General features: G+C 62.8%; 110 protein-coding genes and 1 pseudogene. 60 read left to right on the forward strand and 51 right to left on the reverse strand.

Annotated elements, in window-relative coordinates:
• Positions 1-1,708 (forward strand): efflux RND transporter permease subunit (locus ACXJKO_RS03235; protein WP_457089641.1); only part of this gene is annotated, 1,708 nt, incomplete at its 5' end.
• Positions 1,709-1,757: 49 nt separating this feature from the next.
• Here the strand turns inward: ACXJKO_RS03235 and ACXJKO_RS03240 are convergent.
• Together ACXJKO_RS03240 and ACXJKO_RS03245 are read right to left on the reverse strand one after the other, a co-directional pair.
• Positions 1,758-2,324 (reverse strand): TIGR00645 family protein, encoded by a 567-nt coding sequence (locus tag ACXJKO_RS03240; protein WP_457089642.1) that lies wholly within the window; start codon positions 2,322-2,324, stop codon positions 1,758-1,760.
• A 138-nt stretch (positions 2,325-2,462) separates the two neighbouring features.
• Positions 2,463-3,524: a LacI family DNA-binding transcriptional regulator gene (locus tag ACXJKO_RS03245; RefSeq protein ID WP_457089643.1), complete on the reverse strand. Its 1,062-nt coding sequence runs from the start codon at positions 3,522-3,524 to the stop codon at positions 2,463-2,465.
• Between the two features lie 94 nt (positions 3,525-3,618).
• On the opposite strand from ACXJKO_RS03245, the gene bglB reads away from it, so the two are divergent.
• The 12 genes from bglB to ACXJKO_RS03305 all read left to right on the forward strand — a co-directional run bounded on the left by bglB (position 3,619) and on the right by ACXJKO_RS03305 (position 16,205).
• Complete coding sequence (gene bglB, locus ACXJKO_RS03250; protein ID WP_457089644.1) at positions 3,619-4,722, forward strand: beta-galactosidase BglB; 1,104 nt, start codon at positions 3,619-3,621, stop codon at positions 4,720-4,722.
• The gene (gene kduI, locus ACXJKO_RS03255) at positions 4,719-5,552 is read left to right on the forward strand and encodes a 5-dehydro-4-deoxy-D-glucuronate isomerase (RefSeq protein ID WP_457089645.1); all 834 of its coding nucleotides are present in this window, start codon (positions 4,719-4,721) and stop codon (positions 5,550-5,552) included. Before bglB ends, kduI begins: the two co-directional genes overlap by 4 nt.
• 21 nt (positions 5,553-5,573) lie before the next feature.
• On the forward strand, positions 5,574-8,108 hold the full coding sequence (locus ACXJKO_RS03260; protein ID WP_457089646.1) for a hypothetical protein: 2,535 nt from the start codon (positions 5,574-5,576) through the stop codon (positions 8,106-8,108).
• A 28-nt stretch (positions 8,109-8,136) separates the two neighbouring features.
• Complete coding sequence (locus tag ACXJKO_RS03265; protein WP_457089647.1) at positions 8,137-9,408, forward strand: ABC transporter substrate-binding protein; 1,272 nt, start codon at positions 8,137-8,139, stop codon at positions 9,406-9,408.
• Between the two features lie 16 nt (positions 9,409-9,424).
• Positions 9,425-10,453 carry a carbohydrate ABC transporter permease gene (locus ACXJKO_RS03270; protein WP_457089648.1) on the forward strand — a complete coding sequence of 343 codons (1,029 nt, stop codon included), beginning with the start codon at positions 9,425-9,427 and terminating at the stop codon, positions 10,451-10,453.
• Complete coding sequence (locus tag ACXJKO_RS03275; protein WP_457089649.1) at positions 10,450-11,502, forward strand: carbohydrate ABC transporter permease; 1,053 nt, start codon at positions 10,450-10,452, stop codon at positions 11,500-11,502. The genes ACXJKO_RS03270 and ACXJKO_RS03275 overlap by 4 nt, the downstream gene beginning before the upstream one ends.
• Positions 11,503-11,530: 28 nt before the next feature.
• Positions 11,531-12,607: an ABC transporter ATP-binding protein gene (locus ACXJKO_RS03280; protein ID WP_457089650.1), complete on the forward strand. Its 1,077-nt coding sequence runs from the start codon at positions 11,531-11,533 to the stop codon at positions 12,605-12,607.
• A 69-nt stretch (positions 12,608-12,676) separates the two neighbouring features.
• Complete coding sequence (gene kduD / locus ACXJKO_RS03285; RefSeq protein ID WP_457089651.1) at positions 12,677-13,435, forward strand: 2-dehydro-3-deoxy-D-gluconate 5-dehydrogenase KduD; 759 nt, start codon at positions 12,677-12,679, stop codon at positions 13,433-13,435.
• Positions 13,436-13,899: 464 nt separating this feature from the next.
• Positions 13,900-14,532 (forward strand): response regulator, encoded by a 633-nt coding sequence (locus tag ACXJKO_RS03290; protein WP_457089652.1) that lies wholly within the window; start codon positions 13,900-13,902, stop codon positions 14,530-14,532.
• A gap of 204 nt (positions 14,533-14,736) precedes the next feature.
• Positions 14,737-14,916 carry a hypothetical protein gene (locus ACXJKO_RS03295; protein ID WP_457089653.1) on the forward strand — a complete coding sequence of 60 codons (180 nt, stop codon included), beginning with the start codon at positions 14,737-14,739 and terminating at the stop codon, positions 14,914-14,916.
• A 117-nt stretch (positions 14,917-15,033) separates the two neighbouring features.
• The gene (locus ACXJKO_RS03300; RefSeq protein ID WP_457089654.1) at positions 15,034-15,273 is read left to right on the forward strand and encodes a DUF3302 domain-containing protein; all 240 of its coding nucleotides are present in this window, start codon (positions 15,034-15,036) and stop codon (positions 15,271-15,273) included.
• The gene (locus tag ACXJKO_RS03305; RefSeq protein ID WP_457089655.1) at positions 15,270-16,205 is read left to right on the forward strand and encodes an HlyD family secretion protein; all 936 of its coding nucleotides are present in this window, start codon (positions 15,270-15,272) and stop codon (positions 16,203-16,205) included. The genes ACXJKO_RS03300 and ACXJKO_RS03305 overlap by 4 nt, the downstream gene beginning before the upstream one ends.
• 5 nt (positions 16,206-16,210) lie before the next feature.
• Here ACXJKO_RS03305 and ACXJKO_RS03310 read toward each other — a convergent pair whose 3' ends face one another.
• The 8 genes from ACXJKO_RS03310 to ACXJKO_RS03345 form a co-directional block, all read right to left on the reverse strand.
• Positions 16,211-17,215, reverse strand: a complete 1,005-nt coding sequence (locus ACXJKO_RS03310) for an HAD family hydrolase (RefSeq protein WP_457089656.1) — start codon at positions 17,213-17,215, stop codon at positions 16,211-16,213.
• Positions 17,216-17,217: 2 nt separating this feature from the next.
• Entirely contained in the window at positions 17,218-17,598 is a 381-nt protein-coding gene (locus ACXJKO_RS03315) for a DUF1622 domain-containing protein (RefSeq protein ID WP_457089657.1), read from the reverse strand.
• A gap of 201 nt (positions 17,599-17,799) precedes the next feature.
• Entirely contained in the window at positions 17,800-19,356 is a 1,557-nt protein-coding gene (locus tag ACXJKO_RS03320; protein WP_457089658.1) for an arylsulfatase, read from the reverse strand.
• Positions 19,357-19,407: 51 nt separating this feature from the next.
• On the reverse strand, positions 19,408-19,797 hold the full coding sequence (locus tag ACXJKO_RS03325) for a YidH family protein (protein ID WP_457089659.1): 390 nt from the start codon (positions 19,795-19,797) through the stop codon (positions 19,408-19,410).
• 93 nt (positions 19,798-19,890) lie between these two features.
• Complete coding sequence (locus tag ACXJKO_RS03330; protein ID WP_457089660.1) at positions 19,891-20,397, reverse strand: hypothetical protein; 507 nt, start codon at positions 20,395-20,397, stop codon at positions 19,891-19,893.
• Positions 20,394-21,317 (reverse strand): formylglycine-generating enzyme family protein, encoded by a 924-nt coding sequence (locus ACXJKO_RS03335; RefSeq protein WP_457089743.1) that lies wholly within the window; start codon positions 21,315-21,317, stop codon positions 20,394-20,396. Before ACXJKO_RS03335 ends, ACXJKO_RS03330 begins: the two co-directional genes overlap by 4 nt.
• 98 nt (positions 21,318-21,415) lie before the next feature.
• Entirely contained in the window at positions 21,416-22,816 is a 1,401-nt protein-coding gene (locus tag ACXJKO_RS03340; protein WP_457089744.1) for a DUF1254 domain-containing protein, read from the reverse strand.
• Between the two features lie 290 nt (positions 22,817-23,106).
• Positions 23,107-24,357: an alpha/beta hydrolase gene (locus tag ACXJKO_RS03345; RefSeq protein WP_457089745.1), complete on the reverse strand. Its 1,251-nt coding sequence runs from the start codon at positions 24,355-24,357 to the stop codon at positions 23,107-23,109.
• A 277-nt stretch (positions 24,358-24,634) separates the two neighbouring features.
• Here ACXJKO_RS03345 and ACXJKO_RS03350 point away from each other — a divergent pair, with 277 nt between their 5' ends.
• The 6 genes from ACXJKO_RS03350 (at position 24,635) to ACXJKO_RS03375 (ending at position 30,269) form a co-directional block, all read left to right on the forward strand.
• A complete protein-coding gene (locus tag ACXJKO_RS03350; RefSeq protein ID WP_457089661.1) occupies positions 24,635-25,714 on the forward strand; it encodes an ABC transporter ATP-binding protein in 1,080 nt (359 codons plus the stop codon).
• Between the two features lie 70 nt (positions 25,715-25,784).
• Positions 25,785-26,924 (forward strand): ABC transporter substrate-binding protein, encoded by a 1,140-nt coding sequence (locus ACXJKO_RS03355; protein ID WP_457089662.1) that lies wholly within the window; start codon positions 25,785-25,787, stop codon positions 26,922-26,924.
• Between the two features lie 100 nt (positions 26,925-27,024).
• Entirely contained in the window at positions 27,025-27,849 is an 825-nt protein-coding gene (locus tag ACXJKO_RS03360) for an ABC transporter permease (RefSeq protein WP_457089663.1), read from the forward strand.
• Positions 27,846-28,658 carry an ABC transporter permease gene (locus ACXJKO_RS03365; protein WP_457089664.1) on the forward strand — a complete coding sequence of 271 codons (813 nt, stop codon included), beginning with the start codon at positions 27,846-27,848 and terminating at the stop codon, positions 28,656-28,658. The genes ACXJKO_RS03360 and ACXJKO_RS03365 overlap by 4 nt, the downstream gene beginning before the upstream one ends.
• 7 nt (positions 28,659-28,665) lie before the next feature.
• Complete coding sequence (locus tag ACXJKO_RS03370) at positions 28,666-29,709, forward strand: LacI family DNA-binding transcriptional regulator (protein WP_457089665.1); 1,044 nt, start codon at positions 28,666-28,668, stop codon at positions 29,707-29,709.
• A 35-nt stretch (positions 29,710-29,744) separates the two neighbouring features.
• Entirely contained in the window at positions 29,745-30,269 is a 525-nt protein-coding gene (locus ACXJKO_RS03375; RefSeq protein ID WP_457089666.1) for a 2'-5' RNA ligase family protein, read from the forward strand.
• 42 nt (positions 30,270-30,311) lie between these two features.
• Here ACXJKO_RS03375 and ACXJKO_RS03380 read toward each other — a convergent pair whose 3' ends face one another.
• From ACXJKO_RS03380 to ACXJKO_RS03390, 3 genes are all read right to left on the reverse strand, one after another.
• Positions 30,312-30,575, reverse strand: coding sequence for a hypothetical protein (locus tag ACXJKO_RS03380; RefSeq protein WP_457089667.1), 264 nt, complete (start codon positions 30,573-30,575; stop codon positions 30,312-30,314).
• 42 nt (positions 30,576-30,617) lie between these two features.
• Positions 30,618-30,896, reverse strand: a complete 279-nt coding sequence (gene infA, locus ACXJKO_RS03385) for a translation initiation factor IF-1 (RefSeq protein WP_457089668.1) — start codon at positions 30,894-30,896, stop codon at positions 30,618-30,620.
• A gap of 97 nt (positions 30,897-30,993) precedes the next feature.
• Entirely contained in the window at positions 30,994-31,203 is a 210-nt protein-coding gene (locus tag ACXJKO_RS03390) for a cold-shock protein (RefSeq protein WP_224315204.1), read from the reverse strand.
• Between the two features lie 558 nt (positions 31,204-31,761).
• On the opposite strand from ACXJKO_RS03390, the gene ACXJKO_RS03395 reads away from it, so the two are divergent.
• Complete coding sequence (locus ACXJKO_RS03395) at positions 31,762-31,908, forward strand: hypothetical protein (RefSeq protein WP_457089669.1); 147 nt, start codon at positions 31,762-31,764, stop codon at positions 31,906-31,908.
• Between the two features lie 26 nt (positions 31,909-31,934).
• Here ACXJKO_RS03395 and ACXJKO_RS03400 read toward each other — a convergent pair whose 3' ends face one another.
• From ACXJKO_RS03400 to ACXJKO_RS03425, 6 genes are all read right to left on the reverse strand, one after another.
• Positions 31,935-32,813: a GntR family transcriptional regulator gene (locus ACXJKO_RS03400; protein ID WP_457089670.1), complete on the reverse strand. Its 879-nt coding sequence runs from the start codon at positions 32,811-32,813 to the stop codon at positions 31,935-31,937.
• Positions 32,814-32,984: 171 nt separating this feature from the next.
• Positions 32,985-33,950: a Bug family tripartite tricarboxylate transporter substrate binding protein gene (locus tag ACXJKO_RS03405; protein ID WP_457089671.1), complete on the reverse strand. Its 966-nt coding sequence runs from the start codon at positions 33,948-33,950 to the stop codon at positions 32,985-32,987.
• Positions 33,951-34,005: 55 nt separating this feature from the next.
• Positions 34,006-36,693, reverse strand: a complete 2,688-nt coding sequence (gene acnA, locus ACXJKO_RS03410) for an aconitate hydratase AcnA (RefSeq protein ID WP_457089746.1) — start codon at positions 36,691-36,693, stop codon at positions 34,006-34,008.
• 389 nt (positions 36,694-37,082) lie between these two features.
• Positions 37,083-38,435: an NAD(P)/FAD-dependent oxidoreductase gene (locus tag ACXJKO_RS03415; RefSeq protein ID WP_457089672.1), complete on the reverse strand. Its 1,353-nt coding sequence runs from the start codon at positions 38,433-38,435 to the stop codon at positions 37,083-37,085.
• 186 nt (positions 38,436-38,621) lie between these two features.
• Complete coding sequence (locus ACXJKO_RS03420) at positions 38,622-40,496, reverse strand: glycoside hydrolase family 2 protein (RefSeq protein ID WP_457089673.1); 1,875 nt, start codon at positions 40,494-40,496, stop codon at positions 38,622-38,624.
• Between the two features lie 12 nt (positions 40,497-40,508).
• Positions 40,509-40,724 carry a hypothetical protein gene (locus ACXJKO_RS03425; RefSeq protein WP_457089674.1) on the reverse strand — a complete coding sequence of 72 codons (216 nt, stop codon included), beginning with the start codon at positions 40,722-40,724 and terminating at the stop codon, positions 40,509-40,511.
• A 199-nt stretch (positions 40,725-40,923) separates the two neighbouring features.
• Between ACXJKO_RS03425 and ACXJKO_RS03430 the strand changes: the two genes are divergently transcribed.
• Complete coding sequence (locus ACXJKO_RS03430) at positions 40,924-42,237, forward strand: family 1 glycosylhydrolase (protein ID WP_457089675.1); 1,314 nt, start codon at positions 40,924-40,926, stop codon at positions 42,235-42,237.
• A 20-nt stretch (positions 42,238-42,257) separates the two neighbouring features.
• Entirely contained in the window at positions 42,258-43,472 is a 1,215-nt protein-coding gene (locus ACXJKO_RS03435; protein ID WP_457089676.1) for a glycoside hydrolase, read from the forward strand.
• A 33-nt stretch (positions 43,473-43,505) separates the two neighbouring features.
• On the opposite strand, the gene ACXJKO_RS03440 is transcribed toward ACXJKO_RS03435, so the two are convergent.
• Together ACXJKO_RS03440 and ACXJKO_RS03445 are read right to left on the reverse strand one after the other, a co-directional pair.
• Positions 43,506-44,801, reverse strand: a complete 1,296-nt coding sequence (locus ACXJKO_RS03440; protein WP_457089677.1) for an MFS transporter — start codon at positions 44,799-44,801, stop codon at positions 43,506-43,508.
• 60 nt (positions 44,802-44,861) lie between these two features.
• Positions 44,862-45,464 carry a TetR/AcrR family transcriptional regulator gene (locus ACXJKO_RS03445; protein ID WP_457089678.1) on the reverse strand — a complete coding sequence of 201 codons (603 nt, stop codon included), beginning with the start codon at positions 45,462-45,464 and terminating at the stop codon, positions 44,862-44,864.
• Positions 45,465-45,567: 103 nt separating this feature from the next.
• On the opposite strand from ACXJKO_RS03445, the gene ACXJKO_RS03450 reads away from it, so the two are divergent.
• From ACXJKO_RS03450 to ACXJKO_RS03460, 3 genes are all read left to right on the forward strand, one after another.
• On the forward strand, positions 45,568-46,398 hold the full coding sequence (locus tag ACXJKO_RS03450; RefSeq protein WP_457089679.1) for an SDR family NAD(P)-dependent oxidoreductase: 831 nt from the start codon (positions 45,568-45,570) through the stop codon (positions 46,396-46,398).
• 239 nt (positions 46,399-46,637) lie between these two features.
• Positions 46,638-47,102, forward strand: coding sequence for a carboxymuconolactone decarboxylase family protein (locus tag ACXJKO_RS03455; protein WP_457089680.1), 465 nt, complete (start codon positions 46,638-46,640; stop codon positions 47,100-47,102).
• Positions 47,092-47,994, forward strand: coding sequence for a sigma-70 family RNA polymerase sigma factor (locus ACXJKO_RS03460; RefSeq protein ID WP_457089681.1), 903 nt, complete (start codon positions 47,092-47,094; stop codon positions 47,992-47,994). The genes ACXJKO_RS03455 and ACXJKO_RS03460 overlap by 11 nt, the downstream gene beginning before the upstream one ends.
• Positions 47,995-48,016: 22 nt before the next feature.
• Here ACXJKO_RS03460 and ACXJKO_RS03465 read toward each other — a convergent pair whose 3' ends face one another.
• Positions 48,017-48,445, reverse strand: coding sequence for a translation initiation factor 2 (locus ACXJKO_RS03465; RefSeq protein WP_457089682.1), 429 nt, complete (start codon positions 48,443-48,445; stop codon positions 48,017-48,019).
• A 163-nt stretch (positions 48,446-48,608) separates the two neighbouring features.
• Between ACXJKO_RS03465 and ACXJKO_RS03470 the strand changes: the two genes are divergently transcribed.
• Positions 48,609-48,860, forward strand: coding sequence for a DUF6894 family protein (locus ACXJKO_RS03470; protein WP_457089683.1), 252 nt, complete (start codon positions 48,609-48,611; stop codon positions 48,858-48,860).
• A gap of 9 nt (positions 48,861-48,869) precedes the next feature.
• Here ACXJKO_RS03470 and ACXJKO_RS03475 read toward each other — a convergent pair whose 3' ends face one another.
• The 4 genes from ACXJKO_RS03475 to ACXJKO_RS03490 form a co-directional block, all read right to left on the reverse strand.
• A complete protein-coding gene (locus ACXJKO_RS03475; protein WP_457089684.1) occupies positions 48,870-49,367 on the reverse strand; it encodes a hypothetical protein in 498 nt (165 codons plus the stop codon).
• A gap of 156 nt (positions 49,368-49,523) precedes the next feature.
• Positions 49,524-50,318 (reverse strand): heme ABC transporter ATP-binding protein, encoded by a 795-nt coding sequence (locus tag ACXJKO_RS03480; protein ID WP_457089685.1) that lies wholly within the window; start codon positions 50,316-50,318, stop codon positions 49,524-49,526.
• A complete protein-coding gene (locus ACXJKO_RS03485; protein ID WP_457089686.1) occupies positions 50,315-51,388 on the reverse strand; it encodes a FecCD family ABC transporter permease in 1,074 nt (357 codons plus the stop codon). Before ACXJKO_RS03485 ends, ACXJKO_RS03480 begins: the two co-directional genes overlap by 4 nt.
• Positions 51,385-52,236 (reverse strand): heme/hemin ABC transporter substrate-binding protein, encoded by an 852-nt coding sequence (locus ACXJKO_RS03490; protein WP_457089687.1) that lies wholly within the window; start codon positions 52,234-52,236, stop codon positions 51,385-51,387. The genes ACXJKO_RS03485 and ACXJKO_RS03490 overlap by 4 nt, the downstream gene beginning before the upstream one ends.
• A 368-nt stretch (positions 52,237-52,604) precedes the next feature.
• Here ACXJKO_RS03490 and ACXJKO_RS03495 point away from each other — a divergent pair, with 368 nt between their 5' ends.
• From ACXJKO_RS03495 to ACXJKO_RS03515, 5 genes are all read left to right on the forward strand, one after another.
• The gene (locus ACXJKO_RS03495; protein WP_457089688.1) at positions 52,605-52,949 is read left to right on the forward strand and encodes an antibiotic biosynthesis monooxygenase family protein; all 345 of its coding nucleotides are present in this window, start codon (positions 52,605-52,607) and stop codon (positions 52,947-52,949) included.
• Positions 52,942-53,106: a hypothetical protein gene (locus ACXJKO_RS03500; protein ID WP_457089689.1), complete on the forward strand. Its 165-nt coding sequence runs from the start codon at positions 52,942-52,944 to the stop codon at positions 53,104-53,106. Before ACXJKO_RS03495 ends, ACXJKO_RS03500 begins: the two co-directional genes overlap by 8 nt.
• Before the next feature lie 89 nt (positions 53,107-53,195).
• On the forward strand, positions 53,196-53,441 hold the full coding sequence (locus ACXJKO_RS03505; RefSeq protein WP_457089690.1) for a ChuX/HutX family heme-like substrate-binding protein: 246 nt from the start codon (positions 53,196-53,198) through the stop codon (positions 53,439-53,441).
• A gap of 29 nt (positions 53,442-53,470) precedes the next feature.
• The gene (locus ACXJKO_RS03510; RefSeq protein WP_457089691.1) at positions 53,471-54,235 is read left to right on the forward strand and encodes a HugZ family pyridoxamine 5'-phosphate oxidase; all 765 of its coding nucleotides are present in this window, start codon (positions 53,471-53,473) and stop codon (positions 54,233-54,235) included.
• Positions 54,236-54,285: 50 nt separating this feature from the next.
• The gene (locus tag ACXJKO_RS03515) at positions 54,286-55,230 is read left to right on the forward strand and encodes a YihY/virulence factor BrkB family protein (RefSeq protein WP_457089692.1); all 945 of its coding nucleotides are present in this window, start codon (positions 54,286-54,288) and stop codon (positions 55,228-55,230) included.
• A 12-nt stretch (positions 55,231-55,242) separates the two neighbouring features.
• Here ACXJKO_RS03515 and ACXJKO_RS03520 read toward each other — a convergent pair whose 3' ends face one another.
• On the reverse strand, positions 55,243-55,401 hold the full coding sequence (locus tag ACXJKO_RS03520) for a hypothetical protein (protein ID WP_457089693.1): 159 nt from the start codon (positions 55,399-55,401) through the stop codon (positions 55,243-55,245).
• Between the two features lie 233 nt (positions 55,402-55,634).
• Here ACXJKO_RS03520 and ACXJKO_RS03525 point away from each other — a divergent pair, with 233 nt between their 5' ends.
• From ACXJKO_RS03525 to ACXJKO_RS03535, 3 genes are all read left to right on the forward strand, one after another.
• Complete coding sequence (locus ACXJKO_RS03525) at positions 55,635-56,129, forward strand: Hsp20 family protein (RefSeq protein ID WP_457089694.1); 495 nt, start codon at positions 55,635-55,637, stop codon at positions 56,127-56,129.
• Between the two features lie 76 nt (positions 56,130-56,205).
• Positions 56,206-56,724 carry an Hsp20/alpha crystallin family protein gene (locus tag ACXJKO_RS03530; protein ID WP_457089695.1) on the forward strand — a complete coding sequence of 173 codons (519 nt, stop codon included), beginning with the start codon at positions 56,206-56,208 and terminating at the stop codon, positions 56,722-56,724.
• Positions 56,725-56,940: 216 nt separating this feature from the next.
• Positions 56,941-59,028, forward strand: a complete 2,088-nt coding sequence (locus tag ACXJKO_RS03535) for a PQQ-dependent sugar dehydrogenase (protein WP_457089696.1) — start codon at positions 56,941-56,943, stop codon at positions 59,026-59,028.
• 45 nt (positions 59,029-59,073) lie between these two features.
• On the opposite strand, the gene ACXJKO_RS03540 is transcribed toward ACXJKO_RS03535, so the two are convergent.
• Positions 59,074-59,625: a sigma-70 family RNA polymerase sigma factor gene (locus tag ACXJKO_RS03540; RefSeq protein ID WP_457089697.1), complete on the reverse strand. Its 552-nt coding sequence runs from the start codon at positions 59,623-59,625 to the stop codon at positions 59,074-59,076.
• Between the two features lie 373 nt (positions 59,626-59,998).
• Between ACXJKO_RS03540 and ACXJKO_RS03545 the strand changes: the two genes are divergently transcribed.
• The 9 genes from ACXJKO_RS03545 (at position 59,999) to ptsN (ending at position 66,885) form a co-directional block, all read left to right on the forward strand.
• Entirely contained in the window at positions 59,999-60,373 is a 375-nt protein-coding gene (locus ACXJKO_RS03545) for a response regulator (protein ID WP_457089698.1), read from the forward strand.
• 87 nt (positions 60,374-60,460) lie between these two features.
• A complete protein-coding gene (locus ACXJKO_RS03550; RefSeq protein WP_457089699.1) occupies positions 60,461-60,937 on the forward strand; it encodes a hypothetical protein in 477 nt (158 codons plus the stop codon).
• A 224-nt stretch (positions 60,938-61,161) separates the two neighbouring features.
• On the forward strand, positions 61,162-61,776 hold the full coding sequence (locus tag ACXJKO_RS03555; protein ID WP_457089700.1) for a ribonuclease D: 615 nt from the start codon (positions 61,162-61,164) through the stop codon (positions 61,774-61,776).
• A 63-nt stretch (positions 61,777-61,839) separates the two neighbouring features.
• The gene (gene lptC, locus ACXJKO_RS03560; protein ID WP_457089701.1) at positions 61,840-62,628 is read left to right on the forward strand and encodes an LPS export ABC transporter periplasmic protein LptC; all 789 of its coding nucleotides are present in this window, start codon (positions 61,840-61,842) and stop codon (positions 62,626-62,628) included.
• Positions 62,625-63,245 (forward strand): LptA/OstA family protein, encoded by a 621-nt coding sequence (locus tag ACXJKO_RS03565; protein WP_457089702.1) that lies wholly within the window; start codon positions 62,625-62,627, stop codon positions 63,243-63,245. Before lptC ends, ACXJKO_RS03565 begins: the two co-directional genes overlap by 4 nt.
• Positions 63,246-63,300: 55 nt before the next feature.
• Positions 63,301-64,143 (forward strand): LPS export ABC transporter ATP-binding protein, encoded by an 843-nt coding sequence (gene lptB / locus ACXJKO_RS03570; RefSeq protein ID WP_457089703.1) that lies wholly within the window; start codon positions 63,301-63,303, stop codon positions 64,141-64,143.
• 96 nt (positions 64,144-64,239) lie between these two features.
• Entirely contained in the window at positions 64,240-65,664 is a 1,425-nt protein-coding gene (gene rpoN, locus ACXJKO_RS03575) for an RNA polymerase factor sigma-54 (RefSeq protein WP_457089704.1), read from the forward strand.
• An 89-nt stretch (positions 65,665-65,753) separates the two neighbouring features.
• Complete coding sequence (gene hpf / locus ACXJKO_RS03580) at positions 65,754-66,323, forward strand: ribosome hibernation-promoting factor, HPF/YfiA family (protein ID WP_457089705.1); 570 nt, start codon at positions 65,754-65,756, stop codon at positions 66,321-66,323.
• A 103-nt stretch (positions 66,324-66,426) separates the two neighbouring features.
• Complete coding sequence (ptsN, locus tag ACXJKO_RS03585; protein WP_457089706.1) at positions 66,427-66,885, forward strand: PTS IIA-like nitrogen regulatory protein PtsN; 459 nt, start codon at positions 66,427-66,429, stop codon at positions 66,883-66,885.
• 6 nt (positions 66,886-66,891) lie between these two features.
• Here the strand turns inward: ptsN and ACXJKO_RS03590 are convergent, their stop codons facing one another.
• From ACXJKO_RS03590 to ACXJKO_RS03600, 3 genes are all read right to left on the reverse strand, one after another.
• The gene (locus ACXJKO_RS03590; RefSeq protein WP_457089707.1) at positions 66,892-67,626 is read right to left on the reverse strand and encodes an SIMPL domain-containing protein; all 735 of its coding nucleotides are present in this window, start codon (positions 67,624-67,626) and stop codon (positions 66,892-66,894) included.
• A gap of 89 nt (positions 67,627-67,715) precedes the next feature.
• A complete protein-coding gene (locus ACXJKO_RS03595; RefSeq protein ID WP_457089708.1) occupies positions 67,716-68,804 on the reverse strand; it encodes a polyamine ABC transporter substrate-binding protein in 1,089 nt (362 codons plus the stop codon).
• 95 nt (positions 68,805-68,899) lie between these two features.
• Positions 68,900-70,054: an aminotransferase gene (locus ACXJKO_RS03600; RefSeq protein ID WP_457089709.1), complete on the reverse strand. Its 1,155-nt coding sequence runs from the start codon at positions 70,052-70,054 to the stop codon at positions 68,900-68,902.
• A 162-nt stretch (positions 70,055-70,216) separates the two neighbouring features.
• Here ACXJKO_RS03600 and ACXJKO_RS03605 point away from each other — a divergent pair, with 162 nt between their 5' ends.
• The 3 genes from ACXJKO_RS03605 (at position 70,217) to ACXJKO_RS03615 (ending at position 74,193) form a co-directional block, all read left to right on the forward strand.
• Positions 70,217-71,221, forward strand: coding sequence for a FecCD family ABC transporter permease (locus tag ACXJKO_RS03605; RefSeq protein ID WP_457089710.1), 1,005 nt, complete (start codon positions 70,217-70,219; stop codon positions 71,219-71,221).
• Positions 71,218-71,994 carry an ABC transporter ATP-binding protein gene (locus ACXJKO_RS03610; RefSeq protein WP_457089711.1) on the forward strand — a complete coding sequence of 259 codons (777 nt, stop codon included), beginning with the start codon at positions 71,218-71,220 and terminating at the stop codon, positions 71,992-71,994. The genes ACXJKO_RS03605 and ACXJKO_RS03610 overlap by 4 nt, the downstream gene beginning before the upstream one ends.
• A gap of 234 nt (positions 71,995-72,228) precedes the next feature.
• Positions 72,229-74,193 (forward strand): SDR family NAD(P)-dependent oxidoreductase, encoded by a 1,965-nt coding sequence (locus tag ACXJKO_RS03615; protein WP_457089712.1) that lies wholly within the window; start codon positions 72,229-72,231, stop codon positions 74,191-74,193.
• Here ACXJKO_RS03615 and ACXJKO_RS03620 read toward each other — a convergent pair.
• The 5 genes from ACXJKO_RS03620 to ACXJKO_RS03640 form a co-directional block, all read right to left on the reverse strand.
• Positions 74,126-75,067: an NAD-dependent epimerase/dehydratase family protein gene (locus ACXJKO_RS03620; RefSeq protein ID WP_457089713.1), complete on the reverse strand. Its 942-nt coding sequence runs from the start codon at positions 75,065-75,067 to the stop codon at positions 74,126-74,128. The two genes, ACXJKO_RS03615 and ACXJKO_RS03620, sit on opposite strands and share 68 nt — an antisense overlap.
• Positions 75,064-76,155, reverse strand: coding sequence for a glycosyl transferase (locus tag ACXJKO_RS03625; protein WP_457089714.1), 1,092 nt, complete (start codon positions 76,153-76,155; stop codon positions 75,064-75,066). The genes ACXJKO_RS03620 and ACXJKO_RS03625 overlap by 4 nt, the downstream gene beginning before the upstream one ends.
• 1 nt (position 76,156) lies before the next feature.
• Positions 76,157-77,164 carry an NAD-dependent epimerase/dehydratase family protein gene (locus ACXJKO_RS03630; RefSeq protein WP_457089715.1) on the reverse strand — a complete coding sequence of 336 codons (1,008 nt, stop codon included), beginning with the start codon at positions 77,162-77,164 and terminating at the stop codon, positions 76,157-76,159.
• Between the two features lie 91 nt (positions 77,165-77,255).
• Entirely contained in the window at positions 77,256-78,197 is a 942-nt protein-coding gene (locus ACXJKO_RS03635; protein WP_457089716.1) for an MBL fold metallo-hydrolase, read from the reverse strand.
• A gap of 108 nt (positions 78,198-78,305) precedes the next feature.
• A complete protein-coding gene (locus tag ACXJKO_RS03640; protein ID WP_457089717.1) occupies positions 78,306-80,822 on the reverse strand; it encodes an ABC transporter ATP-binding protein in 2,517 nt (838 codons plus the stop codon).
• Positions 80,823-81,099: 277 nt separating this feature from the next.
• Here ACXJKO_RS03640 and ACXJKO_RS03645 point away from each other — a divergent pair, with 277 nt between their 5' ends.
• Both ACXJKO_RS03645 and ACXJKO_RS03650 read left to right on the forward strand, forming a co-directional pair.
• Positions 81,100-81,654, forward strand: a complete 555-nt coding sequence (locus ACXJKO_RS03645) for a tetratricopeptide repeat protein (protein WP_457089718.1) — start codon at positions 81,100-81,102, stop codon at positions 81,652-81,654.
• 65 nt (positions 81,655-81,719) lie between these two features.
• Positions 81,720-82,217, forward strand: coding sequence for an MmcB family DNA repair protein (locus ACXJKO_RS03650; protein WP_457089719.1), 498 nt, complete (start codon positions 81,720-81,722; stop codon positions 82,215-82,217).
• 7 nt (positions 82,218-82,224) lie between these two features.
• Here ACXJKO_RS03650 and ACXJKO_RS03655 read toward each other — a convergent pair whose 3' ends face one another.
• Together ACXJKO_RS03655 and ACXJKO_RS03660 are read right to left on the reverse strand one after the other, a co-directional pair.
• Positions 82,225-82,782: an ActR/PrrA/RegA family redox response regulator transcription factor gene (locus tag ACXJKO_RS03655; protein WP_457089720.1), complete on the reverse strand. Its 558-nt coding sequence runs from the start codon at positions 82,780-82,782 to the stop codon at positions 82,225-82,227.
• 45 nt (positions 82,783-82,827) lie between these two features.
• The gene (locus tag ACXJKO_RS03660; protein ID WP_457089721.1) at positions 82,828-84,228 is read right to left on the reverse strand and encodes an ActS/PrrB/RegB family redox-sensitive histidine kinase; all 1,401 of its coding nucleotides are present in this window, start codon (positions 84,226-84,228) and stop codon (positions 82,828-82,830) included.
• Positions 84,229-84,460: 232 nt separating this feature from the next.
• On the opposite strand from ACXJKO_RS03660, the gene ACXJKO_RS03665 reads away from it, so the two are divergent.
• Positions 84,461-85,735: a polyhydroxyalkanoate depolymerase gene (locus ACXJKO_RS03665; RefSeq protein WP_457089722.1), complete on the forward strand. Its 1,275-nt coding sequence runs from the start codon at positions 84,461-84,463 to the stop codon at positions 85,733-85,735.
• A gap of 64 nt (positions 85,736-85,799) precedes the next feature.
• Positions 85,800-86,543 carry a M48 family metallopeptidase gene (locus ACXJKO_RS03670; RefSeq protein ID WP_457089723.1) on the forward strand — a complete coding sequence of 248 codons (744 nt, stop codon included), beginning with the start codon at positions 85,800-85,802 and terminating at the stop codon, positions 86,541-86,543.
• 18 nt (positions 86,544-86,561) lie between these two features.
• On the opposite strand, the gene ACXJKO_RS03675 is transcribed toward ACXJKO_RS03670, so the two are convergent.
• Entirely contained in the window at positions 86,562-88,283 is a 1,722-nt protein-coding gene (locus tag ACXJKO_RS03675; protein WP_457089724.1) for a DUF4153 domain-containing protein, read from the reverse strand.
• A gap of 143 nt (positions 88,284-88,426) precedes the next feature.
• On the opposite strand from ACXJKO_RS03675, the gene ACXJKO_RS03680 reads away from it, so the two are divergent.
• Positions 88,427-89,620, forward strand: coding sequence for a multidrug effflux MFS transporter (locus tag ACXJKO_RS03680; RefSeq protein WP_457089725.1), 1,194 nt, complete (start codon positions 88,427-88,429; stop codon positions 89,618-89,620).
• Positions 89,621-89,627: 7 nt separating this feature from the next.
• Here the strand turns inward: ACXJKO_RS03680 and ACXJKO_RS03685 are convergent, their stop codons facing one another.
• Together ACXJKO_RS03685 and ACXJKO_RS03690 are read right to left on the reverse strand one after the other, a co-directional pair.
• Complete coding sequence (locus ACXJKO_RS03685) at positions 89,628-89,948, reverse strand: DUF1330 domain-containing protein (protein ID WP_457089726.1); 321 nt, start codon at positions 89,946-89,948, stop codon at positions 89,628-89,630.
• Between the two features lie 79 nt (positions 89,949-90,027).
• A complete protein-coding gene (locus ACXJKO_RS03690; protein WP_457089747.1) occupies positions 90,028-92,166 on the reverse strand; it encodes a transglycosylase domain-containing protein in 2,139 nt (712 codons plus the stop codon).
• A gap of 136 nt (positions 92,167-92,302) precedes the next feature.
• On the opposite strand from ACXJKO_RS03690, the gene ACXJKO_RS03695 reads away from it, so the two are divergent.
• Positions 92,303-93,613 (forward strand): cation:proton antiporter, encoded by a 1,311-nt coding sequence (locus ACXJKO_RS03695; protein WP_457089727.1) that lies wholly within the window; start codon positions 92,303-92,305, stop codon positions 93,611-93,613.
• Between the two features lie 4 nt (positions 93,614-93,617).
• On the opposite strand, the gene ACXJKO_RS03700 is transcribed toward ACXJKO_RS03695, so the two are convergent.
• The 3 genes from ACXJKO_RS03700 to ACXJKO_RS03710 all read right to left on the reverse strand — a co-directional run bounded on the left by ACXJKO_RS03700 (position 93,618) and on the right by ACXJKO_RS03710 (position 96,676).
• A complete protein-coding gene (locus tag ACXJKO_RS03700) occupies positions 93,618-93,890 on the reverse strand; it encodes a DUF4242 domain-containing protein (protein ID WP_457089728.1) in 273 nt (90 codons plus the stop codon).
• A 135-nt stretch (positions 93,891-94,025) separates the two neighbouring features.
• Positions 94,026-95,465 carry a UdgX family uracil-DNA binding protein gene (locus ACXJKO_RS03705; RefSeq protein ID WP_457089729.1) on the reverse strand — a complete coding sequence of 480 codons (1,440 nt, stop codon included), beginning with the start codon at positions 95,463-95,465 and terminating at the stop codon, positions 94,026-94,028.
• On the reverse strand, positions 95,462-96,676 hold the full coding sequence (locus ACXJKO_RS03710; protein ID WP_457089730.1) for a putative DNA modification/repair radical SAM protein: 1,215 nt from the start codon (positions 96,674-96,676) through the stop codon (positions 95,462-95,464). Before ACXJKO_RS03710 ends, ACXJKO_RS03705 begins: the two co-directional genes overlap by 4 nt.
• A gap of 309 nt (positions 96,677-96,985) precedes the next feature.
• On the opposite strand from ACXJKO_RS03710, the gene ACXJKO_RS03715 reads away from it, so the two are divergent.
• Genes ACXJKO_RS03715 through ACXJKO_RS03725 form a run of 3 tightly spaced genes read left to right on the forward strand, consistent with a single transcriptional unit; the run spans position 96,986 to position 99,859 of the window.
• The gene (locus tag ACXJKO_RS03715) at positions 96,986-97,531 is read left to right on the forward strand and encodes a TRAP transporter small permease (RefSeq protein WP_457089731.1); all 546 of its coding nucleotides are present in this window, start codon (positions 96,986-96,988) and stop codon (positions 97,529-97,531) included.
• Between the two features lie 6 nt (positions 97,532-97,537).
• Positions 97,538-98,848 carry a TRAP transporter large permease gene (locus tag ACXJKO_RS03720; RefSeq protein ID WP_457089732.1) on the forward strand — a complete coding sequence of 437 codons (1,311 nt, stop codon included), beginning with the start codon at positions 97,538-97,540 and terminating at the stop codon, positions 98,846-98,848.
• A 27-nt stretch (positions 98,849-98,875) separates the two neighbouring features.
• Positions 98,876-99,859: a TRAP transporter substrate-binding protein gene (locus ACXJKO_RS03725; RefSeq protein ID WP_457089733.1), complete on the forward strand. Its 984-nt coding sequence runs from the start codon at positions 98,876-98,878 to the stop codon at positions 99,857-99,859.
• A 72-nt stretch (positions 99,860-99,931) separates the two neighbouring features.
• On the opposite strand, the gene ACXJKO_RS03730 is transcribed toward ACXJKO_RS03725, so the two are convergent.
• Together ACXJKO_RS03730 and ACXJKO_RS03735 are read right to left on the reverse strand one after the other, a co-directional pair.
• On the reverse strand, positions 99,932-100,486 hold the full coding sequence (locus ACXJKO_RS03730; RefSeq protein WP_457089734.1) for a PRC-barrel domain-containing protein: 555 nt from the start codon (positions 100,484-100,486) through the stop codon (positions 99,932-99,934).
• A gap of 182 nt (positions 100,487-100,668) precedes the next feature.
• Complete coding sequence (locus tag ACXJKO_RS03735; protein WP_457089735.1) at positions 100,669-101,091, reverse strand: OsmC family protein; 423 nt, start codon at positions 101,089-101,091, stop codon at positions 100,669-100,671.
• Between the two features lie 192 nt (positions 101,092-101,283).
• Here ACXJKO_RS03735 and ACXJKO_RS03740 point away from each other — a divergent pair, with 192 nt between their 5' ends.
• Together ACXJKO_RS03740 and ACXJKO_RS03745 are read left to right on the forward strand one after the other, a co-directional pair.
• On the forward strand, positions 101,284-101,925 hold the full coding sequence (locus ACXJKO_RS03740; protein ID WP_457089736.1) for a DUF1345 domain-containing protein: 642 nt from the start codon (positions 101,284-101,286) through the stop codon (positions 101,923-101,925).
• Between the two features lie 17 nt (positions 101,926-101,942).
• Positions 101,943-102,476 (forward strand): GNAT family N-acetyltransferase, encoded by a 534-nt coding sequence (locus ACXJKO_RS03745; protein WP_457089737.1) that lies wholly within the window; start codon positions 101,943-101,945, stop codon positions 102,474-102,476.
• Between the two features lie 5 nt (positions 102,477-102,481).
• On the opposite strand, the gene ACXJKO_RS03750 is transcribed toward ACXJKO_RS03745, so the two are convergent.
• The 4 genes from ACXJKO_RS03750 to ACXJKO_RS03765 form a co-directional block, all read right to left on the reverse strand.
• Positions 102,482-103,081, reverse strand: a complete 600-nt coding sequence (locus ACXJKO_RS03750) for a DUF2239 family protein (protein ID WP_457089738.1) — start codon at positions 103,079-103,081, stop codon at positions 102,482-102,484.
• Positions 103,082-103,149: 68 nt separating this feature from the next.
• Positions 103,150-103,692, reverse strand: coding sequence for a regulatory protein RecX (locus ACXJKO_RS03755; RefSeq protein ID WP_457089739.1), 543 nt, complete (start codon positions 103,690-103,692; stop codon positions 103,150-103,152).
• Positions 103,689-104,444 carry a phosphatase PAP2 family protein gene (locus ACXJKO_RS03760; RefSeq protein WP_457089748.1) on the reverse strand — a complete coding sequence of 252 codons (756 nt, stop codon included), beginning with the start codon at positions 104,442-104,444 and terminating at the stop codon, positions 103,689-103,691. Before ACXJKO_RS03760 ends, ACXJKO_RS03755 begins: the two co-directional genes overlap by 4 nt.
• 47 nt (positions 104,445-104,491) lie before the next feature.
• Positions 104,492-105,685 carry a winged helix-turn-helix domain-containing protein gene (locus ACXJKO_RS03765; RefSeq protein ID WP_457089749.1) on the reverse strand — a complete coding sequence of 398 codons (1,194 nt, stop codon included), beginning with the start codon at positions 105,683-105,685 and terminating at the stop codon, positions 104,492-104,494.
• Positions 105,686-105,900: 215 nt separating this feature from the next.
• Between ACXJKO_RS03765 and ACXJKO_RS03770 the strand changes: the two genes are divergently transcribed.
• The 3 genes from ACXJKO_RS03770 to ACXJKO_RS03780 all read left to right on the forward strand — a co-directional run bounded on the left by ACXJKO_RS03770 (position 105,901) and on the right by ACXJKO_RS03780 (position 109,798).
• On the forward strand, positions 105,901-107,397 hold the full coding sequence (locus ACXJKO_RS03770) for an MDR family MFS transporter (protein WP_457089740.1): 1,497 nt from the start codon (positions 105,901-105,903) through the stop codon (positions 107,395-107,397).
• Positions 107,398-107,627: 230 nt separating this feature from the next.
• Positions 107,628-109,175: a helicase HerA domain-containing protein gene (locus tag ACXJKO_RS03775; protein WP_457089741.1), complete on the forward strand. Its 1,548-nt coding sequence runs from the start codon at positions 107,628-107,630 to the stop codon at positions 109,173-109,175.
• Positions 109,176-109,321: 146 nt separating this feature from the next.
• Positions 109,322-109,798, forward strand: a complete 477-nt coding sequence (locus ACXJKO_RS03780) for a hypothetical protein (protein WP_457089742.1) — start codon at positions 109,322-109,324, stop codon at positions 109,796-109,798.
• On the opposite strand, the pseudogene ACXJKO_RS03785 reads toward ACXJKO_RS03780, so the two are convergent.
• Positions 109,793-110,020: pseudogene (locus tag ACXJKO_RS03785) on the reverse strand (IS5/IS1182 family transposase); the annotation flags it as partial. The gene ACXJKO_RS03780 and the pseudogene ACXJKO_RS03785 sit on opposite strands and share 6 nt — an antisense overlap.

The following is a 110,020-nucleotide window of genomic DNA, read 5'->3' on the forward strand; positions in this document are numbered from 1 at the left end:
CCTCGCCGCCCTCTTGCTGAGGCCGCATGAGCACGAACCACCGAAGAACCCGATCCGCCGAGCGGGTGCTGCTCTCGCCAATGGGTTCAATCGCGGTTTCGATGCGACATCGAACGGCTATGCACGGGCCGTCGGCGTGGTCGTGCGCCACAAGCTGATCATGCTGCCGATCTATGCCGGTCTCCTCGCCGGAACCGTCTGGATTTCCAACCACGTGCCGCGCGGTTTCATTCCGACATTGGATCAGGGTTATGCCATCGTCGTCGTGCAACTGCCGGATGGGTCTTCCCTGTCGCGCACCGATGCGGTGGTGCAGCGGGCTTCGAAAATCATGCAGGAAACGCCCGGCATCCGCGATGCCATCGCCTTTGCCGGCTTCTCGGGCGCGACCTTTACCAACGCGACCAATTCGGCCGCCATCTTCGCCAGCTTCAAGCCTTTCGGGGAGCGGATGTCCGCCGGCCTTTCCGCCGACAAAATCATCGGCGATCTCTTTGCCCGCATGCAGCAGATCGAGGAGGCGTTCATCATCGCCGTCCCGCCGCCGCCGGTCAGCGGCCTCGGCAATTCCGGCGGCTTCAAGGTTCAGCTCCAGAACCGGACCGGCGACGACGTGCGCGGCATTCTCGCGGTGGCTTACCAGTTGATGGGGCAGGCGAGCCAGAACCCGAACCTCACCGGCGTCTTCACCACATTCTCGGCCAATTCACCGCAGGTCTATCTCGAGATCGACCGGCAGAAAGCGAGCATCCTGAACGTTCCGATCCCGAACATCTTCGAGACGCTGCGGATCAATCTCGGCACAGCCTATGTGAACGACTTCAACGCCTTCGGCCGCGTCTATCAGGTGCGGGCTCAGGCGGATCAACGCTTCCGGATCGACCGGGAGGACATCAACCGCCTGCGGGTTCGCTCATCCACGGGCGCTCTTGTGCCCATGGGGACGATTGTCGAGATGCGGGAGGTGTCCGGGCCTGACCTCGTTCAGCGCTACAACATGTTCACCTCGGTCGCGCTCCAGGGCAATGCGGCCCCCGGCGTGTCGTCGGGCACGGCTTTGGACACGATGGAAGAGATGATCCGGAAAACCCAGTCTCCAGGAATGGGATTCGAGTGGACGGAGCTCGCGTTTCAGGAGCGGCAGACCGGCAACACGGCGGTGTTCATCTTCGCCCTGTCCGTGCTGTTCGTCTTCCTCGTGCTCGCGGCGCAATATGAAAGCTGGTCCCTGCCCATCGCCATCATTCTCATCGTGCCCATGGGCGTGCTGTCGGCGCTGATCGGCGTGATGCTGCGAGGACAGGACAACAACATCCTGACCCAGATCGGCCTCGTGGTTCTCGTCGGTTTGGCGGCAAAGAACGCCATCCTCATCGTCGAGTTCGCGAAGCAGGCGGAAATGGAGGGCAGGACCCCCATCGAGGCCGTGGTGGAGGCGTGCCGGTTGAGGCTGCGCCCGATCCTGATGACGGCCTTCGCCTTCATTCTCGGCGTGCTGCCGCTGGTGATCGCGACAGGCCCCGGCGCGGAGATGCGGCAGGCGCTGGGAACGGCGGTGTTCGCCGGCATGATCGGCGTGACCCTGTTCGGATTGTTCCTCACGCCCGTTTTCTATGTGACTCTCCGAACGATCGTCCTGCGGTTCGCTCGGCGCTCACCGGCGAAGCCGCCTGAATCGGTGGAGGCCCCGTCAGCGGCTGCCGAATAGGTGGCCGTGGGAGGTAGGACGAGGTTCGATCCCGTCCTGCCTCTGGCGATCAATGATGGTGATTAGTCTGCGAGGTCATACGGTCCACATAGGCGATGCCGATGGCCGACAGGATGAAGATGGAGTGAATCACCGTCTGGAGAATGATGCCCGTCTCCGTGTAGGTGCTTCTCGCCGTGCCGACATAGCCGGCTTCGATGAAGGTCCGCAGCAGGTGGATCGACGAGATGCCGATGATGGCCATTGCCAGCTTCACCTTGAGGATGCCGGCATTGACATGGCTCAGCCATTCCGGCTGATCCGGATGTCCCTGCAAGTTGAGGCGCGACACGAAAGTCTCGTAACCGCCGACGATGACCATGACGAGCAGGTTCGAGATCATCACTACATCGATGAGGCCGAGAACCACCAGCATGATCTGCATCTCGGTGAACTCGCCGGCATGCAGGACGAGATGTACCAACTCCTTCAGGAACAGGAAGACGTAAACGCACTGAGCGACGATCAGTCCGAGATAAAGCGGCAGCTGCAGCCAGCGCGAGCTGAAGATAAGGGCCGGCAGAGGCCTGAGCGCAGCCGATTTGGCCACTGAGGGCTTTTCAGAGGTGTGGTCCATTGGTGTTCTGGGAGCTTCTTAAAGGACAGGATCGGGTGGTGGAAAGGCACCGAAGATGCCGCCCCCAAGATGGGAGGCCTGCTGCCAAGCTACAAGATCACCCGATGGGATCCCTCGGTCACGATTGAGAGAGACGCTTCAGGCAGACTTACGGGCTGCGCGCGCCGTCGAATCCCGCTCGATGAGACGGCAGGCGAGTTCCGTGCGGCGCACGACGCGCTGCCCCTGGGTCGAGAGTTCGATCAGCGTCTCAACAGCCGTTGCGCCCAGCTCATGGGCGGGGATGTGCATGGTGGTCAGACGCGGCGTGAGAAGATCCGAAATCGGCAGGTTGTCGATGCCCATCACCGATATGTCGCGCGGGCATGCAATCTGGCGCGCTGTCAAAGCCGAAAGCGCGCCTAGTGCGAGGCTGTCGGCGGCGCAGAGGAGCGCGGTCACATCGAGCTTGCCCTTGTCGAGACGCTCACCGATGGCGCGCTCGGCGCATTCCGGCGTCCAGTCCTCGACGCTGATCACGTTGTCGTCCGAACAGGATAATCCGTGCTCCGACAAGGCATCGCGCCAGCCTTCGAGCCGGCGTCGGATCGTGGGACGGCCAGGCCGCATGACGAAGCCGATGCGCTCATGCCCCAATCCGATGAGATAATCGCAGGCCATGCGGGCCGCGGAGCGGTTGCAGGGACTGACGCTCGAAATGCGCATGAGCGGGTCGTCACTGTTGATCAACACCGCAGGCTTGCCGCTTTCCTGGACGCGCCCGAGAGCCTGCATGTCGTCGATGGTGAGGAGGAGAAGCCCGAGAATGTCCTCGCTGTCGAGGATATCCGTCAGCGGAAGCTGGCTCTCATCCGGGTCGGGAAGAGGCACGAGGGACACCTCGATCTCCCGTGATGCGGCGGCCGCCTTCAGCCCCTCCAGCACATGCCAGGTGAACTGGGTACGGCCATAATCCGTCATGGCGGCCTTGCTGGCGAAAACCGCGATTCGCGCACCCTGGATTGTGTTGGGCAGAGGATAATGGGCATTTCTGGCAGCCTCGAAGATCCGCTGCCTCACATCTTCACGGACCCCTTTCTGGCCCGCCAGGGCGCGGGAGACGCTGCTGATCGAGACATCACAGGCAAGCGCGATATCGCTCAGGCGGCTGCGGGCGAGAGCCTTGGAGGTGGGAGTGGGTCGTTTCGGCAGTGCTGACATCGGAAGATACTGCAAAAAATTTTCATGTTGCGCAATCTTTCACGGTGATGAAAAATCCCTCTCAACAACGATATATGCCCGGGAGGCAGCGCATATGAGAGAGAGAGGGCGTCTTACACGCCAGCTCGATCGTCTGGTCACAGGCATGGCGTCCTTGCGCCATGACGGGACGTTCGATGAGCCGAATCTCGACGGGACCCCCGGCGATTACATCAGCTTCGACAGCTGGGAATGGCCGCAGGGCGTGGGCCTCTATGGTCTTGTCCGGTACTGGGAATTTACCGGCAACGACGAGCATCGCCGCCTGCTCGAAGCCTGGTATGAGCGCCAGCTCGGCAAGGGTTTGCCGAAGATCAACGTCAATACGACAGCCCCGATGCTCGCGCTCTCCATGCTGTGGGACAAAACCCGCGAGGATCGCTGGCAGGAGCCCCTGGAGCACTGGGCGAAGCTTGCGATGACCGAGCTTCCCCGCACGGAAGAGGGCGGTTTCCAGCATATCGTTTCGGACGGCCTGAACCCGGGAGAGCTGTGGGACGACACCCTCTTCATGGTGTGCCTGTTCCTGGCGAATTACGGCCGCGCTGCCGGCCGTGACGATCTCGTGCAGGAATCCGTGCGTCAGTTCCTGCTGCATGCACATTACCTCACAGATACGGAAACCGGCCTGTGGTTCCACGGCTGGACTTTCGAGGGACGGCACAATTTTGCCCGCGCCCGCTGGGCCCGCGGCAATGCCTGGATCACCGCGGGCCTTCTCGACTTCATCGAGATCGGCGGCGTCGAGGGCGGCGTAAAGGACTATCTCCTCGGCAACCTGCGAGCGCAGGCCAAGGCGCTCCTGCAGCATCAGGATCGCAGCGGCGCATGGCACACGCTGATCGACGACCCGTCATCTTATCTCGAAGCGTCCGCCACCGCCGGTTTCGGCTATGGCCTTCTCAAAGGCGCGCGTCTCGGCGTTCTCGGCGAGGATGCGCGTCAGGCGGGGCTTCGCGCTCTCGACTACGTGCTCGACAATATCGACGAGAACGGAACGCTGCAGAACGTCTCCTACGGCACCCGCATGGGGCGCGACCTGCAATTCTACCACGACATTCCCATTCAACCGACGGCTTACGGCCAAGCCTTGGCGATTCTGCTTCTCGCGGAAGCCGTCCGTCACATGAACGATGCTCAACAGGAGAGTGCTGCATGATCGAGGTTCGCTACGGAGCAGGGCCGGAAACCATCGGCACGATGTCGACGGAGCAGCTGCGCTCGACCTTTCTGATCGAGAGCCTGTTCGCCAAGGACGATGTGCGTCTCGTCTACACCCATATCGACCGCATGATCGTCGGCGGCTCCATGCCGGTAGAGAAGAGCGTCACTTTCGGCGAAGGCAAGGCCATCGGCACGCCGCATCTGCTGTCGTACCGGGAAGTCGGCATCGCGAATCTCGGCGGACCGGGCCGCATCGAGGTCGACGGCAAGAGCTTCGATCTCGACAACCGCGACATTCTCTATGTGGGACGCGGCGCGGAGCGCCTGACCCTGTCGAGCGCGGATGGCGCAAACCCCGCGCGCTTCTACATGACATCCGTGCCTTCGCAGGTGGATTACCCGCACCGCCTGATCAAGAAATCGGAAGCGAAGCTTCTGGAGTTGGGCGAGGAGAAGCGCTCGAACAAGCGTTCTCTGCGCATGTATATCCACCCGGAAGTCGCACCTTCCGCCCTGCTTCTCATGGGCATCACCGATCCCGCTCCCGGCAGCGTGTGGAACACGATGCCGCCGCATGTGCATGAGCGGCGCATGGAGGCCTATGTCTATTTCGACATGGCGCCGGAAGACCGCGTCATTCACCTCATGGGCCGGCCGGAAGAAACGCGCAATCTCATCGTGGCCGACGGCGAAGCCATTCTGTCTCCGGCCTGGTCGATCCATATGGGCGCGGGCACGGGTCCTTACGCCTTCGTCTGGAGCATGACCGGCGAGAACCAGGAATACACGGACGTCGATCCGGTTCCTGTGAGCACACTACGGTAAATTACGGCGATGGCGAACGCGATGTATCTGACTCATTCCCTCAAAGCCGGCCAGGCGGTCGGCCATTGGCAGCTCGGCGATGTCCACGAGGAGCGCTACGACGTTCCGGACAGGACGATGGAAGGGAAGATGGATGCCTTCTTCTTCCTGACGAAGGACCGCAACTTCATCCCGCATCAATATGCGTGCCGCACGGATTTCATCGAGCAGTACCGTGGCAAGAACCCGCAGCCCGCGACGAGCTTCGAGGCAACCCGCGTCTGGCTGCCCTTCGGCTCGCCGCGCGTGGATCTGTCGGGGTTCTGGTTCCGCGCCACGCGAGTGGAATGCTGGGCGCAGACAACCATCGATAGCCCGCGCGATCAGGTGGCGCGTTTCTCCTTCTCGACCTGCGGCGGCGCTTTCCTCGCGGTCAATGGCAGCCGCGTGGCGGAACTCACCCGCTACCAGCGCAACTTCGAGGAACTCATCGAGATCGACGTGCCGCTGAAAGCCGGCAAGAACGATCTAAGAGTCTGGTTCGCCGATCTCTGCGAGCGCGATGCGCGCTATTACTTCAGCCTTGAGCTGATCGCGGGCGAGGGCCTCTCCGTTGCCATGCCGAGCGCCATCGACGGCGCTCGCGCGGCGGCGGTTGAAACCATGCTCGAGGGCATGCGGTTCGAAAAGCCGTCCTATGGCCGTGGCGAAGTGGCTGTCGTGTTCGACAATCCGTCGGCAACCGCCCTCGACCTCCAGGTTGAGGTGCGCGGCGACTTCATGTCCACGGAAGAGACGCTGGAATTCCACAAGACGCTCCCGGCCGGCGCAACGCGTGTCGCCATTGCCGATACGAGCGAACTTCCTGCCGATTTCCGGCATTTCGACATCACCCTGCGCGACGGCGACTTCGTGGCAACGCGGGTGCTTGGCGTCGAGATCTGCCATCTCGACCAGCAGCCTCCCGCCTCATCCGACATCAACGCGCGGGCGCAGGCCGCTCTCGACCATGTGGCCGAACGCGGCGAGCGCGACATGGTGGCGGTGCTGGCGCGGTTGGCACTTGATCGCGGTGGGCCGGAGACGGACCGCATCATCGATTCCTGCCTGCCGGTTATCGGCGATTGCCACGATTGCGCGGACTTCCTCCTCGTGCCGCTCCTCTGGTCGCGCATCTCCTGGCCCGACCGCATTTCACCCGAGACGCGGGCACGCATGGACGACGTGATCCTGCGTTTCCGGTTCTGGATGGACGAGCCCGGCAACGACGTGATGTGGTATTTCAGCGAGAACCACGCGCTGCTGTTCCACACAGCCTGCCACCTCGCCGGCACGCTGTTTCCCGACGCGACCTTCAAGCGCTCCGGCCGCAAGGGGCGCGAACAGGCCGAGATCGGCCGTCAGCGCCTGCTTGAATGGCTCACGCATTTCGAGGCCTGCGAGATGGCCGAGTGGAACTCGGCACCGTACTTCCCCATCGACCTGAAGGGCCTGTGCGCGCTTTACGCACTCTCGCCCGATGCGGGCATTCGCGAGCGCTCCGGCGCCGCCATTCGCCGCCTGCTCGAAATCATGGCCCTGTCGAGCCATCACGGCATGATGACGGCCTCGCAGGGACGCAGCTACGAGCACACGCTCCGGCCCGGCCGCAGCCTCGAATTGTCGGGCATGTCCTATCTCGCCTTCGGCAAGGGATCGCTCGGCCGCCGCTTCCACGCGCTGCCGCAGCTTGCCCTGTGCTTTGCCGAGCACGGCCTGACCATCGATCCGGGCCTCGCCGCGATCGCCGATCACAAGGGCGCGGGCGCCTACGAGTGGCGCTACAAGCAGGGTGAGAACGGCATCGCTTCGCTCTATCACTTCAAGTCGAAGGATTATGCGCTGGGCAGCATCGCGGCCTATCGCTGGGGTGAGTGGGGCTATCAGGAGACCATTCTGCATCTGCGCATCGGTGAAAAGCCGGAATCGCAGATCTGGATCAATCATCCCGGTGAGGTGATCCATAGCGGCTATGGCCGTCCGTCCTACTGGGGCGGCTGCGGAACCGTGCCGCGCGCTCATCAATACCGCTCCCTGGCGGTGCTGGATTTCAACATCCACCCGACGCAGCCGGATTTCAGCCATGCCTGGCTGCCGGAAGCCGAGATGGACGAGGTGATCCACGACGGCAACCGCATTCTCGTACGCTCCGGCGATGGGCTCTGCCTGCTCGTCGCCAGCGGTTCCTTCGAGAAGGTCGCCAAAGGTCCGACGGCCGGATGCGAAGTCCGCTTGCCCGGTCATGTCGGGCGCTGGATCGTGCGCCTTTCCGACGTCGCGACGGAGGGCAGTCTGGAAGCCTTCGGCCGGCGCTTTGCGAATCTCTCGGCTGAAGAGCGGAACGATGGCACTATCGTCGTGCAAGACCCTGATTTCGGAACCGTCGCCTGCGGTTCCGACGCTGTGGTGAGCACGAGCAAGGAAACCATCGATCCAAAGAATTGGACTTTGTCGGGAGAACTGACAGCCTATCCGGAAGGAGCGCGTGTGCCGCTGCCTTCCCAACACAAAAAACAAGAGCAACTCAAGATTGCCTGAAACATACATTCATCATGGGAGGAAAGTGATGAAGGGACTGAAGAAACTGGCCTGCGGGGCGCTGGCCCTCGCGTTGACCACCTCCGTTGCCCATGCGGCCACGGAAGTGCGCATCATGTGGTACTCGGACGGCAACGAAGGCGAGGTCCTGCAGGATATCGTCAAGCGTTTCGAGGCTCAGAACCCCGACATCAAGGTCGTGGTCGACAATGTCGCCTTCGGCGTGATCAAGGATCAGCTGCCCGTGCAGCTCGAGGCCGGGCGCGGCCCGGACATCGTGCGCGTGGTCGAGCTGAAGTCTCAGGCCAAGCACTGGCTCGATCTGCGCGCACACCTGAAGGATGCCGCGAGCTTCGAGAAGAATTTCAGCAACACGCTCGACTGGATGCGTGAGGACGGCAGCAACGCGCTGCCCGGCTTCATGACCCAGCTCACCATCACCGGCCCGCTCGTGAACACGACGCTGTTCGAGCAGGCGGGCGTGCCAGTTCCCGGCGCGAAGGCCACGTGGGACGAGTGGGCGGCTGCGGCCAAGAAGGTTGCGGACAGCCAGAAGATTCCGATGGCCCTTGCCTTCGACCGTTCCGGCCACCGCTTCATGGGCCCCGCCATCTCGATGGGCGCGAAGCTCATCGGCCCCGACGGCAAGCCCGCCGTCGTGGACGAGGGCTTCAAGGCCATGGCCCAGCGCATCGTCGACTGGCACAAGAACGGCATCATGCCCCGCGAGATCTGGGGCGGCGTTGCCGGCACCACCTATAAAGGCGCAAACGAGGAATTCGTGAACGGTCAGGTCGCCGTGTATTTCTCGGGTTCGTGGCAGGTCGCGCAATTCGCCCAGAAGATCAAGGACAACTTCGACTGGTCGGCAGGCACTGAGCCTTGCGGTCCTGCCGCCTGCACCGGCATGCCGGGCGGCGCGGGTCTCGTGGCCGTGAAGTACACCAAGAACCCCAAGGAAGTGGCCCGTGTGGTGGAATACCTCGCCAGCGAGCCCGTGGTGCGTGAATTCTCCGAGCGCACCCTGTTCCTGCCGGCCCATCAGGCCGTCGCGGCAAAGGGCGTCGACTTCAAGTCGAACGATCCGAACGTGAAGAAGTCCCTCGACATCTTCCTGAATGCGACCCGCACCGCCGATCCGCTTGCCCTGAAGATGCAGAGCTACAAGTGGTCGGGCGCGATCTATGCCGCCGTCATCAGCCGCCTCGGACAGGTGGTCGCCGGCGAAGCGCAGCTCCCCGATGCCTATGTTCGCATCGAGGACGACGTCAAGCAGAAGGTCGCAGAGGCCTCCCGCTGAGCAAGAGGCAAGCGCGATGAGCACGATCACCGAAGTGAAAGAACAGGGCTCTGCCCTGTCCTCCGTCCTCGCCATGCCGTTCCGCTTCCTCATGGGAGCGCTCAACGCGCCCATGAGCTTCGTTCAGCGGCGGTTCGGTATCGGCGGCATGGGGGCCGTGTTCCTGGCCCCGAACATGCTGATCTTCAGCGTGTTCGTGCTCATTCCCGTTGCCATCAACGTTGCCTATTCCCTGACCGGCGGAACGGCGATCTTCTTCGACGATCGCCATTTCGTCGGTCTGGACCAATACCAGACGCTGCTTACGTGTAACGACTACACGACACCGTCCACCTGTCTTCAGGATGCCTTCTGGCAGAGCGTGCACAACACGGCGTTCTTCGTGGTCGTGCAGGTGGTTTTTCTCGTGCTCATCTCCTTAGGCACCGCGCTCGTCCTCAATCGCGAGATGCGCGCCCGAGGCTTCTGGCGCGGCGTGTTCTTCTTCCCCGTCCTTCTGTCGCCGGTCGTGGTCGGCCTGATCTGGAAATGGATCCTGCAGCGCGACGGATTGCTCAACGCGATCCTGCTGGATTTCGGCTTCGAGCGGACCCTGTGGCTGGCCGAGCGCAACTGGGCCATGTTCTGGGCCGTCTTCGTATCCGTGTGGGCGCATCTCGGCTTCTATGCGCTGATCCTGCTGGCTGGTCTCCAGGCCATCCCGCGCGATCTTTATGAGGCCGCGATGATGGACGGCACGGGCCGGATGCGCACCTTCTGGCGCATCACCCTGCCGTTGCTGTGGCCCAATCTGCTCGTCGTCATCATCCTGGCGCTGATCAAGGCCGTGCAGATCTTCGACGAGGCCTTTGTGCTGACCGGCGGCGGTCCCGGCACCAGCACCATGTTCATCACGCAATACATCTACGAGACGGGCTTTGCCCACGTCCTGCGAAACTTAGGGCTCGCATCCGCAGCATCGATCCTCATGGGGATCGTCCTGATTGGTCTTACTGCAATGCAGCTCGTGGTGTCGAACAGGCGGGCCCGAAAGGAGGCGGCATGAACGCACTCTCCACCTTCCTCCTGCGCCGTCGCGGCGGCAAGGCGTGGCACTGGACGGATGTGCTCGCCTATATCTGGCTGGGCATGGGCCTTCTCCTGATGTTCGGCCCGGTTCTGTGGCTCGTCGTGTCGTCCTTCAAGACACCGGCGAACCTCGTCGAGTTCCCGCCGACCTTCATGCCGCTCGATGCGCAAGTGGCGAGCGTTCAAGGCTATGAGCAGCCGCTCCCGCTCTTTCGCGTGACCCTGGAAGACAGCAGCGAGAAAGTTCTCGCTCAGGTGCGGCGCGTCGGCATCATGGCGCAGATGGTCGATCCGCAGAACCCGGGCACCATCGTCCGCGTGCCCATCGACAAGCGCGTCCCCGTGCGCGAGGTCAGCCTCGCCACCACGAACTATTCCGAGCCGCTGCAGCAATTCGACTTCCTGCGCTATTTCCAGAACTCGATCTTCGTGACCGTCATGGCGACCCTCATCACGCTGGTGGTGAACTCCATGGCGGCCTTCGCCCTGTCGAAATACGAGTTTAGGGGCCGCACAGCGGTGCTCGGCATCATCCTTGCCACCTTGATGGTGCCTTTATCCGTTATCGTGGTGCCGCTCTATCTCGTGGTGAACTCGCTCAACCTGTTCGATACGCTCTGGGGCGTAATCCTGCCGACGGTCGCGACACCGACGGGCGTGTTCCTGCTGCGGCAATACATGCTCACCATTCCCGACGAACTGCTCGATGCCGCGCGCATGGACAAGGCGTCCGAATGGCAGATCTATTGGCGCATCGTGCTGCCGCTCGCGGCGCCCGCGCTGGCGGTTCTCGCCATCTTCTCCGTCATGTGGCGCTGGAACGACTTTCTGTGGCCGTTGATCGTTCTGTCCCGCAAGGAATATTACACCCTGCAAGTCGGCCTCAACGCCTTCTCGGGCGAGCTGAACGTGCAATGGCACTACGTGCTTGCGATGACCGTGCTCTCCATCGTGCCGGTCGCTTTCATCTTCCTGTTCCTTCAGCGCTACATCACCGCAGGCATTGCGAATACCGGCCTGAAATGATGCGGACCTAATCTGGAAAGAACGTGCCGTGAGTCATCTTGTTCTTCGTCAAGTCACCAAGGATTACGGCGCCGTGAAGGTGCTGCACGGCATCGATCTCGAGGTCACGGACGGTGAGTTCGTGGTCTTCGTCGGCCCGTCGGGCTGCGGAAAAACGACCCTGCTCCGCACCATCGCAGGGCTCGAGCGCTCGAGCTCGGGCGAGATCCGGCTCGACGATCGGCTCGTCAACGATGTCTCGGCGGCAGACCGAGGCCTTGCGATGGTGTTCCAGTCCTATGCGCTCTACCCGCATATGAGCGTGCGGCAGAACCTCGCCTTCGGCCTGGAGAACAGCCGCATGGCGCGCGATGAGATCGACAAGCGCGTGATGGAGGCGGCCAAGATGCTGCTCATCGAGCCGCTGCTCAACCGCAAGCCGCGCCAGCTGTCCGGTGGCCAGCGGCAGCGCGTCGCCATCGGCCGCGCCATCGTGCGCCGGCCCGGCATCTTCCTTCTCGACGAGCCCCTGTCCAATCTCGACGCGGAACTGCGCGTCGTCATGCGCGCCGAGCTTGCCGCCCTGCACAAGCGCCTCAACGCCACGATGATCTACGTCACGCACGACCAGACGGAAGCCATGACGCTCGCCGACCGCATCGTCGTGCTGCGCGACGGGCGCATCGAGCAGGTAGGTACGCCGCTGGAGCTCTACAACAATCCGGCCAACCGTTTCGTGGCAGGCTTCATCGGCTCGCCACGGATGAATTTCATCGAGGCCGAGACCATTCCCGTCGCCGGTGGCGTCGGCATCCAGATCAACGGAAAGCAGCAGCGACTGCCGAATCTCAATCTCGGAGCGGGATCGAAGATCGCACTCGGCATCCGACCGCATTCCGCGACTGTGACCGAGGTGGATCAGGGCACCATTCCCCTAGAACTCACCCTGGTCGAGCAACTTGGCGCGGAAACGATCCTGCACGGCAAGACCGATCATGGCGACATCTTCACGGTCACCGCGCCGGGCCAGCGGCGCTTCTCCATGGGCGAGCGCATCGGCGTCGCCCTGCCTGCGGAAGCGCTTCACGTCTTCGACGCGGAAGGAAAGGCCGTGCCGCGCGGCTAGTTTGTCGAGGAAATTTTTCAGAGCATTGGACGCCGTATCGGTGTCGGCGGTATCGAGGTTGGAAGCATCATGACGGGTTTTTTTGATTTGCAAGGCAAGAACGCGGTCGTGACCGGCGCCAATACCGGCATCGGCCAAGCCATTGCCGTTGCCTTGGCCAAGGCCGGCGCATCCGTTGTCGGCATCGGCCGCTCGTCTCTGGACGAGACGCAGGCGCAAGTGCTGGCGACCGGCGCCAAGTTCCACGCCGTCCATGCCGATCTTTCGACCCTCGAGCCGGTCGAGAGGATCATGAACGCCGCCGAGGAAGCAGGCGACCGGGTCGATATCCTCGTCAACAATGCCGGGATCATCCGGCGCAACGACTCCATCGATTTCACCGAAGCCGATTGGGATGATGTGATGAACGTCAATCTCAAGACCACGTTCTTCCTGGCGCAAGCGGCAGCGCGGCGCATGTTGAAGGACGGCAGGGGCGGCAAAATCATCAACATCGCCTCCCTCCTATCCTTCCAGGGTGGAATCCGCGTTCCGTCCTATACGGCGAGCAAGAGCGGGCTTGCCGGCCTCACGCGGCTGCTCGCCAATGAATGGGCCGCGAAAGGCATCAACGTGAACGCCATCGCGCCCGGCTATATCGAGACCAACAATACCGAAGCCCTGCGACAGGATCAGAAGCGCAGCACCGAGATCCTCTCCCGCATTCCTGCCGGACGCTGGGGCCAGCCGGAGGATATCGGAGGCACAGCGGTCTTCCTGTCCTCGCAGGCCGCCAACTATATCCACGGCGTCATTCTGCCGGTGGATGGCGGATGGCTCGGACGCTAGCGCCCCTGCGCCGAACACTCGGATGTATTCCGCCCAAATCGTAACGCCATGACGTTTCGCGACGCGCCGAAAACGATGCGCTGAACTTGTAGGCCTGAGCAATCCTGCGGGTTAAACCGGAGAGATCAGGCGTTTTGCTGCATGAACCCGTGTTTATCTCCCGCCGTATCCATGGCATTCTCTTCGCGCGGCCATGCGAGGACGGTGCAATGTCTGCTGCGACTGTGGCTGGGCCTCAGGCCATCCCTGAGATCCCGTCATCCATAACCCGCAACCGTCATGTATCGGACGGTCGTGTGCGCCACGGCTCCCCGTGCCGCACGGACATTCGCCATTCTCGAAACACCGCAGGGACAAAGGCGAAAAGCTTAGGGATTATCCAAGCCACTCTCAGGGTTTCTACCAAGTTCCACGGTCCAGCCTATAGGCTATAAGGTTTATTGTGGGGGAGGATACGATCAGCCATGACGCGCATCCTGATTGCCGATGACCACGATGTCGTTCGTTCCGGCCTGCATAGCATCTTGAACAGCCAACTCGGATGGGAGGTCGTCGCCCAGGCGGAGGACGGCAAGCAGGCTGTCGAACTTGCGGCGGAAACCAAGCCCGACATCGCCATCCTCGATTACCAGCTTCCTTATCTCAACGGCGTCGACGCGACGCGCGAGATCCGCGCCGCGCGGCCCCAGACCGAGGTGCTGATCTTCACCATGCACGACAGCGAGCCGCTGATCCGTGAGCTGCTGGAAGCAGGGGCGCGGGGCTATCTGCTCAAATCCGATGCGCGCAGGTTTCTCATCGCCGCCGTGGAATCGCTGGCGCTGCACCGGCCGTTCTTCACGGGCCGTGTTTCCGAAACACTGCTGAACTCGTTTCTGACCAAGGGCCATGTCGCCGACGGAGTACTAACGACCCGCGAGCGCAGCGTCGTGCAGCTGATTGCCGAAGGGCACAGCAACAAGGAGGTCGCGGGCATTCTGGGGCTCAACCTGAAAACGGTCGAAAGCCATCGCGCCTCGGCCATGCGCAAGGTCAATGTCAACTCCACCGCCACCCTGGTGCGATACGCCATCCGGAACAAGCTCGTGGAGCCGTAGCGCCTTTCGGTGCAAGAATTCTGGGATGGTTCTCTGGGTTTTATTCTATCGATCCGAGGGTTTGTTTCAGGCGCTACGGGTTGCTTCTTCGTAGGGCTCGCAAGATGCTAGTCTGGTCGGGATAGGCCATCATGTTCCGCCGTGCGGGCAGAGTTTCGCGGATGTCAGTTTCCAGTTCTTCGTCGACCGATAAAGGAATGCGCGATGCCGAAAGAGCCACGGAAGATGACCGAGGAAGAGGAGCGGGAGGCACTAGATCGCGAGCTGGACGAGGAACTCGATGAGACTTTTCCGGCAAGCGATCCGCCCAAGGTGACACGCGTTCCCAGCCGGGATCGCATCACGGGCGACGAGGACAAGCCAGGAGAGGGAAACCGGTCATGAAACCCAAGCGGCGCCCATTCCCAAGCAAGGGGCACCCCTTCGCCGTATTGTCGCTGGCTTGCTGACCCTTTCAGACGGCGTCACCACCATTCCTGCACAGGTTACAGAGGGCAAGTCATGTCCTTCATCGACATCTTCGCCTGGATCGTCCTTCTTGTCCTAATCATCACGACGGTCGCGATCTTCGTGGCGCTTGGGATGATGCCTGGACGCATCGCGCGCAAACGCGGGCATCCTTGGGCGGAGGCCGTAACGGTCGGGAGCTGGGCCACGCTGATCTTCGGCTTCGTATTCTGGCCGCTGGTGCTGATCTGGGCCTATGTCGACGTGCCTGAAAGGCGGGAGGGTTCGAAGTGATCGTCGTTCTCCTCAACGCCTATATCGCGCTTCTGGCCCTGTTCGTCTGGCTCCGTTTTATCCCGTTCAATCTGTTCTGGAAGCTCTCGCCGATCCTCGTGCTGCTCGTGCTTCTGGTGGGCCTGTTCATCCCTATGGGATGGGGCGCGCCGTCGGGCTCGGCTGCCGTGCTGCGCAATTCCGTGCAGATCGTGCCGGAGGTCGCAGGCGAGGTCCTCGATGTGCCGGTTGCGGCGAACACGCCCGTGAAGGCAGGCGATGTGCTTTTCCGCATCGATCCGACCACCTACCGGTCCCAGGTCCAGGCGATCGAGGCTCAGCTCAAATTCGCCGAGCTGCGGCTGGGGCAGTTTTCAGAACTGCAACGCCGCGATACAGGGCGCGCCTTCGACGTGCAGGAACGCGAGGCCGAAGTCGCGCAATTCCGGGCGCAGCTGGAAGGCGCGAAATGGAGTCTCGACAAAACCACCGTGCGGGCACCCGCCGATGGCTACGTGACCAACCTTGCCTTGCGCAAGGGCGCGCGGGTCACGGCGCAGTCTCCGGTGATGGCCTTCATCGACACGTCGGAGACCATCTTCGGGGTGGAGATTCCACAGATCTACGCGCGCTATATCGAGGTCGGCCAGCCGGTGGAGATCACGTTCAAGCCGTTCCCGGGCGAAGTCTTCACCGGGCGCGTCGAGACGGTTCTGCAGGCCATCGCGACGGGGCAATCGCAGCCCGGCGGCCTCGCCATCGCGCCGACGGAGGTCCAGGTGGCGCCCTTCGTGGTTCGCGTCAAGCTCGACGATCAGGAAATCGCCCGACGCCTGCCGGCCGGAAGCACGGGGCTGGCGGCGATCTTCACTGACCGTGTCGCGGCAAGCCATGTCATCCGCAAGGTCGTGCTGCGGCAGACCGCGATCCTGAATTACATCAATCCGTTCTGAGTTTCTCAAGGCTCGAAGAGGAACACCTTCCTCCAGTCGCGCTTCATGTCGACGATGGTCCAGCCCTTGGCCTTCGCTTCATCCCATGCCTTGTCGAGCCGCCCGATATGGGACTGGCGGTCATAGGCCCATTCGCGCTCCGCATCGGTGTGATGGACGATGCCCATGAATCGGGAGCCGTCGCCAGCCGCCGTCCATTGCAGCATCTGGAGGTCGCCATCCGAATTGCCGAAGGCGAAGATCGGTTGGCGGCCGATGAAGCGGTTGATGCCGACCGGCTTACCGGGACCATCGTCGATGAACTCGACCTCAGGCTCCTTCAGCAGAACGGGCTTGCCGTCCGCACCGATCTCGAATTTCGTGACCCCTGATGAACCGACCACCTGCTCGGGCGGAATGCCATAGATCCTCTCGGCAAAGACACGCATGAACTCGACGCCCCCGCCGGAGACGATGAAGGTCTTGAATCCGTTTTCGCGCAGGTATCCGAGCAATTCCAGCATCGGCTGGTAGACGAGGTCGGTATAGGGGCGATCCTTCGTCGGATGCCGGGCCGTCGCGAGCCAGTCCGTCACCGACTTGGTAAACGCGGCGGTGGTCATCCCGCCATGCGTCACCGCCATGATCTCCAGCAGGTCCTTCTCGCCGGCGGTCAGCAGGGCCCTCAGATCTCCGATGATGACGGAGCGAAACGGCTCCTTGTCCTTCCATTCGGGCCATTGCGGCGCGAGCCGTTTGATCTCGTCCAACGCGAAGGCGAACTGGAAATAGATCGGCTGTTCGGCCCAGAGCGTTCCATCGTTGTCGAAGGTTGCGATGCGCTGGGGCTGCGGAACGAAATCTGGCCCGCCTTCACGCGTCACGCGCTGAACGAAGTCGATGATCGCCTGTTTGGGCGGAGTGTCGTTCCAGGACGGCAGCAGATCCGGTTGTGCGCCGACTGGAGACAGGGGCAGCCAGAGAGACAGCAGGCCGGCTGCGAGCAGGCAGAGCAGTTGGCGGCGGTTCATGCCTAGAGTTCCTTCGATGCTTCAACGCTTTTCTGTTTGGATCGAAGCTGGCGCTCACGAATATCCGTCAGGTCGCGCTCCAGGAAATAGTTGAGAAAGGTGCGGATCACGGCGATGGCGGCGAGCCGCCCCACCGCTTCCCAATCCGCGGTGACAGCCGATTCGAGAATATCCGCCGCGAGTTGAAAGGTCAGTCCGGCCACGAGGGACCGCCCGTAGCGAAGCCAGATCTCGCGCCTCTCGAAGCCGGTCGATGTTCCGGTGATCATGGCGAGCAATCCGGTGACAAAGGCTTCGAGCGTGCCGAAGACAATGATGACGAGCGCCATGGCGTCGATGGCGAGGACGGTGGTCTCGGTCGCAACGATCAGCCATTCCTTCACCTCAAGCCTCCGCTATCGGGAAACAGCGTGTTCGATGCCACCCTCTGTCGTTCCCCGTGCAACGAAGTCGAGGATGGCAGCCTTGGCCGGACCATCGTTCCAGGATGGAAGGGAATCGTCACCCATGCTTCATTACCCATGGATCTTCCTTATTGCCGGACAGAGGACGCCTGCTCCCTGTCCGGCAATCGTGAGTGAAGATCAGCCGCCACCTGCCGCTTCCGACATCTTTGCCATCGCATCATCAATGGTGAAGGTGTTCGGCTTCTGGATTGCTGGAAAATCCTTGAACGTTTCCGCGAATTTCGCGGCGACGGCTTGCACGGCGTAAATCAGGTAAGCGTGGCGCATCATCCAATCGTCATAGGTGTTCGAGGTAACGGTTGCGAATTCATACGGATCCGTGCGCAGGTTGTAGATCGTCGGCGCCCTGAGCCGCACGAACGGATCGCGCCAGACGGCCAGCCTGCCGGGAGTGCGCTGTTCCATGAACACGATCTTCCAGTTGTCCATGCGGATGGCCAGCATATCGCCGTCATCGCTGAAGTAGAAATAGAAGTCGCGTGGACTCTTCTCCGCCTCGCCGGTCAGGTACGGTAGTAGGTTATAGCCATCGATGTGGTTCTTATAGGTACGTCCGATGGCCTGATAGCCGCTCTTCAACTTCTCGACCACATCGGGAGCGCCTGACATCGCAAGGAAGGTCGGCATCCAGTCGTGATGCTGGACGATCTCATTGCTGATCGAACCGGGTGCGATCTTTCCCGGCCATCGCACGATCAGCGGCACACGGAACGCGCCTTCCCAGTTGGTGTTCTTCTCGCTGCGGAACGGAGTCATGCCGCCATCCGGCCAAGAATTGCGGTGCGGTCCGTTATCGGTGGAGTATTGCAGGAAGGTGTCGTCAGCGATGCCGAGCTCGTCGAGGAAGTCGAGCATCTCGCCGACATTCTTATCGTGATCGATCATGGTGTCGTGATAGTTGGACTGCCAGCGGCCCGCTTGGCCGCGGCTTTCGGGCTTGGTGTGCGTGTAGAGGTGCATGTGCGTCGTGTTGAGCCACACGAACCACGGCTTTCCTGCTTCCTCCTGCCGCCTGATGAAGTCCTTGGCGGCGGCGATGAACTCGTCGTCGCAGGTCTCCATGCGTTTCCGGTTGAGTGGGCCGGTATCCTCGATCTTCTGCTTGCCGACGCGTCCCCAGCGGGGCATCTCGGTCGGATCGTCCTTGTCCGTCGCCCAGGAGTGGATGACACCACGTGGCCTGAAGTTCTTGTTAAACTCTGGAAAGTCCTTTTCCGACGGATAGTCCTCCATCTCCGGCCCTTCTTCTGCATTGAGATGATAGAGATTGCCGAAGAATTCGTCGAAGCCATGATTGGTCGGCAGCATATGGTTGAGATCGCCGAGGTGGTTCTTGCCGAACTGACCGGTGGCGTAACCCTGCTCCTTGAGCACAGCCGCGATGGTGACGATCTTCTCGTTCATGCCGATGGGTGCGCCGGGAATGCCAACCTTGGACAGACCGGTGCGGTAGACACTCTGGCCGGTGATGAAGGCCGAGCGGCCGGCGGTGCAGGACTGCTCACCGTAGGAATCGGTGAACATCATTCCTTCCTTGGCGATACGGTCGATGTTGGGCGTGCGGTAGCCCATCAGACCATGCGAGTAGCAACTCAAGTTCGAAATGCCGATATCGTCACCCCAGATGACAAGGATGTTCGGCTTACCGTTCCGCTTACGAGGCGTCTGTGCCATTTTCGGCTCCGTGGAGTTGGAGGGTTGTAAAAGATCGGGCGTGGTCCCTCCTCAACCGAATGGCCCGGCCTGGAAAACCATGCTGAGAATGGCCGCCACGCCGATAAGCAGCAGAATGACGGCGGTGATCAGCGTAAGCGAAACGGGAAAATGACTCTCGCCATGCACGAGGCCTGCGGCCTTCATGGCCTGGCGCTCATAGCGCAGGCCCAGCATGAACTGCACATGATAGACGATGCCGATGACGAGCATCGTGATCCCGAGCAGCACCAGCGCCACGCCGAAATTGCGGGGTGCCGCCGCATGCATGATGGTGCCCGCTTCCCGAAGTTTGTCGAACACCTGGTAGATCGTGAAGCCGAAGCTGATGAGGGACAGCGAAGTGCGGACCACCGACATCAGAGTGCGGTCGGCGCTCATCCGCGTGCGCTGGAATGACATCCCTGTGCGCCGGGACGATAGCTCGACCGAAATCCGGTCCGAATCGGATTTTGAAGTGATGGGCGAATTTTCGGATGAAGGAGCCATGGCGCATTACCTCGTGTTGCCGGAAGAGGAATGTCCGAAACGGCGGGCAACGCGGCTGATCGGGCCGCGGAGCAGAAGATATGGCACGACCGCGAGCAGGAAGGTGATGATCAAGGCCTCCCCGGGATAGAGTGTCCCGAGCACCCGCCATTGATAGATCGCGTCCATGCCGATCCCGAGGAGGACGATGCGCGCCGTCGCGAACAGCCCCTCGCGCAATCGGTCGCCGCGTTGGGCGGAATCGCTGAGGATGGTGCGCAGAAAGGGGGAACGATGGGTCCTGGCGTCCGCGATACCGTCGTGGATGGCCGCGATGACGGCCATCGTCGGCTGCAGAAGGAAGCGGAACGACATGGGGCCGCCGGGCCGCTCCACGATGTCGTGCCAGATGCGTTGTTGCACCWCCGTCGAGAAGCCGTAACGGGCGAACCCCAGCACCACCAGCGCGGCCGTGAGCACGACTACGGTCCAGGCCATGATTTGGGCGCCGCGCGCTGGCGTTTGCGCGTTCATGATGCGGGTTCCCGTCGCGACACGCACCGGAATCCGATATGGCTCGACGAGGTATCGACAGGCTGCGCATGCCGCGCGGCGGGCCGGTAGCGGCGGCAGTAATTCGGAGCGCACAAATGCGATCCGCCCTTCAACACCTTTCGCGGAATGCGGATCTGCGGCTGGCACGTGTCGTAGCTTTCCGCTTCGCGCCCGCCGCGCGGGTTTTCGGGAATGCAGCAGGCCTTGGGAGCATCCGCAGGATGCTTCGGCGTGTACCAGTCCGACGTCCATTCCCAGACATTGCCGATCATGTCGTGCAGACCGTAAGCGTTCGGTGGGAATGCAGTGACGGGGGAGGTGCGCTCAAAGCCGTCCTCGCGCTTGTTCTGGAACGGGAAGGCACCCTGCCAGGTATTGGCCATGTGCCGCTCGTCCGGCGTGAACTCATCGCCCCAGGCGAATTCGGCGCCGTCGAGACCGCCGCGAGCGGCGAACTCCCATTCGGCCTCCGTGGGCAGGTCCTTGCCAATCCAATCCGCATAGGCCTTGGCATCCTCGTAGGCGACGTGGACGACGGGATGATCGTCCAATCCCTTGATGGAGGATTTGGGCCCATAAGGCTTGCGCCACCTCGCGCCGAAGGTGAAGGCCCACCACTGACTCCAATCCTGTAAGTTCACCGGGTAATCCGGTGGCGTGAAGACGAGTGAGCCCGCCTTCAGCATATGCGGCAGCGCGCCGGGATAATCCTTCGGGTCGGGTGTTCTCTCGGCAACCGTGACGTAGCGCGTCGCCTCGACGAAGCGTCGGAAGTCGCGGTTGGTCACTGGCGTCCGGTCGATCCAGAAATCGTCGACGGTGACGCGGTGGACGGGCGCTTCCTCGGGATAATGATCGTCCGAGCCCATGCGGAACGTGCCGCCTGCGATCCGGATCATGGTTGGATCGGGCGAGGAATGCGACGATGGGGCGGTCATGGGTGCATGGAGCATGTCGGTCAGCCCTATCCATTGATCGTCAATTCATAGGTTGCGGTTCAGGGTTGAGCGGCAACCATCTCCACGTCCGGAAGCCGCCACGCCTTGTCGAACAGGGCCTTGGTCGGTGCGTAGAGGCGGAACATCAGTTCGAATCTGCGGGCAGGATCGGTGGGAACCCAGTTCGATTCCTTGCCGGCCGGTGGTGCCGGACCCAAATAGATATCGACCGAGCCATCCGGATTCTTCTGCACGTCGGCGGCATTCGATGCGCGGCTGGCGCGATCGACATTCTTGATCAGCGCGTGGGTCTCGCGATCGTAGGCGGTCACCGACCAGTATTGCTCGACAGGTGCATTCGGCGGCACGGTCAGACGATAGGTCTTGCCGCCTTCATAGGCGTTCCCGTCCTTGTCCTTGATGTTGATCAGATAGAACTGGCCTGCGCCGAGCCGCTTGATGCCGATATAGCCATAGCTGTAGGTCAGCCCTCTCGCATCGACCGGATAATGGTCCGGCTCCGCGAAGCCGGCTGCTGCGGCCTGGATGAGTTCAGGAAGCGCCGGGAAGGTCCAGTGCGTTCCTTCGAAGAAGGGCGTCAGGCCGGCGGAATACCGCGCCTCGAGCACCATCTGCGTTTCGCGAATGCCCGACATGAGTGCCTGCTTCGTTTTCGCATCGGGAGAAAACGGCTTGCCTTTCTCGATGCCGAGCGAGCGTAGTTGATCGATCATGACGCGGTCGCGCTCAAACCATGGCTCGCCCTGCACGATCCGGTCGAGGCCTTCGAAGAAACTCTCGTCGTAGCGAATGGTCGAGTCGAAGACGATGTCCTTGACGTCGGTGAAGACGGTCGGCGGCGGATCGGCGGCCTGCGAAAGCGGATAGATGTTGATCCGCTTTCCATAAGTCACCGACCTGGCAACGTCGGCCTCGCCGTGGCTCGCAAGATTCGAGCGGAACAGCGCGTAGCTGCCATACGTGTCGGGCTGCAAGGCGGTATAGCCCTCGGGCACCTTGTCCGCATAGCCGGGCGGCAACATCACGAACTTCACGCCCTTGCCCTTATCGATCCCGAGCAGCCCCGCATCCTCGAGCGGCTGCTGCCAGATGTTGACGATATTGGCGTTCATGGAACCGTCGGCGTCCGCCGCCGGCACCTCGATCACGATAGGCCCGACGTCCTTGGTATCGAAGAACGCCATAAAATAGAGCGTGTCGGGATTGGGCGTCAGCGTCTGGTTGCGCCAGTCGAGCGGGCGGCCCCAGTAGATCACCTGGTTCACCCTGCCGGGCGTCTTGGTCAGCATCTCTTGGAGCATGAGATCATAATTGACCGCCGGCATGCCCCAGATCACGGCCTCGACCGCGCGCCGCTCGATGATGCGGCGGCCGAGGTCCTCGGTCGAGAGAGGCTGGGCATGAGCAGGAGCGCGCCATGGCGAGGCTAGCATCGCCATGCACAAACCGGTCAGAAGGGTGAGCGATATGGCTGGAGGCGACGCGGCCAGGGCGAGAACGATGGTCAGCGCAGCCAGCTTCATGGCGGTTCTCCCTCACTCAATAAGCGAGGAGGCACCGAGGCAGATGCCGATAGTCTCGCTCTTGGGATAAATAGCTTAGGCTGGCTGTGCGGATTCGATATTGGGGTAACACCTGAAATGCGGTCGGGAAAACACCGAATCCCGGTCCTCCAGCGGGCGGTCAGGTCGCTCTATCCGATGATCGGGCAGATAGCGGTTCCGGATCTTCAGGGCGTAACCGTTCCCGATATCGCGTCACCGAGATTCTCGACGTGGCCCTGAAAGTTCTCGCGGGTTCGCGGATCGACGATCGCGACCGGCGCGGAAACGGCAAGCCCCGCGGCCGTGCCGACTGTTGCGGCGGCGCCCGCCGTGACCTGAATGATCCGGTCTCCGATGCCGACATGGGAATCCGTCAGTGTCTGGCCCGACGCCAATTGCCGGCCGATGATCTGCACCACTTCGGGGCTTTCGGCGAACTTGCTGTGGTTCAGCGGATCGCCGGTGCGAAGCTGGGACAAGTTCACGACGGTCATGCCCGAACGCTCCAACGCGCTGCGATAGGGCTCCTGATCGGGATCGATGGCGCCGAGGCGCACGGCGTCACCCCAGATGCGTCGGGAGATCGCCAATGCGCGGTCGTCCTGGGAGACGAAGAGCGTGAAATTCGGATGCACCTTGCCCATGTCCAGAATCGACTCGCGGAACAGGTCCACATCCACATCGGGCGCAGCCAGCAGCACGTTCTTGATCTTGGGCGCCACGCGCCCGTCGCGGATCGCCATCTGGCGCAGGGCTTCAAGCGTCACCCAGTTGCCCATGGAATGCGCGAGGATCGAGATCTCGCCCACATCGGGCGCCTGGGCCAAAGCTCGCAGCGTGCTCTCGAGCGCGTTGCGGGAATAGGTGTTGCTCTCGCGGTCGTAGCCGTAAGCCAGCACGCTGCCGCGCGAGGGCCAGGTAAACAGCACGGGAACCACGGGCGTTCCGGCATCGTGAACGATCTGGGCGAAACGGAAGACGGCGTCATCGAAGCGGTTGTTGAAGCCGTGGATGAACACGAGAACGCGCCGTTTGGGCACATTCCGCACGCTGCGGCCAAGCCATGCGACAGCCTGGCTGCGGTCGATCACATTCGCCTTCAGCGTCACGAAGTCGGTGGCGGGATTGCCGGGCACGCTCTGAGGCCATTGCACCTCGCCCTCCTTGCGGGCGGCTTCGGGCGGAACCGAAATGGTGAATTCCGCAAAGGACAGTTGAGGCCCCCGGCCGCCGGAAAAGAACTCGCCCGGATCGGCCGCCCGCATGCGCGTCGTGGCGACGAGCATGTCGACCTTGCTCGCGCCCGGCGCCGATTCCGCAACCGGCAGCAGCACGCCCTTGGGGGATGCGCAGGCAGTCAGGGCCGCAACGAGGACGAAGGCGGCTGCGAGCGTCCGCGCCAGCCTGCCCGGACGATAGCTTGTTCCTCTGCTCACCTTGATCAAGACTTACCCTCTTTCCCTCGGATAGATCCGCCCATGCGCTTTGGGGTTTGTCGTAAGGTCAATCTTTACGAGGTCGCCGCTTTTGTCGAGCATTCATGCTGCAACCTCTGGCATGGGGCCGCCGACGTCGCTCCTCGACATTCACAATTCTTACGTCATCAGACCTTAGTCTAGCCCCGCTTGCGAGTCATTACGGAAGCTGATCATAATCCTTGCACGCCTGTGCAATCACGCCCCGAAGAGGGCCCAGGCTGAGGAGCAGGAAACGTTGAGCGCCTTTCTCGAAGTAGCAGATGCCCGTGTTCTCTATGGACAGCATGAAGTCCTCAAAGGAGTGAACCTCGCCGTCAAGAAGGGTGAGTTCGTAGCACTCCTCGGTTCCTCAGGGTGCGGGAAGACGACCCTTTTGCGCAGCATTGCAGGGTTCAACATCCCGGCCTCCGGCGCCATCCGCGTCAATGGGCGGGACGTGACCCACCTGCCGCCGGACAAGCGCGGCATGGCCCTGGTGTTCCAATCCTACGCGCTCTGGCCGCATATGACGGTCGATCAGAATATCGGCTACGGGCTCAAGCTGCGGAAGGTACCGAGGGCGGAGATCGAAACGCGCGTCACGGAGATCAAGAAACTCCTGGGGCTCGATGCGTTCGGCGCGCGCAAGCCCGCCAATCTCTCCGGCGGCCAGCGCCAGCGCGTGGCGCTAGGAAGAGCTCTGGCGATCCAGCCCGACATCCTTCTTCTCGATGAGCCCTTGTCCAATCTCGATGCGCGCATCCGTCTGACCGTGCGCCATGAGATCAGCGCGCTGCAGCGCCGCCTCGGCATCACGGCGGTTCATGTGACGCACGACCGCGAGGAAGCCATGGTGATGGCCGATCGCATCGTAATTCTCAACAACGGCGCCATCGAGCAGGTCGGAACGCCCGAGGAGGTCTATAACCGGCCCGGCTCCGATTTCGTGGCGGCTTTCATGGGCGCGGAGAACCTTCTCGAACTCTCAGGCTCAACGAGTGGCGACCGTATCGAGATCGCCGCAAGCCCTTTCAATTCCGCAGCTGTAGTGTCCGCGCAAGGGCGCAAGCTCTCTGGCACGATCAATGCCCGCTTCCGGGGGGAATCGGTTGAGCTGAGCGAGGCGAAGAACGATGTTTCCTCCCTGCGCGACGAAGGTGCTCTGACCCTGGTCGGCACCGTCGAGCAGACGAGTTATCCGGGCGGCCTCTGGCGTCATGTAATCGTCGTGGGCGGGTCGCATATCATCGTCGACGCGCCGCGCAATTTCGAGATTGGCAAGCGCGTTACGATCCGCATTCCCGAGGCGGCTTTGTTCCTGTTCCCAAAACAATAGACCGGCGGGCTCAACCGTCGGCGATCATTGGATGGGCGCAGCTTGCAAGGTGCGCCCCAAGGAGGAAAACATGAAGTCTAAATTCATCGCAGCCACGCTCGCAACGGGCCTGTTCTGCACGCCGCTCGCTGCGGCGGAACTCACCGTTCTCACCGCAGGCGACCAGAACATGGTCGACTACGTGAACGAATATCTCGGGCCCCTCTTCGAGAAGGAGAACCCGGGCACGAAGGTGCGCGTCGTCGGCACGGGCCCCGGCGATGCGGGCTCGCAGAAGATCCTCGAGCGCTTCGATGCGCAAAGCAAAGCCGGCGTCGCCAAGTGGGATGCCGACGTTGCCGTGGTACACGAGAAGTTCGTCGGCCCCATGGTCGAGCAGAAATTCCTCGATGCTTATCGCAGCAAGATCCCGAGCGGCTCTCTGGTGACGCGCGACAATGCCAAGATGGCTCTGGGCACGAACGTGGACGGCTATGTCATGCCCATGTTCAACAGCCAGACCGCTTTGGCCTACAACCCGGCCCTCGTTCCCAACCCGCCGAAGAGCTACGACGAGCTCGTCGAGTTCGCGAAAAAGAACCCCAAGCAGTTCGGCTATAACGGCATCAAGGGCGGCGCTTCCGGCGTCAGCTTCGTCATGGGCTGGATCTATGCCTACGGCGGCGGCGATGCACAGAAGCTCATGAACGGTCCTTTTGAGGAGGGCCAGGAAAAGAACTGGGACAAGGCTTTCGCCTCGCTGAAGGAATTCAGCCGCAACGCCACGATGACCCCCGGCAATGCCGGCACGCTCGACATGCTCAGCCGTGGCGAGATCGCCATCGGGCCGGTCTGGGTGGACATGTTCTATTCCTGGAAGGCCAAGGGCCAGCTGCCGCCCGAGATGAAGCTCGTTCTTCCGTCTCCCGGCATGCCCGGCCAGCCGATGCACTATGTGATCCCGGCCAAGAGCGCGAACACCGATCTCGCCCAGAAGTTCGTGGCGCTCGCCACGAGCCCGAAGGTGCAGGCTGAAGGCATCGTGAAGCGCTTCAACTGGTATCCCGGCATCGATGCGCAGCACGTCCAGGCCAATCTCGACAAGGAGACATGGCAGCAGCTGTTCACCGATATCTCGCCTGAAGAACTCGCCAAGTATGGCAAGCCGTTCCCGATCGCGCCTTACAACAAGGCGATCCTCGAGGCTTACGAGCGTCAGGTCAGCAACTAAGACGACTGCGTCATGGCCGGGAGGGAATGCTCTCCCGGCCAGTTCCACCCGTCAGGTTTGTCGCCGGTCCATCCGCCGGCCTCATGGAAGCTCATCTGCCATGCCGATTCCGTTGATTGGATTCTTGCTCGTCGCTCCGGCGCTGGCGATCGTCCTTCTTCTTTTCATCGTTCCGCTCATCAGCTCCATCACCGGCGCTTTCGATGTGGGCGGCGCATTCGGCTTCGGCAATTTCATCAAGTCGTTTGAGCTCTACAGCAGCGACATGGTGTTCACACTCGTCATTGTGCTTCTGTCCTCCGCCCTTATCGGCCTGTTCTCGATCATGATTGGCGGCTATCTCACCCTCGGGTCGAACCCGAAGGCGGTGGCGATCCTGCGCTGGATCTATCGCTGGCCGCTCTTCATTCCGTTCATCGTCGTGGGTCAGATCCTTCGGACGTTTCTCGCCAAGAACGGATTGATGAACAACATCTTCATCGAGGCCGGAATCATGACACCGATGGCCGCCATAAGCTTTCTCGACTGGCGCGGCATCGTCACAGCCTTCGTGTGGAAGCAGACGCCCTTCGTCACGCTGCTGCTCGCGGGAGCCATGGCCTCCATCGACCGCAGCACCATCGAGGCCGCGCGCAACCTCGGCGCGAAGCGCATCCGCATCCTCATCGAGATCGTGCTGCCGCAAGTGCGCCAGACCCTTCTCGTCGGCCTCATCCTCAGCTTCGTCACCATGATGTCGGTGCTGTCCGTGCCGCTCATGATCAACGCTCAATCGCCCACCATGATCACCGCCAACATGGCCTTCCGCATCAACGCGCACGGCGATTACGGCGTCGCCAATGCCTTGGGGTTGATCTCGCTTCTCATGACGAGCGTGGCGGCCATCATCTATCTGCGTCAGACCATGAGGGAGCACGCCCGATGAGCACCCACCTCGATTGGAAGTGGATCCCGCGCGGAATCGTGCTCGGCCTCCTGGCCTTCATCATCTTCGGCCCACTGGTGAACCTGCTTCTGTGGGCCGTAGCAGAACGCTGGTACTTTCCCCATGTGCTGCCGCTGAAATACGGCTTCTCGTTCTGGGCCAGCGTCTTCTCACCCCGTGGCAACGCCATGGGTTCCCTGGCGACAAGCGTGCTGATCGCCGTTCTGACGGTGGTCGTTTCGCTCGGTCTCGCCATTCCGGCGGGTTACGCGCTGGCGCGGCTTCGCCTGCCGTTCCGTGGCTTGATCCTGCTCGCGCTGCTGATCCCACAGGCTTTCCCGAACCTACCGGTCTACGTGAACATCGCCCGCATCTTCTATCAATACGGCCTCAACGGCACGATTCTCGGTGTGGTTCTCGTCCACGTCACGCATGGGCTCGTCTATGCTGTCTGGATTGCGACGGCGGCATTCTCCGCCATCGACCGTGAGCTCGAGGAAGCGGCCCGCTCCATGGGCGCCAGCGCCCTGCGCGGGTTCTGGGATGTCACCCTTCCCATCGCCGCGCCGGGATTGCTGGCAAGCGCGATCTTCGTCTTCCTGGAATCGCTCGACGAGTTCACGGGCACCTATTTCGTCGGCGCTCCCGACGTGACGACCCTGCCACTCTTGCTCTACACGGCAAGCTCCGGCGGCAATTATCAGATCGCCTCGATCACGGCTCTGATCCTGCTCGTTCCCTCGATTGCCTTCATGTTCGTCGTCGAAAAATTCCTTCGGTCGGATGTGCTCTCCAAGGTCGGGCATTAGTCGCGCCATGCAGGAGATCGATACCGAGCTTGCCGAGGCCCAGCAGGGTTTCATCAGCGCCCACATGGTGGCGGAGCGTGCAGGCGTATCCCGGTCCGCCGTGTCGCGGGCCTTCACGCCGGGCGCGAGCATCGCGCCTGAGACCCGCAAGAAGGTGATGCAGGCGGCGGCGGAGCTCGGCTATGAGGTCAACGATCTGGCGCGCGGGCTTCTCGCCAATCGCAGCCGCCTCGTGGGGCTCGTCGCCTCCGATCCCGCAAGCCCGTTCCGCACGCAGCAGATCGCCGCCCTGTCCCGGCGCCTCGTCGAGCGCGGCAGCGTGCCCGTGCTCATTCCGACGGGCTCCGGTGAGGGTGAGGTCAGGGCCGCCCATTCCACGCTTCTGCGCTACCGGGCCGAGGCCACCATCGTTTTGTCGGGCATGCCGTCCTCATCCCTCGTCGAGCTGGCGCAGCGCAACGGCCAGCCGCTCATCGTGGTCGGACGAACCGAACACGGCCCGGATCACATCCGCATCGACAATGCGCGTGCGGCGCAGATTGCGGTCGAGGTTTTCGTCGCACGGGGCATGCGCAAGCTCGGCCTCGTCACCTCGGCGGTCGGCAGCCCCAATCTGATCGAGCGTGAGGAAGGCTTCATCGCTGCGGCCGCGAAATACGGCATCGAGGTCAAGGTCCAGCGGGCGGGCTATACCGATTACGACGGGGGGCAGGCGGCGGCCTCGCTACTGCTCGGGACCGGGGATGATGTCGAGGCGGTGTTCTGCGTCAACGATCTCATGGCCTTCGGATTGATGGACTACGCCCGCGATGTGCTGAACCTGTCGATCCCCGAGAACCTGTCGGTCATCGGCTTCGACGGCATTCCCGCGACGCGCTGGGGCGCCTACAGGCTCACGACCTTCCATCAGGATGAAGAGATCCTCGCAAACGAGATCGTCAGCGTTCTGGATCAACGGCAGGCCGATCCCAAAGCCCCTCCCATCGTCTCCATCATCGAGGCGCCCCTCGTGTACCGGGGAAGCGTGCGGTCTCTCAAGAGCGATAACTGACAGGCAGGTTGCTCAAACCAACGACGAGGCATGACATGAGCGGCGATTATCATTCCATTTGGCTGATGCCTCCCTCCGAGCAGGAAGAGGTTTTCGCCGCCATCGTGCGCGATCTCGCCAAGCGTTTCGATAGCCCGGTCTTTCAACCGCACCTGACGCTCGTGGAGGACATGCCGAGAAGCTGCGAGGAGCTGAAGCTGCTCGTGGAGCAGGCGGCCCACGGGATGAAATCGTTTGAGGCGTCCGTCGAGACGGTCGAGGAAAGCGAGCTTTATTACCGCTCGTTCTATGTGCGCTTTCCCGTGACACCGCAGCTGAAGCTGCTGAAGGAGAGGGCAATCAGTATTTTCGGCGTCGGAAGCGTCGAGACCTTCATGCCCCATATCTCCCTGGCTTACGGAGTCGCAGAAAGTCCGGAGAAAGCGAAAGCTGTCGCTGCTCTCCGGAACGAACTGCAAGACATGAGCGTGACGTTCGACCGTGTCTGCATCGTGTCTTCTTCACAGCAGACGCCCATCGAGGAATGGCGAATCAGATATGAGGCCCGCTTGTCCGCATAGGGTCCTCGATGGGGGGATGCTCAACCGCATTCCCGCCTTCGATCAATTGAGCGACATCGACCGGGGAGCGGTATGAGCCTTGATCGGTTGGGTATGCTCGATTTCCGCATCGATGTCCTGATCGATGATTTCGGCCAGGACCATCGTGTCGTCGACATCCATGGCGCTGGCCGGGTAGATCTGGAACTCGTTATTGCTTTCGACGACGATGGCGTCCCGGCCGAACCGCAAGACGCAGTTGGTCTGGCGCATGAGCCAGTCCGGCACCAAGTCGCCTGCCTCGAACGTCCAAGTCTTTTCAGGCATATTGAACCTTCTCTGGGCTGAACTGCCCAGCTGGAACAGCACTTACCGGCGGCGGAACTGCGGACGACGTGCGCCTGCCGGGCGCGGGCCACCCGCTCCGCTGTCCTTGTGACGGAAGATGAGCCTGCCCTTGTCGAGATCGTAGGGCGACATCTCGACGGTGACGCGGTCGCCAGCGAGCGTCTTGATGCGGTTCTTCTTCATCTTGCCGGCCGTGTAGGCAATGATCTCATGGCCGCTCTCCAGCTTCACGCGGTAGCGGGCGTCCGGCAGGATCTCGACGACTTCGCCTTCGAATGTGATCAGTTCTTCCTTGGCCATTGAAATATCCTTCAGCAGAAAACAAAAAAGCCGCTCCCGAAGGGCGGCTTTGACAAGCGGCGCAGGGTTCTGCGCCGCCTGATGGAAGACGGAGATATTAGGCCGTCTGGATGTTGTTCACGGCAACCTTGCCGGAGCGACGGTCTTCAGCCGTGTCGAAGGTGACCTTCTGGCCTTCGCGGAGGCCGCGGATGCCAGCGCGCTCGAGAGCGGTCGCGTGGACGAACACGTCCTTGTCGCCGTTGTCAGGCTGGATGAAGCCGAAGCCCTTTTGGTCGTTGTAGAATTTTACGGTGCCCGAAATCATGGGTATGTCCTTAGGTATATGCGTCAAGTGCACGTGAGCTTGGAAGGTATGCAACAGCACGACTTCGGCTCGGTTCGTCGATGTTTGGGAGAGTGTCTGAACGTGCGCCTGGCATGCCAAGGCGTAACAGCCCGATTGTCCGGCCAAATGTCGATGAAGAACACCTAGTGCCCTATTGGGGCGAATACAAGGCATATCTGCAAAATAGTTTTTACGCGGGGTCCCCGTTCAACTGGCAAGCCTGGCGGCAGCCCGGAAAATTCACTGAAAGGAAGTGTCCTTTTAGCCTCCCGTGAAAGCGAACATCTAAACGGTTTTCTTCGTCAACTCTGAATTCTTCTTGCAATACGTCGTATCATCATCCATATAGAGTTACTCCAACCGACATGTTCGGCCTGCTCTCCTTAGCTCCGATCGAGCGCCGAGCCTGCTTTCCGTTCCCATCGATTGTCACATTGGCGTCCGCATAGCGGGCGTATTCACGTCGTTGCATCGCTTCGACGCTTTCAAACCTATTCATTGCTGCCCGGCCAAGCCCAAGCAGCCAAAGGAATTCTTATGTCGACTTCAGTTCAACCGACTCATGCCCAGCAGAAGGCACAGCCTTCGAAGATCGCTTCGCAGGCCAAGATTGCGGCCAAGCCCCAGTCCTCCGGTCTCTCCAGGGAAGAACTTCGCCAGATCGTCCTCGAGATCCTTGGTTAATTTCGAACCTTCACACGAGCGCGGTATCAGCGCTCCAGGATCGGCCTGATCTGCTGCAGGTTCTCGATCGTGTGTTCCAGATGGCGGCGTAAAGCCTGAGAGGCCTCCGCGTTCCTACCCTGCTCCAGGAGATCCAGAATCTGGAGATGCTCCTCGCATTGCTGGCGGTAGCGCTTGCGGTCGATCATCGACCGATAGGAAAGCAGCCGCCGGACGCGGTTGATGCGCCGCACAGCCTCCAGAAAGAACGGATTCCCCGACGCACCGATGATGGCTTCGTGAAAGCGCACCCCGCGCTCATGGAGCGCATCGGCGCTGTCGGTCTCGATGGCGCCGCCGAGAAGCCGGAGTTCCGCCTCGCGGCAGCGCGCGGCCGTTTCGGAATCGAGGTGGTAGGTCGGCTCCAGCAAAGCCGCCGGTTCGAGAACCAGGCGAACGCGATAAGTCTGCTCCAGGCTCTCAGGGGTGGTGAGCATGGGCGAGAAGGACCAGCCATACCCTGGCCGGCGCTCGGCCCAGCCTTCCTGGGCGATCCGACTCAGGACAGCGTTCAGCTGCGCCTTCGTGGCCCTGTAAGTGTCCTTGAGATAAGCCTCGGAAGCCGGATCAGGCAGGCGGCCATGGAGATGGTCCTCGGCGATCCTGAAATAGATCTCGGAGGCATCGTCCCTGACCACGAGGCCGAGGATTTCGGGCGAGGTGTCCTTCACCGCCGACACGAAGTAGCCGCGGTTGCGCTCGTGGGTGAGAACACCTTTCGTGGCAAGCAACTGCAGGGCCTGGCCGACGGGAAAGCGGGAGACGCTGAAGCGCTCGGCCAGTTCCTGCGCCGTCACATGGGCGCCGACGGCAAGGCCCGATCCCCGGATATGGTCGAGAATCTGCGCGGCCAGCCCCTCGGTCATTTCCCGCTTGCTGCCGGGGGCGCGTTCACTGACTGAGACACTCATTGAAAACCCTGACCTCGCCCTTGGATGAGCGTTCTTCCTTTATGCGATTCCCGTCAGGTATAGCATCGCGCGCAAAATTGCGCAGGCATCGGCTGGGAGATCGCTGACCTCCCAGCCGGATCGTCATCAGGCCTTCACGAGGCCGATGGACTTCAGGATGTCGCCCACGCGGGCCTGCTCTTCCTTGAGGAAGGCGGTGAAAGCATCGCCAGCGAGATAGAAGTCCTCCCAGCCGCGCTGCTTCAGGGTCTCGGTCCACTCCTTGGACTTCACCAGCTTCTCGACCGTGTCGGTGAGGGTCTTCTTCTGCTCGGGCGTGATGCCGGGGGCCGCCATGATGGCGCGCCAGTTCACGACCTCCACATCCATGCCTTGCTCCTTGAGGGTGGGAACGTCGGCGCCGGCAAGACGCTTGCCGGACGAGATTGCGAGCGCACGCAGCTTGCCGGCCTTGATCTGGCTTTCGAATTCGCCGTAGCCCGAAACGCCCGCCGTCACGCGGCCGCCGAGCATGGCCGCCAGGGCCTCGCCGCCGCCGGAGAATGCGATGTAGTTGACCTTCGACGGATCGGAGCCCGCAGCCTTGGTGAACAGGGCTGCGAGAATGTGGTCCGCGCCACCGGCGGAACCGCCGGCCCAGGTGACTTTCGCCGGGTCGGTCTTCGCCGCATCGGCCAGCTCCTTCACGGACTTGATCGGCGAGTTGGCGGGCACGACGATTACAAGCGGATCGCCCGTCAAGCGTGCAATCGGCGTGACCTGATCCAGGCTGACTGGCGCCTTGTTGGTGAGTATCGCGCCGAGCATGGTGATGCCGTTGACCATGAGCTGGCTCGGATCGCCCTTCGTCGTGTTGACGAACTGGGCAAGGCCCACGGTACCGCCAGCGCCGGTGACGTTGGTCACCTGCACGCTTTTGGCGAGACCCGTCTGGCTCAGCACCTGCTGAATGGAACGGGCCGCCGAATCCCAGCCGCCGCCCGGTCCGGCGGGCGCCATAATCTTCAATTCCTGCTGCGCGAAGGCAGAGGATGCGACAAGCGTCAAAGCTGCAACGGCGACGCCGCGGATGGTTTTGGTCAAATGGCTCACGATTTCCTCCCTTTAAGGTTGCGTGAGATGGTGAACGCGAAGCGGGCGTTGCCGCTTAGCGCCGGATATGCGGCGAGGTCTTTCGCCGTGTGCTTCCACCGCTGCCGGTGAATTCGGGTGCAGGCGTTTCGCGGCTTGTGGCCTCCGCGTTGATGACACGCTGCAGAATGAGAGGAATGATGCCGCCACCGCGCAGGATCTCGACTTCGAGGCCAGTCTCGATAGCGGCGGTCGAAAGGAACGTTTCGCGCTCGCCCGATGCGCGCTGAATCGTGACATTCACAGAACAGCGCGGGGCGATGCGGCTCGGATCGGCATCGATGACGATCTGATCGCTGGGACTTAAGTGAAGATCGTTCGGATGCCGGTCCGCCGGAAGACGTAAGGGCAGAATGCCCATGCCGATCAGGTTCGAGCGATGAATGCGCTCGAAGCTCGACGCCAGCACGGCTCTTGCGCCGAAGAGCGAGACGCCTTTCGCAGCCCAGTCGCGCGACGAGCCCATGCCATAGCGCTCGCCCGCCACCACAACGACGGACGCGCCCTCCTGGGCATAGCGGTCTGCGGCCTTCCAGAGCGGCAGATGCTCGCCCGATCCCACATGAATCGTGAAGCCCGGCGCGATCTGTGGATCGAGAAGATTGCGCACGGACTTATTCGTGAACAACCCGCGCATCATCGCTTCCCAATTGCCGCGACGGGACGCGAACACGTTCAGGTCGCGCCGGTTCTCACCACGTTCGACGAGATACTCGGCGGCCTCGCCGACCGACGGAATTTGCCCTGCGGGCGAGATGTGATCAGTCGTGATGTCGTCGCCCAGCACGAGCAGCGGATGCGCAGCATAAGAACCGAGCAGCGTGCCATTGCCGAAGCCCGCAAACGGCGGGCGGCGGATATAGGTCGAGCCCGGATTCCACGGAAAGAGATCGGTCGCGGGCGCATCGAGCACGCGCCAGGTTTCGCTGGCCTCGGCCTTCTCATAGGCGATCTCGTAATCGCCCGCGTTTATCGCCGTGGCGAGAGCCGCATCGATCTCATCGCCGGTCGGCCAGAGATCCGCCAGCCTGATCTCTTCGCCGGAGGAGGCTTGAGCAATCAGATCGGTCAGGATGTTGCGGTTCACATCACCCGCCAGCGCGAAGGCGACGACGAGCGGCGGCGAGGCCAGGAAGCCCGCTTCCAATTGCGGGTGAACGCGGCCCGGGAAGTTGCGGTTGCCCGACAGAACGGCGACCGGAACGATGCCGCGTTCCGTCATGGCCTGTTCGATGATCGCGGGCAGGGGACCGGAATTGCCGATACAGGTCGTGCAGCCATAACCGACGATGCCGAAGCCGATCGCTTCGAGATCCTCCAGCAATCCGGCGCGGCGAAGATAGCGCTCGGCTGTGGGCGAGCCCGGTGCCAGCGACGTCTTCACCCAGGCGGGTGGCGTGAGACCGAAGCTGCGCGCCTTGCGGGCGACGAGACCTGCGGCGACGAGAAGCCTTGGATCGGATGTGTTGGTGCAGCTCGTGATGGCGGCAATCGCCACCGAGCCGTCGCCCGGTTGCCCCTCAGCCGCTTTACGGCCTGCAAGCATCGGCGCGAGAGCTTCGACGGTTGCACTGGCAGGGATGCGATCCTGCGGGCGGCGCGGCCCGGCGAGGCTAACCTCGACCTCCTCGAGATCGATCTCGACGGTGTCCGTGTAACGCGGCGCGGCGTTCGGGTCGAACCACAGGCCCTGCCGCTTGGCGTATTCCTCCACGAGGCAAACATGCTCGGCAGTGCGGCCCGTTTCGCGCAAATATTGCAGCGTGTGGTCGTCGATGGGGAAGTAGCCGGAATTGGCGCCGAATTCCGGTGTCATGTTAGCGATGACGGCGCGGTCGCCCGCCGAGAGCGTGGAGACACCCTCGCCGTAGAATTCGACGAAACGGTCCGCCAGATCGACACGCCTCAGACGCTCCGTGACGGTGAGCGCGAGGTCGGTGGCGAGCACGCCCTGTTTCAGACGATTGTTAAGGCGAACGCCGATTACATCCGGCACGCGGATCATCACCGGCATGCCGAAAAACACGCTTTCCGCCTCCAACCCGCCGACGCCCCAGCCGAGCACGCCGATGCCGTTGATCATGGGCGTATGGCTGTCAGTGCCGATGAGCGTATCGGGCATGGCCCAGGACACGCCGTCGCGCTCCGACGTGGTGACGACAGTCGCCAATCGCTCGAGATTGAGCGTGTGCATGATGCCGGTGCCGGGCGGATGGATGCGCACGCCAGTCAGCGTGCGCGTGGCCCATTTCATGAAACGGTAGCGCTCGGCATTGCGGTCGTATTCCCGCTCCATGTTGCGCTGGAGCGCATCCGGCGTGCCGAACACATCGACGCCCAGGGAATGGTCCGTCGAGACATCGACCGGCAAAACGGGATTGAGCAGGCTCGGATCACACCCGGCCTCGGCCAGCGAGGCGCGCATGCCGGCGATATCCACCAGGGCAGGGCCGCAGGTGGTGTCGTGCATCAGCACGCGCCCCGGCAGAAACGGGATCTCCTCCTCGCTCCGCCCCTTCTCCAACCAGTTCAGAATGGCCGTCTTTGCCCGAGGAGCATCCTCGCCCGCATTGCGCAGCACGTTCTCCAGCATGATCCGAAGGATATGAGGCAGGCGCTGAAGGTCGTTCCCGGCTGCGGCGGGCAGGTCAACGATACGGTGCTGCCACCGATTGACGGCAAGCGCCGCGAAGGCTGCTGGCATATCCGAAGCGTAGGTCATGGCCGGATAGTGCATAATGAGAGTTATAAATGCAAATGTAATTTTGCATTTTGGGCTCTAGATATGTCAAAGTGCGTCATGCTTGGCGGTGGGGGTGCTGTGACTGGGTGAGAGAGCTTTCAAGTAAAGCGCAGGACTAACCTCTCCCGAGTGGGAGAGGTCGACGCGCGTGAGCGCGGCGGGTGAGGGAATGCCGTGTCCGGAGAGGGCAGTCCCTCACCCCTGCCCCTCTCCCACCCGGGAGAGGGGATGTGCGGTAATCTCGTTACGAGGATTGAATGATGGGCAGAGCTCCGACTTTCCGCCCCGCCCGCAAATCCTGCCCGGCTAACCTTGGTGATACGGCAGGGGAGCTGAGCGAATATTTAACCCTAATCCGCCCCGGCGGAATGCTTCCGGCCTGCATTCGGATCGCGCTTGGCCTCAGGCGCTAGTATCCCCGGCCGGGCCTGATCCTTCTGCGTTTCCTTTTGAGACGTCTTGCTGTCGACGATGAGGCGGGCGCCGCGCTGGTAGGTCAGGTAGTTCCAGAGCCACGCGAAAGCGACAGCGGCTCGGTTGCGCAGGCCGATGAGGAAGTAGACATGCGCAAAGCCCCAGAACAGCCAGCCGATGAAGCCTTTGAGGTGGAAGCGATTGAGCTTCACCACGGCGGCCTTGCGCCCGATGGTGGCGAGATCGCCTTGATGCCGGTATCGGAAGGGGCCGGGCGGCGTGCGGCCCTCGACCCGCGAGGCGATCACTTCCGCCACATACTTCCCCATCTGCTTGGCGGCCGGCGCAATGCCGGGCACCGCTTTGCCCTCCGCATCGACAACCGCCGCCGTGTCGCCGATGACGAAGATCTCGGGTCTGCCCGGAATCGTCAGGTCCGGCCCGACCTTCACCCGGCCTGCCCTGTCCTTCTCGACGCCGAGCCATTCCGCGGCCGGAGATGCGACGACGCCCGCGGCCCAGATGATGGTGCCGGCATCGATCCGCTTGTCGCCGAGATCGACCCCGCCCTCATCGCAATTCGTCACCGGGGCCGAGGTCATCACCTCCACGCCCATCTTCTTGAGCGCCCGCTCGGCATAGGATGACAGATCCTCCGGAAAGACCGGCAGCAGCCGAGGGCCGGCTTCGATGAGGATGACGCGCGCCGCATGGGGATCGATGCGGCGGAATTCGGCCGGCAGCGCATGATGCGCCACTTCCGCGATCGCCCCGGCCATTTCGACACCGGTCGGCCCGCCGCCGATCACCACGAAGGTGAGCAATCGCCGCTGCTCCTCGATGTCGCCCGTCAGCTCGGCATGCTCGAAGGCCATCAGGACCCGGCGGCGGATGGCGGTGGCATCCTCGATTTGCTTCAGTCCCGGAGCGGCGGACGCCCATTCCGGATGCCCGAAATAGGAATGCGTCGCACCCGTCGCGAGAACGAGAAAATCGAAAGGCACGGCGACAGGCCCGGCATGGACGACCCGCGCATCCCCATCGATGCCCGTGACATCGGCCATGAGGACCGAGGCATTCTTCTGGTGCTTGAGAATGCTGCGGATCGGCCAAGCGATATCCGCCGGCGACAGGGCGGCTGTTGCAACTTGATAGAGCAGGGGCTGKAAGGCGTGGAAATTGTTGCGGTCGATCACCGTCACATCGACAGGCGCCCGCGCCAGGGATTGAGCCAATGTCAGCCCGCCGAAGCCCGCCCCGACGATCACGACTCGTGGTGTATCGGCCATCTCACGCTCTCGCTATTGCCGCGCCGAGAGAGCCTTCTCAGAAGGCCTCCCCGGCATAGAAAGCGGTGCGGCGTCGCCGATGTTCCCGAGGCTTGAGTGTTCAGTGAGAGTTAGAGTGTTTCCACATTCGTATCAGCTTGAAAACCGAATGCTCGACTCGCCCAAGCATATGAGAGGCGGAGGGCTCTATTCCTGCCCGCGCTCCCGCCGTCGCCGCTCGACTTCCTGCTTGATGAGCACATCCAGGATTTCGCTCGGCACGGCTTTGGACGGCCGGCTGTTGATGGCGCGCACGCGCTCCACGTCGAATTTCGGCTCGCGGTTGACCGTGAGAAGCCCGTTGGTTTCCTGCGCCGTGTCGGTCAGCTGTGTGTAGCAGAAGCCGGCAAGCGCGGTGGAAGATAGAAGCGCATCGACAAGCTCCTCGTAACGCGCGAGCAGATCGTCGGCGCTGGCGAACTGGCCGTAGCCGAACCAATCCTCGGTGGTTTGCGGCACGAAGCCGAGGCCGCCGAACTCGCTGATGACGATGGGCTCGTCCTCGATCTCGGTGCCCTCACCCAACAACGGGTGATGATGCGGGCGCACATCGCGAAAGGTGCGCGCAATCGTTGCCCGGTCCGCGTAACGCTCGCGCAGCATCTCGCCTGTCGGCGCATAATCGTGCACGCCGAACACATCGCCGACCGCGTGCTGCCAGCCGTCATTGCTGATCACCGGCCGTGTGGGATCGAGCGCTTTGGTCAGATGATAAAGCGCACGCACGAAATCGCGCTGCTGGGCTGAGCGATCGAGATCGGGCACGCCCCAGCTCTCGTTCAGCGGAACCCAGGTGATGATCGAGGGATGGCTGTAATCCCGTCGCACCGCCTCCAGCCATTCGCGCGTGAGCATTTCCGCCGCGCGGTCGGAATAGACATAGGCATTGGCAGCCTCGCCCCAGACGAGCATGCCGAACCTATCGCACCAATAGAGGAAGCGCGGGTCCTCGATCTTCTGGTGGATGCGGATGCCGTTGAAGCCAAGCGATTGCGCAAGCTCCACTTCCCGCTTGAGCGCATTCGCATCGGGCGCGGCAAGAAGGGAATCGGGCCAGTAATTCTGCGCCAGCACGAGGCGCAGGAAAACCGGGATGCCGTTGATGATGAAGCGCCCGTCGCGAGCCTCGATCCGGCGCAAGCCGAAATAGCTCTCGACGCGGTCGACGACGGCGCCCTTTTCATCGACCAGTTCGATGATGGCTTCGAGAAGATTGGGATGCTCTGGGGACCAGAGCAATGTGCGGCGACGGCGGACGGCGGCGTCGTTGATGTCGAGCAACAGGTCGCGCCGCAGCTCACGGCCCGAGAGCAGGCAGGTATCGTCGAGGAGAATGCGCGTCGGCCGGTCGCCCTTCAGCTGCACGCGCACGCGCCAGCCTTCGGGCGGAGTGCGGTCGAGCCTCAGCACCAAACCGGCACCGAAGCGGTCCACATCGGGCGTCCAGCGAATCTCGGTGATCGCCACCTGAGGCACAGGCTCGAGCCAGACCGGCTGCCAGATTCCTGTGGTCCGGTGATACCAGATATAGCCAGGATTCTCCTCCCAGTATTGCTTACCGCGCGGCTGCTGCAGGTCGCGCGGCTCGTCCTCTGCGCGCAAGGTAATGACCTGGGCGTCGCCCGGAACGAGCAGGGTGGAGATGTCCGCAAAGAACGGCGTCTGCCCGCCCTCATGCTCGACGGCCATACGGCCATTGACCCATACGGTCGCCTTGTAATCGACCGCCCCGAAATGGAGCAGGAGCCGGTTCTTGCGATCGGCCTCCTCGACCTTGATCTCGCGCCGATACCAGACCACCCGGTGAAAGCCGGTATCGTGGATGCCGGACAATTCACTTTCCGGCGGAAAGGGAACCCGGATCTCGCGGTCGAAAGGCTCCGCGCGCTCGAACCAGCGCTCGGAGAGGCCACGATCAGCATCGTCGAAGGCGAAGCCCCAAGGGCCGCACAGGTCGATCCAGCGCTCGCGGCGCAGTTGCGGGCGCGGGTGGAGACCATCCGTGGAGTTCGTCTCAGTCATCATGTGATCCACTCAATAGCGTCCCTTCAGAAACCGATGATCGGCGGGAGGTGTGACGAGGTTTAGGGTTTTTTCGCGAGGATGATCGTGCAAACCGGGCTGGTTCGGCTTTGTGTCGGCCTTGTCCTGAGACTGTGTCTCGTTGCGATTGACGGCATCGCCCTTCCATCGCCGCACCAGTTTGTACTTCGTATCGGATCTCCGCCCTTTAAGGCTCAGGTTCGGCATAGCTTCACCTCAAAAGAAGCCGGGCTTTGCTGCTCTTTTAACGCATGAGTTCGGTCTGCGTTCTGAACAGGTGGGAATGTGTGAAACTTTCTCGCATGTGAGCCGTTTCCTACCCTGGATCTTGTGCGGCCGAGGTTTGTCCGCGGCCCAACCGCTGTGCTGCAGTGGAAGCACTGACGCTCAAAGGGACGGCCCCGGCATGACCCAAGCGCTCCCAAAACGATCTCAGCTCCACGCTCTCACTGCGCCCGATGCGTTCTGGTGGTCTACCGGCATCGAGGACACCTTCATCACTGCGCCGCACCCCACCACGGGACGGATTCTGGACGAATACGAACTCACCGGGCATTATGAAAAGTGGCATGGGGATCTTGGCCTCGCGGCCGAGCTTGGCGTGCCTTGCGCCCGCTACGGCGTGCCGTGGCATCGCATCCAGCCGACACCGACGACCTGGGATTGGAGCTTTCCGGACGAGACCCTGGAGCGCATGCTCGAACTCGGGGTCGATCCTCAGGTCGATCTGGTGCATTACGGGTTGCCGGCCTGGATCGACGGGGCCTTTCTCAATCCCGATTATCCCAAGCTCGTGGCCGAATACGCGGTGCGCCTCGCCGAGCGCTTTCGCGGGCGCATCACGTGGTACACGCCGCTCAATGAGCCGCGCATCACCGGCTGGTATTGCGGACGGCTCGGCTGGTGGCCGCCGTACAAACGCAGCTGGCCCGGCTTCGTGGCGCTGATGCTCGCCATCGCGAAGGGCATGGTCGAAACCGTGAAAGCGCTGGAGGGCGTCGATCCGGAGATCGTGCCCTATTTCGTCGATGCGACGGACCTCTTCGATACGGACGATCCCGCTTTCGAGGGCGAGGCCGAGCGGCGGCAGGAAATCGTCTTCCTCGCACTCGATCTGGTCTCGGGGCGGATCGATGAGAAGCACCTGCTCTGGCCCTGGCTTTTGAAGAACGGTGCGCGGGAGGCGGAGCTTGCTTGGTTCAGGGACAATGCGGTGGCAATCCCGGTGATCGGCATGAATCTCTATCCGATGTTCACGCAGAAGAAGTTGCTGCGCGATGCAGGCGGGCGCTTTCGCATCCGCATGCCATATGCGGGCGCCGATCTCATCACCCGCCTCGGACGCCTCTATCACGAGCGCTATGGCGCGCCGCTCATGATCTCCGAGACGGCCTCGATGGGTTCGCTACGCCGCCGCCTCGATTGGCTCGACGCCTCGGTCGAGGCCACGCGGCAGCTTCGGGCGGAAGGCGTGCCGCTCGTGGGCTATACGTGGTGGCCGATGTTCTCCCTCGTCACCTGGGCCTATCGCCAGAGCCGCCGCCCCGTCGCGGAGCACCTGGCCCATATGGGATTATGGGACATCGTGCCCGACGAGGCCGATCCCCTGCGCCGGGTCCGCACGCCTGCCGTCGATGCCTATCAGCAGCTTGTCAGAGGCGGGACCAAATCCGTCGGCAAGCTGGTGGATGTGTCATCTCCTGCAATGGCTTTACGCTAAAAACAAAGGGGAAAAGCGGGATGTTTCGAAGCTTCTTCTTGGCCGGGTTCGAAGGCTCCACCGGCTATAACCGCCACGGACATTGGTTCGATCAGGTCATCGCGACAGGGCATGACCAGACGGTGAATGAGGATTACCGGCAGCTTGCGGAACTCGGCCTTCACGCCGCACGTGAAACCATCCGCTGGCCCCTGGTGGATCTCGGTCGCGGACGATACGATTTCTCCACGGTCGCGCCCTTCGTCGAGGCGGCGCATCGCCATGGGGTGGAAGTGATCTGGGATCTCTTCCATTACGGCTATCCGCAGGGGCTCGACCTTTGGGGCGAAGAGTTCCCCAGACGCTTCGCCGATTACTGCTATGCGGTTGGCCGCTATATCGCGCGGCATACGGATGGCCCTTGCGCTTTCACGCCGATCAACGAGCCGTCCTTCATGGCTTATGCGGCCGGAGAGAAGGGGCTGTTTGCTCCGCATGTGACCGGGCGCGGCTGGGACCTCAAGGTGGCGCTTTCGCGCGCGGCCATCGAGGGCATCAATGCTTTATGGGCCGCTTGCCCCGGAGCGCGCATCGTCAATGTCGATCCCTTGTGCCGCGTAGCCTCACCCCACGGCGCGCCGGAGCTCGAGGAGGCGCGCGACTTCAACGACCGCCTCGTCTTCCAGAGCTGGGACATTCTCTGCGGACGGCTCCTGCCAGAACTCGGCGGCAGCCGCGCGCATCTCGATGTGGTCGGCATCAATTATTACTGGACTAACCAGTGGGAATGGGGCGCCGCGCCGCTCGAGGACGGTGTCGTTCCGCCGCTTGCCGATGACGATCCGCGCCGGTGGTCCTTGAAGCGCCTCGTGCGCTCAGTCTGGGAGCGCTATGGCGGCGAGGTGATGATCACCGAGACCAGCCATATCGGGGACAATCGCGGACGCTGGCTGCGGGAGGTGGCGGATGAATCCGAGACACTTCTTCTCGACGGCGTCCCGATCCGCGGCGTCTGCCTTTATCCCATCCTCGGCATGCCTGAATGGCACGACCCCGAAATCTGGACGCCGATGGGCCTCTGGGACCCTGTCTGCCATCGTGATCCGTGCGGCGAGCGATTGATCTGCGGGCCAATGCTCGAAGCGCTGCAATCCGTCCGCCATGTGGACGAACTCCACCACGCCTTGCGTGCCCGCCAGGGCAAGGCTCGTGCATCGGAGAGAAGAGGAATGCGCAGGCAAGTGGCGGCAGAGTAGAGTTCCGCCACCAAGCTGCACGTTGGATATTCCTCAACCCCTCGCAGGAGCAGCGGCGGCCAGAGGCTGCCTCTCTTCTTCACTTTTCAGGGTGAGGACCAGCGACGCTGCGATGAGGCAGAGACCGCCTGCGGCAAAGAACGCCGGAAGATAGCTGTCGAGGGCGGTGCGTGAGAGACCGCCGCCGAAAGCGGCTGTGGCTGCGCCGAGCTGGTGGCCTGCGAAAACCCAACCGAAGACGAGATTGGCCCGCTCGCGACCGAATTTCGCCGCCGTCAGCTTCACGGTCGGCGGAACGGTGGCGATCCAGTCGAGGCCATAGAAAACCGCAAAGAGTGAAAGACCGTAGAACGTGAAATCGGTGAAGGGCAGATAGAGAAGCGACAGGCCGCGCAGCCCATAATACCAGAAGAGAAGCCAGCGGTTGTCGTAGCGGTCCGACAGCCAGCCTGATCCCACCGTTCCGAAGAAATCGAACACGCCCATCATGGCGAGCACGCTCGCCGCGCCCACCGCCACCATGCCGTAATCCGCGCAGAGCGGAATGAAGTGCGTCTGGATGAGGCCGTTGGTGCTGGCGCCGCAGATGAAGAAGGTGCCGAACAGAACCCAGAATTCCCGCGTGCGCGCCGCGTCCTTCAGCGCTGCAAAGGGAGAGATTGCGGCGGATGTTGGAGCTGGCGCAGCCTGTCCCGGCTTCTCGCCGTAAGCGGCAAGGCCGACATCCGATGGCCGGTCGCGCATGAGCGCGAACACGAAGAGCGCCGCAACGACGAGCAGGCTGCACATGATCGCCGTGGCCGAGCGCCATCCCATCTGCTCCGTGAGATTGGCGAAGAGCGGCAGGAACAGGAGCTGGCCCGTCGCGGAGCTTGCGGTGAGAAGGCCGATCACCAATCCGCGCCGCTCGGAAAACCACCGCGTCGCGACCGTCGCGCCGAGCACGAGGGCCATGAGGCCCGTGCCGAAGCCGACCACGACACCCCACAGCAGGATGAGCTGCCACACGTGTGTCATGGCAAGCGACAGCAGCAATCCCACTGCGATCAGGGAGAGACCGAAAAGGACGATCCGCCTGACGCCGTAGCGGTTCATCAGGGCGGCGGCGAAGGGGCCCATGAGCCCGAAGAGAAGGAGGCGTACCGCGAGCGCACCCGAAATCTCCGCCGTCGCCCATCCGAATTCCTGCTGCAGCGGCAGGATCAGGACACCCGGTGCGCCCACCGCTCCGGCAGTGACGAGCATGGTGAGAAACGTCACGCCTGCGACGACCCAGCCATAGTGAATATTGCGGCGCGCCAGCAGCGTGGCGACATGCGACGAGATCATGGAGGCGAGTCTTTCAGTTCGGTTGAAAGCGATGGGTCATGTCGTGGAAGGGGTGGAGGCTCACGTCTCCCGCTCGTCACGGGCAAGCTTCAGGGCCGCTTCCTGTCCCGATTGCAGGATCGCCTCCGATGTCTCTGGATCCGTCGCGACGCGCGCAAGCTGCAGCGTGCCCATCATCAGGCCGAAGATCGCATAGGCTCTTTCCCGACGTTTCTTCTCCGGGAGTGTCAGCGGCAGTTCGGCGGCGATGATGGCGGTGAGCGCCTCTGCTCCCGATGCCATCACATCGCGAATTGTCGGATCGTTTCGCGCCACCTCCGGCGCGAGAGCCGCCATCGAGCAGCCCGCATCGGGCCGGTCACGGTGCAGGGGGCGCAGGTAGAAGCGCAGGATCGCCGTAAGCACGTCCTCCCCGTTCTCCCGCGCGGTCTGCGCCTCCTTGAGCCAGGTATTCCTGCTGTTGTCATGGGAGGCCGAGAGGGCTTCGCGGACGAGATCGTCCTTGGATTTGAAATGGGCGTAGAACCCACCATGGGTGAGCCCGGCATCGGCCATGAGACCGGCGACCCCAGTGCCCTCGATGCCGTTGGCCCGAAACTGCCGGGCGGCAACGTCGAGCACCCGTTTGCGGGTCTGTTCCTTATGGCCCTTCTCGTAACGCATGGCTGAACCCCATTGAAAGCGGCCTTTACATTATGCTCATCATATCATATGTCAAGTATCATATTAACGCGTCACATATCGCTTCCGACAAAGGATTCAGGACATGGCACAAGGATTGGGAACGGCGCTGATCACCGGCGCATCCGCGGGAATCGGCGCGGTCTATGCGGACCGCCTCGCGCGCCGCGGCTACGACCTCGTGCTGGTCGCACGGGACGAGGCCAAGCTGAATGCGCTTGCTGCCCATCTGAAGGCCGAGGCCGGCGTCAAGGTAGAGGTTCTGCGCGCCGATCTCGGCGAAGCCGAGGATGTTCGAACGGTCGAAACCCGGCTGCAAGGCGATGACATCACCCTGCTCGTCAACAATGCGGGTGTTGCCGTGGCCGGTTCGACCATCGACATGGATGCGGAACGTCTAGAAGCGATGATCCAGCTCAACGTGGTTGTCGCCACACGACTCGCCCGGGCCGTGGCGCCGGGCCTGGCCCAGCGGCGCAGGGGCGATATCATCAATATCGCATCCGTCGCGGGCCTTCGCGGCGACCAGCCCGCCATAAGCGTGGGCTACAGCGCCAGCAAGGCCTATCTCCTGGCCTTCAGCGAAGGGCTCGACAGCGAGCTCGCACCCTATGGCGTGCGCGTGCAAGCCGTCCTGCCGGGCGCGACCCGCACCGAGCTCTGGGCCAAGGGCGGCATCGATATCGATACCCTGCCGCAAGAGGCCGTGATGAATACCGGCGACATGGTCGATGCCGCCCTTGCCGGTCTCGACCTGGGAGAGCGCGTGACGATTCCCGCGCTGCCGGACATCGCAGACTGGAACACCTACAAGGCCGCCCGCGCCACGCTCTTCCCCAATCTGTCCCGCCGCTTACCGGCAGAGCGTTATGCTCGCAGCGGTACAGCCAGCCCTTCGGCGCGGCGCGCATCCTGATCTCATAGTGTCCGGCGACCATCATCGAAGCGGGCGGAACCCTTCAAACGGTTCTGCCCGCTTTTGCGTGTCCCGAAATTTTTTCGTCGCATCATGTCACACGGCCGAAGCGTGGATCGTCATTGCGGTGAGGCACGGCCAACTGAATGGATCATCCATCTCGCCACCGCCGTGTCCGATGTCACATCCGGCACCGCCATCTCGTCATGAAGGCGTGCCCTGATCCAACGGAGACGACGATGACCCAGCGACTGGCAAACCCCTTCAAGACGGCCCCGGAACCCATCAAGGCCATGATGGCGCTTGAAACAACCCTCGCCAATAGCGGGCTGGATCACAACCTGCTGGAGCTGGTGAAGCTGCGCGCCTCGCAGATCAACGGCTGCGCCTATTGCATTCACATGCATGTGACGGATCTGCGCAAGCATGGCGAGAGCGAGATGCGGCTTCACCTTCTCAGCGCATGGCGGGAATCCTCGTTCTTTACGCCGCGTGAGCGTGCAGCTCTCGGCTGGACCGAGGCGCTCACCCGGCTTGCGGAAACCGGCGCGCCGGATGAAGATTACGAGGCCCTGAAGGCCGAGTTCACCGAGGTCGAACAGGTCAACCTGACCCTTGCCATCGGCAGCATCAATGTGTGGAACAGGCTGCAGGTCGGGTTCAGGGTCGCGCATCCGAAGGACGAAGCACGCCATGCTGCCTGAGCAGGCCACGGAACTCTTCGAAGCGCACCGCCACCGGCTGGTGCGCCTCGCCTATCGCATGCTCGGCTCGCAGGCGGCGGCCGAGGATGTGGTGCAGGAGGCATGGCTGCGCTGGCAGCAGGCGGATCATGCGGAAGTTCGCGAGCCCGGCGCTTTTCTGTCCCGCATCGTCACGCGGCTGTGCCTGGACGAGATGAAATCGGCACGAGCGAAGCGCGAGCTTTATGTGGGTTCCTGGCTGCCCGAGCCACTCGTCGAGACCGACGAGGAACCGATCGATCCCGCCGATCTCACGATGACGTTGATGCTGGCGCTCGAGCGGCTCTCGCCGCTGGAGCGCGCAGCCTTTCTGCTTCACGACGTGTTCGGCCTGCCGCTGAACGAGATCGCCACGACCCTCGACCGGGAGGCCCCGGCGGTGCGCCAGCTCGCCTCACGGGCGCGCAAGCACGTGCAGGATGCCCGTCCGCGCTTTCCCGTGTCCCGCGACGAGGGAGACCGCATCGCCCAGGCCTTCTTCGCGGCGGTGAGCAGTGGCGATGTCACCACGCTCAAGTCCATGCTCGCGTCGAATGTCGTCATCCAATCCGACGGCGGCGGCAAGGTGCTCGCCTTCATCAATCCGATTGCGGGCGTCGAGCGCGTGCTCCGGCTCTACCGCAACCTTCATCGCAAATTCGGGAATGATGGGGCGAGGCTCGTCAGGCCGATCCGGATCGATGGGCTGCCGGGCTATATCAGCCACGAGCGAGGCGACGTTATTCAGACGACGGCCTTCGCCATCGAGGACGGCCTCATCACCAACATCTACATCACGCGCAACCCCGACAAGCTCCACCACGTGGTGGAGCTTTTATCGGACAAGGACGGAACGACAGGCCGCACGCAATGATGATTTGAACAAGCGGCTTTCGTCACACGCGCGGAACACGCGTTCGGCGAGCGCGCGAACGGCCCATCGGCGCGAGTTCGATATGGGCGGGATTGGGCGTGTGGTCGAGCATGGCTCCGTTCGCCGCATCGATGACAAGACCCACGGAGCCGCCGGGAAGCACCGCATTGCCRATCACGCCGGGAGCAGCCTTCTCGGTGAGCGCCGTCTTCACGAGCACGGAGCCCTGGCGATATCCCCTGGCCTCGGCGAAGGCGGTGAATTCCGTCTTGCGGTTGACGGTGACGACGCAGGGCGATTTCGGGCATGTGTGCCCGAGTGAAGTCCAGATGCGCGCCGAGGCCGGCGCGGACGTGATCGTCACGGGTTCTTCCGTGCCACGCGTCACTGTATTACACGCCGTCAGCGACAGAACCGCTCCGACCGCACATCCCACAACCCTGATTTTCATGAATGCTTCCTGCCCGCAGAGAAAATATGACCTATGTCATCAGCAGGTAGCGTTCACGGTTCAGTTTGCCAGGGCCGACACGAAGCACCACTTGAACGGGACGAGCCGTGAGAGGAAACTGCCTGTTCCTAATCCCTCGCAGGCCCAGCCACAAAGGGTGACCATGCCGCATTACTACTTCAACCTGCATCTCAGTGGGGATGTTCTCGCCGATCCCGAAGGCCAGGAGCTTCGCGATGCCGATCAGGCTTGGGAGCTGGCGCAGGCCATGGCCCATGGCCTGATGGAAACAAAATTCGAAAGGCCGGTGAACTGGGCCACGTCCCATATCGAGGTGAAGGACGAGGAAGGTGAAATCATCCTGGAATTCCCCTTCCTCGAAGCGATCCAGCTGAAGCCGCCGCCCCATCATTAGCGGGCTGTCTTATCGGCTGTCAGGCTGCGCCGCCTCGTCATAGATACCGCGCAGCAGGAAGCCAATGTCCTGCCTGTCCACGTGGCCGATGCCGGGCAGGCGGCCTTCGTCGAAGCGCAGGCTCTTGGTCTCGGGCTTGTACTCGACGGAGAGGGAAATCTTGTCCTGCTGTCCCTGCTCCTCGCATTCGATGGTCTGGAGGCCGGTATTGCGGGTCGCGGCGTCGAACCGGCAGGACAGCTTGCTGTCCTCGATCCAGCGATAGAACGCCCTGATGGGGCCGAGCGTCAGCGGCTCGCTCTGCCAGGGCGCAACGACGATCACCTGCGTGTCGGGCGGAAAGCTCAACGAGGTCCATTGCACGGCTGCACGCTCGGGCGACAGGAAAACTGTTGCATCCTTGACGGGCGTCATCCTCTGGCGATCGAGGGCGGCGGGCGTATCCGCGAAAGCAGGCCACGCCGCCAGCCAACCGGCCGCCGCGATGCCGCAGGGCCACGATCTCAACAATGTCCGCACGACGCCCCCGCCGCCCGGCCGGTCTGTCGCGTTCTTTGATGACGCAATCCGTGGCCTGGGTTGATGGCGGGAAGCTTATGCGTTGGTTGACGTAGCGGCAATGTCCTCGCTGCAACAGGTCCCAGCGATTCTTGGGAATAAGGTTTACAATTCCGCCTGCGCCAGACGCCAGGGCACGGGCGGGAGCTGCCCTGCATTCACCACCACGCCGAACACCGCCGCGAGGCGCTCAGGGGTCAGCACCGCATGGGGCGCTCCCCGCGCGACGAGGCGGCCTTCGTCCATGAGAATCATGTCATCGCCGATGCCGACCGCAAGCTGGAGGTCATGCAGCACGGCCACGACCGTCAGGCCGTCATGAGTGAGTTCTCGTGCGGTCTCCAAAAGGGCGAGCTGGTGCTTCAGGTCGAGGTTGGCGATGGGCTCGTCGAGAAACAGAACCTGACGGGTCTCGACCGTGCGTCCCGCCGCAAGCTGCGCGAGCACGCGGGCAAAATGCACGCGCTGGCGCTCACCGCCCGACAGGGTCTGATAGTTGCGTCCGGCAAGATGCGCCACATCGGCCCGGTCGAGGGCATGAAGGGTAAGCCGCTGGCGGTCGCTGCGGGAAAGGCCGCGCCCGATACCTTCGACGCCGAGGCTCGCGACCTCGAAGGCGGTGAAAGGGAAGCTCAGTTCCGAGGCCTGGGGCATCACCGCCCGCGCATGGGCGAGACGCCAGGCGGAGATTGCGGTGAGCGGTCGCTCCTCCAGCAGAACCGCGCCTTGGCTTGGCGTGAGTTCCCCGCACAGGAGACGCATCAGGGTCGATTTTCCGGCGCCATTAGGCCCGACGACGATGGTGAAGGAGCCCTGGGCGATGACGAGATCGATCTCCGCCACCAACGCGCGTCCACCACTGCGATAGGTGACGCCGCTTGCTTCGAGGATGGGGCTCATAGCACCAAGCCTCCCTTGCGGCGAAGCAGGAGCCACAGGAAGAACGGCGCGCCGATGGCGGCGGTGAGAATGCCGATGGGCAGTTCCGCCGGAGCCGCTGCGGTGCGCGCGACCGTGTCTGCGGCAACGAGCAAGGACGCGCCGAGCAGCGCGGAGGCAGGCAGAAGCATACGGTGGTCCGCGCCCGCGATGAGACGCAGCACATGCGGCACGACGATGCCAACGAACCCGATCATGCCTGCGCAGGCGACCGAAGCGCCGACGGACACGGCCACGAGCAGGATCGCGATTGCCTTCACCCGCTGCACCGGCACGCCGAGATGAAAGGCTTCCGCCTCGCCAAGCGACAGGGCGTTGAGGCCGCGCGCGAGAAAGGGCGTTGCGAGAAGCGTCGGCAGGATGAGCGGTGCCGCGGCGGCGACCTTGGTCCATGTCGCGCCGCTCAAGGAGCCGAGCGACCAGAACGACAGGTCGCGCAATTGCCGGTCGTCGCTCAGGTAAGCGAACACGCCCATGAGCGCGCCGGACAAAGCGCCGAAAGCGACGCCCGCCAGCAGCATGGTCGCAATCGAAGTGCGACCGCTGCGGGTGGAAACGACATAGAGCGCGAGCGTGGTCAGCAATCCGCCGAAAAACGCCCCGATGGGCAGCGCGCTGAACGGCAGGGGACCGATGAGCGGCACGAGGAATGCATCGCCCAACGTGATCGTCGCCGCTGCCGCGAGCGCCGCGCCGGCGGACACGCCGACGAGGCCGGGATCGGCCAGCGGATTGCGGAACAGTCCCTGCATCAGCGCGCCCGAGGAGGCCAGCGCCGCGCCGATGAGCAGGCCGAGCAAGAGGCGCGGCAGGCGCACCTGCAGGATGATGAGCGCATCGCCGCCCGTTGCCGCCACCTGTCCCGCAAGCGCATCGATGATGATGGTGAGAACCCGCGAGGCGGGCACGCCCGTTGCACCGAGGCTCAGCGCGGCGAGGCTGACGATCACGAGCAGAAGGGCGAGCACAGGCATCAGCGCCGCCCTGCGGTTTCTGGTCGGCAGCGCCGCGTTCAAGGCCATGGATGTCATGGCGTCTTTGCGGGATGGAGCGCCGCCATCAGGTCCCGCGCCGCCTCGGGCGTGCGCGGCCCGAAGCCGAGAAGATAGAGCGCATCCATCACCACGAGCCGACGCTTCGCGGCGGCAGGCGTTCCGGCGAAGGCGGGAAGCGCGAACAGATCGGGCGCCGCGCCGCCGGGGCCGCGATCCATCATGACGATGGCATCGGGCGCCGCCGCGATGATGCCTTCATCCGAAAGAGGTTTCCAGCCGGAGAGCGAAGAAGCGACGTTCGTCGCGCCGGCCAAGCCCAGCATCGCATCCGCCGTGGTGCCCTGGCCGCCGACGAGCGGCCGGCCGTTCTGGAGCGAGAGCACGAAAAGTGCGCGGACGCTCAGGTCGACCTTCTTCTTGTCCTCGGACAGGCGCGCGAAACCTTGCTCGATTTCTCCAGCAAGGGCTTTCCCGCGCTCGGAAGCACCGACCGCCTGCGCGACCATCTCGACCCGGCGCACGATGCCCGCCACGCTCGGGTCATCGGGGACGCGGATGATCGGCACGCCCGCCTGCTCGACGAGGCGCAGGGTGTCCGGAGGGCCTGACCCTTCGGAGGCAAGAACGAGGGTGGGATTGAGCGAGAGAATGCCCTCGGCACCCAGCGCGCGCATATAGCCCACGTCCTTCTTCGTCTTAAGCGCGTCGGCCGGAAACTGGCTGGTGGAATCCACACCCACGATGTCCTGATCGAAGCCGAGGCGGTAGAGAATTTCGGTGACCGCGCCGCCGATGCTCACGATCCGGCGCGGAACCTCGGCGCGGACCATGCGCGGCAGGATGAGAACGGTGGGCGCCAGAAGAAGAGAGCGTCGCGACAGCATCTGAATGGTCCTCCTCGGTGAGAATGAGCTTGCCGGTTCCGCGGTCGGTCAGAACAAGCAAATTCCCCACGGGTCTCCAGTTTTTACTGGTTCTAAACAAGATTTAACTTGGCGGCTGCATGTATTCGCAGTTTAGAATGATGTAAAACTGCGTTTTCATCAGCCGATATTGACGCAGTTACTTGATTTGGATAGCGGATGCAAACCCCTCCTGTAAGGAATGCGAGGCGCCAGCCCGGATGGTCTGAAGATCGACATGAAAGACTGGGATCGTCAGTGTGATGAAAGGTCTGCACATAAGCCTTGCGTAACCTTGTCCTTCTTGCTCCCGCGCCCCCATCTCGAAATTGAAAAGGAAAGAGACATCCATGTTCATCGCCATGAACCGCTTCAAAGTGTTGAAGGATGCTAAGGAAGAATTCGAGCAGCGCTGGCTCGGCCGGGACAGCCACCTGAACGAGCTGGAAGGCTTCGTCGAGTTCCATATGCTGCGCGGGCCCGAGCGCGAGGACCACGTTCTCTATTCCTCGCATACGGTCTGGAAATCCCGCGAGCATTTCGAGGCCTGGACGCGCTCCGAGCAGTTCCGCGCCTCGCATACCCGCTCCAGCACCGGTTCCAACAAGCCGCTCACCCTCGGCCATCCGGAATTCGAAGGCTTCGAGGTGTTCCAGACCATCCACAACACGGTGAAGGATGGCGCCCATGAATGACGTCCGCGAGCTGATCCGGCAGGACCTCGCGGAGAAGCCCGACGGCGTTCTCGAGACCATCGCCGAGGCGCGCGATGTTCCGCTCCAGGATGTGCTTGATTGCCTACCGCCGGAAGCGGCTGTGCGGATTGCCGGAAGCCTGTTCGAAGAGGCGTAGCGGGACCTGACGGAATGGGGCGAGATCACCTTCATCGTTCACACCCGCGACGGCGTGTTCGAGACGAAGGGCTCCGTAGCGCCGGCACCATGGGCCGGGGCTATTTCAACATCCACGGCGACAGTCCCATCGGCGGGCACTTGCGGGCCGACCGTTGCCGCTTCATCTACTTCATCGACCGGCCTTTCTTCGGCAAGCGTTCCTGCTCGGTGCAGTTCGTGAACGAGGAAGGCGGGGTGATGTTCAAGATCTTCGTGGGCCGCAACGAGGATCGGAGCTTGAAGGCAGACCAGCTTGCCCGGTTCGAGGCGCTTAGGGAACGCTTCGGCCGGTAAGGCTGAACGCGGAAGAAGGTGAGGCCGCCATGGAAAAAGCACCCCTACAGGACCCGATCCTGCCGGTCGATGACGAGGCCCGCCATCTGGCAAAGCGCCTGATGCGCACCGCGCGTTTCGGCGCTCTCGCCACCAACGATGCGACAAGCGGCATGCCGTTCTCCAGTCTCGTGGCGGTGGGCACGGATCTCGATGGTTCGCCCATCATCCTGACATCGAAGCTCTCCGTGCATACGCGTCTGCTTGAAGCGGACCCGCGCTGCTCGCTGCTTCTCTCCACCATCGGCAAGGGCGATCCGCTCGCCCATCCGCGCCTGACACTGCTTGCGAAGGCCAAGCGGCTGGAGCGCTCCACTGATGATTCCCAGAAGATCCGCCGCCGCTACCTGATGCAGCATCCGAAAGCCGAGCTCTATGTGGACTTTCCGGATTTCGCGTTCTGGCGCCTGAAGGTGGAAGCGGGCAGCCTCAACGGCGGCTTCGGCCGCGCCTATCGTATGGGGCGTGAAGACCTTCTCACCGATACCTCCGGCTTCTTCGATTTCTACGATTTCGAGGCCGGCGCCATCGAGCACATGAACAGCGATCACGCCGATGCGGTCGCGCTCTATGCCGAGAAGCTGTGCGGCGCTCGGGCAGGGGCCTGGCACCTCATCGGCATCGATCCGGAAGGGCTGCAGCTGGCGCTCGGCGACGAAATCCTGCGCTTACCCTTCCCGAGGGCGCTCACCGGCCCGCATGAATTGCGCCCAATGCTTATGGTGCTGGCGCAGGAGGCGCGGGAGAAGGCCTGAATGCCCGGCCAGACATAGAGGTGAGACCATATTGGGCCTTGCCAGGACGTGTGCTTGATCGCATCAAGGTCACATTGTCACCAAGGCCGATCATTCGCTTCATGCTGCTTGCCGCCCTCCATACCCGCGCCCGCTCCGTCCTGGCGCCCCTTGCCGACGCGGCGTCGAGCTTTTCGCGCAATGACGGGCTGGCGATGGCGAGCCATGTGGCGCTTTCCCTCGTCATCGCGCTGTTTCCGTTCCTGATCTGCGTGGCGGCGCTGGCGGCTTTTCTCGGCGCGGGGCGCATCTCCACCCACATCGTCCATATTCTCTTCGATTTCTGGCCGGAGGGTGTTGCAGGGCCGCTCGCGAAGGAGGCCGATAAGGTTCTCGTGCCCCGCAGGGACGTGCTGACGATCAGTATTCTCGTGACTACGCTGGTGGCCACCAACGGCGTCGAGAGCATTCGCGTCGCCCTGTGCCGCGCCTATGGGGTGGGCCGCTCCCGGCCTTGGTGGCTGGCGCGGCTGATCGGCGTGGGCTTCATTCTGGTCGGCGCCAGCGCGCTCGTGGCGGCTTCGTTGCTCGTGGTGCTATGGCCCTCGTTCTGGCGCAGCGCCGTCACCTACATGCCGGATCTCGGCACCTTCCGCCCCACCTACGACGTGGTGCGCTATGTACTCGCCTCCATCGTGCTGGTCGTGGGCCTTGCTGCTACGCATATCGGCCTGCCCGATGCGCGTCCGCGCCTGCGGGACGTGATGCCCGGCATCGCCGCCACTCTCGTCCTGTGGCTTGCCGGCGCGACGCTTTACGGCGAGTTCCTGGCGAACGTCACCCATGTGAAGGCGACTTATGCGGGTCTGGCGGGCATTCTCACCGCGCTCATCTTCCTGCAAATCTCCGCCGCCATCTTCATCTTCGGCGCCGAACTCAATGCGGCTCTGCGCAGAAGCAAGGATGCACGAGCCGAGGCGCCGCTGCCTGTGGCTCTCGAGGCGGAAGCTGTCTGAAGGATCTGCCGCTCAGCTTACACCTTCATCCTGTTTCTTCTCGCAATCCCGTTTCGGCGTCTGCTGTGGAGATTTCTGCTGGGCAATGGTCGCGTCCTCGGCGAGCGGTGCGGCGAAGGCCGATGGTGCGGCGAAGGTCATCAGGACGGCGAGGGAGATTGCGCGAAGCATGATCTGTCGTTCCTTCATCGATGTGGGGAGATGCTAGCCCTGGACGAGACGCATGGCCAGCCTGTGGCGGATCACGGATTCTTGCGCCGCAAGGGACGAAAAGAGCCTCTTGAAAAGGACGCAAAACGCTCCTAAAATTCGAACTTGCCAAGGCCTTTCAAAGGCTTGGGTATACGGGCGCCGGCAGGTGTCCGGCGCTCTTGTGGTTACGTTGCTCAACGGAGGATGTAGCTATGAGATCAGCTTTCGACTTCTCGCCCCTGTACCGCTCGACGGTCGGCTTCGACCGGCTGTTCGACCTGCTCGATCAGAACGCACAGATCGAGCCCATGACCAACTGGCCGCCCTACAACATCGAGAAGCTGGGCGACGACCAGTACGTCATTACCATGGCCATCGCGGGCTTCTCGCCTGACGAGGTCGAGATCACGCAGAAGGAAAACCTGCTCCTCGTCTCCGGCCAGAGGAAGAGCTCGGAGGAGGGCAAGCAGTACCTGCATCGCGGCATTGCGACCCGCACCTTCAAGCAGACCTTCAACCTCGCCGATCATGTGAAGGTCACGACGGCCACGCTCGAAAACGGCTTGCTCACTGTCGCACTCAAGCGCGAGGTGCCCGAGGCCTTAAAGCCTCGCCGCATCGAGATCGCCTCCGGCGCCAAGCCGCAGGGAAAGACGATCGAACACGACAAGCAGCCGCAGCAGATCGAGCATACCAAGGCGGCGTAGCACTCCCATGATGACGAAGCGGCGCCGGAATCATCTGGCGCCGCGACCTCTGGTTCAGGCAAAAAGGAGGATAGCGATGAATATGCGCGATCTGATCCCATGGGGCCGTAACCAGCAGACGGTCCCGCACCGGTTCCGCGAAGAGAGCGATCCTTTCATGACTCTGCATCGTGAAATGAACCGGCTGTTCGACGATGTTTTCCGTGGCTTCGACATGCCCTCTTTTGGCGGCATGAGCCGCGCGGGAGTGGGCTGGCCGCATGTGGAAGTCGTTGATAACGACAAGGACGTGTGTATCTCGGCGGAACTGCCCGGCATGGAGGACAAGGATGTCGAGGTGTTGATGCAGGATGGCGTTCTCACCATCCGCGGCGAGAAGAAGTCCGAAATCGAGGACAAGGAGCGCGCTTTCAGCGAGCGCGCCTATGGCCGCTTCGAGCGGCGCATCCCGCTCGCCTGGGAGGTGGAGGAGGACAAGATCGAAGCCTCCTTCAAGAACGGCGTCCTTATCATCACTATGCCCAAGGCGCCCCAGGYGGCTGCTCAGGCGAAGCGCATCGCCATCAATCGCGAGGATGATGCGACCAAGCATTAACGGATGAACCTTTAACTGGGGCCCACGTGAGTGGGCCCCTTTTGATTTGCCCTAAGGTAATCTGCCCTAAAGGAAATTCAGTATCGCCGGCGATTTTGTCGGGATTGATTGGTTCAAGATAATAAACCTAAAGGCTTAGATATAACGTATAATGTATCGGGATAACGTTTAATGCTATTGCCAAGGTCGTGGGGGCATCCAAGCAAGGAAATGCCCATGACCAACAAACCCGTCATCAAAGGTGACAACGGATCAAACTCGCTTCTTGGGGGAGAAGCGGATGAGATCATTTACGGCTTCACGGCACATGCCGCCGGATCGTCGATCTCGGCAACGAAGATCGCATCGTACACGCCAAGCCCAACGGGATACCCTGTTCCCCTGACCGTAACAGCGCCGTCGGACGACCCCGATCATCTCTTCATTGTCGATCGCAAGGGCATCGTGAAGGTCATGGACCTCGCGGCCGGAAAGATGCTCGGTACGAACTTCATGGACCTGTCCTCCGAGATCCCGCTCACCGGCGAACAGGGCATGCTGGGATTCACGTTCGATCCGAACCATGAAGAGAACGGCCACGTCTTCGTCTATATGAGCACCCATTCGGGAGACGTGGAAATCCGCCGCTATACGACATCCGCGAACGATCCCTATGCCATCGATCTCAGCAGCAAGCATATCGTGAAGAAAATCGATTTTCCGGATGGTGTCACCCGCCATCGCGGTGGTTGGATCGATTTTGGACCTGATGGAAATCTGTATGTCAGCATCGGTGATGGGGGCAATGGAGCCAATGCCCAGCGGCTGACCAATCCACTCGGCAAGGTCTTACGCATCAATGTGAATGGAGATGATTTCCCGAACGATCCCGACAGGAACTATGCCATTCCTCTGGACAATCCGGCTGTCATCGCCGGCATTGCGGGAGATGCCAGAGGCACCGGCATCTATGCGGCGGGTCTTCGCAATCCCTGGAAGGGAAGTTTCGATCGCGCGACGGGTGAGCTCTACGTCTCCGATGTGGGAGAAAGTACCGCGGAAGAGATCAATCTGATCAAAGCCGGCGCCAATTACGGCTGGAGCCTTACTGAAGGACACTTCGATCCGGCGCAATTCCCGGATTACACGAACCCGATCCATGACTATGGCCGCGCGGTTGGAACGACCGTAGTGGGCGGTTACGTGTATCGGGGCCAGGAAGACGCTTTCCACGGTCAGTATATTTTCGGTGACCTGAACAAAACCAAAGTATGGTTCATGGATCCCAACAACCCGACGGCTGGAACCATGGATATCACCGCAAGCCTGGGAGGCCTTGTGGGACGTGGGAAAAACCCGATGGTCTTCGGGGAGGATGCTCTCGGCAATCTCCATCTCGCCACGGCGAGCGGCGAGATCCTCAGACTGACTCCGCAAGCCACATCTCTCGATGAAGCCGACGTGATCGACGCCGGCGGCGGCCATGACGTCATCTATGCCGGCGCGGGCAACGACAAAGTACTCGGCGGAACGGGTAACGATACGCTCAACGGCATGGCCGGCGACGATGCTCTCGACGGCGGCACCGGAGTGGATCGCCTCGTCGGCGGGCTCGGCAACGATTCATATGTGGTCGATCATGCCAAGGACGTCGTCCTCGAAAAGGCAGGCGAAGGAAAGGATACGATCCGCACCAAGGTCAGCTATGTCTTGAAGGACACCATGTCCATCGAGGTGTTGTGGACGACGAACACCGCCGGCACCGCATCCATCGATCTGACCGGCAACAAGCTGGACAACCAGATCTCCGGCAATGCGGAAACCAACGTGCTCTCCGGTCTCGGCGGCGCGGACATCATCCGGGGCTTGGGCGGAGATGACGTAATCAATGGAGGCGAAGGCACCGACGACCTGCATGGCGATGCCGGAAGCGACCGCCTCGACGGTGGAACCGAGAACGACAAGGTGGAAGGCGGCGCCGGCGCCGATCGCCTGACCGGTGGCGCGGGAGCCGACACTTTTGTGTGGCTCTCGACGACGGATACGAGCACTATTGTCTTGGAGGCCGATCTCGTTCTTGATTTCGATGCCGCCCAAGGAGATCTGCTGAGCCTAGTCAACATCGATGCGCGCGAGGATCGGGAGGGCGCCCAGGCCTTCACCTTCCTCGGCAATGCGGCCTTCACCCATGCGGGACAGATTCGCTACGAGGTCGTGGGAAATGAAACGCTCGTTTATCTCAACACGGACATCGATCTCGAAGCAGAAGGCGTGATCCGGCTGACGGGTATCCATGCTCTCTCTGCCGAGAGCTTCATTCTCTGAGAATATGGAACGTCACTGCTTATTGGGRCAGTGACGTTCCCTTTCCTATGGAGACATATGCATGTAGAGCGCGGCCTGCACCAGGCGATCGGGGCCGAGATCTTCGTGAGTGTCGAGTTTCAACAATTCCGCCAAACGCCGCCGCGCGCGATTGATGCGGCTTTTGATGGTGCCGATATTGGTGCCGCAGATCCGTGCCGCGTCTTCATAGGTGAGGCCTTCGGCGGTGACGAGCAGAAGCGCCTCGCGCTGATCGATGGGCAGCTTGGTGAGAGCCTCCAGCATGTCGCCGAAATCGAGGTGCGATATCTGCTCCGGCAGCACCGCCACCTTCTCGGCCCACGCGCCTTCGGGATCTTCGACTTCGCGCTTGCTGCGGCGCGCCTGCGTGAGAAAATCGTTGCGCAGGATGGTAAAGAGCCAGGCCTGCATGCTGGTGCCGGGGGTGAACTTGTCGAGATTGCTCAAACCCTTCAACAACGCGCCTTGAACGAGATCGTCGGCGCGGTCGATACTGCCTGAAAGAGAAATCGCGAAAGCACGCAGATGCGGAATGGCGGCAAGCATCTGCTGCTTCAGGGGTGTCTCAGCCGCCATACCGCTCCCTCCAACTCAGACCGAAGCAGACGTCCGTTGGGATGCCGGTGCATTAACCTATGTGAACCCAAACCGCGATTGTGAGTCCGTTCCGGACGCTGGGAATTATGGCTCAATTGCTTCCGGGCAAGATCTGCATGGCGCTGTCTCGTGACGTTCATCACACGTCTTTGACCGATTCCTCGTGCCGCTAATTCACATGAGTGAATGTGCGGACGGATCTTTGATGTAAGATCGCGTTGCAGATGCCGGGGACGTGATTCGTCCAGTTTTACTGGAATGGCGTCTCTGCCTTGCATCGCGCTTTAAGTGGTTTTCGCCAACTTGATGTGGGTGATGGCACTCGATGGACTCGACGCTTCAGCCTCGCTGCATGATCGTAGAAGATCAGACCGTGATCGGAATGTCGCTGGAAGACCTGCTCAATGACATGGGCTTTCTGGTGCAGGGTCCGTTCATGAGCAATGTGCAGGCTTTGCACTGGCTTGAAAACGAAACACCGGACATCGCGTTGCTCGATTTTATGATCAAGGACGGAACGTCGCTCGAGACCGCGCGCGCCCTGAAGAACCGCAGCATCCCCTTCGCGATCTATTCCGGCCTTTCACCGCAGCTCGATTGTCCGCCGGAGCTGCATGACGTGCCGTGGCTGGAAAAGCCCATGAGCGGCGAGGTTCTGGCGGCCATGCTGACGGAAATCGCGGCGCCCCGAGCCGTTGCCCGCTCGGCGGCGGAATCGAAAGCCTGACCTTGCGGCGCACATGACGCGTCAAGACAAAGGCGGAACATCGCGGCTCGGCAGGCCGTTATCCTCCAGATTGTCCTGGAGGACACTATGCGTACTTCGTTGAAGACCCTGCTGGCTGCGGCCCTGGTTTTCGGTGGCGTTACCGCGCTCGAACCCACGAACGCCTCCGCTCAGCCCGGCTGGGGACCTCGCGCACCTGAAGGTGATACCTATGCACCGAGATACGGTGGCCGGGCCTATGGCTATGGCCCGCCGGGCGCTTATCGCGGTTACCGTGGCGGTTATGGCTATCGTCCCGCTTATTACGGGCGCCGCTATTATGGCGGTTCCCCTTATTACGGATACAGGCGTGGCTATTACAACGGCGGTGCCGTGGCCGCCGGTGTGGTCGGCGGGCTGGCGCTAGGCGCCATCGCGGGTGCTGCGAGCAATCCGTACTATTACGGCTACGGCCCGGCTTACCGACCCGCCTACTATGCTCCTGGCCGTTGCGTCGTAGAGCGCCGGCGGGTGGTGAACCGCTATGGGCGCGTGGTCTTTCAACGGATTCGAACCTGCTATTGATGCGCCTTGCCGAACGAGCCTTGGAAAGCCCCGTCCCGTACGGGRCTTTCTCGTTGGTTGATGCCATCTTGAAGACAGGCTACAGCCCGTGCCATCGTTCCAAGAGCCGTTTCCACGAAAGCGGAAACGGCTCTCGTCTTGGTTTGCCGCATTTCTTGCGGTGAACCGGATTCACTTCGCCTCAAAATGCTCCAGCCGAAGATGCGGCCAGCACCGGACACCCCATGACCACGCGATTTCATCGCGGCGACCTGCCCGCGAACTACAAGCCCGGCCCCGCGATCGCCGTCGATACCGAGACGCTCGGCCTCAACCCCCATCGCGACAGGCTCTGTGTGGTGCAGATCTCGAAGGGCGATGGGGATGCGGATGTGGTGCAGATCCTGAAGGACGGCCCCAGGCCCGAGAACCTGATCCGGGTGCTCGCCGACGAGAGCGTGCTCAAGATCTTTCATTATGCCCGTTTCGACTTGGCCGTTCTTTTTCACGCTTTCTCGAGCATGCCCCGCCCCGTCTACTGCACCAAGGTCGCCTCGCGGCTTGTTCGCACCTATACGGACCGGCACGGCCTGAAGGACCTCACGCGGGAGCTTTTGAGCGTTGAAATCTCGAAGCAGCAGCAATCCTCCGACTGGGGCGCCGACACGCTGACCCAGGCCCAGCTTGATTATGCAGCCTCCGACGTGCTCCACCTGCATGCGCTCAAAGAGAAGCTCGACCGCATGCTGGAGCGGGAAAACCGGCTCGGCATTGCCCATCAATGCTTTTCGTTCCTCCCGACCCGTTCTCAGCTCGACCTGCTGGGCTGGGCGGAGACCGATATTTTCGCGCACAGTTGACGCAGGCTTAAACTTTCCACCATAAACCTTATATCCGTCATGACATCGCCATCACCATCCTGCATGGCGCCGTACCGTGAGACGGAAGAGGTTTGGATCATAGTGGCGGGACTTCAGGGCAGCACATTGCAAGGTGGCCCGGCCTCAAGGCCGGCTGTGCGCACGCGCGCCTTCAACAAGGCGAAGCGCCATTCGCGCTGGGTGCGTTTCGCCAAGTTCGCCATTCCCTTGGGATCCCTGATCGGCATTGGCGCGGTCGGCCTCGTGGCCTATCTCGACCCTTTCCGGAAGATCGAGAACCTGAGCTTCGGCGCGGTCGGAGTGAGCGGCACCAACGTGACCATGGAAGCCCCCAAGCTCACCGGCTTCAAGAACGACAACCGCCCCTATGAGGTGACCGCCAGCGCCGCCACTCAGGATGTGCGCAAGCCGAATTTCGTGGAGCTGAAGGATCTGCGCGCCCGCATCGTCACGGACGACAAGGGTAGCGTGGCCAATCTCGAAGCTTCCATCGGCATTCTCAACACCCAAAAAGAGCAGATGAACCTGCGCAAGGACGTGAAGGTGGTGACCGATTCGGGCCAGCAGGTCATGCTCCGCTCCGCCTTCGTGGACTTCAAGTCCGGCACCGTCGTGTCGAACGAGCCCGTCACCGTGCTTCTCGGCAGCAATGGCGAGATCCAGGCCGAGGGCCTGCGCGTCATCGACAACGGCAAGCAGATGTCCTTCAAAGGCCGCGTGCGCACCACGTTCCAGCCCGCCGCCGACAGCTCCGGCTCTCCCGCTTCCCCCAATTCCGCCAGCACGGCCGCCCCAGCGCCTGCGGCCCAACCCACAAGTGTCCGTCCATGATGAGCTTCACCCGCGCCGCGCTCGTTCTCGCGCTTGCCCTCCCGGCCTCTGCCGCTCTTGCTCAGGCATCGAAGGAGCGCGCGGTGGGCTTCGGCAATTTCGGCTCCAGCAAGGAGCCGATCAAGATCGACGCCAACAAGCTCGACGTTTACGATAAGGAAGGCCGCGCCGTCTTCACCGGCGACGTGGTGGCGGTGCAGGGCGAGAGCACCATGAAGTGCTCGCTCATGACCGTGTTCTACGAACAGAACCGCGACCAGCAGGGCGGCGCGCAGCCGGCGGCGGCGCCTGCCGGGCAGGGGCCCAGCGAAAGCGCGATCAAGAAGATCGACTGCACCGGTCCCGTCACCATCGTGTCGAAGACCCAGGTCGCCACCGGCGACAACGCCACCTTCGACCGGAGCGCCAACAAGATCCTGCTCATCGGCAACGCCACCCTGAGTGACGGCCCTAACGTGACCAAGGGCGAGCGCGTAACCTATGACATCAATACCGGCGTCGCCAACATCGACACCAAGCCCGGCGGGCGCGTCCGGGCGCTGTTCGTGCCCGGCCAAGGCGCACCGGCCCCCACGGGCGCCGGCAACGCCAAGCCGAAGAACCCGGCGACGAACTGAGGATGGACCGCAAGTCCGTCCGTCCTCCGATCACTCTTTCGCGATTGTTCCAGTAGTGAAGTCCCTTTTCAACCGCACCCAACCCGGCGCCTCGAATGTGAGCCTCCTGGACCGTGTTCCGGCTAGCTCCGGCCCCGTATCCTTCCGCAGCCAGGATGGCTCCGTCTTCGGCGGACCGGGCGTCCTGGCCGTCAAGGGCCTGCAGAAGAGCTATCGCGGCCGCACCGTGGTGCAGGATGCGGGCCTCAACGTGCGCGCCGGCGAGGCGGTGGGCCTGCTCGGCCCCAACGGCGCGGGCAAGACCACGATCTTCTACATGATCACCGGCCTCGTCTCGGCGGATCGCGGCGTCATCAGCCTCGACGGGCATGACGTGACGGGTCTGCCCATGTATCGCCGCGCGCGCCTCGGCATCGGCTATCTGCCGCAGGAAGCCTCGATCTTCCGCGGCCTGAGCGTGGAGGACAACATCCGCGCCGTGCTCGAAATCGTGGAGCCGAGCCGCAAGGAGCGCGAGCGCAAGCTCGACGCGCTTCTCGAAGAGTTCAACATCGCACGCTTGCGCAAAGCGCCCTCCATCGCCCTCTCGGGCGGTGAGCGCCGCCGCTGCGAGATCGCCCGTGCGCTCGCTGGCGAGCCGACCTTCATGCTCCTCGACGAGCCCTTCGCCGGCATCGATCCCATCGCTGTGGGCGACATCCAGAACCTCGTCCGTCACCTGACCCGACGCGGCCTCGGCGTGCTGATCACGGATCACAACGTCCGCGAGACCCTGGGCCTCATCGACCGGGCCTATATCATCCATTCCGGCCGGGTGCTGACCGAAGGTTCCCCAGACGCGATCGTGTCCAACGAGGAAGTGCGCCGCCTCTATCTCGGCGAGGATTTCCGTCTCTGACATCAGGACGATTGACCTTTTGACGGAACGGCAGGCATCGGCGTAAAAAAGGAAAGGCATGCAAGGAGCGTGCCGGAAACGTCGCTGGGTGCCGTGATGAGTTCGATGCAACGGCTTGAGCTGCGCCAGGGCCAGTCCCTGGTCATGACTCCCCAGCTCGTTCAATCCATCAAATTGCTGCAGCTGTCGCATGCGGAACTAGCGGCCTATGTGGAGGCTGAGCTGGAGCGCAATCCGCTGCTCCAGGAAGGCGATGCTAATAGCGATGCGCCTGCGCCGAGCCTTGCCGATTTCCTGCGCGCCAAGCAGAAATACGAGGAAGCCGGTCCCCGGATGGTGCCCGGCCCCCCGCCGCTGCGGGGTGAGGCGGTCGCGGGCGCTGCCGCGCAGGCCCCCGCCGGTCATGCCGAGCTGAAGCCCGAGCTGGAGGCTTCCATCGCAGGCTCGCAGAGCCTGACCGACTATCTCGAGGGCCAGCTGGACTTGGCGTCCGCCGATTCGCGCATCCGAGCCATCGGCCGCCATCTGATCCACAATCTCAGCGAGGCCGGCTACCTCACCGAGGATCTCGCCGAGCTTGCCGCCCGCCTCGATGTGCCGTTGCAGGAAGCCGAGACGGCGCTCCGCCTGATCCAGACCTTCGAGCCTTCCGGCGTGGGCGCACGGGATTTGCGGGAATGCCTGGAAATCCAGCTTAGAGAACGGGATCGGTTCGATCCGGCCATGGGGGCCCTGCTGGGCCGCCTTGATCTTCTCGCCAAGCAGGATTTTACGACCCTCCAGAAGCTCTGCGGCGTCGACCGGGAGGATCTGGCGGACATGATCGCCGAAATCCGCCGCCTGGAGCCCAAGCCCGGTCTCGCCTTCGTCTCCGCGCCGGTCCAGGTTCTCGTGGCCGATATTTTAGTGCGGCCCTCGCCCGACGGCAGTTTCATCGTGGAGCTCAACCCGGACACCCTGCCGCGTATCCTGCTCAACCGCTCCTACTATACCGAGGTCGCGAAGGCGGTCCGGCGCGACGAGGACAAGACCTTCCTGTCCGATTGCCTCCAGTCTGCGAGCTGGCTCACCCGCAGCCTCGACCAACGGGCCAAGACCATCCTGAAGGTCGCGACCGAGATCGTGCGCCAGCAGGAGGGCTTCTTCAGCGACGGCGTCGCGGCTTTGCGCCCCATGACCCTGAAGAGCGTGGCGGAAGCCATTGGGGTACACGAATCGACCATTTCCAGGGTTGCCGCCAACAAGGCCATCGGCCATGCGGGCGTGACCCGTTCCATGAAGTTCTTTTTCAGTTCGGCTACCGGCGAGGGCGAGCATTCCGCCAAGGCGGTGCGCCACAGGATCAAGCAGCTGATCGACGCGGAGGCGTCGGAGGATGTGCTCTCCGATGAGGCACTTGCCCAGAAAATGAAAGCCGAGGGCATCGATGTGGCCCGCCGCACGGTCGCCAAATACCGGGAGGCCTTGCGGATCCCGTCCTCCGCCGAGCGCCGGAGGCGACACAAGTACAAGGCCTCATGATGAACTTCGCGAAACGCTTGCATTGCCGATGAGGACGGTCATCATCGGCTCATGACCCCAACAATCGGGGCAACCAGGAGGGAAACGCCATGACGCTGAGGGTATCCGGCAAGAATCTCGATATAGGCGAGGCTCTTCGTGGCCAGGTTCAGGACCGTGTGGCGGGGGCCATGTCGAAATATTTCGACGGCGGCTATACCGGCCATGTGACGGTGGCCCGCGACGGCGCCGGCTTTCGCACCGATTGCGTGCTCCACCTCGCCTCCGGCATGACGCTCGAAGCCTCCGGCGCGGCCCAGGATGCCTATTCCAGCTTCGACCAGTCGGCGATGCGAATCGAAAAGCGCCTGCGCAAGTACAAGCAGCGCCTGAAAGGCCATGCCGTGCCCAATGGCGGCCGCGAGACCGGCCTGGAAGCGCCCTATGCGGTGCTGGAATCTCCTACCGACGAGGCGGTCGGGGAGGAGGCCTACCACCCCATCGTCATCGCTGAGACCACGAAGCCGCTGCATCGCCTCTCGGTCAGCGACGCCGTGATGAATCTCGATTTCACGGGCGCGCCCGCCCTTGTGTTTATCCACGCTAGCACCGGACGCGTGAACGTCGTATACCGCCGCGGCGACGGAGCGATCGGCTGGGTTGATCCGCCGCCCGCTTAAGCCATGAAGGGTAGCCCGATCTTGAAGGGTAACTCTCTTGGCCTGGTTTTTGCCTGGAACGGTTGGAGGCCTGAAGGCTTCACACCATAATGCAGCGTGATCGATGCCCTTGCTGGATTTTCTTGACCCCCAGGCCGTTCTCCCCGCCTTACGCGTGAGCGGCAAGAAGCAGGCCCTTCAGGAGCTGGCGGCCCATGCCGCTCGCCTGACGGCCCTGCCCGAGAACGCCATCTATGAGGCGCTGCTTCAGCGCGAGCGCCTCGGCTCGACCGGAATCGGCGAGGGAATCGCCATTCCCCATGGGAAGATGCCGGGTCTGACCCGTATCTTCGGCCTCGTCGCGCGAATGGAAAAGCCGATCGACTTCGAGGCCCTGGATGACCAGAAGGTCGATGTTCTCTTCCTGCTCTTGGCGCCCGAAGGGGCGGGAGCCGACCATCTCAAGGCCCTGGCGCGGGTCGCGCGGGTACTGCGCGAGCCCGGCCTCATCGAGCGGGTGCGCGCCACCAAGGACGCGACAGCCCTCTACGCCATCATGACCGAGATGCCCAAAGCGGCTTAAGAGCGCTTAGGGCTTCTCGGCGATCTCCCACACCATCTGGACATTGGCCGTGTAGCGCAGGGTCGCGGGCGGCACGATGGGCGCTTCCATGGGGGCGGCCTTGGCCATGGTACGCATCTGCGCGCCATCATTGAACTCTGCCGCATAGGGCTGAGCCGAGCCGTCACCGATGGAGAGCAGCTTGCCCAGGCCCACGCCTGCGGCATCCGCATAGAGCTCAGCCTGACGCCGGGCATCCTTTATGGCGGCGCGGCGGGCCGCATCGCCGCCCTCTTCCTGCCGGTTGAGGCCGAAGGAGACGGACTGGAACAGCATGTTGCTGCCGGATAGGATCTCGCCCGCGATGCGTCCGACGCCGTCGAGATCGGTAATCTTGATTCGCAGGCGGTGCTGGGCCGTGAATTTCGGCACCTTGATCTCGGCGCCGTTCTTGTCCGTGCGGATCGGCGTCTCGAAGACCTGGAAGTTCTGGGTGCGCACGTCGTCCTTCTTCACGCCGAGCGCCTCGATGCGGGCGATGGCGGCATCCGACGATTTCTTGTTGTCGGCGACCACTTTCGGCACGGTATCGCCTTCGGTTTCCACCATGACGACGATGGTGGCGAAATCCGGCTTCAGCTCGGCTTCTCCCGTTCCCATGACGCTGATGGTAGGTTGGCGGGGAGCGGTGGGTGCCTGAGCGAGCGCCGGGGCGGCAAGGCCGAGAGCGGCGGCGAAGGCGAGTGTGTGGGCAAGGCGCATGATCGTAACGTCCTTCGAAAACGACAACTCCGCCCGGAGGCGGAGTTGAAAGGGCATTACATCTTGTCAGGAGAAACCTGAGCGGACGATTAACGGCCCGTCTTCACGCGGGTCCAGAGGCGCGTGACGGCGCGCTGGGAGCGCTCGTCATAGGCCGTGTTGGTGAAGAGACGCTTCATCGTGGCCTCGTCCGGGTAGATGCCCGGATTGTCGAGGATCGCCTTGTCGATATGCTGCTTGGCGGCGAGGTTGCCGGAGGCATAGGACACGAAGTTCGTGTTCATGGCGGCGATTTCGGGGCGCATCATGAAATTGATGAACTCGTGCGCCTCGGCCACGTTCTTGGCATCCGCCGGGATCGCGAAGCTGTCGAACCACATGAGCGCGCCCTCGCGCGGGATCACATAGCCCACCTCGACGCCGTTCTTGGCTTCCTCGGCGCGGTTTTTCGCCTGGACCATGTCGCCCGAATAGCCCACCGCCACGCAGATATCGCCGTTGGCGAGGGCGTTGATGTATTCGGAAGAATGGAACTTTTGGATATTGCCGCGGATGCGGTACAGGGCGTCGCCTGCCTTGTTCAGATCGTCCTGGCGCTTGGAATCCGGGTTGAGGCCCAGATAAGCCAGCACGCCGGGGAAGAGGTCCTCAGGGCTATCGAGCATGTAGATGCCGCAGGCCTTGAGCTTGGAGGCGATCTCCGGCTTCAGCACCAGATCCCAGGTGTTGAGCGGCATGTCGCCCAAGGCTTCCTTCACCTTCTTGGTGTTGATGCCGATGCCGGTGGTGCCCCACATGTAGTTGACGGCATATTGGTTGCCGGGATCGAACACGGCGAGGCGCTGCGAGACCTCGGGCCATTGGTTGGACAGGTTCGGCAGCTTGGACTTGTCGAGCTTCTGGAAGATTTTCGCGCCGATCAGGCGCTGCACGAAGGGACCCGAGGGCACCACGATGTCGTAGCCGGACTTGCCGGCCAGAAGCTTCGTCTCGACGATCTCGTTGTTGTCGTAGGTGTCGTAGACGACCTTGATGCCGGTCTGCTTCGTGAACTCGTCCAGCGCCTTCGGATCCACGTAGTCGGACCAGTTGTAGACGTTGACCACGCGCTGCTGCTGGGCGGCGGCGCCGGTCACGAGCCCCAGGGTCAGGGCAACGGAAGCGAGAAGTCGGAACATCAGGGGTGGGACTCCTTCAAGAGTGAGAATATGGAGAGGCTAAAAGCTTCCGGCGGAAGAAACAATGTCCAAGATGACGCCAGCCCCGCCTGATTTTACGCAGCCCGCTTCACCACATCCGCCAGCCGCTCCAGCCCGGCATCGAGGGTGGCATCCCTCTTGGCGAAGCAGAAGCGCACCACGTTCTTCACCGCGCCTTCCGCATAGAAGGCCGAGACCGGGATCGCCGCGACGCCGTGCTCCATGACGAGGCGGCGGCAGAAGGCGACGTCATCGATTTCGCCTAAGGGCGTGATGTCGATGTTGAGGAAGTAAGTGCCCTGGCTCGGAATCACGTCGAAGCCGAGGGTCCGCAAACCTTCGGTGAAACGGTCGCGGCTGCGGGCGAAGCTTTTGCGCATGCCCTCGAAATAGCTGTCGTCCTTGGCCAACCCGTAAGCCACGGCGGTTTGCAGGTTCGGCGGCGTGGTGAAGGTGAGGAACTGGTGGGATTTCGCCAGCACCTTCATGATGTGCGGCGCGGCGCAGACGAAACCGACCTTCCAGCCGGTGAGGCTGAAGATCTTGCCCGCCGAGCCGATCTTCACCGAGCGGTCGCGCATGCCCTCGGGCCCCAGCACCGGCTGATGTTTGATGCCGTCGAACACCACATGCTCCCAGACCTCGTCGGAAATCGCGATGGCGTCGAACTTGCGGCAGAACTCCGCGAGAAGGGCGAGATCCTCGTTCGAAAACACGGTCGCGGTCGGGTTGAGCGGGTTGTTGAACACCACCGCCTTGGTCTTGGGCGAGAAGGCCTTCGCCAGCGCCTCCTCGGTCAGACGGAAATGGGGCGGCTGGAGGGTCACGAATTTCGGAATGCCGCCGGCGAGCCGCACGAGCGGCAGATAAGCGTCGTACATGGGCTCGAACAGAACCACCTCGTCGCCCGGCTCCACGATGCCGAGGATCGCGCCCGCCAGCGCTTCCGTCGCGCCCGAGGTCACCATTACCTCCGTATTGGCATCGAGATCCACACCCTGCCAATGCTTGTAATGGGTGGCGATGCCTGAGCGCAGCTCGGGCAAGCCCATCATCGAGGGATATTGGTTGTAGCCGTTGAGAACAGCATCGGCGGCGGCGCGCCGCACGTCCTCCGGCCCCGGATCGTCGGGAAAGCCCTGGCCGAGGTTGATCGCACCGGTCTCGCGGGCGAGGCTCGACATGACCTCGAAGACGGTGGTGGGCAGGCTGGAGAACAAACGGTTCATGCCGATTCCTCGATCTTGCTTGTGCGGTGGCGCCGAAACGCTTCGTATCATGGACTTGGGCTGGATCGAACCGCGATTCTGCCCGGAATGATACGAGACGAAGGAGGGGTGACACCCGGCAGCGCTGTTGCTATCGCGGACAGGACAACACCGAACCCGTTCATGTTCCGCTCCCGGCTGCCCCTCATCTCCGGCCTGACCCTCCTCATCGGAGCTTTAAGCCTCGCTTCGCTCGTCATCGGGCCCGCACCCATCGGGCCGTGGCAGGCGTTGACGGCGCTCGTGTCGGATCAAGGCAGCGCCAGCATCGTGGTGCGGGAGATCCGCCTGCCGCGCACGATCCTGGCGCTCCTCGTCGGCTGGGTGTTCGGGCTCACGGGGGCAGCATTGCAGGGTTTGCTGCGCAATCCCTTGGCCGATACGGCGGTGTTCGGCGCGCCCCAAGCGGCGGCCTTCGGGGCCGTGCTTGTGTTGTATTCGGGGCTTGTCGGCGCACTCTCCTGGGCCTTGCCTGTGGCGGCAATCGCGGGTGCGTTCTTGTCCATCGCCCTGGTGGTCGCGGTGGCGGGGCGGCGGGCGACCGTGGTGGTGCTCGTTCTCGCCGGGCTCGCCATCGGCAGCCTCGCGGGGGCCGGCACATCGCTTGCCATCAGCCTCTCGCCCAATCCTTTCGCTGTCACGGAAATCGTGTTCTGGCTTCTCGGCTCCTTCGAGGATCGCTCAGGGTTTCATGTGTGGCTGGCCTTGCCTTTTATCCTCGCGGCATCCGCCCTCGTGCTCTCCGCATCCACCGGCCTGCGGGCGCTTGCGCTCGGTGAGGAAACCGCGCGCAGCCTCGGCGTCAACGTGATGCGCCTGCGCTTTCTCGTAGTCGCGGGCGCTGCCATCGGCACCGGGGCCTCGGTCGCGGTGGCTGGCTCCATCGGCTTCGTGGGGTTGGTCGCCCCCCATCTGGTGCGCCCCTTCGCAGGCTACGATCCCGCCCGCACCCTCGTGCCGTCAGGCCTTGCGGGCGCGGCCCTGCTGCTCGCCGCCGATTGCGCCGTGCGGCTGATCCCCTCGCAGACCGAGGTCAAGATCGGCGTGCTCACAGCCATTCTCGGGGTGCCGTTCTTCCTCTGGGTCATCGCTCGCCGCAAGGCCGAACTTGCGGAGATGCCGGTATGACCCAGCTTCAGGCCCATGCGCTCTCGGTCAATCTCAGCTCTAGGCGGGCGCTGTCCGGCATCGACCTGTCCCTCGAGCCCGGCCGGCTCACCGTGATCGTCGGCCGGAACGGCGCGGGCAAGACGACGCTGCTCAAGGCCCTGGCAGGGCTGCTCGAACCCTCCCAAGGCAAGGTCACGCTCGACGGAAACCCCGTCTCCCACATGCGCGCCGCCGAACGGGCGCGCCTCATTGCCTATCTGCCCCAGAGCGGCAGCATCGCCTGGCCGATCCCCGTGGCCGATGTCGCAGCGCTCGGTCGCCTGCCCCATGGCGAGAAGCCCGATGCGCTCCCTCCCGCCGGTCGCGAGGCCGTGGCGGCGGCGATCCGCGCCGTCGGGCTGGAGGGCTACGAGGCCCGCTCCGCCATGGAACTCTCAGGCGGCGAGCGGGCCCGGGTGTTGCTTGCCCGCGCTCTCGCGACGCAGGCGCCCGTGCTGCTCGCCGATGAGCCCGTCGCCGCGCTCGATCCGCGCCATCAACTCATCGTGCTCGACGTGCTGAAGGAACAGGCCCGCGCGGGCCGCACGGTCGCGGTCATCATGCACGACCTGACGCTGGCCGCCCGCTTCGCCGACAGGATCGTCCTGCTCGATCAGGGCCATGTGGCGGCGTCCGGAGAGCCTGAGGCTGTTTTGACGCAAGCGCAGCTTGCCGCAAGCTTCGGCATCGCGGCGCATGTCGCTCACGAAGAGGGCCGGCTTATCGTGGTGGCGGAGCGCCCGTTACCGTGAGCGTGGGCGCAAGGTCCCTGCTCGAAGCAAAGTGACATCCTTACATTGACAAAGGGGGAGGGGCGGTCGATACCCCGATCCTTCGAACGCAAAGAATAAAGGGATTTTCGCTTTTTCTTTACATTCGAAGGCTCCTTTTATGAAGCGGCGCATCGCCGGACCTGGAAAATCAGGGCCGCTTTTCGCCGAGGCGGACCCTAGGGTTCCGCGCGATGCGCTAGAGTTGGCAGGCACATGAATCGGCAGGATCTCAAGAAAGCGCTCATCGTCATCCACGATCTCACGATGACGGCCGCTGCCGTCGTCGCGACGTTCTTCGTGCGCTTCGAGGGTGGTCTCCTGAAGGAGCGCCTCGACCACCTGCCGCTGCTCCTGCCGCCCTTCGTGATCTATGCGGGCGTCGTCTACTGGGTCTTCCACCTCTACCGGTCCAAGTGGCGCTTCGCCTCCCTGCCCGATCTCTTCAATATCTTCCGCGCCTCCACGGTGCTGGCGCTGACGCTGCTCGTGGTCGATTACGTGCTGCTCTCGCCGCAATTCTTCGGCTTCTTCTTCTTCGGCAAGATCACGATCGCCCTCTACTGGCTGATCCAGATGTTCCTGCTGGGCGGCCCGCGCCTCGCCTTCCGCTATTTCAAATACGCCCGCTCGCGCCACACCATCCAGCGCGACTCGAACACGCCGACCCTGCTGCTCGGACGCGGCAGCGATGTGGAGGTGGTTCTGCGGGCCATCGAGACCGGCACCGTCAAGAAGATGCGGCCCAAGGGCATCCTGTCCTACCGCGCCGACGAGCTCGGCCAGTCGATCCGCGGCGTGCCGGTGCTGGGCACCTTCACTGATCTCGATCAGGTCGTGCAGGATTTCCAGGAACGCGGCGAGGCCATCCGCCGCCTCGTGGCGACGCCGAGCGCGTTGGCGCCCGAGGCTAATCCCGACATGCTGCTCGCCCGCGCCCGCCGCCTCGGCCTGCCGCTCGTGCGCGTCACGAGCCTCGGCGAAGGCATGCGCGATGCGGAGCTGGCGCCGCTCGAAATCGAAGACCTGCTGCTGCGCCCCACCGTGCAGATCGACCGGCAGAGGCTGGAGAATTTCATTCGCGGCAAGCGCGTGCTGGTGACCGGCGGCGGCGGTTCCATCGGTTCGGAAATCTGCGCCCGCGTGGTTGCCTTCGGCGCCACCGATCTCATGATCCTGGAAAGCTCCGAACCGTCGCTCCACCACATTCTCGAGAACCCGACGCTTCTCTCCAGCGACACCAATGTGGACGGCGTCATCGCCGACGTGCGTGATCGAGAGCGCGTCCGCGAGGTGATGAGCGCGTTCCGGCCCGACGTGGTGTTCCATGCCGCAGCCCTCAAGCATGTTCCCTATCTCGAAAAGAACTGGACCGAGGGCATCAAGACCAACGTATTCGGCTCGATGAACGTGGCCGATGCGGCGGTGGAGGCGGGCGCCAACCAGGTGGTGATGATCTCCACCGACAAGGCCATCGACCCGGTCTCGATGCTGGGTGCCACCAAGCGCTTCGCCGAGATGTACGGACAGGCCCTCGATGCCGAGTTCATGGGCCGCAACGGCGCCACGCGCATCATCGCCGTGCGCTTCGGCAACGTGCTCGGCTCGGTCGGTTCGGTCGTGCCCAAGTTCAAGGCCCAGATCGCGCGCGGCGGGCCGATCACGGTCACGCATCCCGACATGGTGCGCTACTTCATGACCACCCGCGAGGCGGCCGACCTCGTGCTCACCTCCGCCTCCCATGCGGACCAGAGCAGCATCCGCATGCAGACCACGAACAGCGACGAGCGTGCTTCGGTCTATGTGCTGAAGATGGGCCAGCCCGTGCGCATCTACGATCTGGCCGAGCGCATGATCAGGCTTGCCGGCTACGAGCCCGGCGAGGATATCGAGATCGCCGTCACCGGCACACGGCCGGGCGAGCGTCTTCACGAGATCCTGTTCGCCCGCGAGGAGCCGCGCACGGAAATCGGCATCGATGGCGTCATGGCGGCAAAGCCCATCTTCGCGGACCGCGCCAAGGTCGATCAGTGGCTCGATGCGCTCGACCGCGCCATCAAGTCGGGCAACCGCGCGGCGGCGGAAGGGGTGTTCGAGGATGCGATCCCCGAGTTCAAGCGCCGCTCTGCTCCGCCGCAGCCTGCCGCGCCAGTTCAGCAAGCCCGTCTCGCGTCGAATTGACGGGCTGCCAGCCGAGCTGCCTCAACGCCTCCGGGCTTGCCACGAGAGATCCTGACAGACGCTCATAGGCCTCAGCCTTCCCCATGAGTGAGGCGGCCGCCCCGAGCATGAAGGACGGCACGGGGATGAGTCCCGGCGCGCGCCCGAAGCCTTTGCGAAACGCCGCCACGATCTCCGGTACGGTCACGGGCTCAGGATCGGCCGCGATGAAGGCGCGTCGTAATGGGCCAGGCGCTTTAAGCAGAATGTCCAAGGCGGCCGTCAGGTTGTCGAGGGAGAGAACGGAGCGCCTGCCCTTCAAGCCGCCGAGCGGCAGGGGCCAGGGCGATTGGGAGAGCGTGAGAAGCGCCGCCATGTTGCCTTTCACGCCAGGTCCATAGACGAGTACCGGGCGAAGTGCTGCCCAGTCGAGGCCGAGCTGGCCGAGACCCTTTTCCGCATCAAGCTTCGAGCGGCCATACGCATCGGTGGGCTGCGGCTCCATCTCTTCCGTCAGAACGCCATTTGCCACCGGTCCGCTCTGCGCGCGGATGGAGGAGAGGAAGATGAAGCGCTTTACGCCCGCGCGTTCGGCAGCGTGCGCGAGCTTGATCGTCGCTTCAGTGTTGATGGTACGGTAGTCGTTTTCCGGCTGGCCCGACATGGCGTGCGCAAGGCCCGCCGAATGGATCACCATGTCCACGTCGCGCAGAGCCGCCGCCATGTTCTGCGGCGAGGCGATATCGCCGATCACCGCGCTCGATGCGCCCTCGGGCACTTGATCAGGGCGGCGCAGCAGCACGCGCACGCGGTAGCCGCGCTTGGGCAATTCGGTGAGAAGGTGACGGCCGATGAAACCCGTGGCGCCGGTCAGGGCAATCAGGGGTGTATTCATCGGGAGACCTCCAGGGACGGAATTGCGCGTGGTTGGGAAAAACGCCTGAGAACAAAGCTGACAAGAACGACGCCGACGAGCAGGGCCGCGCTCTGCACGATGCCGGTCGGCCACACGAGTGTCATAGCGGCGAGAAAGGCTAAGACAAGGTTGAGTCCGAATACATGCGTGACGACGGAAATGACAGAGAAGCCGTTTGTCGTCGCCTGCTGGTAGAAATGGCTGCGATGCGCCTCCCACACCTTCTCGCGCCGCGCGAGACGGCGCAGCAGGGTGATGGTGGCGTCCATCAGGTAATAGAGCGGGAGGAGAAGTGCGGCGGCGAGTGCGCCGGTTCCCGCAAGCTCCAGCAGCATCCAGCCGACGAGCAGGCCGATGGGCAGCGAGCCGACATCCCCGAGGAAGAGGCGCGCGACAGGCTTGTTGAACGGGGCGAAGCCGAGAAAGGCACCGCAGAGGCAAGCCGCCACGAAAACGACGGGCGAGCCGCTGACGATGCCGAGGCCTGCGAGAAAGGCGGTGATCGGCACCATCTCGGCGACGGTGATCCAATCGAGTCCATCCATGAAGTTGACGAGGTTCACGAACCACACGCCGCCGAAAACGAGCAGCACAAGCTCGACGCTCTCAGGAATCCAGGCTGGCAGGATGCGTGTATTTGCTGCCACGACAACCGCAGCCACCGCCACGATCTGGAGAAGCAGGCGGTGCATGGCGGGCAGAGGACGAATGTCATCGACTGCACCGACAACGGCCAATCCGATGGCGGCGAGCAGAACGATCCAGATAAAGCGGAAGTCGATGCCGCTGCCCCAATTCAGCTTGACGTCGGGCGCGATGAAAAAGACGAGGATGGCAACCGGAACGATCGTCGCCACCAGCACCGCGATACCCCCGCCCTGCGGTGTCGGAATGCGGTGGCTCGAGCGCGCATTGGGCCGTGCGAGCGCATAGCGCTGGAGCAGCGGCATGAGAATTACGATCAAGGCTGCGGACAGCAATGTGGAAACAGCTAGCAGGCCGAGCAGTACGGTCTCACGTTGAAGCGGGCCGAGAAAGCCCAAAGCCAGGTTTGTCACGGAATTCATCTCAAGCCCCGTGATAATCTTTGTACCATTCGACGAAGCGCTTCACGCCGTCTTTGAGCGATGTCGATGGCGCGAAGCCCACGTCGCGACGCAGGTCCGTCACGTTTGCGCGCGTCTCTAGAACGTCGCCGGGCGGCAGGGGCACGTCCACGCGCTTCGCCTTTTTGCCGAGCGCGTCCTCGATGATCGCGATGAGGTCGTTCACTTCTTCCGGGTTGTCATTGCCGATGTTGTAGACCCGGTGCGGTGCGGCGCTCGTTGCCGGATCGGGATATTCCGCGTTCCAGGCCGGGTTGGCCGCCGGCGCATGCTCCACCAGCCGCAGGACGCCTTCCACGATGTCGTCCACATAGGTGAAGTCGCGCCAGACCTTGCCGGCATTGGCCACCTGGATCTCGCGGCCCTCGGCGATGGCATGGGTGAACTTGTACACCGCCATGTCGGGACGGCCCCAGGGTCCGTAAACCGTGAAGAAACGCAGGCCCGTGCAGGGGAGGCCAAACATCGAGGCGTAGGAATGCGCCATCATCTCGTTGGCCTTCTTGGTGGCGGCATAGAGACTGATCGGGTGCTCGGTGCCATCATGCTCGGAGAAGGGCAGCTTGCGGTTCGCGCCATAGACGGAGCTGGACGAAGCATAGACCAGATGCTCGATCCCACCGTTACGGCAGGCCTCCAGCATGTTCATGAAGCCGATGAGGTTCGAAGCGGCGTAAGGCCGAGGGTCGACGAAGCGCACGCCCGGCTGGGCAGCGAGGTGGATCACGCGGGTGAAGCGGTGGCGCTCGAAGAGATCGCGGGTGGCCTCAGTATCGGCGAGATCGACGCGCTCCGGCATGAAGATGTTGTGCGGGGTGAGCTTCGCGAAGCGGGCTTCTTTCAGGGCGACGTCGTAGTACGGGGTAAAGCTGTCCACGCCCACCACATGCTGTCCCTGCGCCAGCAGGCGCTGGGCCACATGGAAACCGATGAACCCGGCGGCACCGGTCACGAGGATGGGAGACGACATTGAAAAAAGCCTACGCAATCAGACGGCGGGCACCTTAGCGCATCGTGCGGAAAAGTGGACCCGGTTTTCCCGCATCCGACAGATAGGGGCCTTAATAGGAAGCGTCAGATGTGACTCTGACTGTGCATTCCGTCTTCGCGTCCGCGTTTCTGATCATGTCGGGCCGGTTCGCAATGGCCTCTCCTGCGGGGCGCAGGAGGATGGATTGGCGCTCGCGGGCCACGAAGGCTTTTGGCATGATCTTCTGGATTTCGGCTTCCGCAGCGCGCATGGCGGCGTCGTCGTGGCCGGGATAGAGGTGGAAGATCGCAAGCCTTCCGACGCCGGCGGCCTGGGCGAGCTCGACGCCCTTCTGCCATGTGGAATGGCCCCACCCCCGGCAATACGGGTATTCCTCCTCCGAGAACATCCCGTCATAGATCATCAAATCCGCGTCGCGGACGAAATCGACAAGGCCCGGATCCGGCCAGGGATCGCTGTGTTCCAGGTCGCTGATATAGCAGACGCTCAAGCTTCCGTTGCGGAAGCGATAGCCCGTGGCGCCGCCGGGATGGCTTAAGGGATGCGTCTCGATCTCGACGCCGCCGTCCAGGGTCAGGGTTTCGCCCGACCGGAAGCCCACATGCTCGAAGGTGGCGGGAAGCTGGCTGAGGCGGATGGGAAACAGGGGCGGCGAGAACAGCCGGTCCAGGGCCGCCATGGCACTGTCACCGTCGAGATTGCCGCAATAGGTGCGCACCAGGCGCTCCTTGGCGAGGGCAGGCTTGAAGAAGGGCAAGCCGCTCACATGGTCCAGGTGCAGGTGGCTGAAGAGAATGTCGATGGTCTCGGGCGCGTCGTTKCCGAGATGGCTGCCAAGGGCCGAAATGCCGGTTCCGGCATCGACGATGAACATGCGCTCGCCGCAGCGGATCTCGACACAGGCGGTATGGCTGCCGAATTCCACAAACTGAGGGCCCGATGCGCAGGTGGAACCACGTGTGCCCCAGAAGCGGACCTCTAGCTCATCAGAAGATGCAACTCGCCTTACCATCAGTGGATCATGCCCGACCGTAAATATCGTCAATGTGCGATAGCGCACACGCTGAGATGACCCCAGGCGAGGCTGGAACGCAAGAGAGAACCGTCAGGCGATCCGGTCTCATGCGCTCAAGGCCTCCGGCACCCGGGTGCGGGGAACCATCACCGGCTCGCCGCGCTCGAATTGGATAACGGCGTCGAACGGTGGATGATCCATGGCAGGCGAGATCGCCGGCGTGACCAGAACCAGGCCCCGGCCGACAAGCGAGCGCCGCAAGGACGCCACGAGCTTGTCGGCTACCGGTCCCGGAAGCCCGTCAAGCGCGCGCTGCACCACGAGGACGCTAGGCCTGCGCACGAGGCAGCGCACGAGATCGACGGCTGCGATCTCGCTCAGGCTCAGGTCATCACCCTGCACGTCTACAGGCAGTCCAAGACCGATCCGTGACACTTCTCCGTCGAGGCCGCGCGCGGTGAGCACGCGATGGATCACGCCCTGCACGGATTCCGCCGCGCCGGCCTGATCGGCGGCGATGCGGCCGAAGAGCAGGTTGTCCTGCACGCTCGCCGCCGTGCAGAACGATGCCTCATCGTAGAACTCGATCGCAGGTCGCAGGCTCACGGGCAGCATCCGGGCGAAATCGGCGCGGGCGACGAGGATCTTCGTCTCCAGGGCCTCGTCGAGGAAGCCCAAGCGGTGGCGGCTCTCGTTGTAGCGAAGCGCGAGGCCGATCAGGCGCTCCTGATCGCGCCCGGGCCGCCGCTGGACGCTCTGACGCTCTACCAGATCCTGGAAATAGGCGCGGTCGGAGGCGGTGAAGAAGGAGAAGCGCTCGAAGAGCGGGTGGCCGTCCGGGACCTCGGCGAAGATCTCGACCATGCTGGTCGCGATCGACAGCCCGATCTGCGCCATGGGCTTGGTGAGCTCGTTGGCCTCCAGGATCGCCCGCACGAAGGGGTGGTCGGCGAGCCTGTCCTCGCGGAACGTGTCGCCCACGGGTTTGCCGAACAAAAGGTTCTCGCCGATCGTGGCGTAGCGGTTGTAGCGCTCGATGTTGAAGGGATCGACGAAACGGTCGAGATTTTCCTCAGCCAGCGCCGCCTGCACCGCCCGGCGGGCCTCCACGATGGAGGAGGCGAGAGCGGGCTCCCGGCGCGGATCGATGGTGCCTGACAGGCCACGCGAATGGGTGAGCCGGTCTAGCCCCGCCACCGCGATCGCGTCGGAGAGGCGATGCTCGGCCTCGTCGCCCGAGACATTGCAGCCATAGAGCAGGTTGTCCCGCAGGCTGCCCTCGATGAGCACCGTATCGCCGGCAAACGCGATGCGGCGGTTAAGCTCGACGGGGTCAGCATCCAACAGGTCGACGCCGCCATAGGTGATGCGCCCGAGCGACGGATGGATCTGTCCGGCGATCAGCGCCGCAAGCAGGCGCGGGCCGGAATCCCCGTCGCCAACCAGGGCCACATGGGAGGGGAAGGCGAGGTTCAGGTTCACCGAAGTCACCCGCGCGCCGCTGGCCGGATCGTAGGCGGAAACGCCCCCGGCCACGAGAGCGCCGTTCTCCGGCAGGATGAGCTTTCCCTTCTTCTCGCGCGGTTTCAGGGAAGCCATGCTGCGCGCTACATCGGCGAGGAGGGCGCGTGCCCGCATGGCGAGGCGCTGCCATTGCACGATCTCCCGCACCCCATAGGCGGCAAGGGCCGAGGCCAGGACGCTGGCGGCCACCGTGCCGGCGGTGAGCGGACGGGATTGCGAGAACCAGGCACCGAGAGCCAGCACCGCGATAGGGGCGAGGATAAGCGCAATGGCCGACGTGGAATCGACGAGGGCGAGGCGGTATTCGCGCCATGTGACGGGGCGATGCACGTCGAGGAGAAGGCTGCGCACCCGCTCGCGCTCGTAGGCGCCCGTTCCATGGGCCCGCATGGCGGGAATGCGGTGCTCGAGGCCGGCGAGCACGCTTTCGGCTCCCTCGCCCTCCTTGTGCCGGGCGGCGGTGGCGTCGAACCGCAGCAGGGCGCGGCGTGCGTTGAGGATCGCGGCCAGGACCAGCACAATCCCGAGAACAGCCCCGAGATACCAATCCATCACCAGCACATAGGCAAAGGCCAGCCCGATCATGCCGCCAAGCTTGACCGGCATGAGCAGGCTTGCGGCCAGCACGTTGTTTTCGCGGGCAAGCCCCTGCGCCGCAAGCGCGGTCGCGGTCGAAACCTCGTCCTGCACAGAAGGCGGGGCCTTAAGGAGCGCATCAATCGCAGAGGAGCGCATCCGTGCCAGAATGGCCGATCCGATGCCGACCATGACCCAATCGAGCAGGATCAGGACAAAGGCGACGATGATGGGAACGAGCAGCACGCTGCCGATGGAGACGAGCGCGACCGCCTCGGGCGTAGGCGTGAAGCCGGTAAAGAGTACGAAGGGTTCGGGCCAGAGGCGCGAGGGCGGCGTGAGGACGATCCTGAACAGCGTCGCGGGCGCATTGCCTGTGCCGGCCACGGCCCGATCCACGACAAGACGGATCAGATCGAGGCCTGCAACCAGCAGCAGTCCCGCCGCAACGAGCAGCAGAATTCCGAGAATGTGGCGCAGCGGAGAGGTTTTCCACGCCAGGCGCAGCGGGTCGCGCTCCATGACATCCCCCCATGATGGCGTCTGGATCGGTTGAGCTTTGCAGAGGAAACTAGCGCATCGTGCAAAAAAGTGGACCCGTTTTCGACGCAGTCTGATGTGTTGCTTAAGAAGGGACATCGGGCTGATCCTAAAAGCGGAATTCACCTCCAGGTCCGGTGCTTTGCCGAGGGCTCTAGCGAACGGCCTGTCCAAAGCGCCCGCTTGCCCCTCGCCGCTCGCGGATTGGCCTCTATGTCACCTTCCAGTCTTCTCTCGCGAGGGGTGATCGAACCCGCCCATGTCGTCTTCCCTGCCGGTCGATCCGGTCTTCCAGCTGATCCTCGAAGTGCCGGAGCGCGCGCCCGCCGCCGCGATGCCGAGCCGTCTCACGGGCCTTTTCCGTGAGCTGTCGGCGCCGGAACCGGTGAGGCCCGTGGAGGAGATCGAGGATCAGATCTGGGCCCTGTGGGTCTCCCATGAGGACAGGCTGGCGGAGGAGACCATGGCGGCCGCCGTGGACGCGATCTCCTCCGGCGAGCTGCAGAAGGCCAAGCCCCTGCTCGATCACCTCGTCGTCAAGCATCCCGACTGGGCGGAAGCCTGGAACAAGCGCGCGACGCTGGCCTTCATCGAAAAGCGCGATGCGGACAGTCTTCTCGACATCGCCCAGACCCTGCACCTGGAGCCCCGCCATTTCGCCGCCATCTCGGGCTTCGGCAACATCTGCCTGCGCAACGGCCACCTCAACGAAGCCCGCGCCGCCTTCCAGATCGCACTTACTATCAACCCGCATATGGAGGAGCTGCGGGACATGGTGGAGGATCTATCTCCGCACAATCTCATGTTGCATTGAGTGCGCTGATCCATGCGCGACAAACGCGACGTTGCGGGCATATGCCAAGAAGCTAGTCTGTCGGCATGTCCGATTCGCCTGCAGCCATTCGCTCCACCATCGTCCTGCCCGTTGACGGGCGCMAGTCCGCCGTTGCCGCCGGCATCCAGCGCGGCGTACGCCGCCTGTTCGCCCAGCTTGGTCATGTGACCTTGCCTGAATTCACGCTCGCCAATGGACGGCGAGCGGATCTGATCGCGCTTGCGCCCGATGGCGCGCTCACGATCATTGAGATCAAATCATGCGTGGCGGATTTCCGGGCCGACAGGAAATGGCCCGACTACGAGGATTTCTGCGACCGTTTCTATTTCGCGGTGCCGGAGACGATGCCCTTCGACATCATGCCGGAGGATCGTGGCCTGATCATCGCCGACAGCTTCGGCGCCGCCGTGATGCGTGAATCCACGCATCATCCGCTCGCCGGCGCTCGCCGTAAGGCCGTGACCTTGCGTTTCGCGCATGCGGCGGCATCCCTGCTTCACACCTTGGCTGATCCCGACAGGATTGCCGACGGACGGCTTTAGGATTTCATCAGCGCGGCGCGCGCTTGGCGAGAATCCGCTGCAGGGTCCGGCGGTGCATGTTGAGGCGGCGCGCCGTTTCCGACACGTTGCGTCCGCACAATTCATACACGCGCTGAATATGCTCCCACCGCACCCGGTCCGCCGACATGGGGTTTTCCGGCGGCAGGGCGCGCTCGCCCGGCTGGGCCATGAGGGTGGCGTGAATTTCGTCCGCGTCGGCGGGCTTTGCGAGATAGTCGAAAGCGCCCATCTTCACCGCCGTCACGGCGGTCGCGATATTGCCGTRGCCGGTGAGAATGACCCCACGCGCATCGGGCCTGCGGTGCTTCAGGCGCTCGATCACATCGAGGCCGTTGCCGTCGCCGAGGCGCATGTCGATTACGGCGAAGGCTGGGGGATCGGTTTCGATGGCGGCGATTCCATCGGCCACGCTTTCGGCAACGCGCACCATATAGCCGCGAGTTTCCATGGCGCGGGCAAGACGGGTCGAGAAGGGCCTGTCGTCGTCCACGATCAAGAGGCTCTTGTCGGCGCGATCCTCGAACGCAACGGGCGCGTCGGCCATCAGAAAGTCTCCTTATATTCTGGAAGAATTCCGTCGGAAGCGGGCTCAAGAACGCCCAAACTCCATATGGGAATTCTTCCCCTCGTCTTTGAGAGTTTCCGGGGAATCTCCCTGCGGCGAAATTGCCGCACCCTGTTCAAACGCATGACGCGGCCAAACGATCCGCGCGATGGCACCGGTCGCCGGCTGAGCAGCGTTCGTGAGGGTGAGTTCCGCGCCCGAGCGCTCGATCAAAGTCTTGGCAATGAACAATCCCAGCCCGAGGCCCCCACCTTCGTCTAAGTTGGCTTCCGTGCGCTCCGCCGCGCTGCGGGTCGTAACATAGGGCTCGCCCACCCGAAGCAGGATATCGGGGGCATAGCCGGGGCCGTCGTCGCGGATTTCGATGGAGACCTCGTCGGGCGTCCAGCAGGCCTCGATCACCACGTGGCTGCCGGCGAAATCCGTGGCGTTGTCGAGAATGTTGGACAGGCCGTAGACGACGCCGGGGTTGCGCCGCCCGACAGGCTCCGTGCCCTCCCCCCAGGCGCTCACCCGCACATCGAAGCCCACCGCCCGCTGCGGTTCGACGATCTCCTCGACGAGGTGGCTCAAGCTGATGGTTTCCAGGAACCCCGCCTCGTCCTCCTCCTCGCCTATGGATGTGAGCTTGGTGAGGATCGAGCGGCAGCGCTGCACCTGCTCCTGCAGCAGCTTCAGGTCCTCGCCCACGGAGCCGTCTTTGGGCAGGGCATGGGCCAGTTCCTTCGAGACCAGCGCGATGGTGGCAAGCGGCGTTCCCAATTCGTGGGCGGCAGCGGCGGCCAAGCCGTCGAGCTGCGAGAGATGCTGCTCGCGGGCCAAAACGAGTTCGGTCGCGGCAAGCGCCTGTGCGAGCTGGCGCGCTTCTTCGGCCACCCGCCAGGCATAGATGCCGGTAAATACCGTGCCGAGCAGGATCGCCGCCCAGATGCCGGTCACATAGAGGAATGGCAGGCTCAAGGTTTGTCCGGGAAACCAGGGCAGCGGCCGGTGGGCGAGCACGAGAACGGTGGCGCAGCCCACCGCCAGAAGCCCGAGGCCCAGGGTCCGCTCCGGCGTCAGAGCCGTCGCCGAGATCAGCACGGGCGCGAGAAAGAGCATGGCGAAGGGGTTTTCGAGCCCGCCCGTCAGGTAGAGCAGGGCGCCGAGCTGCAGAATATCGAAGCCCAGCAGCGCCGTGGCGGCATTGTCGCTGAGCCGGTGGCTTGCCGGAAACTGGATGCGCAGGAGCAGGTTCGTCCAGACCGACGTGGCGATTACCAGGAAGCACAGCTCGAAGGGCAGCGGGAAGCCGAGGCCGAATCGCACCCCCGCGACGGCCGCCGACTGGCCGACGATGGCGAGCCAGCGCAGGCGCACAAGGGTATCGAGGCGCAGTTGGCGCGGATTGGGCGGGGCATTCTTCGGGTGGTGGATCTCAACCATGAGCGAACTGAATTAGGGTTCGTCCAGCATTCGCCAAGCAATCGGGGTAAGCCCTTAATCCTATTTCAGTGATGGAACCGACTTTGCTAGGATTCACCAGGGTGTGGTCTTGGCGCTACAGCAACAATGTTGTTGCAAAGAGGCTAAGGAACTTTAAGTTAAAAGTTATGGTTGAGGATAAGCCCGCTCCGCATTGTGGGATGAATGGGCACCCGGCCTCTGGGGACAGAAAATGAATTTTGCTTATTACTGGTATGATACGGCGCATTGGCTCTTGAGCCCCGCCCGCGCGGCGACCGACATTACAAAACTGATCTTCGATAATCCCGACAATCCGCTCAACAATACTCCCTACGCCCGAACGATTTCAGCGGCCTGCGAACTCTTCGAGCGCACCACCCGCCGCTACGCCAAGCCCGAATTCGGCTTCGCGAGCACGCGGATCGGCAACGAAGATGTTGCCGTCACCGAAAAGATTCTCTGGGAACGGCCCTTCTGCCGCATCATTTCCTTCGAGCGCGATCACCCCGCCGCCGAAAACCAGCCGAAGCTGCTGATCGTGGCGCCCATGTCCGGGCATTACGCGACGCTCCTGCGCGGCACGGTGGAAGCCTTCCTGCCCACCCATCAGGTGATGATCACCGACTGGGCGGATGCCAGCATGGTGCCGATGAGCGAGGGCCGCTTCGACCTCGACGATTACATCGACTACCTGAAGGAGCAATTCCGCACCCTCGGCCCGGACCTGCACGTGATGGCCGTGTGCCAGCCGGCAGTGCCCGTGATCGCCGCCGTAGCGCGGCTCGAGGCCGAGAACGACCCAGGCATTCCCCGTTCCATGATCCTCATGGGCGGCCCCATCGACACCCGCCGCTCGCCCACCGCCGTGAACCGTGTGGCGGAAGAGCGCGGCATCGAATGGTTCAAGCAGCATTGCATCGCCAAGGTGCCCCCGTCCCATCCGGGCTTCTGGCGCGATGTGTATCCGGGCTTCCTGCAGCTCTCCGGCTTCATGGCCATGAACATAGACCGCCACCTCTCGGCCCATTGGGAGATGTTCAACCATCTCGTCGAGGGCGACGGTGATTCGGCCGAGAAGCACCGCGATTTCTATGACGAGTACCTCGCCGTCATGGACCTGACCGCTGAATATTATCTCCAAACGGTCGAGACGGTGTTCGTGAACCACGCTCTGCCGAAGGGCGAGATGATGCATCGGGACGAGGCAGTGGACCTCATGGACATCCGGCGCTGCGCCATCATGGCTATTGAAGGCGAGCGGGACGACATTTCCGGCGTCGGCCAGACCCTGGCCGCCCTGGACTTGACCCCCAATCTGTCATCAGACAAGAAACTCTATCACCTCCAGGCCGGGGTCGGTCACTATGGCGTCTTCAACGGCTCTCGTTTCCGGGCTGAAATCGCTCCTCGAATCGTTGAATTCACTCAGAATCACGACGCAGAACCAGTCCGAAAGACCGCGTCAAGAGCCGCAAGCCGTTCTTGATACGTTCCTAGCAGCGGCAAACGGCTGCGCTGACAGAATCGATGTAAGCGGGCAGATTGCGGACATGAAATCCGCTCTGTTCCGCCGCGTTCCTGCGGACCCACCACACCTGAAAGTTTCTCACGGGGGCCAATCCTTCAAGGTGGCTCTCAAACGGCGGCCGACCGCCAAGCGAATAACGTTGCGCGTTTCCAACGCCACCGGCGAGGTCGTGCTCTCGATTCCCGAGCGCACCGATGTCGGGCTGGCCCAAAAATTCGCCGACAGCCACAGCCAGTGGATCGCCTCCCGCCTTGCTAAGGTGCCGGACCGGGTACCTTTCGAGCCCGGCTCCGTCGTGCCCCTGCGCGGAGTGCTGCACAAGATCGTCCATTGGTCGACGATTCGCGGCCTCACTCAGGCCAGCCACGACAGCGCGGGCGAGCCGATCATTGCAGTAACAGGCGAGGCCTCTCATGTGGCTCGCCGGGTGCGTGATTATCTCGAGGCCGAGGCGCGGCGTGATTTCGCCGTCGCAGTCAAGAAGCATACGGCCCAGCTCGGCATCCCGGCTAAGCGCATCACCGTGCGTGACACCAAGAGCCGTTGGGGCTCCTGCTCGGCCAATGGGGCGCTGAACTTCTCCTGGCGCCTCATCATGGCTCCACCCTTCGTGCTGGATTATCTGGCCGCCCACGAGGTCGCGCACCTGCGCGAGCTCAACCATTCCCAGCGCTTCTGGAAGATCACCTACCAGCTCTGCCCCCGCACCGACGACGCGGAAGCTTGGCTCAAGACCTACGGCAGCGCCCTCCACCGCATCGGGTGAGGGGCAGCTGCAGTCGGCTCAGTAGAGCACGACTTGTGCCTTTACATTCCTCAGCTTTGCGCCAGTCGGGTCTTGTCTGCGAGTGAACTGCTCGACGATCAGTTCGCCCTTACGGCCCTCGACGCTCTGAAAAACCGGCCTTGGACCGTTACCTACGGGCTTGTCTTCCTGAGTCAGGAGCGTCGAGAGATCGAAGCGCGTGGTATTCCCCTCGCCTGATACTTCCAGAATGTTTCCCATGACCTGAAGCGTATACTTAAGGGCGCCGGATGACCGAGTCTGCGGCGTCGTCAATTCGAAATCGATGCGAGACCCCTCAATCAATGTCACCGAGTCGAGGCGGATCACTTCAGCGTCGTCGAAGCTCACATACGTGTACTTTGAAGTTTCAGCGACGACGTTTGTCCTTAGGATATCTTTCAATTCTGACGAGCTGCGTGGGAGATGCTGAGGCCATGCATCGGACGAAATAATTTGATCTATCCCAACCTCGTGCTGCTCAAGCTCATGTAGAGCCGACAAGAAGTCTTTCTTTTGCCGTTCGCTCAAGCCGCCGTCGCGGGATTGAGCCCATTGCTCTGGCGTCACAGATGAGGCAATGGCGCGCAGCCGTGCTGCCTGACTGTGAATGGTGACGTTGCGGGCGCTCAAAGGGCCGATGGCTGCAACCAGCGTCAGCGTTCCGGCGAGCAGAGGCAGGATTCGCAGATCAAACGGGCGCCGCATTAGGGCCGACAGGGCAACGAGGGCGAAGCCTAGTACGATGAGAGCGAGCAAATACCGCTCCTCCGTAATGCCATAGGCATCGATGCGCATGCCGGCTGCAATACCGAGCAGCACGAGGGGAATGAGCGTCGCGAGAAGCCAGATACGAACGAACACGCAGCGCAGGCGCGGCAGGAGCGCGCCGGGAGTATGTGCGAGGAGATAAATGCCGTAACCAATGCATAGATAGGTCGGCACGATCCAGCCGATCTGGCCGTTCGGCAATCCCAGCATCAAGACGATGCGGCCCGCATAGAGATGGATCACCCCGGCGAAGATCAGCATCAACGGAATGAGAAGACCGTCCGTCACCACGGAGATCACGCGGTGCAGAAGATTGACCGGCTGCTCATCCGTGGGTTCGTCCTCGCAGAAGCGGGACAGCGAGAGCCAGAACAGAGGAACGCCGAGCCAGGAGGCAACGATCAGCAGCAGTTTCCATGCCTGATTTGTGTCGAAGCCGAGAAGAGTCTCGATGGATTCAAGGATGACCGCTCCTCCGCCGAGGATGATCCCGAGGGCGACAAGGCAGAGTGCAAAATTCGCTGCGAGGCTGAGAGCCGTCAGCCAAGCACCGATCATGCCCAGTCTCGCGGCATAACCCGCACCGAGGCTAATAAAGCAGATCAGGCTCAGGAAGAGAGGCATCACCGTGTAAGGCGTCGTTTCTGTGATGTAGCCAACTTCCAGGCCAAGGAAGAAGCCCACTGCCTGAGCGGTGAGACCGACCCATGGGCGCAATCGCAACGTGGTAAAGGCAGAGGCGGTCGCCACGAGGAAAGCCAGGATCAGCATGAACATGATCTGATCTTGGGACAGCATCTCATATGCTGCACGCGCGAGGGCACGCTTGAACTCGAAAACCAGCATCCACAGGGTCAAAAGGGCGGCTGCGAGAAGCGTTAATGGAAAGCGGCTGACGGCCCATTTGAAATCGGGGCGGAGGATGGCAGTTCTGGTATCGGCCGCACTCATGAGGATTCGCTCGCATATGAAACAAAGTTTCATCCTTGTGCGACGATGCCGCAATCTTGGCAAGAGGCACGCCTTGCCTGTGTGACAGAGGCATCATTTCGGCTTAGTGCGGTGCGACGCTCCTCATCGAAGCAAGCCGCCTCATGCTCAAGCCCGACACCCTGGCCCTCACCGCCGTTCTCGCGCTGCTGACCGCGCTTGGGCCTCTCTCGACGGATATGTATCTGCCCTCGCTGCCAGCCATCGCGGTGGGGTTGCAGGCGACGACCGGGCAGGCGCAGCTGACGCTGTCGGCGTTTCTTCTCGGCTTTGCTGCGGGGCAGTTCTTTTACGGGCCGATCTCGGATCGCGTCGGACGAAAGCCCGTGCTGCTGTTCGGCCTCGGGTTGTTTTCGGTGGCAAGCCTGATCTGTGCGCTGGCACCCAACATCGAAGTGCTGATTTCCGCGCGCTTCCTGCAGGCGCTCGGCGCGTCCGGTCCCATCGTGCTGGGGCGCGCCATCGTGCGCGATTTCTATGAAGGGCCACGCGCGGGCCGGGAATTGTCGCGCATGGGCACGATCATGGGCGTGGTGCCTGCGGTCGCGCCGGTGTTCGGCGGGCTCATCACGCAGTTCACCGTGTGGCGCATGACCTTCGGCGTGATGCTCGTATGCGGGATTGCGCTGGCCGCGATCGTGCTGCTGCGGTTGCCCGAGAGCATTCGCCACAAATCCGAAGTGCCGATCTCGTTTGGCTCCATTATCGGAGGCTTCGGTATTCTGCTGAAGCATTCCGGCTACCGCACCTATGTGAGCCTTTCCATGCTCACCTATGGCGGCCTGTTCGCCTTCATCTCCGGTTCGTCCTTCGTGCTGCAAAATATCTATGGGCTCAACGAGCTGGCCTTCGCCTTCTCCTTCGCGTTCATGGTGGTGGGCTTCATTATCGGCACCTTGATCGCGCAGCGCATCGTCAACCGCCGCGGACTCGACGGCACGATCCAGATCGGCGTGGCGAGCCTGGCGCTCGGCGGCGTGCTCATGCTGGTGCTCGTGGCCTCCGGCGTGGCGTCATCGTTTGCCATCACCGGCCCCATGGCGATCTACGGCTTCGGCGTGGGCCTCACCATGCCGCAATCCATGGCCTCCGCCCTCATGCCTTTTCCCAACCGGGCGGGCGCGGCTTCGTCGTTCCTCGGCATCTGCCAGATGAGCTTTGCCGCCGTGCTCGGCATCTTGCTCGGCCAGAACCTCGGAGGCACCGCCCTGCCGCTGCCCATCGCGATAGCCGCCACGGGCGTTGGGGCGCTGATTGTTTTTTCGATGACAGGGCGGGCGCGCGGAAAGCCGGCTTGAGCTCTTGCTAGGCCAAGATGTCAGTCGCCCGATGATCCGGCGAGACGCCGTCGATCAGGATTACATCGCCCTTGGAGTTCTCGGTCCGTAAGAACAGGATCTCCCGGTAGGCCGGAGACTGGTACCATTCGCGCGCGTGATCCTTGTCCGGGAACGCGATCATGATCAGGTCGCCCGACCACGCGCCTTCAAGCTGCTCCACCGGATCTCCGTGGATCAGGAAGCGTCCGCCGAAAGGTGCCAGTGTCGCGTCGATCTTCCGAAGATACTCGACGATCTCCGGTCCCATCGTGACATCGTAAAGGCGGGCGACGGCATAGGCAGGCATGGCATGCTCCTTGGCTTGGAAGTGAAGCCAGGATGCATGCCTGAAGGAGCCTTGGCGATTACGTCCGAGGTAAAGAAAATTACAGCCCGAACAACTTCTCGAAGAAGTTCTTCTCGCGGCTGTTGTTGCGCCGCTGCGGCGCGGGCTGAACCCACGCACTTTCGCTATTGCCCGCTGCGGCAACGCGCGGGTCCTGGCCGGCATTGGCGACAGGCACCGAGTCGCGGAAGCGCTCGCCGCCGGGCAGGCCCACGGGCTGCTTGTCTTTCAGCGCGATGGTCATGAAGCTGTGCCAGACTTCCGTCGGCAAATTGCCGCCGGTGACGCGCTTGGTGAGCGCGCCGTCATCGTTGCCGAGCCAGACGCCGGCCACGAGATTGCCCGTGAAGCCCACGAACCATGCATCCTTGTAGTCGTTGGTCGTGCCGGTCTTGCCGGCCATGGGCCAGCCGGGCACCTGCGCCTTTTGCGCCGTGCCGATGACGAAGGTGTTGTGCATCATCTCGTTCATCATCGCGACGACTTGCGGATCGATGACGCGGCCGAGGCCGCCGCCATTGGGGCGCTTGTAGACCAGCTTGCCGTCGGCGGTCTTCACTTGATTGATCACGTAAGGCGTCACGCCGATGCCGCCATTGGCGAAAGCCGCATAGGCGCTCACCAGTTCGAGCGGCGTCACCTCGGATGTACCGAGCGCGAGCGAGCCGTTGGCCTGGAGCGGCGAAGTGATGCCGAGGCGTTGTGCCGTCTGCACCACGGCCTTGGGGCCGACATCCATGTTGAGCTTCACGGCGATGGTGTTGAGCGACAGCGCGAGCGCATCGCGAAGCGCAATCGGCCCGCGATATTTGCGGTCGTAGTTCTCCGGCGTCCAACCCTTGATGTTGACGGGGCCGTCCTCATACACGGTGTCGGGGGTTAGCCCCCGCTCCATGGCGGTGAGATAGACGAAGGGCTTGAACGAGGAGCCCGGCTGGCGACGCGCGGCGGTTGCCCGGTTGAACTGGCTGGTCTCGTAGTTGCGGCCACCAACGAGGGCCTTGACCGCGCCGTCGGGCTCCATCGCCACGAAGGCGCCCTGGCTTACGTTGAACTTCTGGCCCTTGGCATTGAGCTCGTCCACCAGCACGCGCTCGGCGGCGGCCTGCATCGGCGGCTCGATGGTGGTCGAAACCACGATGTCCGATTCAATGGTGCCGACGAAATCGTCGAGCACGTCCATCACGTAATCGGCGGCGTAGTTGGCGGAGCCTGCGCCGTTGGGGCGCACGGCCTCTGCGGGCGTGCCGAGCGCCGTCTTGGTCATGCCCGGCGTGATATAGCCCAGCTCGTTCATAGCCGCGATTACCAACTCCGCGCGGGCCTGCGCGCGATCCGGGTTGCGGTTGGGCGCGAGGCGAGAGGGCGACTGGACGAGGCCTGCCAGAACGGCGGCCTCGGAAAGTGACACGTTGCGGGCGGACTTGCCGTAATAGCGCTGGGCCGCAGCCTCCACGCCATAGGCGCCGGCGCCGAAATAGACCCGGTTGAGGTAGAGTTCGAGGAGCTGGTCCTTGGAATAATTGCGCTCGAGCCAGAGCGCCAGGATCGCCTCCTGGATTTTGCGCGAGGCGGTGCGCTCCTGGGTGAGGAACAGGTTCTTGGCGAGCTGCTGCGTCAGGGTCGAGCCGCCCTGCAGGCCGCCGCTATGCGCCACGTTGCGATAGATCGCGCGGCCGATGCCGATGGGGTCGATGCCGAAATGATCGTAGAAGCGCCGGTCCTCGATGGCCACGAACGCCTTGGGCAGGTAAGGCGGAAGCTCTTTCAACGTCACCGTGCGCCCGCCTGTTTCGCCGCGATTGGCGAGAAGCGAGCCGTCGCTGGCCATGATCGCGATGTTCGGGGGCCTTTTAGGCACGGTCAGCTGATCAATGGGGGGCAGCTGCGAGGCATAGTAGGCCACCACGCCACCGACGCCGATGATGCCCCAGAGGCAGAGCACGAGGCCCGCATAGACAAGCTTACTGAAGAAGGAGCGGCCGCCCTTGCGCTTGGCTTTCCGGGGCTTTGAGGGACGGCGGGAAGGCCTGCTGTCCTCGTCATCCTGCCTGGAAGCTCGCCTGCGTGCCATGTTTCCCCCTGCCCGGTCTTCGGGCGAGAGGCGAAAATCCAGCTCCCCCGCTTCCGTAGCGGGCGCATCGAAAACCGGCTCCCGCCGGCCACGTCCGTTCGCCACGACTCTTAAACCCCGCATTCGCTCTGCCGGATTCGTCCGGCCTTCATGCTGTGGAGCACTCTAATTGTGGCGGTTTAAGGGGCGGTTAACCCGTGCAACAATGGAACTGCCGAGTTTGCACCGCGTTCGGTGCCTTATGAGCGCTTACATTGCCGTAATGACAGGCTTCGGGGTCCTGGTCCTGCTGACCGCCTGGCTCCCCATGCTCCTGAAGGAGCTGCCCCTGTCCCTGCCGATCTTCTGCGTCGGCCTCGGCGCCCTGATCTTTTCCCTGCCCCAGGTGCCCGGCATCGCTCCCCATCCCCAGGAGTATCTGGCGCTTACCGAACATCTGACCGAGTTCATCGTGATCATCGCCCTCATGGGCGCGGGGCTGAAACTCGACCGGCCGCTCGCCTGGGCCACCTGCATGCTGACCTGGCGACTTCTGGGCGTCGCCATGCCGCTGACCATCGCGGTGCTCGCGATCCTGGCCTATGCGCTCCTGGGCCTCGGTGTCGCCACCGCCGTGCTGCTCGCGGCGGCCTTGGCACCGACCGATCCGGTGCTCGCCAGCGATGTGCAGGTGGGGCCGCCCGGCGAGGGCCTCGAGGACGAGGTGCGCTTTACGCTCACCTCCGAGGCCGGCCTCAACGATGGTCTGGCCTTTCCGTTCGTGAATCTCGCCATCGCGCTTGCCGTCGCTTCACAGACCGGAGAGCCCTGGCTCTTCCATTGGTTCGGTGTGGATGTGCTCTGGAAGCTGGGGGCGGGCCTCGTCATGGGCTGGGTCGTGGGGCGCTTTCTCGGCTGGCTCACCTTCCGTCTGCCCAATCGCGCCAAGCTTTCGCGCACCGGTGACGGCTTCGTGGCCTTGGGGATTACCTGTCTCGCCTATGGCTTGACCGAGATGGCGCATGGCTACGGCTTTCTCGCCGTCTTCGTCGCGGCGCTCGGCCTCCGCTCGGTCGAGCGCAACAACAAATACCATGAGAAGCTGCATGATTTCGTCGAACAGCTGGAGCGGCTTTTGATGATGATGCTCCTCGTCCTGTTCGGCGGCGCCATTGCCGAAGGCGAGCTGTTACGCAACGTGACGCTGGATATCGTTCTTTATGCGCTCGTCGCGATCTTCCTCGTGCGTCCGCTGATCGGGTGGATCAGTCTGCTCGGACGGAAGCAGAGATGGGACGAGAAGCTCGTCATCAGCTTCTTTGGCATCAGGGGTCTCGGCTCGGCCTATTATCTCGCCTATGCCCTCAACCACGCTTCGTTCGAAAAGCCCGATATTCTCTGGAGCACGATGGGGCTCATCGTCCTCATCTCGATCCTGCTGCACGGCATCACCGTGACGCCCGTGATGCGCCATCTCGACCGTCAGCGGCAGGACAAAGGCGAGCCTGCGGAGGAATGGTGTCCGCGCGATGAAGCAGAGCCGGTTCGGGAAGCCGCCCGGGAGCGACTCTGAAACCTCACTCCGCTGTCGTGGGGTCGATGACGACTCTCACCTGCGAGATGGTATCGGCCGGCAATCCTGCCTGCCGCGCATGATTGCGGATCATCTCCTCATCCGGTGCGCGATAGATGCAGAAGATCTTGTTGTCCGTGACGTAGCTGTGGACCCACTGAATCTCGGGACCCATCGCGCGCAGGACATCGCATGAGGTTTGCGAGGCCTGTTTCAGATCCGCGGCAGACGCGTTGCCGACGCTCGGCATGTTTCGCTCGATCACGAATTGCGGCATGGCTTTCCACCGGTTGCCCGGCGCCTCTCAACGCCGGGCCGCATCAGGTCCGGCGTCGGTCACACTCTGCCCATGGCACCGAACTGGCAATGGCTCCAAATGGGTATCGCCGTCACCATGGTGTGTTGAGGCACATTATTCCGCCGCCAGTGATAATTCGCCTGTATCGAGATCCGCTTGCGCGAGATCGTGGATGCGGCGCAGGTCGTTGAGAAAAGCTTCATACGCTTCGCGCTTCGTCGCCTCGTCCGGCAGGCGCAGCAGGTATGACGGGTGAACGGTGATGTAGCCCTCATAGGTGCCGAAGCGTGCACGTCCCCGCGAGCGGGTGATCGGTGTCGCCTTGCCGGTGAGCGCGAGAAGCGCGGTCGCGCCGAGAGCGACCACGAGCTTAGGCCTCACCAGCTCCAGCTCCTTCATCAGCCAGGGCCGGTAATGCTTCACCTCGCCAGCGGTGGGCTTGGAGTGGATGCGCCTATGGCCGCGCTGCTCGAATTTGAAGTGCTTCACCGCATTGGTGAGGTAAGCATGTTCGCGGTCGATGCCGGCCTCGTTCATCGCCTTGGTCAGAAGCTTGCCTGCAGGCCCCACGAAAGGCCGGCCTTGCAGATCTTCTTGGTCGCCCGGCTGTTCGCCAACGAACATGATGTCGGCATGGGCTGGTCCTTCACCGAACACGGCCTGGGTCGCGCCGGGTACGAGCGGGCCAGCCTTCGCGATGATCGCGTTGAGTTCCTTCAGCGTCTTCGGTTCCTGATYGCGCATGGCTTCCAGGGCACGTTCAGGGGTGCGTTTTGCGGGCATCGTCGCCTCCTGTTCGATCATCAGGTCAACGCGCTGGGTGGCGCTTTGGATCAGCCCGGGAATCGCCGCCGTTTCCGGCAGGTTGCGCCAATACTTCTTCGGCATCTCGGCGCGCATGGCGGTGGGGTTCACCCGCGCGGGGTTGAACACGCTCTCGTAATAGCCGCGCCAGCCCTCCTCGAAATCGTCCGAAGCGGGTGCATCCTCCCGGTGTCCGGCTGGGCCATAGGTGAGGTTCTTGCGGTCCCAGCGCATGGAGCCGATGGGCGTCACAATGGTCCAGTCGAGGGAGCGGAAACGGTCGATGAAGAAGGGTGCCGCCGCTTCCAGAATGTAGTGATCCGGCTCGAACCAGGCCGCGAAACGCTCAAGCTCTCCTTGCATCCGCCGGAAGCGCACGAAGGCATGCATCTTGTGCAGGTCGCGCCGGATCGCGCGGGCCATCATGTCGATGCGATGCACCAGCGGATCGCTTGCGATCTCAAGCAGATCGCGCTCGCCGTTCAGCACACGCCAGACCAGCTGATAGAGCAGGGCATAGCGCTCCTCGTCCCTGTGGCACACACAAGCCTCGATCAGCCGCGCCACGCTCTTCGGCAACGAGACGGGCGCCGCCGCGCCGTGCTCGCTTTCTCCGAACAGGCTCGGTGAATCGTCGAACGACCACAGCACATGCTGGGGCGCTAGCTCCTCGGCGATCAGCCAGCGCACGGCGCGGCGAAATCCTTCGAGATCAGCTCCGGTCTTCAGGGCGATGCGGTGCAGGCTCATCCGAACAAGCTCAGCTGCTGGGGTTTCTCGATCAGGCGCTCCCGCAGATTCTCGCGGTCGAGCCTGGCTTTGGGGTGGTAATCGGAGGCAATCAAAAAAGGCTTCGCCCGCTTCAGTCCCGAGGTGAGGCGGGCGACATCATCTAGTCGCATGTTCGTGTGGCGGCGGGCGGTGACGATCTTGTCCACGGCGCGCGCGCCGAGACCGGGCACGCGCAGCAGCATCTCGCGCGGTGCCTTGTTCACATCAACGGGGAACAGGTGGCGGTTTTTGAGCGCCCAGGCGAGCTTGGGATCGACATCGAGATCGAGCATGCCTTTCTCGCCGCCAGATGCGATCTCCTCCACGTTGAAGCCGTAATAGCGCAGCAGCCAATCGGCCTGATAGAGCCGGTTTTCGCGCATCAGCGGTGGCGGCTTCAGCGGTAGGATGGCACTGGAATCGGGGATCGGGCTGAAGGCGGAATAATACACGCGCTTCAAATCGTAATGGCCGTAGAGCTTGGCGGATTTGCGCAACACATCCGCATCCGTCGTCTCGTCCGCGCCGACGATCATCTGCGTCGTCTGGCCGGCGGGCGAATAATGGCGGCGCTCCTCGCGCGCTTCCTCGATTCGCTCGAACATCTGCCCCATGGCGGTCTCGATGGACGCGCCGTCCTTCTCCGGCGCCAATTGTTCGAGACTCTTCTCGGTGGGCAGCTCGAGGTTGATCGACAACCGGTCCGCCCACAACCCCGCTTCCTCGATTAGCCAGGGGCTCGCCTCGGGGATGGTCTTGAGATGGATGTATCCGCGAAAGCCGTGGTCGCGGCGCAGCTTCTTCGCGACCAGCAGCATCGGCTCCATGGTGTAATCGGGCGAGCGGATGATGCCCGACGAGAGGAACAGCCCCTCGATATAATTGCGCTTGTAGAACTCGATCGTGAGCGTCACCACCTCGTCCACGGAGAACTTGGCGCGCTTCACATTGGACGAGCGCCGGTTCACGCAATAGGCGCAGTCGAATAGGCAGTAATTCGTCAAAAGAATTTTCAACAGGGACACGCAGCGCCCGTCCGGCGTGTAAGCGTGGCAGATGCCGGATGCCGTGGTGGAGCCCAGACTGTCCACATCGGCCTTGCGCTTGGGCGCGCCCGAGGAAGAGCAGGAAGCGTCATACTTGGCCGCGTCTGCCAGGATGCGCAGCTTCTTGGAAAGCTTTTCGTCCATGGTTCCCCGCAGGATTGTTCGTGGTTTGTTCTAGCACGGAGATAGGAAGAAAGCGAGGCATGCCCACGGGGCGGGTGGTCGCATGGGATCCGAGGCAACGGCGTCATCTCGGATGGCTCACGTCGTCCGAGATCGGTTACGCTATCCAGAATGACGCCAAGCTCAGCCGCCATCCCCGCAGGCAATTGCCGAACGCACATGCACTAAAGCCTTAAGCTTTTGCACTGGAAACATCCGAGACCCTTGTCCTACACTTCCCCTGCGGTAATTTCGTAACGCGCCCGACATGTGTGAGAGAAAACACCCTGCATGATCCGTTCCGTTCTCGACGGTCTCTATCTCTTCGCCGGCTACCTCGCTGGCATTTTCCTTCTCGTCATCTTCCTGCTCATGATGGGCCTCTCCCTAGGGCGGGGCGTGGGGTTCAATATTCCCGCGGGCGATGATTTCGCGTCCTGGTCCATGGCGGCGATGGCTTTTCTAGGCCTCGCCCATACCTTCCGCTCCGGCGAGATGATCCGGGTCGGCCTGCTCACCGACCGGCTGCATGGCAAGGCCCGCTGGTGGGCGGAAATGTTTTCCCTCGTGATCGGTGTCGGCTTCGTCGGGTTCTTCGCCTGGCATGCGGTGCAGCTCACCTATGACAGCTATCGTTTCAACGACATGGCGCAGGGCGTTCTGGCGGTGCCGCTGTGGATCCCGCAGATCGGTTATGCGGCGGGCCTCGTGATCCTCTTCATCGCCTTTGTCGACGAGTTCATGCATGTGCTGCGCGGCGGCGATCCGCGTTACGAGAAGCCCCCTGCCACCACTGCCGAAGAGGTGGTGGAGCGTGCCATCCAGAGTGGAGTGTAAGGCCCCATGGAACTCATCGAGATTGCGGGCCTGCTTCTCCTGTTGCTTGCGGTGCTTCTCGCGGGCGGCGTGTGGATCGCCATCGCGCTCATGGCCTGCGGCTGGGTCGGCATGCAGTTCGTGGGTGGCGGCATTCCGGCGGGCTCGGTGCTCGCCACTACGATCTGGGGCAATTCCGCGTCCTGGACGCTTGCCGCCTTGCCGCTCTTCATTTGGATGGGCGAGATCCTGTTCCGCACGCGATTGTCCGAAGAGATGTTTCGCGGCCTCGCGCCGTGGCTCAACTGGCTGCCGGGCCGGTTGATGCATGTGAACGTGCTCGCCTGCGGCATCTTCGGTTCCGTCTCCGGCTCGTCTGCCGCCACCTGCGCGACGGTGGCGAAGATCGCGCTGCCGGAATTGAAGAAGCGCGGCTACAACGAGATGGTGAGTTTAGGGAGCCTCGCAGGGGCGGGCACGCTCGGCATTCTCATCCCACCCTCGATCACCATGGTGGTCTATGCGGTGGCGGCGAATGTGTCGATCATCCAGATCTTCCTCGCGGGCTTCCTGCCGGGCCTTCTCGTGATGGCGCTCTATTCCGGCTACATCGCCGTGTGGTCGCTGCTCAATCCGTCGAAATCGCCGCCTCCTGAGCCGAAGATGACGTTTCGCGAGAAACTGAGGGAATCGACCAATCTCATTCCCGTGGCGCTTCTTATCGCGCTGGTGTTCCTGACACTCCTGCTCGGCTGGGCGACAGCGACGGAATGTGCGGCCTGGGGCGTGCTGGGTTCCCTTGCCATCGCATGGTGGTCAGGCTCGCTGTCGTGGGAGTCGTTCTGGGCCAGCGTGATGGGCACCACGCGCATCACGTGCATGATCATGCTGATCCTGGCGGGCGCGTCCTTCATGTCCACATCCATGGCCTATACGGGAATTCCGCAGGCGCTCGCCACCTGGGTCGACGGGCTGCACCTCTCGCCTTACGCGCTCATCGCCGCGCTCACGATCATGTACATCCTGCTCGGCACCGCGCTCGACGGCATTTCGATGATCGTGCTCACCACGGCGGTGGTGATCCCCATGGTGAAGACGGCCGGTTTCGACCTCATCTGGTTCGGCATCTTCCTCATTCTCGTGGTCGAGATGGCGGAGGTCTCGCCGCCCGTCGGCTTCAATCTCTTCGTGCTTCAAACCATGTCGGGCAAGGATTCGAACACGGTGGCGCTCGCAGCCTTGCCGTTCTTCTTCCTGCTCGTCGTCGCGGTCGCGATCATCACGGTGTTTCCGGAAATCGTGATGCTGCTGCCGCAAATCGCCTTCCCGGATTCATAAGATCAAAACACCAGAGGAGAACCCATCATGAAAACCTGGACTCGCCTTTCCTTGAGCTTGGCCGGCGCCCTTTTGTTGAGCGCGCCCGCGATGGCGCAAACCAAATGGAACCTGCCGGCCGCTTATCCGCCGGACAACTTCCACACGGAAAACCTCAATGCCTTCGCCAAGGACGTTTCCGAGGCGACGGGCGGCAAGCTGCAGATCACGGTTCACGGCAACGCCTCGCTCTTCAAGGCGCCGGAGATCAAGCGCGCGGTCCAGACCGGCCAGGCGCAGGCCGGCGAAGTGCTGATGTCGCTGCATGAGAACGAGGATCCGATCTACGGTCTCGACGTGGTGCCCTTCCTCGCTACCTCCTTCGACCAGTCGAAGAAGCTGTGGGACGTGCAGAAACCTGCCATCGAGAAAAAGCTCGCAAACCAGGGCCTGATGCTGCTTTATGCAGTGCCGTGGCCGCCGCAGGGCATCTTCGCCAAGAAGGACATCAACACCGTCGAGGACCTGAAGGGCGCGAAATGGCGCTCCTATAATGTCGGCACCGCGCGCATTGCGGAAATCGTCGGCGCGCAGCCGGTGACAGTGCAGGCAGCCGATCTGCCGCAGGCGCTGGCGACCGGTGTGGTCAACACTTTCATGACCTCGGGCGCCACCGGCTACGACTCGAAGGTGTGGGAGTCGCTCACACATTTCTACGACACGCAGGCTTGGATTCCGAAGAACATCACCTTCGTGAACAAGGCGGCATTCGATGCGCTCGACAAGCCGACGCAGGAGGCCGTGCTGAAGGCCGCCAAGACGGCCGAAGAGCGTGGCTGGAAGACCGCCCAGGAAAAGACCAAGTGGTACACGGAGCAGATGGCTTCGAAAGGCATGAAGGTTCAGTCGCCGAGCGCCGAGCTGAAATCGGGATTGCAGAAGGTCGGCGAGCAGTTGACGCAGGACTGGCTGAAGAAAGCCGGCTCCGACGGCCAAGCCATCATCGACGGCTACAAAAAGGCCGCGATGTAAGAACGCGGTTTATAGGACACAAAAAGAAAGGGGCCTTTTCAGGCCCCTTTCTCATATCCGCCGATACTCAACTTAGCGGCTGTAGTGGAACTCAGGCATGCTCTTGAGCTGATCCTTGGTCATGTTGACCATGGCGTGATCAGGCGCCGTGCGGTTGGCGTCGGTCGCTGCCGTGGTGCCGGTCGTGCCCATGGTCGTAGAGCCGGTCGTGTTCGGCGCGGTGGTCGTCGTGGCCGTGCCGGGTGCGACGCCCGGAGCGCCTGTCGTGGTCGTGGTGGTCGCGGCCATGGCGCGCGGCTCGTTCACGAACTTGACCTGATCGAAAGCAATGGCCACGTCGCGTTCGCCGATGCCGAGGAAGCCGCCGACGCCGACTACGACGGCCTGGATCTGGCCGTTCGAGTCGACCAGCATTTCGCTGATGTCGCCGATCTTCTCATTATTGTTGTTGTAAACGTCCAGACCCTCGATCTTGGAGGCGCGCCACTGCCCCGGCTGCATCTGGGTCATGGTGCTCATCGTCGTCGTCGTTGTCGTCGTGGAGCTAGAAGGCTGAGTTTGAGCCATCGCGGGCGCACAGATCAGCGCGGAACCGAGAAGTGCCATCGTAAGATGCTTCGAGAGCATGATTATCCTCCAATTTTTTGCTTCGACGCGTAAAATGCGCCTCTTCGGCTTAACGGCGAGGAACGCAATTAGTTCTCTGTGCGTCAGCGAAGCATCCGCAGCTCTCATCAAATCGAGATGGCCGGGACGAGCCCGGCCATGACGTAGAGGAAACGAGAGGATTCAGCTTTAAGGTCAGGCTCTCAAGCCAAGGTAAAATCCATCGTGATTTCGGCGTTGAGGACGCGCGAAACCGGGCAGTTCTTCTCAGCGGCACGCGCCAGTTCCTCGAACTTGGCGCGATCGATGCCGGGCACGTTCGCGGTCAGAGTGAGGGCCGACTTCTTGATCGCGAAGCCGCTGCCTTCCTGCTCGAGGGAAACAACCGCTTCCGTGGCAAGTTCCGTCGGGGTGAAGCCCGCGCCCTGGAGCTGGAAGGCGAGCGCCATGGTAAAGCAGCCCGCATGCGCGGCGGCGATCAATTCTTCCGGGTTCGTGCCCTTCTCGTTCTCGAAGCGGGTCTTGAAGGAATAGGGCGTAGAGGACAGAACGCCGGAATCGGACGTGAGGTGGCCGCTGCCCTCCTTGCCGGTGCCCTGCCAAACGGCTCTTGCCTTACGGTTCATCATGCTCTCCTTTTACGGTCGGGCTTGGGGAACTAGCGCACCGTGCGGAAAAGTGGACCCGCTTTTCAGCTTAAACGATGCGCCAGTCTAAGAAGGCAGACATGCGACGGCAGCCTCCAGGGCTAAATGTGCATAATCGGTTTGCCGGCATTGTGGGCTTCGGGCCATTTTAGTTGAGATGCATCCTTGTTCATGACCTTCCTTCAATCCCGCCTGCGCCTGCGTCTTCTCGGTTCGGCGATCGTCACTCTTCTCGTTTTCGTCCTGTTGCCGAGATCCTGGAGTGCGAATTCGCGGTTTCTGGTGAGCTGGGATATCGGAGTGGCCTGTTATCTCATCCTGGCGTGGACCATGGCTGCTCGCTCCTCGACCAAGGCGATGGAGCGGAGGGCAGCCCAGGAGGACGAGGCGGGCGCCGTGATTCTTGCGCTCACCGTGGCGGCGGCTGTCGCCAGCCTCATCGCCATCGCCGCCGAGCTGAGCGGCATCAAGGCCGATCAGAGCGGGCAGCAGGTCTTCGGGCTCGCGATCGCAGGTGTCACCATTCTCTGTTCATGGTTTTTCGTGCACACGATCTATGCCATCCATTATGCCCACGAATATTACGGCGACGAAGGCGAGCGTCAGGGCCTTGCCTTCCCGGACAAGGAGCAGCCGGATTACTGGGATTTTCTCTATTTCTCTTTCAATATCGGCGCAGCGGGGCAGACCTCGGACGTAGCGATCGTGTCCAAGCGCATGCGCCGCCTAGCCCTGGCCCACACCATCATGTCCTTCCTGTTCAACACCACAATCCTTGCGCTGGCCGTGAATGTCGGCGCGGGGCTCCTCTAACGATTTGGTTGAAAGATATGTCCGGTTCCTCTCCCGCAATCGTTCCGGTGATCGAGACGGAGCGCCTCGTCCTTCGCGGCCACCGGATCGATGATTTCGCGGATTCCTTTGCCCTCTGGTCCGATCCGCAGGTGACGCGTTTCATTGGCGGACGGCCTTCGACGCAGGAGGAGGTCTGGGGCCGGCTGCTGCGCTATATCGGCCATTGGTCGCTGCTCGGCTTCGGCTATTGGGCGGTCGAGGAAAAGGCTACTGGGCGTTTCATCGGCGAAACGGGCTTTGCCGAAGGCAAGCGCGAGATCGAGCCGTCGCTCATCGGCATTCCGGAAGCCGGCTGGGCGTTGTCTCCGCAAGTCCACGGCAAGGGCTATGCGACGGAAGCCGTGCGGGCGGTTATCGCCTGGGGCGAGCGCCATTTCGGCCCCGTCCGCACCGCCTGCATCATCGCGCCTGAGAACACGCCATCGATCCGCGTGGCCGAGAAATGCGGATACCGGGAGATTCAGCGCACGACCTACAAGGACAGCCCGACCATCATGTATGTGCGCTGAGGGTTTCAGGCGTCCTCGAACGCGGCGCCGGACAGCATCTCGGCATGATGGCGCAGATCCTGCGGCCATGAGGCGATATGCTTGCTGAAGCCAGCCTTGTCGCCCGCAAACAGGGCGCGTGAAGCCTCTTCGAAGCCCGGCTGATCGCCCGCGAGCATCGACATGAAGCGATACAGGACGTCCCGGCCTTCGCGCTGGCGATCCTTGGCCTGATGCGAGCGCCTTGCATCCTCCACGAGCTTGCGCAGGGCTACCGATGCGCCGCCCGGCTGACCGTTGAGCCATTCCCAATGGCGCGGAAGCAGGGTGACCTCCCGCGCGACCACGCCAAGCTTGGGCCGTCCCGGACCGCGCGGCGTATCCTCAGGCTCCGGCTCAGCTTGCGCATCCGATTGAGCGGGCAGGCGCTTCACCACATCGTCGGCCGTTCCGCGAAGGTCCACCTCCACGAGACGGCAGGTCGCGTTGTCCAGGATGACGAGCGGCGCCTGCTCGCCCTTGTCCAGCGATTCATGCGCCTTGAGCGCAACATGGCGCAGGTCTCCGGACGCCACATGCCGGGAGCCCGCGAAGGCGGTGTAGGGAGAAAGGGTGTCATGGTTCATGGTCTGCTCCTATGTTGGAGCAGGTTTTACCCGGGTTAAATTATCCAGTCAATATCATCCGGGTAAAATTATGTCTCCTCGCGCTCACCGTCGATGATGTGGCGGGCTACGTCAAAACGAAAACCGGCGCGGGCGAGGGAGGCCAGGTCCTTGTCGCGGTAAGGCGCGCGCTCGCCGGGCCGATAGGGGCCGAGCTTGCGGCGGCGGGCAAAGGCGTGGGCGGCCTTTTCCTCGTCGTCCTCCTCGCCGCCTTCGAGCGCCGCCGCGATGGTGCTCCGGTCCACGCCCTTGGCCGAGAGCTTGGCCTGAATGGCGCGGGCCGAGCCTCCTCGCCGCCGCAGGGTCGCGACGCGGGCCTCCGTGTAGCGGGTATCGTCGATGAGCCCGATGCGGAGGCTTTTCGCCACCACCTCGTCGATCAACTCATGGAATTCGGACGGGTCCTCTCCGCGCAGGCGGCAGCGCTTGTCCACCTTGCGGCGCAGCACTCGCCGCAGGTTCTCGGCGGAGGACGAATAGCGTTCGAGATAGGCGAGCGCCGCCCGCTGCAGGTAGGCGGGCGTAACCTTCCGCGGAGGCTTTTTCGCCTTCGGGTCGGGCGCGTCGCTCATGCGCGGTCCACGTCTGCGTGGGGCGTCGAGGTTTCGCCCGGCCTTTCCACCTGCCCGCGCCGCTGCAATTGTAGGGCGACGAACCAGCAGAGCGAGGCCCAGGCCGCGCCGATGGACCAGCCGGCGAGCACGTCGCTCGGCCAGTGCACGCCGAGATAGACGCGGCTCACGCCGACCATGAGGGTCATGGTGATGGCAAGCCCCATGATAAAGGCGCTGATGCGGCGGCTTTTCTCGACGCGGGCGAGCAACGCGCCGAGGGTCAGGTAAGTGATGGCCGATAGCATGGCATGGCCGCTCGGAAAGCTGGCCGTATAGACGCGTGCAGCATGGGGCACGAGATCGGGCCGGGGCCGCTCGAAGCCCATTTTCAGACCCGTCGAGAGAAGCGCTCCGCCGACGATGGAAACGAGGACGAGAAGGGCCGCGCCCCGCTTTCCCGCCATCAGCAGATAGATGACCGCTGCCGACGTCAGAAGCGTGAGGATCGCGTAGCCGCCGAGGCCTGTGAAATCGCGTGCGGCTTCCTCCAGCCAACTCGGACCCAAAGGATTGGCGAGATCCTGAGGATTACGCAGCGAAAGCAGGATCGTGCTGTCGAGGGCATGGGTCTCGCCTTCGAAGACCTCATCGGCGATCGAGATGAAGGCCCAGGCGAAGAACCCGCAAGCGGCAAGCGACAGGAGCGGCCCGATTTCATTGAGGCGCAGGCGAACCCAGATATGGGTTATGGGGGAGAGAAAATTGGTCATGGCAGGGAGGAAATAGGCGTTTTTGCCGAGGTTGCGAGAGTGGGCTATCACACGCCCAGCATCCTGCGCCATGCTTTCGGCGCAGCGATCTCGGTGAGGTTGAGCCAATCGGCCATCAGGCGAAGCTCTTCGCCGAGCGCCGGGGCGATCTCCGCCGGCGGCACCGACGCCTCCGGGTGAATCGAGTGGACGATGAGGCGGCCATTGGCGCGGTCGGCCTTGAGATCCACCCGCGCGACGATCTTCTCGCCCATGAGGAATGGCAGGCAGTAATAGCCGAATTCGCGCTTCTCGGCGGGGGTGTAGATCTCGATGCGATAGCGGAAATCGAACAGGCGCTCCGTGCGCGTGCGCTCCCAGACGATGGGGTCGAAGGGCGAGACGAGGGAGCGCGTATCCACGCGGCGCGGGAACTTGGCTTCTGGGTCAAGATAGACCGGCCCATTCCAGCCATCGACGTTGACGGGAAGCAGGTCGCCTGCCTCGACCAGCTCCGCAATGCGCAGCTTCGTATCCGGCGCGTCGAGGCGGAAATAATCGCGCAGGCAGCGCTCCGAGGCGATGCCGAGCGCGCGGATCGAGCGCCGCAGCAATTCGCGCTGCGCCTCGTCTTCATCGGGTGTGGGCGTGTTCAGAACGGCGGAGGGCAACACGCGCTCGGGCAGGTCGTAGATGCGCTCGAAGCCGCGCCGCGTCGCGGTCGTCACCTCGCCGGCCCAGAACAGCCATTCCAGCGCCCGCTTGCCGTCGCTCCAGCCCCACCAGGAGCCCTGGCCCTTGCCGCCGCCCGACAATTCGCCGGCAGCCATGGGGCCGCGCGTGGCGATCTCGCGCCGGACCTCCTCGATGAAGGCGCGCTTCTCCCGGCCGAAACGGGCGAGCCCGCCATAGATGCCCTCGCCCCGCGCCGCGCATGCCATGCGCCAGCGGAAATGGGGATGGAGATCGAGGGAAATCAGCGAGGCCTCGTGGCCCCAGTATTCGAAGGTCTCGCGCTTTTTCGGGTGATAGGCGGCCCGTTCCAGGAGCTCCCGGTCATAGGCCCCGAGCCGCGAGAACAGGGGCATGTAATGGGCCCGCACCAGCACGTTGACGGAATCGATCTGGAGCAGATGCGAACGCTGAAGCTGGCGCCGCAGATGCCGTGCGCCAGCGAGCTCCGGGCGGCCTTCGTGAAATCCTTGGGCGGCCAGCGCCACGCGGCGGGCCTGGGCGAGAGAGAGCTTGGTGCGAGGAGCCATGAGATCTTCGGAGATGGACACGAAAGAGCTAGCGTTATCCAAGTGTCTCCCGCAAGAGGGGGAACATGCGGGCAAGAGCGTGCTTAACACGATCGTGAGGCCCGATTGCATATCTGTTCTGCGCTGGACGTCGGGCCAAGGCGGTGCAATTCCCTGTAGAGAGGCATACGCCGAGCGTGTTCCGCCGGAACGCGCCGTGTCGAGCGATGGATAAAATGGACCAGGCCACCAACGAGAGTCTCCGCAGCCAGCAGGCGCCCTTGAGCCATTCGGAAATCAGCAGGATCATCATCGGCGTGATGATCGCCATGTTCCTGGCGGCCCTCGACCAGACGATCATCGCAACGGCGCTTCCGACCATCGGTCATGAGCTTGGCGATTTCGAGCATCTGCCATGGGTGGTGACGGCCTATCTGCTCGCCTCCACGGCGGTCACGCCGCTCTATGGCAAGTTCAGCGACATCCATGGGCGGCGCATTACGATGCTGATCGGCATCGTGATTTTCATCATCGGCTCCATCGCCTGCGCGCTCGCACCCAACATGATCGTTCTCGTCCTGGCGCGCGGCCTTCAGGGTGTCGGCGGCGGCGGCCTGATCGCCATGGCCCAGACCATCGTGGGCGATCTGGTGCCGCCCAAGGAACGCGGGAAATTTCAGGTCTATTTTGCCAGCGTATTCATGTCGTCGAGCCTGCTCGGGCCGGTGCTCGGCGGGTTTTTCGCGGAACACCTGCACTGGTCCGTGATCTTCTGGATCAACGTGCCGCTCGGCTTCATCGCGCTCGGCATCGTCCAGCGGGAGCTCAAGAAGCTTCCGCGCCACGACCGCCCGCACAGCCTCGATATCCTGGGCGCGGTCCTGATGGTGTCGGCCACCGTTTCCCTGCTGCTTGCCTTGAGCTGGGGTGGCCTGCGCTATCCGTGGTTTTCCGCGCAGATCGGGGCTCTTCTGGCCCTGTCGCTCGGGCTATGGGTCGTGTTCGCCTTCCGCATGAGGCTGGCGCGTGAGCCCCTGATTCCGCCCGGCGTGCTGCGCAATCCCGTGGTGCGCATGGGCACGCTCGCCGCCTGCTTCGCCATGGGCACCTATATCGGCCTGACCATCTACCTGCCGGTCTATTTCGAATCCGTGCGCGGCATTTCCGCGAGCCAATCGGGCTTAGGGTTGATCCCACTCATGGCGGGCACGGTGGCAGGCGCCACGCTCTCCGGCCGCTCCATGGCCAAGGTCCGCCATTACAAGCGGCTTCCCGTTGCGGGCATTGCCGTCGCCATCCTTGGATGCGTCATCCTGGCGGTGCTGCCCGGTCTGCCCATTTGGGCCATCGAAGTCATTCTCGGCGTGCTGAGCATCGGTCTGGGCACGATCCTGCCCGTTACCACGGTGGCGATCCAGAACGCCGTGGCGCTGCACGATCTCGGCACGGCGACCGGAACCGCCAACTTCTTCCGCTCCCTCGGAGGCGCATTCATCGTGGCGTTGTTCGGCGCGATCCTCTTGGGCATGTCCGGCCTTCAGGGCGCCGGCAGCTTCGAGAGCCTGGGCGAGGCCGCTTCCCGCAGCGGCGTCGATCTCTCCGTGGTCTTCGGCTACATTTTCTGGGCGGCCGCTGCCGGTTTCACGCTGGCGCTCGGCTTCCTGATCGCCATGAAGGAGCTTCCCTTACGCGGCTCGGCGGTGAAGGCGGCGGAAGCGGCCATCGCCGATTGATCAAGCCTCGCTGGCGATTCGGCTTTCAGAGGCGGGAAGGGGCATCGGGTCTCCCGAAAATGGTTCGTTCCAGGGTTAATGAGCCCGGCCATTCTCCGGTTTCGCGCTTCTGCGGCGTCATGCCTGGGGATAGGCATGCATGCCTGTGGAGGATTCCCGCGCTTATGGCACCTGTCACGGCTTGGCCGTGTTAGGACCACACGGAATTCAAAACCTGATGAGGGAGGCTGATGAAGGTCGGCATCGACATGGGAGTGGCGTCCTCCGCACCCGGAGGAACGCAGGCTCTGCTCGATCTGGAGGAGCTTCTGGCGACGCGTCTGCTCGTCCAGGGCAATTCCGGCTCGGGCAAGTCGCATCTGCTGCGCCGCCTCCTGGAGCAGAGCGCCAACCTCGTCCAGCAGGCCATCATCGACCCCGAGGGCGATTTCGTCACGCTCGCCGACAAGTTCGGCCATGTGGTGGTGGATGCCTCCCGCAGCGAGGGCGACCTTCAGCGCATCGCGGCCCGCGTGCGCCAGCACCGGGTCTCCGTGGTGCTCAGCCTGGAAGGCCTCGACAGCGAAGCCCAGATGCGCTGCGCGGCGGCCTTCCTGGGCGGCCTCTTCGATGCGGAGCGCGATTTCTGGTATCCGATGCTCGTGGTGGTGGACGAGGCGCAGCTTTTCGCCCCCGCCGCGGCCGGCGAGGTCTCCGACGAAGCGCGTAAGGTTTCGCTCGGCGCCATGACCAACCTCATGTGCCGTGGCCGTAAACGCGGGCTCGCCGGCATCATCGCCACGCAGCGCCTTGCCAAACTCGCCAAGAACGTGGCGGCGGAAGCCTCGAACTTCCTCATGGGCCGCACCTTCCTCGACATCGACATGGCCCGCGCCGCCGACCTTCTGGGCATGGAGCGCCGCCAGGCCGAGATGTTCCGCGACCTGGAGCGCGGGCATTTCGTGGCGCTCGGCCCGGCGCTGTCGCGCCGCCCGCTGCCGATCCGCATCGGCGATGTGGAGACCTCCGCCCGTTCCGGCAGCTTCAAGCTCATGCCGCTGCCGGAGCAGCCCAAGGAAGACGCCCGCGATCTCATCTTCAAGGCAGGCGAGGCCGAGCTTGCCGCCCGCCCCGTCATGCCCCGCCGCGCGCCGCCTCCGCCGCCGGCCCCCTCGACCAACGATCTCCTGGCCCAGCTCGCCCGCACCCGGCCTGCCGCCGCGCCCGAGCCCGAGGCCGAGCCGACTGCGGAATCGAAGGCCGAGCGCGATGCGACGCTCGACGCGATCCTGCGCGAAATTCTCGATGATCCCGAGGCCGCCTTCCGCTCCGTGGCGGTGCTCTATCAGGATTTCCTCGTGCGCTGCCGCATCCGGCGCGTGGCTGGCGAGCCCCTGAACCTCAACGCCTTCCGCCGCCGCCTCGCGGTCGCCCGCGCGGGCGTCAACACCGCCATCGCCGATGGCTCCGAGTGGGACCGCGCGGTCGCCTTCGCGGCGGATCTCGAGGAAGACCTGCAAGGCGTCTACCTGATCCTCGCCCGCGCCGCCATGGAAGGCTCAGCCTGCCCGCCCGACGGCGAAATCGCCCGCGCCTGCGGCAGCCGCTCCCCCGGCCGCGCCCGCCGCCTCGTCGCCTACATGGAAACCCGCAACATCGTCGTCACCCGTAACGATCCGAGGGGCCTGCGCATCATCGCCCTGCCGGACTTGGGCTGGGAGACGGGACCGGGCGATCCGAACGCGTTCGAGGAGCCGCAGGCGATCTCGGACGCTCAGCATTTGTTTGCGGCGGGGTGAGATAATTCTGCGCCTTCATAAAGCGCTCAATAACTGCTGCTCTGTATTAAATTGCATAAGAAGTTGTGAAGAATACTCCAAGCAATGTTCTGTTATAAGCCTTCTAGCCTCTATAGTGCGTTTAGAGGCAACGCTTGGAGCAATTAATGGATTTGTCTGATATTGGAGCTATGGGCTCGGCATTAATTGCCCTTATTGCTCTAATAAGACCCGAGATGTCGACCTTGTTTCGGCGTTGGACTAATCGTCTGGAACTTTATCGTGCAGGCCGAGTCGAGATTGGGTTTTCTTCCTTTGGCGGTACAATTGGGCTTTTTGGAACGCTTCGTGCCATCGCGCATGATCAATTGATTAGTTCTATGRCCGTCACGGTAGTGCGGAAGCGGGATCATCTTCGCCATACATTTGAATGGGCTGCCTTCAGACCGGTTACTATTTACGACCCGCAACCAGTCTTCCAGATGGCTACAGGATTTTTAGTACAAGTAGCCCAGCCCCATAGATTCTCAATTCAGTTCCATGATCGAGAAACACAAGAACGAATTGCTGATATCCTAGAACCGTTACGTGAAACTTTCCTCCAATATCTTGAAGAGACTAAGAGTCCGTCCCGTAAATCATGAGCATCGACCCAAGCGGCGGATGAGGAGCATGACGGAAGCGGCGTAGAGGAACGCTCGRGCTGACGTGAGTGTCGCCTCAGGATCCTTCCAGAGCCTGCGATTGCGACTAATCCAGGCGAAGAATCTTTCAACAACCCAGCGGCGTGGGTGTACCGCAAAGCCGACTTGATCAGGCGGCTTTCTGACGATCTCGATTCGGATCGAAGTGGCCTGGGCCGGGGT

This window comes from Microvirga sp. P5_D2, assembly GCF_054049475.1.

Excerpts from the sequence above, each read along its gene's own strand:
- ACXJKO_RS03240 (WP_457089642.1), bottom strand. The coding sequence starts at position 2,324 with ATGGACCACACCTCTGAAAAGCCCTCAGTGGCCAAATCGGCTGCGCTC.
- ACXJKO_RS03245 (WP_457089643.1), bottom strand. The coding sequence starts at position 3,524 with ATGTCAGCACTGCCGAAACGACCCACTCCCACCTCCAAGGCTCTCGCC.
- bglB (WP_457089644.1), top strand. The coding sequence starts at position 3,619 with ATGAGAGAGAGAGGGCGTCTTACACGCCAGCTCGATCGTCTGGTCACA.
- kduI (WP_457089645.1), top strand. The coding sequence starts at position 4,719 with ATGATCGAGGTTCGCTACGGAGCAGGGCCGGAAACCATCGGCACGATG.
- ACXJKO_RS03260 (WP_457089646.1), top strand. The coding sequence starts at position 5,574 with ATGTATCTGACTCATTCCCTCAAAGCCGGCCAGGCGGTCGGCCATTGG.
- ACXJKO_RS03265 (WP_457089647.1), top strand. The coding sequence starts at position 8,137 with ATGAAGGGACTGAAGAAACTGGCCTGCGGGGCGCTGGCCCTCGCGTTG.
- ACXJKO_RS03270 (WP_457089648.1), top strand. The coding sequence starts at position 9,425 with ATGAGCACGATCACCGAAGTGAAAGAACAGGGCTCTGCCCTGTCCTCC.
- ACXJKO_RS03275 (WP_457089649.1), top strand. The coding sequence starts at position 10,450 with ATGAACGCACTCTCCACCTTCCTCCTGCGCCGTCGCGGCGGCAAGGCG.
- kduD (WP_457089651.1), top strand. The coding sequence starts at position 12,677 with ATGACGGGTTTTTTTGATTTGCAAGGCAAGAACGCGGTCGTGACCGGC.
- ACXJKO_RS03290 (WP_457089652.1), top strand. The coding sequence starts at position 13,900 with ATGACGCGCATCCTGATTGCCGATGACCACGATGTCGTTCGTTCCGGC.
- ACXJKO_RS03295 (WP_457089653.1), top strand. The coding sequence starts at position 14,737 with ATGCCGAAAGAGCCACGGAAGATGACCGAGGAAGAGGAGCGGGAGGCA.
- ACXJKO_RS03300 (WP_457089654.1), top strand. The coding sequence starts at position 15,034 with ATGTCCTTCATCGACATCTTCGCCTGGATCGTCCTTCTTGTCCTAATC.
- ACXJKO_RS03310 (WP_457089656.1), bottom strand. The coding sequence starts at position 17,215 with ATGAACCGCCGCCAACTGCTCTGCCTGCTCGCAGCCGGCCTGCTGTCT.
- ACXJKO_RS03320 (WP_457089658.1), bottom strand. The coding sequence starts at position 19,356 with ATGGCACAGACGCCTCGTAAGCGGAACGGTAAGCCGAACATCCTTGTC.
- ACXJKO_RS03325 (WP_457089659.1), bottom strand. The coding sequence starts at position 19,797 with ATGTCATTCCAGCGCACGCGGATGAGCGCCGACCGCACTCTGATGTCG.
- ACXJKO_RS03335 (WP_457089743.1), bottom strand. The coding sequence starts at position 21,317 with ATGATCCGGATCGCAGGCGGCACGTTCCGCATGGGCTCGGACGATCAT.
- ACXJKO_RS03340 (WP_457089744.1), bottom strand. The coding sequence starts at position 22,816 with ATGGCGATGCTAGCCTCGCCATGGCGCGCTCCTGCTCATGCCCAGCCT.
- ACXJKO_RS03355 (WP_457089662.1), top strand. The coding sequence starts at position 25,785 with ATGAAGTCTAAATTCATCGCAGCCACGCTCGCAACGGGCCTGTTCTGC.
- ACXJKO_RS03360 (WP_457089663.1), top strand. The coding sequence starts at position 27,025 with ATGCCGATTCCGTTGATTGGATTCTTGCTCGTCGCTCCGGCGCTGGCG.
- ACXJKO_RS03365 (WP_457089664.1), top strand. The coding sequence starts at position 27,846 with ATGAGCACCCACCTCGATTGGAAGTGGATCCCGCGCGGAATCGTGCTC.
- ACXJKO_RS03370 (WP_457089665.1), top strand. The coding sequence starts at position 28,666 with ATGCAGGAGATCGATACCGAGCTTGCCGAGGCCCAGCAGGGTTTCATC.
- ACXJKO_RS03375 (WP_457089666.1), top strand. The coding sequence starts at position 29,745 with ATGAGCGGCGATTATCATTCCATTTGGCTGATGCCTCCCTCCGAGCAG.
- ACXJKO_RS03380 (WP_457089667.1), bottom strand. The coding sequence starts at position 30,575 with ATGCCTGAAAAGACTTGGACGTTCGAGGCAGGCGACTTGGTGCCGGAC.
- infA (WP_457089668.1), bottom strand. The coding sequence starts at position 30,896 with ATGGCCAAGGAAGAACTGATCACATTCGAAGGCGAAGTCGTCGAGATC.
- ACXJKO_RS03390 (WP_224315204.1), bottom strand. The coding sequence starts at position 31,203 with ATGATTTCGGGCACCGTAAAATTCTACAACGACCAAAAGGGCTTCGGC.
- ACXJKO_RS03395 (WP_457089669.1), top strand. The coding sequence starts at position 31,762 with ATGTCGACTTCAGTTCAACCGACTCATGCCCAGCAGAAGGCACAGCCT.
- ACXJKO_RS03400 (WP_457089670.1), bottom strand. The coding sequence starts at position 32,813 with ATGACCGAGGGGCTGGCCGCGCAGATTCTCGACCATATCCGGGGATCG.
- acnA (WP_457089746.1), bottom strand. The coding sequence starts at position 36,693 with ATGCCAGCAGCCTTCGCGGCGCTTGCCGTCAATCGGTGGCAGCACCGT.
- ACXJKO_RS03420 (WP_457089673.1), bottom strand. The coding sequence starts at position 40,496 with ATGACTGAGACGAACTCCACGGATGGTCTCCACCCGCGCCCGCAACTG.
- ACXJKO_RS03425 (WP_457089674.1), bottom strand. The coding sequence starts at position 40,724 with ATGCCGAACCTGAGCCTTAAAGGGCGGAGATCCGATACGAAGTACAAA.
- ACXJKO_RS03430 (WP_457089675.1), top strand. The coding sequence starts at position 40,924 with ATGACCCAAGCGCTCCCAAAACGATCTCAGCTCCACGCTCTCACTGCG.
- ACXJKO_RS03435 (WP_457089676.1), top strand. The coding sequence starts at position 42,258 with ATGTTTCGAAGCTTCTTCTTGGCCGGGTTCGAAGGCTCCACCGGCTAT.
- ACXJKO_RS03440 (WP_457089677.1), bottom strand. The coding sequence starts at position 44,801 with ATGATCTCGTCGCATGTCGCCACGCTGCTGGCGCGCCGCAATATTCAC.
- ACXJKO_RS03445 (WP_457089678.1), bottom strand. The coding sequence starts at position 45,464 with ATGCGTTACGAGAAGGGCCATAAGGAACAGACCCGCAAACGGGTGCTC.
- ACXJKO_RS03450 (WP_457089679.1), top strand. The coding sequence starts at position 45,568 with ATGGCACAAGGATTGGGAACGGCGCTGATCACCGGCGCATCCGCGGGA.
- ACXJKO_RS03455 (WP_457089680.1), top strand. The coding sequence starts at position 46,638 with ATGACCCAGCGACTGGCAAACCCCTTCAAGACGGCCCCGGAACCCATC.
- ACXJKO_RS03460 (WP_457089681.1), top strand. The coding sequence starts at position 47,092 with ATGCTGCCTGAGCAGGCCACGGAACTCTTCGAAGCGCACCGCCACCGG.
- ACXJKO_RS03470 (WP_457089683.1), top strand. The coding sequence starts at position 48,609 with ATGCCGCATTACTACTTCAACCTGCATCTCAGTGGGGATGTTCTCGCC.
- ACXJKO_RS03480 (WP_457089685.1), bottom strand. The coding sequence starts at position 50,318 with ATGAGCCCCATCCTCGAAGCAAGCGGCGTCACCTATCGCAGTGGTGGA.
- ACXJKO_RS03485 (WP_457089686.1), bottom strand. The coding sequence starts at position 51,388 with ATGACATCCATGGCCTTGAACGCGGCGCTGCCGACCAGAAACCGCAGG.
- ACXJKO_RS03490 (WP_457089687.1), bottom strand. The coding sequence starts at position 52,236 with ATGCTGTCGCGACGCTCTCTTCTTCTGGCGCCCACCGTTCTCATCCTG.
- ACXJKO_RS03495 (WP_457089688.1), top strand. The coding sequence starts at position 52,605 with ATGTTCATCGCCATGAACCGCTTCAAAGTGTTGAAGGATGCTAAGGAA.
- ACXJKO_RS03500 (WP_457089689.1), top strand. The coding sequence starts at position 52,942 with ATGAATGACGTCCGCGAGCTGATCCGGCAGGACCTCGCGGAGAAGCCC.
- ACXJKO_RS03505 (WP_457089690.1), top strand. The coding sequence starts at position 53,196 with ATGGGCCGGGGCTATTTCAACATCCACGGCGACAGTCCCATCGGCGGG.
- ACXJKO_RS03510 (WP_457089691.1), top strand. The coding sequence starts at position 53,471 with ATGGAAAAAGCACCCCTACAGGACCCGATCCTGCCGGTCGATGACGAG.
- ACXJKO_RS03520 (WP_457089693.1), bottom strand. The coding sequence starts at position 55,401 with ATGCTTCGCGCAATCTCCCTCGCCGTCCTGATGACCTTCGCCGCACCA.
- ACXJKO_RS03525 (WP_457089694.1), top strand. The coding sequence starts at position 55,635 with ATGAGATCAGCTTTCGACTTCTCGCCCCTGTACCGCTCGACGGTCGGC.
- ACXJKO_RS03535 (WP_457089696.1), top strand. The coding sequence starts at position 56,941 with ATGACCAACAAACCCGTCATCAAAGGTGACAACGGATCAAACTCGCTT.
- ACXJKO_RS03540 (WP_457089697.1), bottom strand. The coding sequence starts at position 59,625 with ATGGCGGCTGAGACACCCCTGAAGCAGCAGATGCTTGCCGCCATTCCG.
- ACXJKO_RS03545 (WP_457089698.1), top strand. The coding sequence starts at position 59,999 with ATGATCGTAGAAGATCAGACCGTGATCGGAATGTCGCTGGAAGACCTG.
- ACXJKO_RS03550 (WP_457089699.1), top strand. The coding sequence starts at position 60,461 with ATGCGTACTTCGTTGAAGACCCTGCTGGCTGCGGCCCTGGTTTTCGGT.
- ACXJKO_RS03555 (WP_457089700.1), top strand. The coding sequence starts at position 61,162 with ATGACCACGCGATTTCATCGCGGCGACCTGCCCGCGAACTACAAGCCC.
- lptC (WP_457089701.1), top strand. The coding sequence starts at position 61,840 with ATGGCGCCGTACCGTGAGACGGAAGAGGTTTGGATCATAGTGGCGGGA.
- ACXJKO_RS03565 (WP_457089702.1), top strand. The coding sequence starts at position 62,625 with ATGATGAGCTTCACCCGCGCCGCGCTCGTTCTCGCGCTTGCCCTCCCG.
- rpoN (WP_457089704.1), top strand. The coding sequence starts at position 64,240 with ATGAGTTCGATGCAACGGCTTGAGCTGCGCCAGGGCCAGTCCCTGGTC.
- hpf (WP_457089705.1), top strand. The coding sequence starts at position 65,754 with ATGACGCTGAGGGTATCCGGCAAGAATCTCGATATAGGCGAGGCTCTT.
- ptsN (WP_457089706.1), top strand. The coding sequence starts at position 66,427 with ATGCCCTTGCTGGATTTTCTTGACCCCCAGGCCGTTCTCCCCGCCTTA.
- ACXJKO_RS03590 (WP_457089707.1), bottom strand. The coding sequence starts at position 67,626 with ATGCGCCTTGCCCACACACTCGCCTTCGCCGCCGCTCTCGGCCTTGCC.
- ACXJKO_RS03595 (WP_457089708.1), bottom strand. The coding sequence starts at position 68,804 with ATGTTCCGACTTCTCGCTTCCGTTGCCCTGACCCTGGGGCTCGTGACC.
- ACXJKO_RS03600 (WP_457089709.1), bottom strand. The coding sequence starts at position 70,054 with ATGAACCGTTTGTTCTCCAGCCTGCCCACCACCGTCTTCGAGGTCATG.
- ACXJKO_RS03605 (WP_457089710.1), top strand. The coding sequence starts at position 70,217 with ATGTTCCGCTCCCGGCTGCCCCTCATCTCCGGCCTGACCCTCCTCATC.
- ACXJKO_RS03610 (WP_457089711.1), top strand. The coding sequence starts at position 71,218 with ATGACCCAGCTTCAGGCCCATGCGCTCTCGGTCAATCTCAGCTCTAGG.
- ACXJKO_RS03615 (WP_457089712.1), top strand. The coding sequence starts at position 72,229 with ATGAATCGGCAGGATCTCAAGAAAGCGCTCATCGTCATCCACGATCTC.
- ACXJKO_RS03620 (WP_457089713.1), bottom strand. The coding sequence starts at position 75,067 with ATGAATACACCCCTGATTGCCCTGACCGGCGCCACGGGTTTCATCGGC.
- ACXJKO_RS03625 (WP_457089714.1), bottom strand. The coding sequence starts at position 76,155 with ATGAATTCCGTGACAAACCTGGCTTTGGGCTTTCTCGGCCCGCTTCAA.
- ACXJKO_RS03630 (WP_457089715.1), bottom strand. The coding sequence starts at position 77,164 with ATGTCGTCTCCCATCCTCGTGACCGGTGCCGCCGGGTTCATCGGTTTC.
- ACXJKO_RS03640 (WP_457089717.1), bottom strand. The coding sequence starts at position 80,822 with ATGGAGCGCGACCCGCTGCGCCTGGCGTGGAAAACCTCTCCGCTGCGC.
- ACXJKO_RS03645 (WP_457089718.1), top strand. The coding sequence starts at position 81,100 with ATGTCGTCTTCCCTGCCGGTCGATCCGGTCTTCCAGCTGATCCTCGAA.
- ACXJKO_RS03660 (WP_457089721.1), bottom strand. The coding sequence starts at position 84,228 with ATGGTTGAGATCCACCACCCGAAGAATGCCCCGCCCAATCCGCGCCAA.
- ACXJKO_RS03665 (WP_457089722.1), top strand. The coding sequence starts at position 84,461 with ATGAATTTTGCTTATTACTGGTATGATACGGCGCATTGGCTCTTGAGC.
- ACXJKO_RS03670 (WP_457089723.1), top strand. The coding sequence starts at position 85,800 with ATGAAATCCGCTCTGTTCCGCCGCGTTCCTGCGGACCCACCACACCTG.
- ACXJKO_RS03675 (WP_457089724.1), bottom strand. The coding sequence starts at position 88,283 with ATGAGTGCGGCCGATACCAGAACTGCCATCCTCCGCCCCGATTTCAAA.
- ACXJKO_RS03680 (WP_457089725.1), top strand. The coding sequence starts at position 88,427 with ATGCTCAAGCCCGACACCCTGGCCCTCACCGCCGTTCTCGCGCTGCTG.
- ACXJKO_RS03685 (WP_457089726.1), bottom strand. The coding sequence starts at position 89,948 with ATGCCTGCCTATGCCGTCGCCCGCCTTTACGATGTCACGATGGGACCG.
- ACXJKO_RS03695 (WP_457089727.1), top strand. The coding sequence starts at position 92,303 with ATGAGCGCTTACATTGCCGTAATGACAGGCTTCGGGGTCCTGGTCCTG.
- ACXJKO_RS03700 (WP_457089728.1), bottom strand. The coding sequence starts at position 93,890 with ATGCCGCAATTCGTGATCGAGCGAAACATGCCGAGCGTCGGCAACGCG.
- ACXJKO_RS03710 (WP_457089730.1), bottom strand. The coding sequence starts at position 96,676 with ATGGACGAAAAGCTTTCCAAGAAGCTGCGCATCCTGGCAGACGCGGCC.
- ACXJKO_RS03715 (WP_457089731.1), top strand. The coding sequence starts at position 96,986 with ATGATCCGTTCCGTTCTCGACGGTCTCTATCTCTTCGCCGGCTACCTC.
- ACXJKO_RS03720 (WP_457089732.1), top strand. The coding sequence starts at position 97,538 with ATGGAACTCATCGAGATTGCGGGCCTGCTTCTCCTGTTGCTTGCGGTG.
- ACXJKO_RS03725 (WP_457089733.1), top strand. The coding sequence starts at position 98,876 with ATGAAAACCTGGACTCGCCTTTCCTTGAGCTTGGCCGGCGCCCTTTTG.
- ACXJKO_RS03730 (WP_457089734.1), bottom strand. The coding sequence starts at position 100,486 with ATGCTCTCGAAGCATCTTACGATGGCACTTCTCGGTTCCGCGCTGATC.
- ACXJKO_RS03735 (WP_457089735.1), bottom strand. The coding sequence starts at position 101,091 with ATGAACCGTAAGGCAAGAGCCGTTTGGCAGGGCACCGGCAAGGAGGGC.
- ACXJKO_RS03740 (WP_457089736.1), top strand. The coding sequence starts at position 101,284 with ATGACCTTCCTTCAATCCCGCCTGCGCCTGCGTCTTCTCGGTTCGGCG.
- ACXJKO_RS03745 (WP_457089737.1), top strand. The coding sequence starts at position 101,943 with ATGTCCGGTTCCTCTCCCGCAATCGTTCCGGTGATCGAGACGGAGCGC.
- ACXJKO_RS03750 (WP_457089738.1), bottom strand. The coding sequence starts at position 103,081 with ATGAACCATGACACCCTTTCTCCCTACACCGCCTTCGCGGGCTCCCGG.
- ACXJKO_RS03755 (WP_457089739.1), bottom strand. The coding sequence starts at position 103,692 with ATGAGCGACGCGCCCGACCCGAAGGCGAAAAAGCCTCCGCGGAAGGTT.
- ACXJKO_RS03760 (WP_457089748.1), bottom strand. The coding sequence starts at position 104,444 with ATGACCAATTTTCTCTCCCCCATAACCCATATCTGGGTTCGCCTGCGC.
- ACXJKO_RS03765 (WP_457089749.1), bottom strand. The coding sequence starts at position 105,685 with ATGGCTCCTCGCACCAAGCTCTCTCTCGCCCAGGCCCGCCGCGTGGCG.
- ACXJKO_RS03770 (WP_457089740.1), top strand. The coding sequence starts at position 105,901 with ATGGACCAGGCCACCAACGAGAGTCTCCGCAGCCAGCAGGCGCCCTTG.
- ACXJKO_RS03775 (WP_457089741.1), top strand. The coding sequence starts at position 107,628 with ATGAAGGTCGGCATCGACATGGGAGTGGCGTCCTCCGCACCCGGAGGA.